The 115,343-nt window shown below is 66.6% G+C and carries 105 protein-coding genes, 1 tRNA gene and 1 riboswitch (2 of these 107 running past the window's edge); of the genes, 63 read left to right on the plus strand and 43 right to left on the minus strand.

Features of this window, described 5'->3' with window-relative positions:
• The 8 genes from uvrC to secG form a co-directional block, all read left to right on the plus strand.
• Positions 1–1,844, plus strand: the 3' portion of a protein-coding gene (gene uvrC / locus JVX90_RS07625) for an excinuclease ABC subunit UvrC (protein ID WP_205331763.1). It extends 115 nt beyond the left edge of the window; the window shows 1,844 of its 1,959 coding nt (coding positions 116–1,959); the start codon falls outside the window, past its left edge; the stop codon is at positions 1,842–1,844.
• Positions 1,845–1,880: 36 nt separating this feature from the next.
• Entirely contained in the window at positions 1,881–2,792 is a 912-nt protein-coding gene (gene rapZ / locus JVX90_RS07630) for an RNase adapter RapZ (RefSeq protein WP_205331764.1), read from the plus strand.
• Positions 2,789–3,790, plus strand: coding sequence for a uridine diphosphate-N-acetylglucosamine-binding protein YvcK (yvcK, locus tag JVX90_RS07635; RefSeq protein ID WP_205331765.1), 1,002 nt, complete (start codon positions 2,789–2,791; stop codon positions 3,788–3,790). The genes rapZ and yvcK overlap by 4 nt, the downstream gene beginning before the upstream one ends.
• A 104-nt stretch (positions 3,791–3,894) precedes the next feature.
• Positions 3,895–4,872, plus strand: a complete 978-nt coding sequence (gene whiA, locus JVX90_RS07640) for a DNA-binding protein WhiA (protein WP_174316864.1) — start codon at positions 3,895–3,897, stop codon at positions 4,870–4,872.
• A gap of 167 nt (positions 4,873–5,039) precedes the next feature.
• Positions 5,040–6,059 (plus strand): type I glyceraldehyde-3-phosphate dehydrogenase, encoded by a 1,020-nt coding sequence (gene gap / locus JVX90_RS07645; protein ID WP_205331766.1) that lies wholly within the window; start codon positions 5,040–5,042, stop codon positions 6,057–6,059.
• A gap of 2 nt (positions 6,060–6,061) precedes the next feature.
• On the plus strand, positions 6,062–7,315 hold the full coding sequence (locus JVX90_RS07650; protein WP_205331767.1) for a phosphoglycerate kinase: 1,254 nt from the start codon (positions 6,062–6,064) through the stop codon (positions 7,313–7,315).
• On the plus strand, positions 7,315–8,136 hold the full coding sequence (tpiA, locus tag JVX90_RS07655; protein ID WP_205331768.1) for a triose-phosphate isomerase: 822 nt from the start codon (positions 7,315–7,317) through the stop codon (positions 8,134–8,136). Before JVX90_RS07650 ends, tpiA begins: the two co-directional genes overlap by 1 nt.
• Before the next feature lie 121 nt (positions 8,137–8,257).
• The gene (gene secG / locus JVX90_RS07660) at positions 8,258–8,494 is read left to right on the plus strand and encodes a preprotein translocase subunit SecG (RefSeq protein ID WP_205331769.1); all 237 of its coding nucleotides are present in this window, start codon (positions 8,258–8,260) and stop codon (positions 8,492–8,494) included.
• Positions 8,495–8,568: 74 nt separating this feature from the next.
• Here secG and JVX90_RS07665 read toward each other — a convergent pair whose 3' ends face one another.
• The 7 genes from JVX90_RS07665 to JVX90_RS07695 are packed head-to-tail and all read right to left on the minus strand — an operon-like array spanning position 8,569 to position 15,789.
• Complete coding sequence (locus tag JVX90_RS07665) at positions 8,569–9,261, minus strand: GNAT family N-acetyltransferase (RefSeq protein WP_205331770.1); 693 nt, start codon at positions 9,259–9,261, stop codon at positions 8,569–8,571.
• Positions 9,258–10,385, minus strand: coding sequence for an LLM class flavin-dependent oxidoreductase (locus JVX90_RS07670; protein ID WP_205331771.1), 1,128 nt, complete (start codon positions 10,383–10,385; stop codon positions 9,258–9,260). The genes JVX90_RS07665 and JVX90_RS07670 overlap by 4 nt, the downstream gene beginning before the upstream one ends.
• Positions 10,382–11,788 carry an NtaA/DmoA family FMN-dependent monooxygenase gene (locus JVX90_RS07675; protein ID WP_205331772.1) on the minus strand — a complete coding sequence of 469 codons (1,407 nt, stop codon included), beginning with the start codon at positions 11,786–11,788 and terminating at the stop codon, positions 10,382–10,384. Before JVX90_RS07675 ends, JVX90_RS07670 begins: the two co-directional genes overlap by 4 nt.
• Positions 11,789–11,799: 11 nt before the next feature.
• Positions 11,800–13,005: an LLM class flavin-dependent oxidoreductase gene (locus JVX90_RS07680; protein WP_205331773.1), complete on the minus strand. Its 1,206-nt coding sequence runs from the start codon at positions 13,003–13,005 to the stop codon at positions 11,800–11,802.
• Positions 13,006–13,042: 37 nt separating this feature from the next.
• Positions 13,043–14,002, minus strand: a complete 960-nt coding sequence (locus JVX90_RS07685) for a transporter substrate-binding domain-containing protein (protein ID WP_205331774.1) — start codon at positions 14,000–14,002, stop codon at positions 13,043–13,045.
• 45 nt (positions 14,003–14,047) lie between these two features.
• On the minus strand, positions 14,048–14,809 hold the full coding sequence (locus JVX90_RS07690; protein ID WP_275889948.1) for an amino acid ABC transporter ATP-binding protein: 762 nt from the start codon (positions 14,807–14,809) through the stop codon (positions 14,048–14,050).
• Positions 14,806–15,789, minus strand: a complete 984-nt coding sequence (locus JVX90_RS07695) for an amino acid ABC transporter permease (protein WP_205331775.1) — start codon at positions 15,787–15,789, stop codon at positions 14,806–14,808. The genes JVX90_RS07690 and JVX90_RS07695 overlap by 4 nt, the downstream gene beginning before the upstream one ends.
• 17 nt (positions 15,790–15,806) lie before the next feature.
• Positions 15,807–15,923: riboswitch (SAM riboswitch) on the minus strand.
• A 146-nt stretch (positions 15,924–16,069) separates the two neighbouring features.
• On the opposite strand from JVX90_RS07695, the gene ppc reads away from it, so the two are divergent.
• A complete protein-coding gene (gene ppc / locus JVX90_RS07700; protein WP_205331776.1) occupies positions 16,070–18,913 on the plus strand; it encodes a phosphoenolpyruvate carboxylase in 2,844 nt (947 codons plus the stop codon).
• 18 nt (positions 18,914–18,931) lie between these two features.
• Here the strand turns inward: ppc and pgl are convergent, their stop codons facing one another.
• From pgl to tkt, 5 genes are read right to left on the minus strand one after another with little or no spacing between them, the layout of a single operon-like run.
• Entirely contained in the window at positions 18,932–19,651 is a 720-nt protein-coding gene (gene pgl, locus JVX90_RS07705) for a 6-phosphogluconolactonase (protein ID WP_205331777.1), read from the minus strand.
• Entirely contained in the window at positions 19,648–20,562 is a 915-nt protein-coding gene (locus tag JVX90_RS07710) for a glucose-6-phosphate dehydrogenase assembly protein OpcA (RefSeq protein WP_205331778.1), read from the minus strand. Before JVX90_RS07710 ends, pgl begins: the two co-directional genes overlap by 4 nt.
• Before the next feature lie 25 nt (positions 20,563–20,587).
• Positions 20,588–22,129: a glucose-6-phosphate dehydrogenase gene (zwf, locus tag JVX90_RS07715; RefSeq protein ID WP_205331779.1), complete on the minus strand. Its 1,542-nt coding sequence runs from the start codon at positions 22,127–22,129 to the stop codon at positions 20,588–20,590.
• A 35-nt stretch (positions 22,130–22,164) separates the two neighbouring features.
• On the minus strand, positions 22,165–23,283 hold the full coding sequence (gene tal, locus JVX90_RS07720; protein ID WP_205331780.1) for a transaldolase: 1,119 nt from the start codon (positions 23,281–23,283) through the stop codon (positions 22,165–22,167).
• A 20-nt stretch (positions 23,284–23,303) separates the two neighbouring features.
• Positions 23,304–25,379, minus strand: coding sequence for a transketolase (tkt, locus tag JVX90_RS07725; RefSeq protein ID WP_205331781.1), 2,076 nt, complete (start codon positions 25,377–25,379; stop codon positions 23,304–23,306).
• 240 nt (positions 25,380–25,619) lie between these two features.
• Here tkt and JVX90_RS07730 point away from each other — a divergent pair, with 240 nt between their 5' ends.
• Both JVX90_RS07730 and JVX90_RS07735 read left to right on the plus strand, forming a co-directional pair.
• The gene (locus JVX90_RS07730; RefSeq protein WP_240194092.1) at positions 25,620–26,591 is read left to right on the plus strand and encodes a heme o synthase; all 972 of its coding nucleotides are present in this window, start codon (positions 25,620–25,622) and stop codon (positions 26,589–26,591) included.
• Positions 26,592–26,619: 28 nt separating this feature from the next.
• Positions 26,620–27,843, plus strand: a complete 1,224-nt coding sequence (locus JVX90_RS07735; protein WP_205331782.1) for a hypothetical protein — start codon at positions 26,620–26,622, stop codon at positions 27,841–27,843.
• 17 nt (positions 27,844–27,860) lie between these two features.
• Here the strand turns inward: JVX90_RS07735 and JVX90_RS07740 are convergent, their stop codons facing one another.
• Positions 27,861–28,625: a hypothetical protein gene (locus JVX90_RS07740; RefSeq protein WP_205331783.1), complete on the minus strand. Its 765-nt coding sequence runs from the start codon at positions 28,623–28,625 to the stop codon at positions 27,861–27,863.
• Complete coding sequence (locus tag JVX90_RS07745) at positions 28,622–29,587, minus strand: quinone oxidoreductase (RefSeq protein ID WP_205331784.1); 966 nt, start codon at positions 29,585–29,587, stop codon at positions 28,622–28,624. The genes JVX90_RS07740 and JVX90_RS07745 overlap by 4 nt, the downstream gene beginning before the upstream one ends.
• Before the next feature lie 34 nt (positions 29,588–29,621).
• Here JVX90_RS07745 and JVX90_RS07750 point away from each other — a divergent pair, with 34 nt between their 5' ends.
• On the plus strand, positions 29,622–29,984 hold the full coding sequence (locus JVX90_RS07750) for a hypothetical protein (RefSeq protein WP_240194093.1): 363 nt from the start codon (positions 29,622–29,624) through the stop codon (positions 29,982–29,984).
• A gap of 90 nt (positions 29,985–30,074) precedes the next feature.
• On the opposite strand, the gene JVX90_RS07755 is transcribed toward JVX90_RS07750, so the two are convergent.
• From JVX90_RS07755 to mptB, 4 genes are all read right to left on the minus strand, one after another.
• Positions 30,075–31,016 (minus strand): COX15/CtaA family protein, encoded by a 942-nt coding sequence (locus JVX90_RS07755; protein ID WP_205331786.1) that lies wholly within the window; start codon positions 31,014–31,016, stop codon positions 30,075–30,077.
• Entirely contained in the window at positions 31,013–31,816 is an 804-nt protein-coding gene (locus JVX90_RS07760) for an ABC transporter permease (RefSeq protein ID WP_205331787.1), read from the minus strand. The genes JVX90_RS07755 and JVX90_RS07760 overlap by 4 nt, the downstream gene beginning before the upstream one ends.
• A complete protein-coding gene (locus JVX90_RS07765; protein WP_240194094.1) occupies positions 31,813–32,748 on the minus strand; it encodes an ABC transporter ATP-binding protein in 936 nt (311 codons plus the stop codon). Before JVX90_RS07765 ends, JVX90_RS07760 begins: the two co-directional genes overlap by 4 nt.
• A gap of 63 nt (positions 32,749–32,811) precedes the next feature.
• Positions 32,812–34,578, minus strand: coding sequence for a polyprenol phosphomannose-dependent alpha 1,6 mannosyltransferase MptB (gene mptB, locus JVX90_RS07770; protein WP_205331788.1), 1,767 nt, complete (start codon positions 34,576–34,578; stop codon positions 32,812–32,814).
• Positions 34,579–34,713: 135 nt separating this feature from the next.
• On the opposite strand from mptB, the gene JVX90_RS07775 reads away from it, so the two are divergent.
• The 8 genes from JVX90_RS07775 (at position 34,714) to JVX90_RS07810 (ending at position 41,938) form a co-directional block, all read left to right on the plus strand.
• Positions 34,714–35,481 carry a metalloregulator ArsR/SmtB family transcription factor gene (locus JVX90_RS07775; protein WP_205331789.1) on the plus strand — a complete coding sequence of 256 codons (768 nt, stop codon included), beginning with the start codon at positions 34,714–34,716 and terminating at the stop codon, positions 35,479–35,481.
• Entirely contained in the window at positions 35,478–36,917 is a 1,440-nt protein-coding gene (sufB, locus tag JVX90_RS07780) for a Fe-S cluster assembly protein SufB (RefSeq protein ID WP_205331790.1), read from the plus strand. Before JVX90_RS07775 ends, sufB begins: the two co-directional genes overlap by 4 nt.
• Complete coding sequence (sufD, locus tag JVX90_RS07785; protein WP_205331791.1) at positions 36,917–38,104, plus strand: Fe-S cluster assembly protein SufD; 1,188 nt, start codon at positions 36,917–36,919, stop codon at positions 38,102–38,104. Before sufB ends, sufD begins: the two co-directional genes overlap by 1 nt.
• A 49-nt stretch (positions 38,105–38,153) precedes the next feature.
• Positions 38,154–38,924 (plus strand): Fe-S cluster assembly ATPase SufC, encoded by a 771-nt coding sequence (gene sufC / locus JVX90_RS07790; RefSeq protein WP_205331792.1) that lies wholly within the window; start codon positions 38,154–38,156, stop codon positions 38,922–38,924.
• Positions 38,925–38,928: 4 nt separating this feature from the next.
• Positions 38,929–40,209, plus strand: a complete 1,281-nt coding sequence (locus tag JVX90_RS07795) for a cysteine desulfurase (protein WP_205331793.1) — start codon at positions 38,929–38,931, stop codon at positions 40,207–40,209.
• The gene (sufU, locus tag JVX90_RS07800; protein WP_205331794.1) at positions 40,209–40,658 is read left to right on the plus strand and encodes a Fe-S cluster assembly sulfur transfer protein SufU; all 450 of its coding nucleotides are present in this window, start codon (positions 40,209–40,211) and stop codon (positions 40,656–40,658) included. The genes JVX90_RS07795 and sufU overlap by 1 nt, the downstream gene beginning before the upstream one ends.
• A gap of 4 nt (positions 40,659–40,662) precedes the next feature.
• Positions 40,663–41,001 (plus strand): metal-sulfur cluster assembly factor, encoded by a 339-nt coding sequence (locus tag JVX90_RS07805; protein WP_008377859.1) that lies wholly within the window; start codon positions 40,663–40,665, stop codon positions 40,999–41,001.
• A 145-nt stretch (positions 41,002–41,146) separates the two neighbouring features.
• The gene (locus tag JVX90_RS07810; RefSeq protein ID WP_205331795.1) at positions 41,147–41,938 is read left to right on the plus strand and encodes a histidine phosphatase family protein; all 792 of its coding nucleotides are present in this window, start codon (positions 41,147–41,149) and stop codon (positions 41,936–41,938) included.
• Positions 41,939–41,974: 36 nt separating this feature from the next.
• On the opposite strand, the gene JVX90_RS07815 is transcribed toward JVX90_RS07810, so the two are convergent.
• Positions 41,975–42,559, minus strand: coding sequence for an XRE family transcriptional regulator (locus tag JVX90_RS07815; protein ID WP_205331796.1), 585 nt, complete (start codon positions 42,557–42,559; stop codon positions 41,975–41,977).
• A 49-nt stretch (positions 42,560–42,608) separates the two neighbouring features.
• Here JVX90_RS07815 and JVX90_RS07820 point away from each other — a divergent pair, with 49 nt between their 5' ends.
• The 4 genes from JVX90_RS07820 (at position 42,609) to JVX90_RS07835 (ending at position 46,701) form a co-directional block, all read left to right on the plus strand.
• Positions 42,609–43,547, plus strand: coding sequence for an NAD(P)/FAD-dependent oxidoreductase (locus tag JVX90_RS07820; protein ID WP_205331797.1), 939 nt, complete (start codon positions 42,609–42,611; stop codon positions 43,545–43,547).
• A gap of 68 nt (positions 43,548–43,615) precedes the next feature.
• The gene (locus JVX90_RS07825) at positions 43,616–45,100 is read left to right on the plus strand and encodes an FAD-dependent oxidoreductase (RefSeq protein WP_205332328.1); all 1,485 of its coding nucleotides are present in this window, start codon (positions 43,616–43,618) and stop codon (positions 45,098–45,100) included.
• Between the two features lie 29 nt (positions 45,101–45,129).
• On the plus strand, positions 45,130–45,489 hold the full coding sequence (gene trxA / locus JVX90_RS07830; protein ID WP_205331798.1) for a thioredoxin: 360 nt from the start codon (positions 45,130–45,132) through the stop codon (positions 45,487–45,489).
• A gap of 69 nt (positions 45,490–45,558) precedes the next feature.
• A complete protein-coding gene (locus JVX90_RS07835) occupies positions 45,559–46,701 on the plus strand; it encodes a hypothetical protein (RefSeq protein WP_205331799.1) in 1,143 nt (380 codons plus the stop codon).
• Here JVX90_RS07835 and JVX90_RS07840 read toward each other — a convergent pair.
• Together JVX90_RS07840 and JVX90_RS07845 are read right to left on the minus strand one after the other, a co-directional pair.
• Complete coding sequence (locus tag JVX90_RS07840; protein WP_205331800.1) at positions 46,677–47,786, minus strand: lycopene cyclase family protein; 1,110 nt, start codon at positions 47,784–47,786, stop codon at positions 46,677–46,679. The two genes, JVX90_RS07835 and JVX90_RS07840, sit on opposite strands and share 25 nt — an antisense overlap.
• Complete coding sequence (locus tag JVX90_RS07845; RefSeq protein WP_205331801.1) at positions 47,783–48,565, minus strand: SDR family oxidoreductase; 783 nt, start codon at positions 48,563–48,565, stop codon at positions 47,783–47,785. The genes JVX90_RS07840 and JVX90_RS07845 overlap by 4 nt, the downstream gene beginning before the upstream one ends.
• 89 nt (positions 48,566–48,654) lie before the next feature.
• Here JVX90_RS07845 and JVX90_RS07850 point away from each other — a divergent pair, with 89 nt between their 5' ends.
• Complete coding sequence (locus JVX90_RS07850; protein WP_205331802.1) at positions 48,655–49,692, plus strand: FUSC family protein; 1,038 nt, start codon at positions 48,655–48,657, stop codon at positions 49,690–49,692.
• 80 nt (positions 49,693–49,772) lie between these two features.
• On the plus strand, positions 49,773–51,401 hold the full coding sequence (locus JVX90_RS07855; protein WP_205331803.1) for an ABC-F family ATP-binding cassette domain-containing protein: 1,629 nt from the start codon (positions 49,773–49,775) through the stop codon (positions 51,399–51,401).
• A gap of 61 nt (positions 51,402–51,462) precedes the next feature.
• Here the strand turns inward: JVX90_RS07855 and JVX90_RS07860 are convergent, their stop codons facing one another.
• From JVX90_RS07860 to JVX90_RS07880, 5 genes are all read right to left on the minus strand, one after another.
• Complete coding sequence (locus JVX90_RS07860; RefSeq protein ID WP_205331804.1) at positions 51,463–52,083, minus strand: class F sortase; 621 nt, start codon at positions 52,081–52,083, stop codon at positions 51,463–51,465.
• Positions 52,084–52,164: 81 nt separating this feature from the next.
• Positions 52,165–53,133, minus strand: a complete 969-nt coding sequence (locus tag JVX90_RS07865) for a prealbumin-like fold domain-containing protein (protein ID WP_205331805.1) — start codon at positions 53,131–53,133, stop codon at positions 52,165–52,167.
• A 71-nt stretch (positions 53,134–53,204) separates the two neighbouring features.
• Positions 53,205–54,095, minus strand: coding sequence for an alpha/beta hydrolase (locus JVX90_RS07870; protein ID WP_205331806.1), 891 nt, complete (start codon positions 54,093–54,095; stop codon positions 53,205–53,207).
• Entirely contained in the window at positions 54,092–55,456 is a 1,365-nt protein-coding gene (locus JVX90_RS07875) for an NAD(P)-binding domain-containing protein (RefSeq protein ID WP_205331807.1), read from the minus strand. Before JVX90_RS07875 ends, JVX90_RS07870 begins: the two co-directional genes overlap by 4 nt.
• A gap of 65 nt (positions 55,457–55,521) precedes the next feature.
• Positions 55,522–57,063: an acyl-CoA synthetase gene (locus tag JVX90_RS07880; RefSeq protein ID WP_205331808.1), complete on the minus strand. Its 1,542-nt coding sequence runs from the start codon at positions 57,061–57,063 to the stop codon at positions 55,522–55,524.
• Between the two features lie 103 nt (positions 57,064–57,166).
• Here JVX90_RS07880 and JVX90_RS07885 point away from each other — a divergent pair, with 103 nt between their 5' ends.
• From JVX90_RS07885 to JVX90_RS07900, 4 genes are all read left to right on the plus strand, one after another.
• Positions 57,167–59,710, plus strand: coding sequence for a protein kinase (locus JVX90_RS07885; RefSeq protein WP_205331809.1), 2,544 nt, complete (start codon positions 57,167–57,169; stop codon positions 59,708–59,710).
• The gene (locus JVX90_RS07890) at positions 59,707–60,141 is read left to right on the plus strand and encodes a hypothetical protein (RefSeq protein ID WP_205331810.1); all 435 of its coding nucleotides are present in this window, start codon (positions 59,707–59,709) and stop codon (positions 60,139–60,141) included. Before JVX90_RS07885 ends, JVX90_RS07890 begins: the two co-directional genes overlap by 4 nt.
• Positions 60,142–60,217: 76 nt before the next feature.
• Positions 60,218–63,013 carry a BTAD domain-containing putative transcriptional regulator gene (locus JVX90_RS07895; protein ID WP_205331811.1) on the plus strand — a complete coding sequence of 932 codons (2,796 nt, stop codon included), beginning with the start codon at positions 60,218–60,220 and terminating at the stop codon, positions 63,011–63,013.
• 95 nt (positions 63,014–63,108) lie between these two features.
• Entirely contained in the window at positions 63,109–63,762 is a 654-nt protein-coding gene (locus JVX90_RS07900) for a hypothetical protein (RefSeq protein WP_205331812.1), read from the plus strand.
• A 71-nt stretch (positions 63,763–63,833) separates the two neighbouring features.
• Here the strand turns inward: JVX90_RS07900 and JVX90_RS07905 are convergent, their stop codons facing one another.
• The gene (locus JVX90_RS07905; RefSeq protein ID WP_205331813.1) at positions 63,834–64,403 is read right to left on the minus strand and encodes a TetR/AcrR family transcriptional regulator; all 570 of its coding nucleotides are present in this window, start codon (positions 64,401–64,403) and stop codon (positions 63,834–63,836) included.
• Positions 64,404–64,434: 31 nt separating this feature from the next.
• Positions 64,435–67,233: an aconitate hydratase AcnA gene (gene acnA / locus JVX90_RS07910; RefSeq protein WP_205331814.1), complete on the minus strand. Its 2,799-nt coding sequence runs from the start codon at positions 67,231–67,233 to the stop codon at positions 64,435–64,437.
• A 240-nt stretch (positions 67,234–67,473) separates the two neighbouring features.
• On the opposite strand from acnA, the gene JVX90_RS07915 reads away from it, so the two are divergent.
• From JVX90_RS07915 to JVX90_RS07950, 8 genes are all read left to right on the plus strand, one after another.
• Complete coding sequence (locus tag JVX90_RS07915; protein ID WP_205331815.1) at positions 67,474–68,064, plus strand: DUF6676 family protein; 591 nt, start codon at positions 67,474–67,476, stop codon at positions 68,062–68,064.
• A gap of 227 nt (positions 68,065–68,291) precedes the next feature.
• Positions 68,292–69,782, plus strand: coding sequence for an NlpC/P60 family protein (locus JVX90_RS07920; RefSeq protein WP_205331816.1), 1,491 nt, complete (start codon positions 68,292–68,294; stop codon positions 69,780–69,782).
• 136 nt (positions 69,783–69,918) lie between these two features.
• Positions 69,919–71,001 carry a MoxR family ATPase gene (locus tag JVX90_RS07925; RefSeq protein WP_240194156.1) on the plus strand — a complete coding sequence of 361 codons (1,083 nt, stop codon included), beginning with the start codon at positions 69,919–69,921 and terminating at the stop codon, positions 70,999–71,001.
• Positions 70,988–71,929 (plus strand): DUF58 domain-containing protein, encoded by a 942-nt coding sequence (locus JVX90_RS07930; protein WP_205331818.1) that lies wholly within the window; start codon positions 70,988–70,990, stop codon positions 71,927–71,929. Before JVX90_RS07925 ends, JVX90_RS07930 begins: the two co-directional genes overlap by 14 nt.
• Entirely contained in the window at positions 71,926–72,918 is a 993-nt protein-coding gene (locus JVX90_RS07935; RefSeq protein WP_205331819.1) for a VWA domain-containing protein, read from the plus strand. The genes JVX90_RS07930 and JVX90_RS07935 overlap by 4 nt, the downstream gene beginning before the upstream one ends.
• Before the next feature lie 77 nt (positions 72,919–72,995).
• Positions 72,996–73,727, plus strand: coding sequence for a 3-oxoacyl-ACP reductase FabG1 (gene fabG1, locus JVX90_RS07940; RefSeq protein WP_205331820.1), 732 nt, complete (start codon positions 72,996–72,998; stop codon positions 73,725–73,727).
• A 39-nt stretch (positions 73,728–73,766) separates the two neighbouring features.
• Positions 73,767–74,600, plus strand: a complete 834-nt coding sequence (gene inhA, locus JVX90_RS07945) for an NADH-dependent enoyl-ACP reductase InhA (RefSeq protein WP_205331821.1) — start codon at positions 73,767–73,769, stop codon at positions 74,598–74,600.
• A gap of 1 nt (position 74,601) precedes the next feature.
• Complete coding sequence (locus JVX90_RS07950) at positions 74,602–75,663, plus strand: ferrochelatase (protein ID WP_205331822.1); 1,062 nt, start codon at positions 74,602–74,604, stop codon at positions 75,661–75,663.
• A gap of 15 nt (positions 75,664–75,678) precedes the next feature.
• Here JVX90_RS07950 and JVX90_RS07955 read toward each other — a convergent pair whose 3' ends face one another.
• Entirely contained in the window at positions 75,679–76,476 is a 798-nt protein-coding gene (locus tag JVX90_RS07955; protein WP_205331823.1) for a serine/threonine protein kinase, read from the minus strand.
• A gap of 60 nt (positions 76,477–76,536) precedes the next feature.
• On the opposite strand from JVX90_RS07955, the gene JVX90_RS07960 reads away from it, so the two are divergent.
• Positions 76,537–77,373, plus strand: a complete 837-nt coding sequence (locus JVX90_RS07960) for a DUF3097 domain-containing protein (protein WP_205332329.1) — start codon at positions 76,537–76,539, stop codon at positions 77,371–77,373.
• An 82-nt stretch (positions 77,374–77,455) separates the two neighbouring features.
• Here JVX90_RS07960 and JVX90_RS07965 read toward each other — a convergent pair whose 3' ends face one another.
• The 4 genes from JVX90_RS07965 to JVX90_RS07980 all read right to left on the minus strand — a co-directional run bounded on the left by JVX90_RS07965 (position 77,456) and on the right by JVX90_RS07980 (position 79,847).
• On the minus strand, positions 77,456–77,956 hold the full coding sequence (locus JVX90_RS07965; protein WP_205331824.1) for a hypothetical protein: 501 nt from the start codon (positions 77,954–77,956) through the stop codon (positions 77,456–77,458).
• Between the two features lie 10 nt (positions 77,957–77,966).
• On the minus strand, positions 77,967–78,533 hold the full coding sequence (locus JVX90_RS07970) for a hypothetical protein (protein WP_205331825.1): 567 nt from the start codon (positions 78,531–78,533) through the stop codon (positions 77,967–77,969).
• Positions 78,530–79,114, minus strand: a complete 585-nt coding sequence (locus JVX90_RS07975) for a hypothetical protein (RefSeq protein WP_205331826.1) — start codon at positions 79,112–79,114, stop codon at positions 78,530–78,532. Before JVX90_RS07975 ends, JVX90_RS07970 begins: the two co-directional genes overlap by 4 nt.
• A 91-nt stretch (positions 79,115–79,205) precedes the next feature.
• Positions 79,206–79,847 (minus strand): TVP38/TMEM64 family protein, encoded by a 642-nt coding sequence (locus JVX90_RS07980; protein WP_240194095.1) that lies wholly within the window; start codon positions 79,845–79,847, stop codon positions 79,206–79,208.
• A 169-nt stretch (positions 79,848–80,016) separates the two neighbouring features.
• Between JVX90_RS07980 and JVX90_RS07985 the strand changes: the two genes are divergently transcribed.
• From JVX90_RS07985 to meaB, 3 genes are read left to right on the plus strand one after another with little or no spacing between them, the layout of a single operon-like run.
• Positions 80,017–81,903 carry a methylmalonyl-CoA mutase family protein gene (locus tag JVX90_RS07985; RefSeq protein WP_205331828.1) on the plus strand — a complete coding sequence of 629 codons (1,887 nt, stop codon included), beginning with the start codon at positions 80,017–80,019 and terminating at the stop codon, positions 81,901–81,903.
• 5 nt (positions 81,904–81,908) lie between these two features.
• Positions 81,909–84,149 (plus strand): methylmalonyl-CoA mutase, encoded by a 2,241-nt coding sequence (scpA, locus tag JVX90_RS07990; RefSeq protein WP_205331829.1) that lies wholly within the window; start codon positions 81,909–81,911, stop codon positions 84,147–84,149.
• The gene (meaB, locus tag JVX90_RS07995; protein ID WP_205331830.1) at positions 84,146–85,144 is read left to right on the plus strand and encodes a methylmalonyl Co-A mutase-associated GTPase MeaB; all 999 of its coding nucleotides are present in this window, start codon (positions 84,146–84,148) and stop codon (positions 85,142–85,144) included. The genes scpA and meaB overlap by 4 nt, the downstream gene beginning before the upstream one ends.
• Before the next feature lie 9 nt (positions 85,145–85,153).
• Here meaB and JVX90_RS08000 read toward each other — a convergent pair whose 3' ends face one another.
• The 5 genes from JVX90_RS08000 to JVX90_RS08020 are packed head-to-tail and all read right to left on the minus strand — an operon-like array spanning position 85,154 to position 90,201.
• Positions 85,154–85,951, minus strand: coding sequence for an ABC transporter permease subunit (locus JVX90_RS08000; RefSeq protein ID WP_205331831.1), 798 nt, complete (start codon positions 85,949–85,951; stop codon positions 85,154–85,156).
• Positions 85,952–85,954: 3 nt separating this feature from the next.
• Positions 85,955–86,836, minus strand: a complete 882-nt coding sequence (locus JVX90_RS08005; RefSeq protein ID WP_240194096.1) for a 2-aminoethylphosphonate ABC transporter permease subunit — start codon at positions 86,834–86,836, stop codon at positions 85,955–85,957.
• A complete protein-coding gene (locus JVX90_RS08010; RefSeq protein ID WP_240194157.1) occupies positions 86,833–87,981 on the minus strand; it encodes an ABC transporter ATP-binding protein in 1,149 nt (382 codons plus the stop codon). Before JVX90_RS08010 ends, JVX90_RS08005 begins: the two co-directional genes overlap by 4 nt.
• A gap of 2 nt (positions 87,982–87,983) precedes the next feature.
• Complete coding sequence (locus JVX90_RS08015; RefSeq protein WP_205331833.1) at positions 87,984–89,024, minus strand: 2-aminoethylphosphonate ABC transporter substrate-binding protein; 1,041 nt, start codon at positions 89,022–89,024, stop codon at positions 87,984–87,986.
• A gap of 49 nt (positions 89,025–89,073) precedes the next feature.
• Positions 89,074–90,201, minus strand: coding sequence for a TIGR03364 family FAD-dependent oxidoreductase (locus JVX90_RS08020; RefSeq protein ID WP_205331834.1), 1,128 nt, complete (start codon positions 90,199–90,201; stop codon positions 89,074–89,076).
• A gap of 163 nt (positions 90,202–90,364) precedes the next feature.
• Between JVX90_RS08020 and JVX90_RS08025 the strand changes: the two genes are divergently transcribed.
• From JVX90_RS08025 to JVX90_RS08050, 6 genes are all read left to right on the plus strand, one after another.
• Complete coding sequence (locus JVX90_RS08025; protein ID WP_205331835.1) at positions 90,365–91,108, plus strand: GntR family transcriptional regulator; 744 nt, start codon at positions 90,365–90,367, stop codon at positions 91,106–91,108.
• Positions 91,109–91,140: 32 nt separating this feature from the next.
• Complete coding sequence (locus tag JVX90_RS08030) at positions 91,141–91,827, plus strand: phosphonatase-like hydrolase (RefSeq protein WP_205331836.1); 687 nt, start codon at positions 91,141–91,143, stop codon at positions 91,825–91,827.
• Positions 91,828–91,957: 130 nt separating this feature from the next.
• The gene (locus JVX90_RS08035; protein ID WP_205331837.1) at positions 91,958–92,872 is read left to right on the plus strand and encodes an acetoacetate decarboxylase family protein; all 915 of its coding nucleotides are present in this window, start codon (positions 91,958–91,960) and stop codon (positions 92,870–92,872) included.
• Positions 92,873–92,890: 18 nt separating this feature from the next.
• Positions 92,891–94,480: a succinic semialdehyde dehydrogenase gene (locus JVX90_RS08040; protein ID WP_205331838.1), complete on the plus strand. Its 1,590-nt coding sequence runs from the start codon at positions 92,891–92,893 to the stop codon at positions 94,478–94,480.
• A 47-nt stretch (positions 94,481–94,527) separates the two neighbouring features.
• Complete coding sequence (locus JVX90_RS08045; RefSeq protein ID WP_205332331.1) at positions 94,528–95,505, plus strand: NAD(P)H-quinone oxidoreductase; 978 nt, start codon at positions 94,528–94,530, stop codon at positions 95,503–95,505.
• A complete protein-coding gene (locus JVX90_RS08050) occupies positions 95,502–96,602 on the plus strand; it encodes a saccharopine dehydrogenase NADP-binding domain-containing protein (RefSeq protein ID WP_205331839.1) in 1,101 nt (366 codons plus the stop codon). Before JVX90_RS08045 ends, JVX90_RS08050 begins: the two co-directional genes overlap by 4 nt.
• A gap of 59 nt (positions 96,603–96,661) precedes the next feature.
• On the opposite strand, the gene JVX90_RS08055 is transcribed toward JVX90_RS08050, so the two are convergent.
• A tRNA-Leu gene (locus JVX90_RS08055) sits at positions 96,662–96,747 on the minus strand.
• 96 nt (positions 96,748–96,843) lie between these two features.
• Here JVX90_RS08055 and JVX90_RS08060 point away from each other — a divergent pair.
• Together JVX90_RS08060 and JVX90_RS08065 are read left to right on the plus strand one after the other, a co-directional pair.
• Positions 96,844–98,175 carry a M20/M25/M40 family metallo-hydrolase gene (locus JVX90_RS08060; RefSeq protein ID WP_205331840.1) on the plus strand — a complete coding sequence of 444 codons (1,332 nt, stop codon included), beginning with the start codon at positions 96,844–96,846 and terminating at the stop codon, positions 98,173–98,175.
• A gap of 22 nt (positions 98,176–98,197) precedes the next feature.
• Positions 98,198–98,740, plus strand: coding sequence for a YbhB/YbcL family Raf kinase inhibitor-like protein (locus tag JVX90_RS08065; RefSeq protein WP_205331841.1), 543 nt, complete (start codon positions 98,198–98,200; stop codon positions 98,738–98,740).
• A 187-nt stretch (positions 98,741–98,927) separates the two neighbouring features.
• Here JVX90_RS08065 and JVX90_RS08070 read toward each other — a convergent pair whose 3' ends face one another.
• Positions 98,928–100,031: a quinone-dependent dihydroorotate dehydrogenase gene (locus JVX90_RS08070; RefSeq protein WP_205331842.1), complete on the minus strand. Its 1,104-nt coding sequence runs from the start codon at positions 100,029–100,031 to the stop codon at positions 98,928–98,930.
• Between the two features lie 59 nt (positions 100,032–100,090).
• Positions 100,091–101,131: a hypothetical protein gene (locus JVX90_RS08075; RefSeq protein ID WP_205331843.1), complete on the minus strand. Its 1,041-nt coding sequence runs from the start codon at positions 101,129–101,131 to the stop codon at positions 100,091–100,093.
• 57 nt (positions 101,132–101,188) lie between these two features.
• Here JVX90_RS08075 and JVX90_RS08080 point away from each other — a divergent pair, with 57 nt between their 5' ends.
• From JVX90_RS08080 to JVX90_RS08105, 6 genes are all read left to right on the plus strand, one after another.
• The gene (locus JVX90_RS08080) at positions 101,189–102,034 is read left to right on the plus strand and encodes an undecaprenyl-diphosphate phosphatase (protein WP_205331844.1); all 846 of its coding nucleotides are present in this window, start codon (positions 101,189–101,191) and stop codon (positions 102,032–102,034) included.
• A 9-nt stretch (positions 102,035–102,043) separates the two neighbouring features.
• Positions 102,044–102,718 (plus strand): MSMEG_4193 family putative phosphomutase, encoded by a 675-nt coding sequence (locus JVX90_RS08085; protein ID WP_205331845.1) that lies wholly within the window; start codon positions 102,044–102,046, stop codon positions 102,716–102,718.
• A gap of 49 nt (positions 102,719–102,767) precedes the next feature.
• On the plus strand, positions 102,768–103,466 hold the full coding sequence (locus tag JVX90_RS08090; protein ID WP_205331846.1) for a DUF3090 domain-containing protein: 699 nt from the start codon (positions 102,768–102,770) through the stop codon (positions 103,464–103,466).
• A complete protein-coding gene (locus JVX90_RS08095; RefSeq protein WP_205331847.1) occupies positions 103,463–104,272 on the plus strand; it encodes an SCO1664 family protein in 810 nt (269 codons plus the stop codon). Before JVX90_RS08090 ends, JVX90_RS08095 begins: the two co-directional genes overlap by 4 nt.
• 62 nt (positions 104,273–104,334) lie before the next feature.
• Positions 104,335–105,585, plus strand: a complete 1,251-nt coding sequence (gene mshC / locus JVX90_RS08100; RefSeq protein ID WP_205331848.1) for a cysteine--1-D-myo-inosityl 2-amino-2-deoxy-alpha-D-glucopyranoside ligase — start codon at positions 104,335–104,337, stop codon at positions 105,583–105,585.
• A 6-nt stretch (positions 105,586–105,591) separates the two neighbouring features.
• On the plus strand, positions 105,592–105,900 hold the full coding sequence (locus JVX90_RS08105; protein WP_205331849.1) for a hypothetical protein: 309 nt from the start codon (positions 105,592–105,594) through the stop codon (positions 105,898–105,900).
• A gap of 6 nt (positions 105,901–105,906) precedes the next feature.
• Here JVX90_RS08105 and JVX90_RS08110 read toward each other — a convergent pair whose 3' ends face one another.
• Entirely contained in the window at positions 105,907–106,779 is an 873-nt protein-coding gene (locus JVX90_RS08110; RefSeq protein WP_205331850.1) for a PAC2 family protein, read from the minus strand.
• Between the two features lie 50 nt (positions 106,780–106,829).
• Between JVX90_RS08110 and metH the strand changes: the two genes are divergently transcribed.
• The 5 genes from metH to hisG all read left to right on the plus strand — a co-directional run bounded on the left by metH (position 106,830) and on the right by hisG (position 113,147).
• A complete protein-coding gene (gene metH / locus JVX90_RS08115; RefSeq protein ID WP_205331851.1) occupies positions 106,830–110,441 on the plus strand; it encodes a methionine synthase in 3,612 nt (1,203 codons plus the stop codon).
• A 112-nt stretch (positions 110,442–110,553) separates the two neighbouring features.
• The gene (locus JVX90_RS08120; protein WP_240194097.1) at positions 110,554–111,225 is read left to right on the plus strand and encodes an HAD family phosphatase; all 672 of its coding nucleotides are present in this window, start codon (positions 110,554–110,556) and stop codon (positions 111,223–111,225) included.
• 17 nt (positions 111,226–111,242) lie between these two features.
• Positions 111,243–111,869 (plus strand): DUF1345 domain-containing protein, encoded by a 627-nt coding sequence (locus tag JVX90_RS08125; protein WP_240194098.1) that lies wholly within the window; start codon positions 111,243–111,245, stop codon positions 111,867–111,869.
• 135 nt (positions 111,870–112,004) lie between these two features.
• Entirely contained in the window at positions 112,005–112,268 is a 264-nt protein-coding gene (locus JVX90_RS08130) for a phosphoribosyl-ATP diphosphatase (RefSeq protein ID WP_205331852.1), read from the plus strand.
• Between the two features lie 30 nt (positions 112,269–112,298).
• On the plus strand, positions 112,299–113,147 hold the full coding sequence (gene hisG, locus JVX90_RS08135; protein WP_205331853.1) for an ATP phosphoribosyltransferase: 849 nt from the start codon (positions 112,299–112,301) through the stop codon (positions 113,145–113,147).
• 20 nt (positions 113,148–113,167) lie between these two features.
• Here the strand turns inward: hisG and JVX90_RS08140 are convergent, their stop codons facing one another.
• Positions 113,168–114,028: a thioesterase family protein gene (locus tag JVX90_RS08140; RefSeq protein WP_205331854.1), complete on the minus strand. Its 861-nt coding sequence runs from the start codon at positions 114,026–114,028 to the stop codon at positions 113,168–113,170.
• A 64-nt stretch (positions 114,029–114,092) separates the two neighbouring features.
• On the opposite strand from JVX90_RS08140, the gene JVX90_RS08145 reads away from it, so the two are divergent.
• Positions 114,093–114,923: a tRNA (adenine-N1)-methyltransferase gene (locus tag JVX90_RS08145; protein WP_205331855.1), complete on the plus strand. Its 831-nt coding sequence runs from the start codon at positions 114,093–114,095 to the stop codon at positions 114,921–114,923.
• A gap of 30 nt (positions 114,924–114,953) precedes the next feature.
• On the plus strand, positions 114,954–115,343 hold the start of the coding sequence (gene arc, locus JVX90_RS08150) for a proteasome ATPase (protein ID WP_205331856.1). The gene runs 1,290 nt beyond the window's last position; only the first 390 of its 1,680 coding nucleotides appear in the window; its start codon is at positions 114,954–114,956; the stop codon falls past the right edge of the window.

Consider the following 115,343-nt stretch of genomic DNA (forward strand, 5'->3'; position numbering starts at 1 on the left):
TCCGCTCTCGGCTGACGTCGTACTTCGCCGACATCACGGGTCTGCATCCGCGGACCCGGCAGATGGTCACGACAGCGGCGTCCGTCGAATGGACCGTCGTCGGCACCGAGGTCGAAGCCCTCCAGCTCGAATACAACTGGATCAAGGAGTTCGATCCGCGCTTCAACGTCCGCTACCGCGACGACAAGACGTATCCGATGCTCGCGGTGACGCTCAACGAGACGTACCCGCGAGTGTTCGTGTACCGAGGCGCGCGTAAGCCCGGTGTCCGCTACTTCGGGCCGTACGCGCACGCGTGGGCGATTCGCGAGACGGTCGACCTGTTGACCCGTGTGTTCCCGATCCGCACGTGCTCCACCGGGGTGTTCCGCCGCAATGAGCAGATGGGGCGCCCCTGTCTGCTCGGCTACATCGACAAATGCTCTGCGCCCTGTGTCGGACGGGTCGACGCCGACGAGCACCGAGCGATCGTCGATGATTTCTGCGACTTCCTCGCGGGCAAGACGGACGGACTCATCCGTCGACTCGAACGTGAGATGAACAGCGCGGCCGAAGAACTCGACTTCGAACGGGCGGCTCGTCTGCGCGACGACACGTCCGCACTGCGCCGTGCGATGGAGAAGCAGGCGGTGGTGCTCGGCAGCGGAACGGACGCCGACGTGATCGCCATGGTCGGCGACGAACTCGAATCGTCGGTGACGATCTTCCACGTCCGCGACGGACGAGTCCGCGGCGAACGGGGCTGGGTGGTCGAAGTACAGGAGAATGCGACGCTCGCCGAACAGGTCGAGTCGTTCCTCACCCAGTTCTACGGTGCCGAGTCGGACATGAGCTCGGGCATTCCACGCGAGGTCCTCGTCCCGGCGTTGCCCGACGACGTCGAACAGATGCAGGACTGGCTCACACAGCGGCGCGGCGCGCGAGTGGACGTCCGCGTCCCGCAGCGCGGTGACAAGCGGAACCTGATGACCACTGTCGAGCGCAACGCTTCCGATGCTCTCGCTCGCCATAAACTCCAGCGTGCGGGTGATCTGACGACCAGGTCGGCGGCACTGACGGAATTGCAGGAGCACCTCGGCCTCGACGTTGCTCCGTTGCGCATCGAATGCATCGACATCTCGCACGTTCAAGGCACCGACGTCGTCGCGTCGCTCGTCGTTTTCGAGGACGGACTGCCCCGCAAGTCCGACTATCGGCACTACGGCATCAAGGAGGCCGCTGGGGACGGTCGCTCGGACGACGTCGCATCGATCGCCGAGGTCACCCGCAGGCGATTCCTCCGACACCGCGGTGGTGAGGCGACACCGCCTCCGGTCGATGGGGATGAACCAGTTGCGATTCCGGGGAGCGAGGTCTCTGCGGAAGAGGGGAAGAAGCGCCGGTTCGCGTACCCGCCGAATCTGTTCGTCGTTGACGGCGGCGCGCCCCAGGTACACGCCGCCGCGGCAGTGCTCGAAGAACTCGGCGTCACCGACGTCGCGATCATCGGACTGGCCAAAAGACTCGAAGAAGTGTGGGTTCCGGGTGATGATGAGCCGGTGATTCTGCCACGCAACAGTGAAGCGCTCTTCCTGCTGCAGCGTGTGCGCGACGAGGCGCACCGCTTTGCGATCACCTTCCACCGCAGCAAACGGAGCAAGCGGATGACGGCGTCGGCCCTCGACGGGATCCCAGGGCTCGGGGCCACCCGCCGGACGGCGCTCGTGACCCACTTCGGATCGGTCGCCAACCTCAAGAAGGCGACGGTCGAGGAGATCTCGCAGGTACCGGGGATCGGTGCAACCACCGCGCAGTCAGTGCGCGACGCGCTCAGCGCAGACGAGTCGACAGCACGGACGAGTTGACAGCACGGACGAGTTGACAAAGGGAGGATGTGACCAGTGGTTGACAATCATGGATCGACGGGGGAGGGGCCGGCAACAGTCCTGTTCGTCGCCGGCATGTCCGGTGCGGGCCGGACGTCGGTGGCGAATGTTCTCGAGGACGACGGCTGGTACGTCTCGGACAACGTCCCGGTGTCGCTGATCGGGCAACTGATCGAGATGGTCCGAAGCGACGAGGTGGGAGCGCGCAAGATCGCGCTCGTCGTCAGGGCGGGCGATCCGCAGTTCAGTGAACAGATCGCGGAACTGCGCGACGACCTCGAAGCGGGTGGCGCCCGAACGTCCATCGTCTTCGTGGACGCGTCGGACGACGTTCTCGTGCGGCGGTTCGAACAGGTCCGGCGTAGGCATCCGCTGCAGGGAAACGGGACCCTCAGTGAGGGGATCGCCGCCGAACGCGCGATGCTCGCCGGAGTGCAGGCGACCGCGGGCACGGTGATCGACACGTCGAATCTGAGCTCCACTCGACTGCGCGCCATCGTCGAGAGCACCTTCCCGAACGTCGGCGGCACCGGTCTGACGGTGGCCGTTCAATCGTTCGGCTTCAAGTACGGACTGCCGATCGACTGCGACCTCGTCGTCGACGTCCGGTTCCTGCCCAACCCGTACTGGATTCCCGAGCTTCGCGAACACAACGGTCTCGACCCGCAGGTGCGCGATTACGTCCTCGGTCAGGAGGACGCACTCGAGTTCATCAACCGCTACGTCGACCTGGTCGGCATCGTCGCGCGCGGATACAAGCGAGAAGGCAAGGGCTACATGACGATCGGTGTCGGCTGCACCGGCGGCAAGCACCGCAGCGTTGCGATGTCGCAGCAGCTCGCTCGCCGACTCGAAGAGGCCTCCGACGACGACGGCTCACCGTTGTACAAGGTGCAGGTGACCAACCGCGACCTGGGACGCGAGTGACGGCGCCGATCCGCGCGGCTGCTCTCGGCGGCGGTCACGGCCTCTTCAACACCATCACCGCGCTGCGCTACCTCACGCGCGATGTGACCGCCATCGTGACCGTCGGCGACGACGGAGGGTCGTCGGGCCGACTCCGAAACGAACTCGGCGGCATTCCTCCCGGTGATCTCCGTATGGCGTTGGCGGCACTGATGGGGGCTCCCGCAGCGATCGATCACTGGACGGCGGTCGACCCGGCGGTGGCGCGACGTCACAAGCGGTGGGCGCGCATTCTGCAGCACCGACTCGGCGGGTACGGGGCACTCGCCGGTCACCCGGTCGGCAATCTGATGTTGGCCGGTGTCGAAGAACTCACCGGTGACGTGGTCGAGGCGCTGGACGCAATGGTCGACCTGTTCGGGATCGACGGTCGAGTTCTGCCGATGTCGACGGTTCCCCTCGTCATCGAGGCCGACGTGACCGGACTCGAATCGGATCCGCGAGTCAGTCGCGTGATCCGCGGGCAGGTCGCGGTGGCGACCACTCCCGGAACCGTCCGACGTGTGCGGGTCAATCCGTTCGAGCCGGTGGGATGCGACGAGGCCGCCGCCGCCATCATCGACGCAGATGTCGTCACGTTGGGCCCCGGATCGTGGTTCTCCAGCGTGATCCCACACGTTCTGGTCCCGTCCCAAGTCAGGGCGCTTCAATCGACGACCGCGCGGAAGGTTCTGTTCGTGAACCTCGCCAACGAGCCGGGAGAGACGACGGGCTTCTCGGTCGAACGGCACCTGCACGTCCTGCATGCGCACGCGGACACCGTCGGAGTCGACGATGTGGTCGTCGACGCGGCGTCGGTGCCCGCGGGCGCGGAGCGAGATCACCTTGTTCGAGCAGCGGCGTCGTTCGGCGCCCGCCTGGTGATCGCCGACCTCGCGGTGCCCGGAACTCACGAGCACGATCCGCGTAAGTCCGCGAACACTCTGAGTCGCCTGCTGAGTGACCACTCGGACCGGTAAGGTCGACGGCACTACGGTTGACGCCCCCGAGGTTTGCTCGAGGTGTGCTGTCAGTACCCTGGGGGAGATATCACTTTGTTTATAGGAGGCGTCGACACGTGGCGATGACCGGTGCGGTCAAGGACGAGCTGAGCAGGCTGGCGGTCACTCAGATCAGCTGTCGCAAGGCAGAGGTCTCAGCGCTTCTGCGGTTCGCCGGTGGCCTTCACATCCAACAGGGCCGGGTGGTCGTGGAAGCCGAGGTCGATCTCGGCAACGTCGCGCGGCGTCTCCGGCAGGAGATTCACGACTTGTTCGGATACGCCTCCGATGTGCATGTACTCCGATCGGGCGGTGCTCGAAAGGGTGCCAGATACATCGTTCGAGTCACGAAGGACGGTGAGGGCCTCGCCCGCCAGACCGGGCTCCTGGACATGCGGGGTCGCCCGGTCCGTGGACTGCCCGCTCAGGTGGTCGGTGGCAGCGTCGGCGATGCCGAAGCCGCGTGGCGTGGAGCGTTCCTCGCACATGGATCACTGACAGAGCCGGGACGTTCGTCCGCGCTCGAGGTGAGCTGTCCCGGGCCGGAGGCCGCGCTGGCGCTCGTCGGCGCCGCCCGCCGACTCGGTGTGACCGCGAAGGCGCGCGAAGTGCGCGGTGCGGATCGGGTGGTCATTCGAGACGGTGAGGCGATCGGGGCCCTGCTGACTCGGATGGGCGCCCACGACACCCGCCTCGTGTGGGAGGAGCGCCGGATGCGGCGTGAAGTGCGGGCCACGGCCAACCGTCTCGCCAACTTCGACGATGCGAACCTGCGTCGTTCGGCGCGGGCGGCCGTCGCGGCCGCAGCCCGAGTGGAACGCGCCCTCGAGATCCTCGGCGACGAGGTGCCCGATCATCTGGTCGCGGCCGGCTCGCTGCGCGTCCAGCACCGACAGGCGTCGTTGGAGGAACTCGGCCAGCTCGCCGATCCGCCGATGACAAAAGACGCAGTGGCGGGCCGCATCCGCCGTCTGCTGTCGATGGCCGACAAGAAGGCTCGAACAGAAGGTCTGCCCGATACCGAATCGGCCGTCACCGCCGACCTGATGGACGACGCGTAGGCGAATGCGTCGTGTCGTTCCCGTCGTCGGGCGGGGGCCAGACGGGACTGTGACTTGTCACCTTCTCGAGACCTTCTGGTGAACCACGAGTGGCGGACCACTAGGCTAGGGGCCAGCGGGTCGCGACACCCTCTCGACCCTTCACTCACCGCTTAAGGAGCACAACAGTGACTGTTCGCGTAGGCGTCAACGGCTTCGGCCGTATCGGCCGCAACTTCTTCCGTGCCGTGGATGCCCAGAGGGCCCTGGGCACCACCGACATCGAGATCGTCGCAGTCAACGATCTGACCGACAACGCGAGCCTCGCTCACCTGCTCAAGTACGACTCGATCCTCGGTCGTCTGCCCCACGACGTCTCCCTCGAAGGTGACGACGTCATCGTCGTCGGCGACCAGAAGATCAAGGCGCTGTCGCACCGCGGCCCGCTGTCGGAGCTGCCCTGGGGCGAGCTCGGCGTCGACGTCGTCGTCGAGTCGACCGGTATCTTCACCGACGCCGAGAAGGCCAAGGGCCACCTCGAAGCAGGCGCCAAGAAGGTCATCATCTCGGCTCCGGCCAAGGGCGAGGACATCACCATCGTGATGGGCGTCAACGACGACCAGTACGACGGCAGCCAGAACATCATCTCGAACGCGTCGTGCACCACCAACTGCCTCGGCCCGATCGCCAAGGTCCTCGACGACGAGTTCGGCATCGTCAAGGGTCTGATGACCACGGTCCACGCATACACTCAGGACCAGAACCTGCAGGACGGCCCGCACAGCGACCTCCGTCGTGCACGCGCCGCTGCTGTCAACGTGGTCCCCACGGGCACCGGAGCAGCGAAGGCCATCGGCCTGGTCCTCCCGCAGCTGCTCGGCAAGCTCGACGGCTACGCGTTGCGTGTCCCGATCCCCACCGGCTCGGCCACCGACCTCACCGCGAACCTGAAGAAGCCCGCGACCGTCGAAGAGATCAACGCCGCCATGAAGAAGGCTGCGGAAGGTCCCCTCAAGGGCATCCTGAAGTACACCGAGGACCCGATCGTGTCGTCGGACATCGTCACCGACCCGCACTCGTCGATCTTCGACGCCGGCCTGACCAAGGTCATCGACGACCAGGTCAAGATCGTCTCCTGGTACGACAACGAGTGGGGCTACTCGAACCGCCTCGTCGACCTCCTCGGCCTGGTCGGGAAGTCGCTGTAAACATGGCAGTGCGAACCCTCAAGGATCTCCTCGCCGACGGCGTCGAGGGCCGCGGAGTGCTGGTCCGCTCGGATCTGAACGTGCCGCTCGACGGCGGTCAGATCACCGATGCGGGCCGGATCATCGCCTCGGCGCCGACCATCCGTCAGCTGGTGGAGGCCGGAGCCAAGGTCATCGTGACCGCGCACCTCGGGCGCCCCAAGGGCGAGCCGGATCCCGCGCTGTCGCTGGCTCCGGTCGCCGCGCGTCTCGCCGAAGAGCTCGGACGCAATGTCCAGCTGGCCGGCGATGTCGTCGGAAGTGACGCCCTCGCTCGTGCCGAAGGTCTCACCGACGGTGACGTCCTCCTGCTCGAGAACATCCGCTTCGATCCCCGTGAGACCAGCAAGGACGACGCCGAGCGGGCACAGCTCGCTGCGGCACTCGTCGAGCTGGTCGGGGACGACGGTGCGTTCGTCTCTGACGGTTTCGGCGTGGTGCACCGCAAGCAGGCGTCGGTGTACGACGTCGCGAAGGTGCTCCCGGCGTATGCAGGCGACCTCGTCGCCACCGAGGTCGACGTCCTGGCGAAGATCACCGGCCGGGCGCCGGGCGCGGAGCAAGCGGGCCCGATCGACACCGTGGAGCACCCGTACGCGGTGGTTCTCGGAGGTTCGAAGGTGTCCGACAAGCTGGCCGTGATCGAAGCGCTCGCCCCCAAGGTCGACACCCTGGTGATCGGCGGCGGCATGGCGTTCACGTTCATCAAGGCGCAGGGGAGCCCGGTGGGCGATTCGCTCCTGCAGGCCGACATGATCGACACCTGCAAGGACCTGTTGGAGCGCTTCGGCGACGTGATTCACCTGCCGCACGACATCGTCGTGGCCGACAAGTTCGCACCCGACGCGCAGACGTCGATCGCGATGACGGCGGACGGTTTCACCGAGGGGATGGGCCTGGACATCGGTCCCGGCACCGTCGAGCGGTTCGCTGCCGTCCTCACCGGAGCCAAGACCGTGTTCTGGAACGGACCGTCGGGCGTCTTCGAGTTCGAGAAGTTCGCAGCGGGCACTCGCGGTGTCGCCGAGGCCATCGCCCAGGCCACCGCCAACGGTGCGTTCAGCGTGGTCGGCGGCGGCGACTCGGCTGCAGCCGTTCGTGCACTCGGACTGGCCGATGAGGCGTTCTCGCACATCTCGACAGGCGGCGGTGCGTCGCTGGAGTACCTGGAGGGCAAGGAACTCCCCGGCCTCTCCGTTCTGGAGGTGAACGCCTGATGGCAACATCGAATGGGCCCGCTCGCTCCGCTCCCGGCGCCCGCAAGCCGCTCATCGCGGGCAACTGGAAGTGCAATCTGAATCACCTCGAGGGCATCGCCCTGGTGCAGAAGATCGCCTTCGCTCTGCCGGAGAAGTACTTCGAGAAGGTCGACGTGACGGTGATTCCGCCGTTCACCGACATCCGCAGCGTCCAGACCGTAGTCGACGGCGACAAGCTCCTGCTCACCTACGGTGCGCAGGACGTCTCCGAGCACGATTCGGGTGCCTACACCGGTGAGATCAGCGGAGCGTTCCTCGCGAAGCTCGGCTGCACGTTCGCGGTCGTCGGGCACTCGGAGCGTCGTACGCTCCATGGAGAGTCGAACGATACCGTCCTGGCCAAGACCAAGGCGGCTCTCCGTCACGGTCTGACGCCGATCGTCTGCATCGGTGAGGGACTGGACGTCCGCGAAGCGGGCGACCACGTCGCGTACAACGTGGAGCAGATCAAGGCTTCGCTGGCCGGCTTGTCGGCCACCGACATCGCCAAGGTGGTCGTCGCGTACGAGCCGGTGTGGGCCATCGGCACCGGCCGAGTGGCCAGCGCTGACGACGCTCAAGAAGTGTGTGCCGCGGTGCGCGGTGCGCTTGCGGATCTCGCAGATCAGGCCACCGCGGACAGCGTTCGCGTCCTGTACGGCGGCAGCGTCAACGCCAAGAACGTCGGCGACATCGTCGGCAAGGCAGACGTCGACGGTGCACTCGTCGGCGGAGCGTCGCTCAAGGCTGACGAATTCGCTCAGTTGTCGGCGATCGCCGCGGGCGGGCCGCTCCTCTAAAACACCGATGGGCCGCTTCTCTGGTCGAAGCACCCATCACGTAGACTGTGGCAGGTCGTCCCCGCGCTGTCGGGGGCGGTCTGCCACACTACTTTTCCTCCACTGACAGGACAGACGACTCGTGACTCTCGCGCTCAACATCGGCCTGGTCATCTCCAGCCTCCTGCTGATCGTGCTCGTGCTCCTGCACCGCGCCAAGGGCGGCGGTCTGTCGTCCCTCTTCGGCGGCGGCGTGCAGTCGAGCCTCTCCGGCTCGTCGGTCGTCGAGAAGAACCTCGACCGCCTGACGGTGTTCGTCGGGCTGGTCTGGGTGATCCTGATCGTCGGAGTCGGCCTGAACATCAAGTTCGGCGGCTGACCCGCCTCATACGGCAGAGAGAGCCCGGTACGTCCTGATCGGACGTACCGGGCTCTTCGTGTGTCGACGCTTGTTCACGGGCTCGGTGCGGCGAGCGCGGTGAAGACCACCTCGGCGCGGAGTGTGAAACCGAGGTCTTCGTACAGCCGTCGGGCGGGGTTGTCCGCCGCGACATGGAGGAACGGGGTCGACCCGGACGCGACGATGTTCGCCGCTACATGACGGACCAGCGCGGACGCGAGACCCTGTCCGCGCACCGCTGGGTCGGTGCACACTGCACTGATCTCGGTCCATCCCGGCAGCGTGAGTCGTTCTCCGGCCATGGCGACGAGCGCTCCGTGCTGGCGGATGCCGAGATACGTGCCGAGTTCCACGGTCCGGGCCAGGAATGGGCCGGGTTCGGTCCGATTGATCAGATCGAGGATCTCCGGCACGTCTGCCGCGGTCAGCACGACGCTGCGCTCGTCACGGATCGGATCGACACGATCACCGACGTACTGAGCCCCTGCGCCCTCGAACGCGACTGACCAGCCGGTGGGCGGTGTTACTCCGCTCGGCGAACCGAATGCGACCACTCCGCCTGGTCCAACGAGAGCTGCGAGATCGGCCCAGTCGCCTGCGGTCGGATTCGGCGGGATCGCGGTGAAAGGGGAGACGTCCGGCGGATAACGCACAGCTCGACCGACTCGTTCGGCGAACCGGCTGTGCGGCCCGTTGAGCGCCGCGAAAGCGGGGTTGTCAAGAACACTCGTGTCGACTGCCGTCATCGCCGTGCCCACTCGTCGGCGAGCAGTTCGTACGAACGCACCCGCTCGGCGTGACCGTGGGTGATCGTGGTGATCACCAACTCGTCGGCATCGGTCGCGTCGCGCAGTCGTTCGAGATGGTCGGCGACCTCGACGGGTGTCCCGACGAATCGGGTGTCGACGCGGTCGGCGACAAGTGCCGCGTCGTCGGAGGTCCACGGGAGCGCTCGTGCCTGAGCGGGAGTCGGATACTCGATGGCACCTTGCAGAGTGCGGATGCTGCGCACCCACGGCCCGTAACCCTGTGCGAGCTCACCGGCCTCGTCGTGTGTCGGTGCGACGACGACGTCTGCCGAGACACTCACATACGGTCGGTCGAGGACATCGGACGGAACGAACGCCGCGCGGTACGCGTCGACCGCGTCGAGAACGGTCCCGGGGCTGACGTGATAGTTCGCGCCGAAGCGGAGACCGTTCGCACCGGCCACCGTGGCGCTCTCGCCCGCGCTCGAGCCGAGGATCCACACCTGCAGGTCCGCGCCCTCGCCGGGGACCACGTGAGCTTCTTGACCGATTTCATCGTGGAATGTGCCCGCGATGAGAGCGAGAATGTCGCCGACCTGCTCGGTGTAATCTTGCGCGGTTGCGCCGGGCAACTGCAGAAGGCGCTGGATCAAGCCGATCCGAGGACTGCCGAGAAGACTCGCGAAGGAGAACGGCTCGGGAACACGCAGACCGTTCTCGGTCCGTCCGTTGACGACAGTCCGCGCTGGTGGAGCTGTCGTCGCCAGCACCTTCGGAGGTTTGCCGCCGGATCTGCCGAGTCCGAGATCGATGCGCCCCGGATGCAGGGCGTCGAGCAGGCCGAACTCCTCGACGGTGGACAAGGCTGTTCGGTGGCCGAGCTGCACCGCGGCGGTGCCGATGCGGATCGTCGACGTCGCTGCCGCCGTCAACGCCAACACCACCGCGGGTGACGTCCCAGCGACCCCCGGATTCAGATGATGTTCCGCGAACCAGTAGCGGCGGTAGCCGAACTCTTCGGACCGCTGTGCGAGGTCGATCGAGTTGCGCAGGGCGTCGGCCGCGGTCGATCCCGTTGAGATCGGCACCAGGTCGAGGACGGACAGGTTGGTGGTGGTCATGATGCGGCCTCTCGGCTGGTAGTCGGCTCGGGGCGGGTGAGGCCGAGGTGGTCACGCAGGGTCGTGCCTTCATAGTCGGTCCGGTAGACGCCCCGCTCCTGCAGGATCGGAATCACCTGGTCGACGAACGGGGTGAGGCCTCCCGGCGTGATGTGGGGCGCGAGGATGACGCCGTCTGCGGCGTCTGACTGCACAAGTTCGTTCAATTGGTCGGCGACGGTCTTCGGTGAGCCGACGAGTCCGCCGCGATGGAAGGCCTTTGCGACGACCTCCCGGGCAGAGAGCCCTTCCGCGGCCGCGATGGCCCGCCATTGCTCTGCTACCGCTGTGGCTTCGCGCCCGAGCATCCGGACGCTCGCGCGCCCCTTCGACACCGTGGACTCGCCTTCGACCGGATCGAACGACGGGAACGGCCCGTCTGCGTCGAAGTCGGGCAGCGCAACGTTCCAGACCTGTTCGATGAATCGGGTGGCGGTGGCCGCAGACACTTGCGCGAGGCGAACCTCGGCTGCGGCGTCGGCGGCTTCCGCGTCGGTGTCGCCGAGCACGAAGGTCACCGCGGGGAGGATCAGCAGTTCGTCGTGCCTGCGGCCGTACTTGGCCAGCCGTCGCTTCACATCGGTGTAGAACTTCGTGCCCGAATCGAGGTCGCCGTGTCGGGAGAAGATCGCGTCGGCCTGAGCCGCGGCGAATTCGCGTCCTGCGTCGGAGTCGCCGGCCTGGAAGATGACCGGTCGACCTTGCGGGGAACGCGGCACATTGAATCGTCCTTCGATATCGAAGAACCGGTCGCGGTAGGCGTACGCACCAGCGTCGCCGCGACCGAGGAACCGTCCCGCTCCGCGGTCGGCGACCACGTCGTCGTCGTGCCATGAGTCCCACAGCGTCTGCGCGGCGGACAGGAACGACTCGGCGCGACCGTACCGGTCCTCTTCGGCGAGGAAACCCCCGCGGCGGAAGTTCTCTCCGGTGAACTCGTCCCAGCTGGTGACGACATTCCAGGCCGCTCGACCTGCAGACAAGTGGTCGAGTGAAGCGAACTGGCGGGCCACTTCGTAGGGTTCGTTGAACGTCGAATTGATGGTGCCGGCAAGGCCGAGGCGATCAGTGACGGCGGCGAGTGCCGACAGGATCGTGAAGGTGTCGGGACGGCCCACGACGTCCAGGTCGTAGATCTCGCCGTTCTGCTCACGAAGGCGGAGGCCCTCGGCGAGGAAGAGGAAGTCGAACTTGCCGCGCTCGGCCTCCTGCGCGAACGTGCGGAAGCTGTCGAATTCTATGTGACTGCCCGCTTCAGGGTGGCTCCACACGGTGGTGTTGTTGACGCCGGGGAAGTGCGCGGCGATGTGGATCTGCTTGAGGGGACGCGAGCGTGAGGGCTCAGAGTGTGCGGCGGTGGACATGAGGTCTCCTTCTAGGATTGTGCGGTCGCGTAGCGGTTCGCCGGGCGCGACAATCCCAGCAGCCCTCGCAGGGTCGACGACTTCGGGTACGCGGACCGGAACACGCCGCGCCGCTGAAGCTCGGGGACGAGATCGTCGACGATCCGGTCCAGATCGGTCGGGAGTGTCCCGGGCCGTAGACGGAAGCCGCTGAGCCCTGCCGACTGGCGCTCGATCAGCAGATCGGCGAGACCGGCCGCCGTGCCGATGAACACGGGAGCGTCGCTGCGGAACGACGCTCCGGCGACGTCGTCGAGCCGAGCGACGCGGTCGTGCGCTTCGTCCTCGGTGTCGTCGAGGAACACGACGAGGTCGGCGAACACGTGGATCGTTTCGTCGCCGCGGCCCGCCGCCGCTGCGGCGGCGCGGATCGAGGCGACACTGTCGACGGCCTGGGCCTGGGTGTGCGGGGTGATCAGTCCGATGTCGGCGGATTCGCCGATGAGCTCCAGTCCGCGCGGCAGATGAGCGAGAGCGACGACCGGCGGCTGCCCCTGCGGTGGCCGAGGGGTGATCGACGGTCCTTTCACCGAGAAGTTCGGACTCTCGAAGTCGATGTAGTGCAGTTTGTGCCGGTCGATGAATCGGCCGGTCGCGATGTCACGGATCTCGGCGTCGTCCTCCCAGCTGTCCCAGAGACGGCGGACGACCTCGACGTAGTCGGCGGCCTCCGCGAACAGCGTCGACTCCGCGGCGGCGAATTCGTCGGCGCCGATGTCGGTGATGCGGACATCGGGGATCTGCCGTCGACCGACGTTGCCGTTCGCGTGTGGCGTCGCGGCGACCTGAACCCGCAGACCGGCTCGGCCGCTGCTCACATAGTCGAGAGTGGCGACTGCCTTGGACAGGTGGAATGGTTCGGTGTGGGTGACGACAGCTGTCGGCACGAAGCCGACGGACGCCGTCGCCGGGGCGACGCGTGCGGCGATCTCGACCGCGTCCAATCGTCCGCGAACCTGGTCTGTGCGTTCGTCGGGGGAGAACGGGTCCGCGGACTGGACGGTCAGGGCGTCTTCGATGGTGACGAAGTCGAGCAGTCCCCGTTCGGCGGTCCTGGCGAGATCGATCCAGTACGCGGCGTCGAACAGGTCGGCCGGTCGGGCCTGCGACTCGCGCCATGCGGCGGGATGCCAGCCTGCGCCGTCGAGGGCGACGGCGAGATGCAAGTGATCAGTCATGGTGTGGGCTCCTCGTGTGCGTCGGAACGTCGACGCGTCAGAAAGTCGTAGGGGGATTGAGCTCGGAGCGCTCGATCTTGTTGCCTGGGACCTGCCACTTGTCGAAGATCTTCTGGTAGTCGCCGGTCGTGATGAGTTCGTTGACGGCGTCGACGATCGCGGGTGCGATGGGCGAGCCCTTCGCAGAGATGAAGCCCACCGGCGACTTGTAGATCTCGCCGAGATACCGCGTGTGGGGGATCCTCGACTCTGCATACTGCAGGGCGAGCGACGGCCCGAAGTAGAGGTCGAGCTTGCCGTTCTGCAGCCCGAGGGTGATCGGTGCGGAGTCGGTGAAGTATTGGACGGTCCAGTCGGGCTTGCCGATCTTCTTGCACGCGTCGGCGTTCTGTTCGAGCAGAGTCTGGAACGACGATCCCGGCGCGGTGCCGATCCGGTACCCGCAGGCGTCGCTGATCTGAGTGAACTTGTCCTGTGTCACCTTCTCGGTGCCGAGGAACCCTTGTCCGTCGGTGACGAAGGTCGCGAAGTCGACGACCTTCTCCCGGTCCTTCGTCACACTGAAGTTGGCCTGGCCGACCTGGTAGCGGCCGTTCTGAATGCCGGGCAGGATCGACGGGAACGTTCCGTACTGGTAGTCGGCGGTGAGGCCGAGCACCTTTGCGACGGCGTCGGTGAGGTCGCGGTGGAGACCGACGGGCCGGCCGTCGACCTCACCGCCGATGGGCAGGGATGCGAGTCCGGGAGTCTTGATGGTCCCGATGGTGAGCTTGCCGGATGCGCGAACGTCGGCGGGCAGCTTCGCCGCGATGGTGTCGACCTTCGTGATGCCGGACACGACGTCTTGCGTGGGCACGGCGGGTGCGGTGCCGCCAGCATCGGTGCTCGGGTCGTCGGACGAGCCGCAGGCGGTCAGGGTGATGGATGCGGCCGCGAGAAGGGCCGTCGTAGCCGCAGCGAAGCGGACCGAGCGGCGGCGGGAACGTGATGTGGGCATGGTGGAGCCTTTCGAGGAGGGGGGAGTAGGGGAGACGGGTGGGGTTCAGAGAACGGCCGACACGAAGGACCGGGTCCGTTCGTTGGCTGGTGAGAGGAGCACGTCGTCGGGCGGCCCGGACTCGACGATCGTCCCGTCCTCGAGGAACACGACGGTGTCGGCGACCTCTCGGGCGAAGCCCAGTTCGTGAGTGACGATCAGCATCGTCATGCCATCGGCGGCGAGGTCGCGGATCACCGACAACACCTCTCCCACGAGCTCGGGGTCGAGTGCACTGGTCGGCTCGTCGAACAGCATCAGGCTCGGCCGTTGTGCCAGGGCCCGGGCGATCGCGACGCGCTGTTGCTGACCGCCCGACAGCTGGCGCGGGTACGAGTCTTCGCGCCCGGCGAGCCCGACCCTCTCGAGCAGTTCCGAAGCATGACGCAGCGCATCGCGTCGCGACTGGCCTGCGGCGACGGGACCTTCGATGATGTTCTGGGCCACGGTTCGGTGTCCGAACAGGTTGAACTGTTGGAAGACCATTCCGATTCGCGCCCGCTGTGCTGCGATCTCGCGAGACGGACGTTCGCGGAGGCGTCCACCGACGTGCCGATATCCGATGATGTCGCCGTCGACCTCGACGAATCCCGCGTCGGGTTTCTCGATGTGATTCACGGTGCGGAGCAGTGTCGACTTGCCCGATCCCGACGGACCGAGGAGCACCGTGACTTCGCCTTCGTTGACGTCGAGGTCGATGCCCCGCAACGCCGGGTGTGCTCCGAACGATTTGGTGAGTCCACGCACGCGGACCAGCGGGCGGCTCATGCCCTGCCTCCAACGGTGCGGCTCTGAAGAGTGCCGAACAGTGGCAGGTTGTCGCGGAACGTTTGAGCGAACGACGACGGCTGCTGTCGACGACGGCCGCGGTTGTAGTGGCGTTCGACGAAGTACTGGCCGATCGACAAGATGGTCGTGAGGATGATGTACCAGACCGTCGCTACCAGGAGCAGCGGGATGACGAGGTAATTCTGCTGGTAGATGAGCTGGGTCGAGTACAAGAGATCCTCGACTGCGATCACGCTCACGATGGATGTGGCTTTCAGCAGTCCGATCAACAGGTTTCCGGTCGACGGGACGATGGCGGGCATGGCTTGCGGCAGCACGATCCGCCAGAAGATCCGACCCCGGTTCAGGCCGATCGACTGCGCAGCTTCGGTCTGGCCCTCCTCTACCGACAGCAGTCCGCCGCGAACGATCTCGGCGGAGAACGCAGCGACGTCGAGTGTCAGAGCGATGAACGCCGCGACCACCCCGGTGATGAGCGTGGCCGTGTCGAATGTGACGAAGCTCGGACCGAACGGGACGCCGATCGAGAGTTGGGGGAACAGCGACGCCAATTGGAACCAGAACAACAGCTGGACGAGGGGCGGGACAGACCTGATCAGCCAGACGTATCCGAAACTGATCGACGACAGGACCGGACTCGATGAGAGCCGCATCGCTGCCAGCAGGACGCCGAGCACGAAGCCCACGACCATGGTCGCGGCCGTCAGCCACAGGGTCAGCCAGAGGCCGTTGAGGACAGACGAACTCGCGAAGTAGTCACCGACGACGTCCCACTGGAATCGGTCGTTGGTGACGAGCGTGTGCACGAACATCGCGGTCAGCACGAGCACAACGCCGGTGCCGACCCACTGCCACGGATGGCGTGCGCCGACTACCGGCGCGGCGAGGAGATCATCGTCGCCCGGACGGCTCACGGGGCCGACCGATCCGGGAGACGACGGGGATATGACAGCAGTCACGGGGGAGTCCTTACTGGGTTTTGCGCTTACCGAAGCGCAGGGAGCGCACGGTCGGGTTCTCACCTGGAGCACCCCGCCGCAGAGTGGAGGGTTGCCGGCCAGCAAGCCAGGGCTTGTCGCTGACGCTCGTAACCGGATACGACCGTAAGCCGAGAGCGGACGAAGACGGAGACTAAGGCGCACGCTGAGTCGAATAGCTGCCGGATCCTCAGTCGCAGAGGTACATTCGCCGTGGTCTCCATTCCGTGCCGGCGAGCGGGAACGCGCGTAACTTGAGGACATGACACCCGAGCCGCATCACGATTCCGAAGCGATCGCGCGGGCGATCGCAACGCCGATGGTCGACCGGATTCGCGTCGACGACACTGGCCGATCGGCCACCGAACCACTCCGTGACGACATCCGCTTCCTCGGCGGACTGCTCGGCGAGGTGATCAGATCCCAGGCCGGAGACGACGTGTTCGACCTGGTCGAGGACTCGCGGAGGGATGCGTTCGGCATCCGCTACCAGGACGTGTCCCGCGATGAACTCGCGGAGCGGTACACCGGCAGAGACGTGTCGGAACTGATGCCGGTGGTCCGGGCGTTCACCAACTTCGCACTGTTGGCCAACCTCGCCGAAGACCTTCACCGCGAGCGACGGCGACGGATTCATCTGATCGCCGGGGACCCGCCGCAGGCATCGTCGCTCGGAGCGACGTTCGCCCGACTTGCCGCTGCCGGTCTGGAGGACGAGCGTGTGCATCGGTTGATCGCCGACGCCAACGTGGTCCCCGTGATCACCGCTCATCCGACCGAGACTCGCCGCAAGAGTGTGTTCGACGCGCAGAACCGCATCAACGAACTCATGCGAGTCCGCGGGCGGACCGAATTGACCGCCGACGAGGAGTCGACGATCACTCGGGAGATCTCCCGCCACATCCTGATGCTGTGGCAGACGGCGCTCATCAGGATGCGACGCCTGACGATCAGTGATGAGATCACCACCGGCCTCCGCTACTACGGCGCCTCCTTCTTCGACGTGATCCCGTCGTTGAACAACGACGTCAGGAGATCGCTGCAGGCGACGTTCCCCAGCGCACGACTCGACACGTCGATCATCACGATGGGCTCGTGGATCGGTGGAGACCGCGACGGCAACCCATTCGTCACCGGCGACATCGTGACCGAGGCGACATCGGCGGCCGCGGCCACCGCCATGCGGCACCACCTGGACGAGCTGACCGCCCTGCATCAAGAGCTCAGCATGTCGGTGCGCCTGATCAGTGGAGTGACCGACGAACTGACGGACCTCGGAGCGGGGTACGCGCCCGAGACCCCGGACGGCGTGGACGACGAGCCGTTCCGGTCGGCCGTGACCGCGGTCAGGTCACGGCTGCTGGCGCGGGCGGTCGTCACTCTCGGCGACGACGTCGTGGCGCCTGCCGACCGACCTCTCGCGGCAGAAGCGGAGCCGTACGCCGACGCGGCGGAGTTCCTGGCCGACCTCGACGTGATCGACGCCGCCCTGCGGGCGGTCGTTGACGACGCCATCGCCGACGACCGTCTCGCGGCTCTCCGCGAGGCGGTCCGCACCTTCGGGTTCCACCTGTCGGGGCTGGACATGCGGCAGAACTCCGAGACACACGAAGAAGTGGTCGGCGAACTGCTCGCGTGGGCCGGGGTGTGCGACGACTACGCGTCTCTCGACGAGCACGACAGAGTCGCGGTGCTGACCGCTGAACTCACCTCCCGCAGGCCTCTGACCAGTCTGGACGCGCGACTCAGCGACCTCGCAGTGAAGGAGCTGGGCGTTGTGCACGCGGCCGCGGCCGCGGTCGAGCGCTTCGGACCGAAGGCAGTGCCGGTGTACATCATCAGCATGTGCCAGTCCGTCTCGGACATGTTGGAGGCGATGATCCTCCTCAAGGAGGCCGGTCTGTACGATGCGGGCGACGGATCACCGGCGTGCAGCGTGCGAGTGGTTCCACTGTTCGAGACCATCGAGGACCTCCAGGCCGGCGCGGGCATCCTCACATCCGCGTTGGGCGTGCCGTTCTACCGCGAACTCATCCGGTCCCAAGGTGATGTCCACGAAGTGATGCTCGGTTACTCCGACTCCAACAAGGACGGCGGCTACCTGGCGGCCAACTGGGCGTTGTACCGCGGTGAGCTCGATCTGGTGGACGCGGCGCGCACCGCAGGAATCCGGCTCCGGCTCTTCCACGGCAGGGGCGGAACCGTCGGCCGGGGCGGAGGCCCGAGCTACGACGCGATCCTCGCGCAGCCCCCGGGAGCGGTGCAGGGATCGCTGCGGCTCACCGAGCAGGGCGAGATCATCGCCGCGAAGTACGCCGAACCGGTCCGGGCTCGCCGCAATCTCGAGTCGCTGGTCGCCGCGACACTCGAATCATCCTTGCTCGACGTCGAGGGCCTCGGCGACGAGTCAGCCGAGGCCTACCGAGTGTTCGATGAGCTCGCCGCGTCCGCACGCGCCGCCTACTCGCGACTGGTGCACGACACGCCGGGGTTCGTCGAGTACTTCACCGCGTCGACACCGCTGTCGGAGATCGGCGCTCTGAACATCGGAAGCCGCCCTACGTCGCGGAAGCAGACCACGGCGATCTCCGACCTGCGGGCGATTCCGTGGGTGCTGTCGTGGACCCAGTGCCGGGTGATGCTGCCGGGCTGGTACGGAACGGGAACCGCGTTCGCCGAGTGGATCGGCGACGACCCCGATCGCCTCGCTGTGCTCGCCGACTACTACCGCAGGTGGCCGTTCTTCCGTTCGGTGATGTCGAACATGGCTCAGGTTCTCGCGAAGAGCGACATGGGCTTGGCCTACCGGTACGCGCAGTTGGTACCCGACGTCGAACTCCGCGAGCGAGTCTTCACGATGATCGTCGACGAGCACGAGAGGACCATCGCGATGTGCTCGGCGATCACCGGCACCGACGATCTCCTCGCCGACAACGACGCGCTGAAGCGGTCAGTTGTGAACCGCTTCCCGTACCTCGAACCGCTCAATCTGCTGCAGGTGGAACTGCTTCAACGATTCCGCGCAGGTGACGATTCGCCACAGATCCGGCGGGCCATCCAACTCACCATGAACGGACTCGCCACCGCGCTTCGCAACAGCGGTTAGGCGGTGATCCGCGAGAACCTACAGCCGGGAGGCGGCGGCGGGATCGAGGAACCAGACGGTGCCGTCGGTCCCGCTCGCGCCCGCGCACGGCCAGTCCTCACGTGACGCGCCGTTGTGTGCGGCAGCGACGGCTTCGGCCTTCTCCGCTCCCGACACCAGGAACCACACCTCACGCGAGGCGTTGATCACCGGGAACGTCAACGTCAACCGTGCAGGCGGCGGCTTCGGCGAGTCGGTGACGGCCACCACGGGCTGAACGTTCTCGGCCGTCGCATCCGTGTGCGGGAACAGCGAGTTGACGTGGCCTTCGCCGCCCATGCCGAGAAGGTGAACGTCGAAGACGGTGTCGTCGCCGATGAGACGAGCGTAGTCGCGCGCGGCGGCGGCGATGTCGTCGCCGAACTCTCCGTCGGACGGCGCCATGACGTGCACGCGCGACGGATCGACGGCCACGTGATTGAGGAGCGCGTCGAAGGCCTGCCCGGAGTTGCGTTCCGGATGTGTTGCGGGGACGAACCGGTCGTCGCCCCAGTAGATCTCGACACGTGACCAGCAGATGTCGCCGGAGTCAGCGGCGAGTGCCTTGAGCAGGCCGATGCCGTTGCTCCCGCCCGTCAACGCGACGGAGGCGATGCCACGCGCCTCCTGTGCACGGACCACGAGATCGACGAACCGAGCTCGTGCCGTCTCGATCAGTTCGGTCGACGATTCGAAGACCAGGGTCTCGGGGGTGGTCACAGCGTCTCCTCGTATTCGACTGCGGGCAGACCATGAAGGGCCGCCTCGTACACTTCATCGGCGTCGAGGCTGCGGAGCTCTTCCGCGAGGCACTCGGCGGTGGTGCGACGTGCGAACGCTGCTCTGCCGTCGGGGTGGCCGGTGCTGCGCAGCACGCCGCCTCCGGACTCGTCGACAGACACCTCCAGTTCGCCGTTCTCCCGCAGGAGCCGGACCCCGAGATGGCCAGGTTTGCGCACGACACGCGTTTTGAGCGCATGAGCAAGCCAGCCCGCGAAGATGTCGAGGCCCGGCATGTCGAACGGTCCGCTGACCTCGGCGGACAGGACGCGGGTGTGCGGAGGACGGTCGAGTGCCGAGACCAGCATCGCGCGCCACGGCGTGATCGCCGACCACGACAGGTCGGTGTCGCCGGGGTGGTAGCCGGCGCGCCTTGCGAGGAGAAACGCGCCCGGATCCGACGACTGGCGGGCATCTGTGATGCGTCGGGAGGCGAGACGGCCGAGGCGGTCCCTCGACGGATCCTCCGGAGCGCGTCCCGGCCACCACGTGACAACGGGAGTGTCGGGCAGCAGGAACGGCATCACCACCGCATGGGGATGTTCCGCGAGTGGTCCCGACAATGTCAGGAGAACAACCTCCGACGCGCCCGCGTCGCCGCCTACCCGGATCTGAGCGTCCAGCCGGGCCTCGACGTCTCGATCGGCGCGGCAGACGACGATCACGCGGCACGGGTGCTCACGGCTGGCGGCGTTCGAAGCGGACACCGCGGCTTCGGTGTCATCGGTCGCGTCGACGTCGATGATCAGAGTGAGGACACGGCCCAATGTGACGGCCCCGCCGCTGCTTCGCATACGGACCAGCTTCTTGCTGATCTCGGTGGTGTCGGTGTTCGGCAGATCAACGATCATCGGGCTTCCCTCGCGTCCTGCACTGTCACGGTCGCCTCCAGATGCGGCCGGTCCGGCTCATCATCTCGTCGGCCGACGACGGGCCCCATGTGCCCGACTCGTACTCGTCTGGTGTTCCCGACGCCGCCCACTCGGCCAGAACCGGGTCGAGGATGTCCCAACTCAACTCCACCTCCTCGTTGACGGGGAAGAGTGACGGTTCGCCGAGGAGGACGTCGAGCAGCAAGCGCTCATACGCCTCGGGTGAAGACACGGTGAACGCGCCGCCGTAACTGAAGTCCATGTTGACGTCGCGGACCTCCATTCCGCTGCCCGGCACCTTCGATCCGAAACGCAGAGTGACGCCTTCGTCCGGCTGTACTCGGATGACCAGAGCGTTCTGTCCGAGTTCAGCCGTCATCGTGTCGTCGAAAGGCAGATGCGGCGCTCGCTTGAAGACGAGCGCGATCTCGGTGACCCGTCGGCCGAGACGTTTGCCCGTGCGCAGGTAGAACGGGACGCCCGCCCACCGGCGGGTGTCGACTTCGAGGGCGATGGCCGCGAAGGTCTCGGTGGTCGAGTCGGCGGCGAAACCGTCCTCTTCCTTCAGCCCGACGACCTGTTCAGATCCCTGCCAACCCGGACCGTATTGTCCGCGCGCGGAATTGTCCGAGATCGGGAGGATGTTTCGGGTCGACTGCAGGACCTTGATCTTCTCGGTCTGCAGGTGTCTCGGCGAGAACGACACCGGCTCCTCCATGGCGACGAGCGCGAGGAGCTGCAGCAGGTGGTTCTGAATGACGTCTCGGGCCGCGCCGATGCCGTCGTAGTACCCGGCCCGACCGCCGAGACCGATGTCCTCGGCCATCGTGATCTGGACATGGTCCACGTAGTGGGAACTCCACAGCGGATCGAACAGCTGGTTCGCGAAGCGCAGAGCCAGAATGTTCTGGACCGTCTCCTTGCCGAGATAGTGGTCGATGCGGAACACCGACTCCTCGGGGAACACGCTGTTCACGAGTTCGTTCAGGCCGACCGCGGATTCGTGGTCGTGACCGAACGGCTTCTCGATCACGACTCGACGCCAACTGTCGCCCGAGGGGTCGGCCATGCCCGTCCGTCGGAGCTGGCTCAGCACGACGGGGAAGGCCTTCGGCGGGATCGACAGGTAATACGCATGATTGCCGTCGGTCCCGCGGGACGCGTCGAGATCGGCGAGAGTCCGCTGCAGTTCGGCGAATGCCTCGTCGTCCTCGAACGAGCCGGCGACGAACCGAATGCCCTCGGCCAGTCGATCCCACACCTCCTCGCGGAACCCGGTGCGGCAGTTGGCCTCCACTGCTTCGCGAACCAGGGTGGTGAAGTCCTTGTCGGCCCAGTCGCGACGGGCGAAACCGACGAGGGCGAAGCTCGGGGGAAGGAGCCCACGATTCGCGAGGTCGTAGATCGCGGGCATCAGCTTGCGACGGGCGAGGTCGCCCGTCACACCGAAGATCACCAGCGCCGACGGCCCCGCGATTCGCGGCAGACGACGGTCGTGCGGATCCCGCAGGGGATTGGTCCACTCGGGTTTCACCGCACGCGGCATTCTCGCCCCTTCGCCTGTCGTATCCGTATGTTCCTCTAGCGGGCCGCGTCGAGCTGCTGCGCTGTCGCCGTCAGCAGCTCGTCCCAGGCCTGCTCGAACTTCTCGACTCCCTCGGTCTCGAGGACCGCGAACACGTCGTCGAGGTCCACTCCGACACCCTGCAGCGCAGTGAACACGGCGCGGGAGCTGCCCTCGAGGCCGACGATCGACTCGGTGTTGACCCAACCGTGGTCGGCATATGCCTCGAGCGTCTTGCCGGGAACAGTGTTGACGGTGTTCGGCGCCACCAGTTCGCTGACGTACAGGGTGTCCGGGTAGTCGGCGTTCTTGGTGCCGGTGGACGCCCACAGCGGACGCTGGGGGAGAGCGCCGTGTGCCTGGAGGTCCGGGAAGCGGGTCTCGGTCTCGAAGACCTCCTGGTACGCGGCGTACGCGAGGCGTGCATTCGCCAGACCAGCCTTGCCGCGCAGCTCGAGTGCCTCGGGGGTGCCGATGGCATTCAAGCGATTGTCGATCTCCGAGTCGACACGCGAGACGAAGAACGATGCGACCGACGCGATCTTGCCTGCGTCGTGCCCGTTGCGGAGGGCGCGGTCGAGGCCGTCCAGGTACGCGTCCATCACCTCGCGGTAGCGCTCCACCGAGAAGATCAGGGTCACGTTGACGCTGATGCCCTGCGCGATCACGTCGGCGATCGCCGGAACGCCTGCCGCCGTGGCCGGGATCTTGATCAGCACGTTGGGCCGGTCGACGAGCTTCCAGAGCTCGGCGGCCTGCTCGACCGTCTCCGCAGTCTTGTTCGCAAGACGGGGATCGACCTCGATCGACACGCGGCCGTCGAGACCGTCGGTGGCCTCGAAGATCGGTGCGAACACGTCGCAGGCATTGCGGACGTCGTCGGTGGTGATCGCGGTGATCGCCTTGTCGACGTCGGCGCCTTCGCGGGCGAGCTGGGTGATCTGCGCCGAGTAGACACCGGCGTCGGACGAGATCGCGTTCTGGAAGATCGCGGGGTTCGTCGTGACGCCGACGATCGATCGGGTGTCGATCTGCTCCTGGAGACCGCCCGAGGAGATGAGTCCCCGAGACAAGTCGTCGAGCCACACCGAGACGCCTGCCTCGGACAATGCGGCGAGATTGCTGTTCTGGGTCATGATCTGTGCTCCTCTCGTGGTCACTTGCCGAGCAGAGTGCGGGCGGCGGCCGCGACGGCCGTCGACGTGATGCCGAACTCCTCGTAGAGCTTCTTGTAAGGGGCCGATGCGCCGTAGTGCTCGATCGACACGATCGCTCCGCCGGCGACGATCGCGTGCCACGGCATCGCGATGCCTGCTTCGACGGACACACGCGGGACACCGGTCGGGAGGACCGACTCGCGGTAGTCCGTGTCCTGCTCGTCGAACCACTCGATGGACGGCATCGACACGACGCGGGCCTTGATGCCGTCGGCCGCGAGCGCGTCGCGTGCCTCGACGGCGAGGCTCACCTCGGAGCCGGTTCCGATCAGGACGACGTCCGGCGTGCCGTCGGTGTCGGCGAGGACGTAACCGCCCTTCGCGACACCCTCGTACGAGGTGCCTTCGAGCACGGGAACGTTCTGGCGCGTCAGGGCCAGGCCGACCGGGCGGTTCCGCCGGGTCAAGAGGTGACGCCAGGCGTGTGCGGTCTCATTGGCGTCGGCCGGGCGCACCACGTCGAGGTTCGGGATCGCGCGCAGTGCGGCGAGGTGCTCGATCGGCTGGTGCGTGGGGCCGTCTTCGCCGAGGCCGATCGAATCGTGCGTCCACACGTAGATCGGGTCGATCTCCATGAGCGCGGCGAGACGGACCGCGGGACGCATGTAGTCCGCGAACTGCAGGAACGTTCCGCCGTACGCGCGCGTCGGGCCGTGCAGGACGATGCCCGACAGGATCGAGCCCATCGCGTGCTCACGGATGCCGAAGTGCAGCGTCCGACCGTATGGCTCGGCGTTCCACGTCGACGTCGAGATCGATGCGGGACCGAACGACGTCGCGCCGTCCATCGTCGTGTTGTTGGAGCCCGCGAGGTCGGCGGAGCCGCCCCACAGCTCGGGGAGGATCGGTGCGAGCGCCGAGAGGACCTTGCCCGACGCCGAGCGAGTGGCCACATCCTTGTCGCCGGCCTCCCACGCGGGGAGTGCTTCGGTCCAGCCCTCGGGCAGTTCGTGCGCGAAGAGGCGGTCGAACAGTTCCTTGCGCTCGGGGTTGCCGGCGGCCCAGGCGTCGAAGCCTTTCTGCCACTCGGCGCGGACCGCGGCGGCCCGCCCGACGAGCCCGCGGGTGTGCTTGATGACGTCGTCGGCGACATCGAAGCTCTTCTCCGGGTCGAAGCCCACAGCCGCCTTCGTGGCGGCGACCTCATCGGCGCCGAGTGCACTGCCGTGCGAGGCGCCGGTGTTCATCTTGGTCGGTGCCGGGAACGCGATGATCGTGCGGACACGGATGATCGACGGCTTGTCGGTGACGGCTTTGGCGGCTTCGACGGCGGCCTCGAGGGCTGCGACGTCCTCGCCGCCCTCCACGGTCTGCACGTGCCAGCCGTACGCCTCGTAGCGCTTGGCGACGTCCTCGGTGAGGGCGATCTGAGTGTCGTCCTCGATGGAGATCTGGTTGTCGTCGTAAAAGACGATCAGGTTGCCGAGCTGCTGAGTGCCCGCGAGCGACGACGCTTCGGACGTGACGCCTTCTTCGATGTCGCCGTCGGATGCGATCACGTACACGTAGTGATCGAACGGGCTCTCGCCTGCCGGAGCGTCCGGATCGAACAGGCCGCGCTCACGGCGCGCCGCCATCGCCATGCCGACCGACGATGCAAGGCCCTGACCGAGCGGGCCCGTGGTGATCTCGACGCCCGCGGTGTGGCGGAACTCGGGGTGGCCCGGCGTCAGCGAACCCCACGTGCGCAGTGCGACGAGGTCGTCGAGTTCGAGGCCGAATCCACCGAGGTACAGCTGGATGTACTGCGTGAGGCTGGAGTGCCCGCAGGAGAGAACGAACCGGTCGCGGCCCACCCACGCCGGATCGGCGGGGTCGTGGCGCATGACGCGCTGGTACAGCGTGTACGCGAGGGGAGCGAGGCTCATCGCGGTGCCGGGGTGGCCGCTGCCGCAGTTCTGGACCGCGTCGGCGGCGAGGATGCGAGCCGTGTCGACAGCCTTGGTGTCCACATCGGTCCAGTCGGCGGGGTGAACCGGTCGGGTCAGTGCGCGAATCTCGTCGGTGATGGCCACGATCGTGGAGTCTCCTGTGGGTCGGTGCTAGTGCTCGCCTTGTACAAAGACGATTCTCGTCGTCCAGCCTAGCGGGGCGAGCGCGCTGTGCGTACGACACCACTGCGCGCGGTTGTGTGGCGGTCGTCGCACCCCCGCGCGCCCGATTCCCTCCGCGAGGATCGCCCGGTCTACCATCGCTTGTAGTAGTGGTCGGCGTGTGACGCGACCTGATGTGGTCGCGACCGTGAGGAGTATGTGGTGAAGACGTCCGATAGCGCTGGTGTCGACGTGCCGTCGTCAACCGGATGGGGACGAGTCCGCACCACAATCCTCGCCTACATCGCGTTGACGAAGCCCCGCGTGATCGAACTTCTGCTCGTCTCCACCATCCCGGTGATGCTGCAGGCGCAGCGCGGACACGTCGACATCCGGTTGATTCTGGTCACGGTCGTCGGCGGCTGGCTCGGTGCGGCGAGCGCGAACAGCCTGAACATGGTCGCGGACGCGGACATCGATCAGAAGATGAAACGGACCCAGAAGCGCCCGCTCGCCCGCAAGGCCGTCCCGATCCGGAACGTGTTGATCTTCGGTATCGTGCTGGCCTTCGCGTCGTTCGCCGTCCTGTACTACGGGACCGCCGACGCCGACGGCAACCGTTCGTTCCTGCCGTCGATCCTCGTGTGGATCACCATCGCGTTCTACGTCTTCGTGTACACCCTGATCTTGAAGCGTCGCACCTGGCAGAACGTCATCTGGGGTGGCGCAGCAGGCTGCATGCCGGCCCTCGTCGGCTGGGCCGCCGTGACGCACTCGCTGAACTGGCAGCCGTTTGTGCTGTTCCTCGTCGTCTTCTTCTGGACGCCGCCGCACACGTGGGCGCTCGCGATGCGGTACCGCGAGGACTATCGGGCCGCGGGCGTTCCGATGCTCCCGGTGATCGCGTCCGACGAGAAGGTCACGTTCCAGATGCTCGTCTACACGGTGCTCACCGTGATCACGTCGCTGTTCCTCATCCCACCGTCCAGCTGGATCTACCTCGTCGTCGCTATCGGGTCCGGCGTCTGGTTCACCTGGTGGGTCGCGAAGCTGTACGTCCAGACCCGCGCCGGAGTTGAGCTCAAGCCGCTGAAGATCTTTCTGGTCTCCAACGAGTACCTCGCGCTCCTGTTCTGCGGCCTCGCCGTCGACGCCGTGATCAACCTCCCGACGATCTCCAGCTACTTCTCGTAGTTCTCGGCCCGCCTCATACGATTGGCGAGTGAGCATGCCCTCCCCGAAACCGCATGTGACTGTCGGTATTGCTGTCGCAGTGACACTCGTAGCGTTTGCTGTTGCGGCAATCGCGGACACCCTGCTCGTCCGTTTCTTCGCAGTTGTGCTCGGCACCGTGACCGCAATCGTGCTGGTCAGGTCTGCGGGTAGCCGATCGACGCGCGCAGGCGTCGCAGGCGTATTCCTTGTCCCCGTCGTCATGCTCGGTCTCGGGACCACTGTCGTGGGCGCTCTAACCGATGGATCGGACACCTCCTCGACCAACTTCAGCGCAGACTCCGATTCGCTCAAGGATCCGGATTCACGTCTCGCCGCGGCTCTCGACCGCGCTGACGACATGCTGGAGCGGGGCTCCAGTCAGTTGTTGTCGATAACGATCGACTCCGGGTCGACCGATGTGGACATCTTGGATCCAGCCACCGGGCGACGTATGTCCAGCAGCGACTACGGAGACGGCTGGAGGGACGTCACAATCAGTTCCGCACCGAGCCGCTTGGTGTTCGCGCGGTCGACCGTGGCGTCGCTGCGCTTGGGGGACACGATGCGGGATGTCGACGCCGCAGTCGCAGCGATGGGGCCGGGTCCCGACAACGTGTCGTCGACGTCGTCGATCACCGTCGCTCCGCGCGGGGATTCAGACAACAAGTTGGTGGCGACCTTCGATGTCGGCGGCGGCCTGTATATCGAGGCCGACATGAAGAATCGGCTCGCCGGAACTTTGGACGCGGGCCAATTCGGGACCGTGATGGTCGCCGCGAACCGGATGATGGCAGACCTTGGAATGAACCCGGCCCGCCGAAATCTGAGGGCGATCGACTTCATGGCGCTCGCTGAAGGATCGGACAGCGTCGGTGGATCGTCGATCATGATCGATGGAGGAGTGGAGCTCGAGTTCGACGGCGGACGCTACAGCCGCGTATTCGTCAAACCCGGTCGCTTCCCCGTGGCGACCGAACGCGACGAACCAGCCGACTACAGCGACACCGCGTTTGCGCTCGCCAGATTGGATCAGCCGACGCTCACCGCGATCCGTGACGACATGATGCGGAGGTTCTCGATCCCGGGATACGACCGTGAACGTGTCGGATTCACAGTTGAACGATCGGGTAGCGACGACGAACTGTCAGTCCAGATGTCAGTGGGGCCGTTCAGCAACGGAGCGCGTGCTTTCTATTCGACAGCGGGCGTGTTCCTCCGTACTTCCAACTGACAGTCAGTAGAGCGGTGTCAGGCCTCGATCGCCATCTGCACCCGGGTGGCGAGTTCGGCACTGATCCGGTCGACCGGAGCCACGATGCCACGATCGGCGAGGCGATCGACGGTCGTGATGACCTGTCCCAGGTACGACGCGCGTTCCTGACCGCTCGCGCCGTCTGCGTGACGCAGCAGTTTCAGAGCGCGGCGGCAGTCACGAGCGTCCTCTTCACCGAGTTGGTCGGTTCCGGTGCTCCGTGCGAATCGATCGGCCTTCGTCCACGCGCTGCGCAGCATGTCGACAGACGCGATGTAGTCCTCCGCGTCTGACGGGTCGACCGGGAAAGCGTCGGTGCGGAGTCCGCCCGCCATGTCGAGCGCGTCGTGGAAATCCATCACCGGCTGTGCGCTGAGGTCCCACAGGGCCGGATACTGCAACAGCATCGCCGGGTCGAGCTCATATGCGCCGTACGCGCCGAGAACACCGTCGTGGTGTCGGCAGGCACTTGTCCAACGAAGGTTCAGCGGGGGGCCACGCTGGGGTTCAGGCTTCGATCGCGGCGTCGTGAATTGCTTCGCCCGGCCCTGTTCCTTGTCACGTTCGCGCTTCACCTCGGCCGCGGCCACGCTGAGGTCTTCCAGACCCGGCATCGCGACAGCGACCAGCAGCATCCCGAGGAGGAGTGCATAACAAACGATCTGTCCCGCGGGCGGGAACGGCCGGACGACTGTGATCACAACCAGTCCGGCGACCGCCGTGACCGCGAGGGCGATCTTCTTCGGGGGAACTGTGCTCATGGGATCAGCGCCGTCGCGCCGGTGGTGGAGCGGGCCTCGAGTGCGCGGTGAGCGTCGGCCGCGTCGGCGAGGGGGAACGTTTGACCGACGTCGACGTGCAACACCTCGTCGGCAATGGCGCCGAAGAACTCGTCCGCACGCCACGCGAACTCGGTCGGGTCGGCGATGAAGTGGCCAAGCGAGGGACGGGTCACCGACAGGGATCCTTCGCGGTTGAGACGCTGGAGGTCGAACGGCGGGACGGGGCCGCTCGCGGCGCCGAACAGCACAACGGTCCCGCGGACGGCGGCCGCGTCGAGCGATGCGTCGAACGTCGACGCCCCCACACCGTCGTACACCACAGACGCGCCGCGTCCGTCGGTCAGCTCTCGCACGCGGTCGGCGATCGGGTCGTCGTACCGCAGGACGTGTGCCGCGCCGGCCTTCCGGGACAACTCGGCCTTCGCATCCGACGAGACCGTGGTGATCACGGTGATTCCCCGCGCAGCCGCCCACTCGGTGAGTATCAGACCCACACCGCCCGCGCCGGCGTGAACGAGCACGGTGTCGCCGGACGTCGGATGAGCGCTGCCGTCGAGGAGATAGTGGGCGGTGAGACCGCGCAGGAGAGCGGACCCCGCGACGTCGAACGGCACACCGTCGGGCACGTGCAGCGCGTCGACGGCGGGTACGGCGACCTGTTCCGCGTACGAGGACACGACGTCACACCAGGCCACGCGATCACCGACCGCAAAAGCAGTGACGTTCGACCCGACGGCGGAGACGATCCCGGATCCCTCGAAACCGGGAATGTACGGAGGCTCGGAGGGATACACACCTTCCCTCAGATACGTGTCGATGAAGTTGACGCCGACGGCTTCGACATCGACCAGAAGGTCGTCGGGTCCGGCAGTGGGAGAAGGGACGTCGACACTCGCCAGAACGTCGGGACCACCGTGACGGGACACATGGATCGCACGCATGGATCCATTTTGGCACGCCGGTATGATCACCCGTATGAGTGATGACTCCGCAGTGACGACGACCGTGTCCGCACCGGCCGACGTGGTCGGTTCCATCCGAAAGTTCGTCGCAGCCGAGGGCGGCTCGGCCAAGGCCGTCCTTCAAGCGGCAGGCGACGCAGGCGTTCGGATCACCCTGGTCGGCGGCTCGAACGGCGTGCTCGGCGACCGTGTGGTCCGCGACATGGCGACGGCCGAAGCCGTGATCGACGCCGTCGAAGGACTCGAGAAGGCCGAATGGGACCGCGACCTGACGTCGTCCGCGACGGTCACGCCGTCGCACTGGCGCAAGATGGCAGGCTGGGTGGCACGCCAGAAGCGCTTTCCGAAGGCGCGCAACCGCAAGATCCTCGACTGACGCCGCAGCCGTAGCCGACGCTCCTTCAACGACAGACGCTCCCCTCGCGAGGGGAGCGTCTGTCGTTGACAGGAGGGAACGGCGTTGGTGTCAGAACGTCTTCGCCGTCGACACCGTGGACCGGGCCGCGGAGACCAGCAGGTAGGTGGCGCCGACCATGAGCAGGGCACTGCCGAACATGTGCAGGACGACCATCCACTCGGGCAGGCCCGCGGCGTACTGGATGTAGCCGATCAGTCCCTGCAAGACGATGACACCGCCGAACGTGATCGCCGCGCGCCGCGACGGGAGCTTCGCGATGACCGTGAGCAGGATCAGTCCGATCGAGATGCCGACGAGTGTCCACACCGCGTCGACGTGCAATTGGGTGGACTGGGTGGGCTCGAGGCCATTGCGATGCGATTTGATGTCACCCGCGTGCGGTCCGGAGCCTGTCACAACCGTCCCGAGGTAGATCGTCACCCATGTCAGTGCGTACACGACCCAGGAGGCCGCGATCGCCAGCCGCGTGACGACGGGGGGAGCATCCGGCGCAGTGTCATGTTCGCGGGCCGGGTTGGTGTGGAACACCAGCCAGGTCGCGAGCGAGATGATCAGGACCGTCGCCAGGAAATGGAACGAGACCACCCATGGATTGAGGTTGGTGAGCACGGTGACGCCGCCGACCACAGCCTGAAGAGGTACTCCGAGAGCCACACCGGTCGCGAGACGACGAGCGAGCCGATCCATCGGCCGGTACCGCATCGCGGCGACCCAGGCGCCCACGGCGACCACGACCAGCACCCACGTGAGCATCCGGTTTCCGAACTCGATCACGCCGTGAATGCCCATCGCCGCATGCGGGGTGAGCGACCCCGACGTGCACTGCGGCCACGTCGGGCATCCGAGACCGGAGTCGGTCACGCGGACCGCGCCGCCGGTCACGACCAGCAGGATGTTCGCGGCGAGGTTGGCGATCGCCCACCTGTACAGGAAGACGCGTGTCGGGGCGCGGAAGCCTCCCCACGACTGCGACAACGATTGAGTGCTCATTCGAACCGGAACCACCTCACTGCGAGGGCGCCGCCGACGACGGCCCACGCCGCCAGCACGCCGATGCCGAACAGATCAACTGAGCCCGCCAACGCCTGCGTCAACGCTTCGGTGAGTGCTCCCGAGGGGGTGCACCGTGCCGCCCAGTGGACGGCCGACGGGACGTGCTCGTCGAAGACCACAAGACTCGAGACGCCGAGCAGGACGAACCAGATCAGGTTGCCCAGAGCCAGCACCACTTCGGCTTTCATGGTGCCGCCGAGCAGAAGACCGAGCGCCGCAAAGGCGACAGTGCCGAGCACGATCACGATCGCGCCGACAGCGAGTCCGCCGATGCCGGGTCGCCATCCGAAGGCCGCGCCGATCCCGCCGATGATCAGCGCCTGCAGGACGACGACGATGGCGACGGCCGCTGATTTGCCCGCGATGATTCCCCAGCGGGGTATCGGGGTGGCGCCGAGTCGCTTGAGTGCTCCGTAGCGGCGGTCGAAACCGACGGCGATGGCCTGGCCCGTGAACGCCGTCGACATGATGGCGACTGCGAGGATCGCAGGCACGAACGTCGTCGCTCGGGCTGCCGCGGTGTCACCCGAACCGGTGTCGATCGGCAGGATCGACAGCCCGATCAACAGGGTGATCGGAATGAACATCGTGAGCAGCAACTGTTCGCCGTTGCGCAGCAGCAGGGTCAGTTCCATCCGCGTCTGCGCCGCGAGCATGGCCATGAGCGGCGCGGGCGACGGGGCGGGCGAGAACGTGCCCGCAGGGAAGCGGTTAGGCGTGGCGGTCTGGTCGGTCATGCACGCACCTCGCGGCCGGTGAGCTCCAGGAACACGTCCTGCAGAGAATTGGTGTCCACCGCGAGGCCCGTCACGAGCACATCGTGCTCGGCACACCACGCGGTGACGACAGCGACGATGCGGGGAGTGATGTCGCCCGCGACGAGGACGTCGCCCGCGGGTGTGCGCTTGCACGAATAGCCGTCGGGCAGCGAGGTCTCCAACGCTGACTCGTCGAGCCCGTCCGCGGTGACACGCAGTTGGCCCTCGGCGTCGCGTCGCACCAGGTCGGCGGGCGTCCCGGACGCGACGACCCGACCGCGGTCGACGATCACGATGCGGTCAGCGAGCTCCTCGGCCTCATCCAGATGATGGGTGGTCAGCAGGACCGAAACCCCATCCGACTTGAGACGGTTGATGAGCTCCCAGACCATGATGCGGGCGTGAGCGTCGAGACCTGCCGTCGGCTCGTCCAGAAACACAAGTTCAGGGCGGCCGACGAGTGCACAGGCCAGGGACAGGCGCTGCTGCTGTCCGCCCGACAGCCTCCGGAAAGGAGTGGCTGCCACGTCGGCGATGCCGAGCACGTCCATCAACCAGTCGGGATCGATCGGATCGGCGCTGTACGACGCGCACAGACGCAGCATCTCGGCGGCCTTCGCCCCGGGGTATGCGCCTCCGCCCTGCAACATGACGCCGATTCGGCTGCGGAGCGCGTCGTTGTCGGCGATCGGATCAAGACCGAGGACCGCGACTCGGCCTGAATCCGGGGTACCGAATCCTTCGCAGATCTCGACGGTCGTCGTCTTCCCTGCACCGTTCGGGCCGAGGAGTGCGAGGACCTCCCCGGTATGGAGTTCGAGGTCGAGGCCGTCGACGGCGACGACGTCGTCGAACCGTTTGACCAGCCCACTGATGCTCAGGGCTACGGAGGAGACTGACGGTTCGGGCACGCCTGCCAGCCTAAGCCAGGCGCGGCCCGCGAACGGTGCCGGGTGCGACCGAGGCGGCGTGTGTCACACCTTGTGTCGGCGGCGGTTGATCCAGACGCGAATCGGACTGTCGATGAAGAACGCGGTGGCCGCCACACCGACCATCAGAACTCCCGTGGCCAGTCCCTGCGCGACAGTCAGGGGCGGAGTGTCCGAGCTCGTCGGCATGACCACTACGGACATGATCCCGGAGATGATCACGGTTCCGAGGCGGAACCAACGGGTAGTGGCCCAAGCGGCAAGCGGAATGATCGCCCACAAGAGGTACCAGGCCTGCACGAACGGGAAGAACACCACGAAGGTCGCCATCGCGATGCCGAGGCCGCCGAGTGCGTGGACACGACCTGCGAGGCACGCGAGCAGCCAACGGATCACGAAGACTCCCGCGATCACCTGCCCGATCGGTCGTGCGATGTCGAGGATGGCCTGTGTCTGCTCGCCGAGCCCGAGCCACAGTCCAACACGACCGGAGACGACGCCGAGCAGAGTCGGCATGGACATCCAGGAGCGGACGATTCCTCCGGTACTGAGAGTGCCCGTCCATCCGAAGCCGAGACCGGTCGCGGTGCCGATGCCGCCGATCACGATCGCCGACACCGCCAGGAGGATCGACGCCGACTTGGTGAGGGCGACGATCGATGTCTTCGATCTAGTCCACCATTGGCCGATCGGGGCGTGTCTCAAAGCGGGGAGAGTGGCACCCCACCGCCTGGCGAGGGCGATTCCGATGAAGCCGAGGGCGAGCATCGACGCGACCTTGATCATGGCCGACGCCGCGATCAGGGCCGCGCCTCCGATCAGAATCCAGCCGGCTCGGGACGGCAGGGGTCCGGACGGCCGCCGCAACGCGTCGGAGCCTTCGATTGCCCGGAAGCACAACTCCATGCCGACGAGCATCATGCCCAGCATCAGCGACTCGTTGTGGATGCCGCCGACCAGGTGAAGGATCAGGAGCGGGTTGAGAGCTCCGATCCAGAGAGCCGCAACCGTAGACACACCGCAGCGGCGTGCGAGGCGCGGGAGAGCCCACACGATCATCGCGACGCCGGCCAACGCGATCAGTCGATGCAAGAGAACGGCGGCAGTGATGTTGTCGCCGGTCAGGGCCGTGACGTGTTCGCCGATCCACAGGAACAGGGGGCCGTACGGCGCAGGCGTGTCTTTCCACAAGTTCGGGACGGACAGTGTCAGGGGATGATCGACGCCCAGCCCGCGCATCGGGCTGTAGGTGTACGGGTCCATGCCCTTGTACGCGATCGCGCTCTGTGCGAGATACGAGTACACGTCCTTGCTGAGCAGCGGCGGCGCAAGGAGAAGGGGAGTGATCCACATGATGAGTGTGGTGTCGGCCTGTCTGCGCGACATGCGCCGCGCAGGGCTCCGGCCCTCCGCCACTTCGACGGAGAACCTGCCGATCGCGTATCGGCCGAGCAGGAGCCACGCGACGACGAGCATCATCATCCCGCCGATGGAGACGGTCAACGCCGTCGAGTACATGCGAGACGGGAGCGACAGGATTCGGGTGCCGACGATCGGGTTCTGCAGCACCGGGAGCATGCCCGTGCCGAGCGACCCGATGAGGATCAGGACTGTGCCCGTCGTCCCGAAGAGTTGAATTCGTCGCAGACGATTGTTCTCGTACGCGTTGAGGGGTCCGACTTCGGCCTCGTCGTCGTGCATCCGAGCGAGTCGAGAGCCGTAGTCGCCGGTGTCGTCGACGGAACGCTCGACGGGCGGCTTGGCCAGGCCCAGATAATCGAGGCCGCGGCGCAACAGGGGGAGTTCCGGCACAGAACGACTGTAGCGGCCCGGTGCCCGGCGTTCGGCGAGGGCGGGTGAACGTCCGCGGGTTCCGCGGCGTGGAGGCTTAGGTCACCCTTGCTGGTAGAGGGGAATCAATTAAGACACACTTGTGTTGTGAAAAGCATGACCGACTCGAAGCAGCTGCCGTGGCAGCAGCACGCGGACGGGCCTGGCGCAGACGGCCAGACCCGAGCCGCAGTCGTGTCTTTGCTGGTCGACGAGGGGCCGATGACGGCGAGTGATATCGCCGAACGTCTCGGGATCAGTCCCGCCGGCGTTCGACGCCACCTCGACAACCTCACCGAGTCCGGCGACGTCGACATTGCGCCCGCCGGATTCAACAAGGGCGGCCGAGGTCGCCCCGCCAAGTGGTTCCAGCTGACCCCGACAGGTCGCGGCAAGCTGCGTCACGCCTACGATGATCTCGCCGGAGCGGCCATCCGCTCGCTGCGCGACATCGCAGGTCAGGAAGCAGTCGAGACGTTCGCACGTGATCGTGTGAACGGCATCGTCGCGAAGGTTCAGCCCGTCCGTGAGTCCGGCTCGGTCATCGCGACCGTCGACCAGATCGCAGACGCGCTGACCGGTGCGGGATACTCGGCAGACACCCGGCAGGTCGGAAACGGCGTGCAGATCTGCCAGCACCACTGCCCGGTGGCGCACGTCGCCGCGGAGTTCCCGGAACTGTGCGAAGCGGAGACAGCGGCCTTCACCGAACTGCTCGGCACCCATGTTCAACGTCTGGCGACGATCGCCAACGGCGATTGTGTCTGCAGCACGCACGTGCCGGTCAACACAGTCGCCGCCACGGCGCTCAAGAACACGTCAGACCCGAAGGCGGACGCTCAGCCCGGCGCCGCCGACAACCCCGATGGAAAGGTCCCCCGATGACGGTCACCGATCCCGCCGCACCGCAGCAGCTGTCCCAGGAAGAGACGATCGCTTCCTTCGACCGCTACGGTTACGGCTGGTCAGACAGCGACGACGCAGGCGCCGCCGCTCAGCGCGGTCTGTCCGAGGCTGTCGTCCGCGACATCTCGTCGAAGAAGAACGAGCCGGAGTGGATGCTGGAACAGCGCCTCAAGGCTCTGCGCATCTTCGACAAGAAGCCGATGCCCAGTTGGGGCGGCGACTTGTCGGGCATCGACTTCGACAACATCAAGTACTTCGTGCGCTCCACGGAGAAGCAGGCGGAATCGTGGGAAGACCTCCCCGAGGACATCAAGAACACCTACGACAAGCTCGGCATCCCGGAGGCGGAGAAGCAGCGTCTCGTCGCAGGCGTCGCCGCGCAGTACGAGTCCGAGGTCGTTTACCACCAGATCCGCGAGGACCTGGAGGAGAAGGGTGTCATCTTCCTCGACACCGACAGCGGTCTGCGCGAGCACCCGGAACTGTTCCAGGAGTACTTCGGCAGCGTGATCCCCGCAGGCGACAACAAGTTCTCTGCGCTGAACACCTCCGTGTGGTCGGGCGGATCGTTCATCTATGTGCCGAAGGGTGTCCACGTCGACATCCCGCTGCAGGCGTACTTCCGCATCAACACCGAGAACATGGGCCAGTTCGAGCGGACGTTGATCATCGTCGACGAGGACGCTTACGTCCATTACGTCGAGGGCTGCACCGCTCCGATCTACAAGTCCGACTCACTGCACTCGGCCGTCGTCGAGATCATCGTGAAGAAGGGCGGACGTTGCCGCTACACGACGATCCAGAACTGGTCGAACAACGTGTACAACCTGGTCACCAAGCGTGCCAAGGCCGAGGCCGGCGCGACGATGGAATGGGTCGACGGCAACATCGGTTCGAAGGTCACCATGAAGTACCCGGCAGTGTGGCTCACCGGTGAGCACGCCAAGGGCGAGGTGCTCTCGGTGGCGTTCGCGGGCGAAGGCCAGCACCAGGACACCGGATCGAAGATGGTTCACCTCGCGCCGTACACCTCGAGCAACATCGTCTCGAAGTCGGTGGCACGTGGCGGTGGGCGCTCGTCGTACCGCGGCCTGATCAAGGTGAACCCCGGCGCACACGGCAGCCGCTCCACGGTTCAGTGTGACGCGCTGCTGGTCGACCAGATCAGCCGCAGTGACACCTACCCGTACGTCGACATCCGTGAGGATGACGTGACGATGGGACACGAGGCGACAGTCTCGAAGGTCAGCGACGATCAGCTGTTCTACCTGATGAGTCGCGGACTCACGGAGACCGAGGCGATGGCGATGGTGGTCCGCGGATTCGTGGAGCCGATCGCCAAGGAACTCCCGATGGAGTACGCACTCGAGCTCAACCGGCTCATCGAACTGCAGATGGAAGGATCGGTCGGCTGATGGCAGACCTCGAGACCACCGCTCCCGGCGCCGGCACAGGAAGCGTCGTCGTCAACAAGGGCGAGATGTTCAGCTCATTCGACGTCAACGCGTTCGAGGTGCCCGCCCAGCGTGAAGAGGCGTGGCGTTTCACCCCGTTCCGACGACTACGCGGACTGCACGACGGCTCTGCGACGGCTACTGCGTCGGTCGATTACGCGGTCACCGAATCGGTCGACGGCGTGACCGTCGAGACCGTCGGACGCGACGACGAGCGTCTCGGACGCGGGGGAGTGCCGTTCGACCGGATCGCCGCGCAGGCGTACTCGTCGTTCACGTCGGCCACCGTGATAACGGTGGCAAAAGAGGCGCAGGTCGCCGAACCGCTGTTCATCACCTTCGACGGCCCGGGTGAGGGCGACGTCGCGTACGCGCACCTCCAGATCCACGCCGAGCCGTTCTCCAAGGCAGTGATCGTCCTCGATCAGCGTGGGAGCGGGACCATCGGTGAGAACGTCGAGTTCGTCGTCGACGACAGCGCGCACCTCACCGTCGTGAACGTCCACGACTGGGCCGACGACGCCGTCCACGTCGCAGCGCACCACATCTCGGTGGGACGAGACGCGGTCATCCGGCACTTCGCGGTGAGCCTCGGCGGCAACCTGGTCCGCCTCTCGCCCCGAGTCCAGTACCGTGCTCCGGGCGGCGACGCCGAGCTGTGGGGCCTGTACTTCGCGGACGCAGGCCAACATCTCGAACAGCGTCTGCTCGTCGATCACTCGGCGCCGCACTGCCGTTCCCATGTCACGTACAAGGGAGCGCTGCAGGGCGACCCCTCGGGTGACAAGCGCGGTGAAGCTCACACGGTGTGGATCGGCGACGTGCTGATCCGTCCGACGGCCGAGGGCACCGACACGTACGAGCTGAACCGCAATCTGGTGCTCACCGACAACGCGCGCGCCGACTCGGTTCCCAACCTGGAGATCGAGACCGGTGAGATCGTCGGTGCCGGACACGCCAGCGCGACCGGTCGATTCGACGACGAGCAGCTCTTCTACCTGCAGTCACGCGGCATTCCGGAGGACCAGGCCCGTCGTTTGGTGATCCGCGGCTTCTTCGGCGAAGTGCTTGCCAAGATCGCCGTTCCCGAACTCCGCGAGCGACTCGAGGCGGCGATCGAAGCCGAACTCGAGACCGCAGGCGCCTGAGCGCCTTCGCCCCACAGACACACATTCTTACGAAGGAACTTCACTTCACATGACGACTCTCGAGATCCGCGACCTGCACGTCGACGTGACCCCCGCCGACTCCGCCGCCGAGCCGATCCACATCCTCAAAGGTGTCGACCTGACCATTCGGTCCGGTGAGACCCACGCGATCATGGGCCCGAACGGTTCGGGCAAGTCGACGCTGTCGTATGCCATCGCCGGACACCCCAAGTACACCGTCACCTCGGGCACGATCACGCTCGACGGTGAGGACGTCCTGGAGATGAGCGTCGACGAGCGGGCCCGCGCCGGCCTGTTCCTGGCGATGCAGTACCCCGTCGAGGTGCCGGGCGTCTCGATGTCGAACTTCCTGCGTTCGGCCGCGACCGCGGTCCGCGGAGAAGCACCGAAGCTGCGCCACTGGGTCAAGGAGGCTCGGGAGGCGATGACCGAACTCGACATCGATCCGTCGTTCGGTGAGCGCAGCGTCAACGAGGGATTCTCCGGCGGCGAGAAGAAGCGGCACGAGGTTCTGCAGCTGAGCCTCCTCAAGCCGAAGATCGCGATCCTCGACGAGACCGACTCGGGCCTGGACGTCGACGCGCTCCGCATCGTGAGCGAGGGCGTCAACAAGTATTCCGAGCGCGAGAACGGCGGCATCCTGCTGATCACGCACTACACGCGCATCCTGCGCTACATCAAGCCCGACTTCGTCCACGTGTTCGTGAACGGACGCGTCGTCGAGTCGGCCGGTCCGGAGCTGGCAGACGAGTTGGAGGAGAACGGCTACGAGCGGTTCACCTCTGCTGTCGCCAAGTGAGCCGATGACCATCACAACGGGGTCCGGCGTGACGGCGTTCGACGTCGCGACGGTCCGGGCCGACTTTCCGATCCTGCACCGCACGGTGCGCGACGACAAGCCGTTGGTCTATCTCGACTCCGGCGCAACGTCGCAGCGTCCGCTGCAGGTGCTCGACGCCGAGCGCGACTTCCTGCTGAACCGCAACGCCGCCGTGCATCGGGGCGCGCATCAGCTCGCCGAGGAGGCGACCGACTCGTACGAGTACGCACGCGCTGCGATCGCCGGGTTCGTCGGGGCGGCCGTCGACGAGATCGTGTTCACCAAGAACGCGACAGAGTCGATCAACGTCGTGGCCTACACGCTCGGCGACGATCGCGCGGCCGGCGTGCTCGGTGGCAAGGCGCTCGGCGAAGGCGACACGATTGTCGTGACCGAACTCGAGCACCACGCGAACCTGGTGCCGTGGCAGGAGTTGGCGCGGCGGACCGGTGCCACACTCCGCTGGTACTCGGTGACCGAAGACGGCCGGATCGACCTCGACTCGCTCGAACTGGACGACACGGTGAAGATCGTGGCGTTCACGCACCAGTCGAACGTGACCGGGGCAGTGGCGGATGTGGAGGAACTCGTCCGTCGTGCTCATGCCGTCGACGCGCTCGTGGTGCTCGACGCATGCCAGTCCGTTCCACACATGTCTGTCGATTTCGCTGCTCTCGGCGTCGATTTCGCGGCGTTCTCCGGGCACAAGATGCTCGGCCCGTCGGGAGTCGGTGTCCTGTACGGGCGAGCGTCGCTCCTCGCGCAGTTGCCGCCGTTCATCACCGGCGGTTCGATGATCGAGACGGTCACGATGGAGGGCTCCACATACGCGCCGCCTCCGCAGCGGTTCGAGGCCGGCGTTCCGATGACGTCGCAGGTGGTTGGACTGGGCGCCGCCGTCGACTATCTCGAGAACATCGGGATGGATGCGGTCGCAGCTCACGAGCACGACCTTGTCGTCCGGGCGCTCGAACGTCTCACCGCGATCGAGGGTCTGCGGATCGTCGGGCCGACCGACGCCGATCGGCGGGGCGGCGCTGTCGCATTCGTCGTAGACGGCATCCACGCCCACGACCTCGGGCAGGTTCTCGACGACGAGGGTGTCGCCATTCGTGTCGGTCACCACTGCGCGTGGCCGCTGCACCGCAGGTTCGGCATCGCGGCGAGCGCCCGAGCGTCGTTCGCGTTGTACAACACGCTCGACGAAGTGGACAAGCTGGCCGATGCGATCGGCGTCGCCAAGAGTTTCTTCGGGGGCCGCTAGTGCGGATGGAGCAGATGTACCAGGACGTGATCCTGGACCACTACAAGCACCCGCACGGGCGTGGACTCCGTGATCCGTTCGACGCGGAAGTGCACCACGTCAACCCGACGTGCGGGGACGAGATCACCCTGCGCGTCTCGGTGGTCGACGGCGAGGTCGCCGACGTCTCGTATGACGGCCAGGGCTGCTCGATCTCGCAGGCGTCGACGTCGGTGCTGTTCGATCAGATCGTCGGATTGAGTGTCCCTGACGCGATGACCGCGCTCGACTCGTTCAACACGATGATGACGTCGCGTGGGCAGGACGAGGGCGATGAAGACCTGATCGGCGACGGCATAGCCTTCGCCGGCGTGAGCAAGTACCCGGCACGCGTCAAATGTGCGCTGCTCGGGTGGATGGCGTTCAAGGACGCGGTCGCCCAGACCGTGGCCGGACAGACTGGAGCGTGAACCGATGACCGATACCGTGACGACCTCGCTGCCGAGCGAGGACGACGTCGAAGAGGCGATGCGCGACGTCGTCGACCCGGAACTGGGGATCAACGTCGTCGATCTGGGGCTGGTGTACGGCTTCGAGATCAACGACGAGGCGGCGGTCCGCCTGGACATGACGTTGACCTCGCCCGCGTGCCCGCTGACCGACGTGATCGAGGATCAGACGCGGAACGCACTGGTCTCGAGCGGTCTGTGCACCGACGTGGAGATCAACTGGGTGTGGATTCCCGCATGGGGTCCGGACAAGATCACCGACGACGGTCGCGAGCAGCTGCGAGCCCTCGGCTTCACCGTCTGACGGGCACAGAACCCGCCGGTAGGCGCAGAATCGTGCCGATGAATCCCATTCAGCGGGCATGAATCGTCGGGTGGATCACGTTTGGTGCAAACATGTGAGGCGCGTCATAACGTCGCTCTGATCAAGCCCCGAAGGAATCCTCCCCATGATCCATCAGAAGTCACTCCGCGCCCGCCTGGGCGCAGTTGTCATAGCTGCGGCCACTGCGGCATGTGTCGCGGCAGTCGTGCCGGCTGCGTCCGCGAAGGCGGCGCCCGAGCTCACGATCACATTCGTCCGGCACGCCGAATCGGCGGGCAACGCGTCGGGCCTCGTCGACACCAAGACTCCTGGCCCTGCGCTGACCGACCTCGGCCGAACGCAGGCCCGTCAGGTCGCCGTGCTGCTCGAGGACCGCAAGTTCGACGGAGTGTTCGCCTCGCGCATGATCCGTACCCAGCAGACTGCGGCGCCATTGGCCCGCAAGCTGTTCAAGCATCCTGTGGTCCTTCCCGGCATCCACGAGATCCTGGCGGGCGACTACGAGGGCACTCCGGAGCGTGACGCGCCGGCCGGATACATGCTCGCACCGCAGCAGTGGCTGCGTGGTGACCTCACTGCCCGGATCCCCGGCGCCGAGAGCGGCACGGAGTTCAAGGCCCGATTCACCGATTCGATCGAGACCGTTGTGAAGGCGCACAAGAAGAACGCCGTGGTCTTCTCGCACGGCGCGACCATCATGTTCGGCACCATCCTCGCGTCGACCAATGGTCGCGAGTACATGGCACGGCTCGGCACTGACTACATGCGGAACGTCGGTCGAGTGGTGCTGAAGGGCAACCCGACCGACGGCTGGCGGATCACGGAGTGGGTCGGCAATCCGACGCTTCCGAGTGTTCCGGACTGCATCTCGACCGGATCGATGATGATCGATCCGTCGTCGCTGGCTCCGTGCTGAGCTGAGGTACCTCACTCCGTTCGATGCGCGCGCATCTCACCTCTGGTCGGCGGTGAGGTGCGCGCGTTCGCCGTCTCTGTCGAAGATCGTGAGGATCTCGGCGACCTTTCGATGAGCGGTGAACGCGTGCGGGACCATCGTCGAGAACTCCGCCGCTTCGCCCGCCTCGATGTCGATCACTCGATCAGCGAGTCGCAAGCGGACGGTGCCGGACAGTACGGTGAACCACTCGTAACCGGGGTGAACCCGCTGCTCAGGCTCCACCCCGGGCTGCGGCGTGAGGCGCATCTTGGCGACGATGACGCCGTTCTCCGCTCGATCGCGGGACAACATCCACGTGACGACGCCGGGGCGTTGATGCGGTTCGGGTCGAATCACGACGTCGCGGTCGTCCACAGGTTCCACGAGGTGATCGAGGGTGGTTCCGAGCGCCCGTGCGATCGGAACGAGCTGATCGAGGGCCACTCTGCGATGGCCGGTCTCGATGCGAGACAGCGTCGAGGGGCTGAGGTGGCACCGGCGGGCCAGGGAGTCGAGAGTCCATCCCTGGGCGATCCGCAGGCCTCGGATGCGGGCTCGGACCAGGCTGTCGACCTCGTTCTCGATCGATTCTTGCGTCATGGGCAAGAGTGTATGCCAGATCGGCAATCGCCGTTGTACGGTCGGCTACATGAGCAACTCGACAGGCAACACCGGGGTCCGATTCGACGCAGTCATCGTGGGGGGAGGCGCTGCCGGACTGTCCGGCGCGGTCGCCCTCGGACGGTCACTGCGCACAGTCCTGGTCGTGGACAAGGGAGAACAACGGAACCTGCCGTCAGACGCCGCGCACAACGTGATCGCCCGTGAGGGGATATCACCCGCAGAGCTGGTCGCGGAGGGGCGACGGGAAGCAGCGTCGTACGGCGTCGAGTTCGCCGACGATGCAGTGATCTCGGTCGAGCGGGACGGGGACTTCACGGTCTGCCTCGGCTCCGGACGGATCGTGAAGGCCCGACGGCTGCTGCTCGCCACGGGCCTCGTCGACGAGCTGCCTCGGATTCCCGGTGTGCAAGAAGCGTGGGGGCACGGTGTTCTGCACTGCCCCTACTGCCACGGCTACGAGGTCCGAGGCCGGCGTATCGGCGTCATCGCCACCACATCGATGGGATCGGTCCACCAGGCTCTGCTCTTCGCACAGTTGAGCCGGCACGTCACCGTCTTCGCGGGTTCGGTCGAGTTCGATGATCAGCAGCGAGCCGAGCTGCGGGCGAGCGGAATCAGCGTTGTCGAAGGTGAGGTGGAGCGAGTCATCGAGCATGATCGTGAAGTGTCCGGGGTCCAGGTGGACGGCCGGGTCCACGACGTCGACAACGTGGTCGTCGGCACGCGGATGATGGCCCGGACCGCCCTCTTCGAGCAGCTCGGCGGTGTTCCGCAGGACCATCCGTTCGGCCAGTTCATTCCGTCCGACCCGACCGGAGCAACCGGGGTAGACGGCGTGTGGACCGCCGGAAACGCTGGGAATCTCGCCGCGATGGTATCGGTCGCCGCGGGTGCTGGGCTGTTGGCGGGCGTCGCGATCAATGCAGATCTTGTCACCGCCGACGTTCGGTCGGCGCTCGTCTGAGTCCGTCCCATCCACCGGGACGGCGAGAGTCGCCATCGGGCGTCGACTGCGACCATCGGCGGATGCAGATGTTCACGTCTTCGGTCCGTCCCGTCTCTATCGACCAGGTCGAAGAGTTCGACCACGAGGTTGATGTCCTCGTCGTCGGCTTCGGGTGCGCGGGGGCGTCCGCAGCGCTCGAGGCCGAGGCTTCCGGAGCGCGGGTGGTGATCCTCGAACAGCGCAGTGGTGGAGGCGGATCGTCGGCGCAGTCGGGCGGGGAGATGTATCTCGGAGGCGGGACATCCGTGCAGAGAGCATGCGGTTTCGACGACTCCGCATCCGAGATGGAGGCCTTCCTCCTCGCCGCTCTCGGACCTGACTGTGATCTCGAGAAGGTGCGGCTGTACTGCGAGAGCAGCGTCGCTCACTTCGATTGGCTGGTCGATCAGGGCGTGCCGTTCAAGAATTCGCTGTGGCCGACTCCGACGTGGGTCCCGCCCACCGACGACGGCTTGATGTGGATGGGGGAGAAGGCGTTCCCGTTCGCGGACTTGGCGACACCGGCTCCCCGCGGTCATCGGGTCACCGCTGACGGATTCGGCGGCAAGGTGCTGATGGACGTGCTCGGCCGCCGGGTCGCCGAGTCGAGAGTTGATGTGCACGTCGACACCGTCGCCCTCCGTCTTGTCGTCGACGGCAACGAGGTCGTCGGCGTGGCCGCACGACACTTCGACACGACGGTGACATATCGCGTGCGCGGTGGGGTGGTGATCACGACAGGTGGGTTCGCCGACAACAAGGCGATGCTCGCCGAACATGCACCGGCGCTTGTCGGTCTACCGGTCAACAGTGACGGGGGTGACGACGGGCGAGGTATCGCGCTCGCTCAGGCCGCAGGTGCCGCCGTCCGCCACATGTCAGCAGGTAAAGTCGGGATCTCGCTGATTCCCGGGATGGCTGTCAGAGGAATGGTCGTTGACGATCGTGGCAGGCGGTTCATCAACGAAGACGTGTATCCGGGCTTGATCGGGCAGGCCGCGCTGTTCAAACATGGACTGCGCGTCTGGGTGATCCTCGACGAGGAAGCGTTCGAGGAAGTTCCCGAAGTGGAACGATGGGGCGTGCGTCCGCACTATGTGGCGGAGACGCTCGCCGAACTGGAAGCCGAGATCGGCATGCCGGACGGGGCGCTCACGTCGACAGTCGGCGAGTACAACCGACATGCGGAGAACGGCGACGACCCGTACTTCCACAAGGCGCCCGAATGGATCAGGCCGCTGCGATCACCGTTCGCGGCGATCGACGTCCGACGCGGCATCGCGCCTCCCGAGCACGGTGGAAGTACCGGCGGAGCCGAGGTGTTCACCATCGGAGGCCTTCGGACGTCAACCGACGGAGAGGTGCTCGACATCGACGGACTTCCGATTCCCGGACTGTACGGCGCCGGCCGCGCAACCTCCGGTCTGCACTCGTGGGGCTACATCAGCGGCACTTCGCTGGGGGACGGGACATTCTTTGGTCGGCGCGCGGGAAGTGCGGCCGCGCGGAGGTCGAGCACGTCCGCGGAATAGACGGCTGCACTCTGCTGTTAGATTCAGGCATGGCAACCATTGATCTGACAGGCTCAGACTTCGAGCAGACCATCGTCGACAACAAGATCGTCTTGGTCGACTTCTGGGCCGAATGGTGCGGACCCTGCAAGCAATTCGCGCCGACGTACAGCGCGGTGTCGGAGAAGTTCGACGACATCGTGTTCGCGAAGGTCGACACCGAGGCCGAGCAGCAGCTCGCGGCAGCGGCCAGCATTCGTTCGATCCCGACGATCATGGCGTTCAAGGACGGTCACCTCGTGTACAACGAGGCAGGGGCGTTGCCGCCGCAGGCACTCGAATCCCTGATCGGTCAGATCCAGGAACTCGACGTCGAGAAGGCGATCCGGGAGAGTGGTCAGGCGCAGTAGCGCCGTCACATCGTTCGGATGAGCGACGCGGCACCGCCGCGACAGTGCGCAGACCTTACGATGATGGGCATGCGCATCCTGTCACGAGCAGCTGTCCCCGCCGTCGCTCTCGCCGTCGCCGCGGTGCTCGCCGGATGCACAGTCGACGGTTCGCCGCAGCGCGGACCCGTGGAGCTTGATCTCGGAAAGTACGGATCGATGCAGGCGGCGACGCTGCCGACTGCCACTACCGACGCTCAGTGGGCCAAGGTGCGCGCAGTCCGTCTCGCCGACAGCGTGGTTTTTCCCGTCGACATCGACGCCGGCATGACCGACCTCAAGATGCCGACGATGCCTATCGTCGTTCCGAAGAACCTGGGCCTGGTGATGTCGGAGATGGTCGACCTGCCCGTGATGAAGCGATTCCAATATGGCTTCAGCATGGCGGCGGGGAACGGCCCCAACGATTTCGGTGTCAACCACGTCGTCATGCGGTTCGCCGACGACCGGGCGGCAGGCGACGCCGTCACACAGATCGGCGGCATCGCCGCCAAGCCGAAGGAATACAACAAGCCCGGAGGCGGCCCGGTGTCGGTGGCGGGCATGCCCAGGGCCAGCGTCGTCATCCACAACGTCGGGTCCAGCGGCAAACACGTGTTCACTGCCGTCTCGCAGGTCGCGTCGTACCTCGTCTACACCTGGGCAGACTCACCCGACCGCGCGTGGGCTGAGCGTGCGATCGTCACTGCATTCGACAAGCAGAAGGCCCTCCTCGAGGCAATCGGGCCCGAGAACACCGACCGGAATCCGGACCCGACCGGCCTGATCCGCGGCACCATTCGGGTGCCCGCCGATGAGCAGACCGTCTCTACCCAGATCGTGCTCGGTCAGCGCGGCGCCGCGCTGTTCTACGGAAACGGCCCCGAGGCCTACAGCGAGCTGAAGAAGGCGGGAATCACCGCCGCGGCGATGAACCAGACTCAGGCCTACCGTGCGGCCGGCCCAGCGCAGGCGGAGGGGTGGCGCGACTACCTGATCAAGGGGTTCGGCGACGACACCTCACGCAAGGCCGCCAGCCCCCGCGACCTGTCGTCGGCCAAGTGCTTCCAGAAGGACGATCGAGTCGGCTGCTTCATCGCCGTCGGCGACTACGTCGGTGAAGCGTACGGAAAAGAACTCCTCGACACTCAGCAGCAGATCTCGGCCGTCTACACGTTCCTGAAGAAGATGTGACGTATCGAATGCGCCCCGACTCTCAGACGTAGACGGCAGGGGAGCACTCGGTAGACCGACCACATCGCCCGCAACACTCCCACCGCATCGTCGCGAGTTGAGAGATACCCGCGCTGCACGTCCGGTTCGAGCCGGAAGAAGGCGTCGAAGAACATGATCAGGTCCTCGACGGTGAGACGCACGAGAACACCGAGACCCAATCGGCGTAGGCGGAACGCAAGCCGAGCACGCCTCGTCCACAATGCGGCGTGGGGACTGCGGCCCGCGATCACCGACTCGACGATGACGTCTGCCGCCGCCAGTGATTGCGCCACGCTGTATCCAGTGGCCGGATTCATCATGCCGCCGGCCGCTCCGAACCGGAGCGCGTCGCCCGGCCTGTGCCGCCAGGGTCTGGACGACACGAGCATAGGGAAGTCGACGTGTTCATCGATCCGCGTCGCTCCACCTCGGTCGGCGTTCCGCACTGCGAGGTCGGCTACCGATACAGGCGGACGTCCGGCGAGGCAGGTCTCCTCGACGAGTCGGCGACCATCGCCGAGCGGGACCCGGTAGCTGAAGGACGGACCGTCGCCGTCGCTGACGGGTCGCCAGTCCATGAGCACAACATCACGCTCTGCGGAATTGATGAACGCACCCGCCGCCGTCTGTCGGGTCAGCCCGGCGACGTCGACAAGGAATGCTCCACGAGCGTCCACGACAAACCGGGCCCGGATCACGGCGCCGTCGTCGCACGTCACCTCCGTCGCCGAGACTGTCTGGGCGCGGGCGGCGGTCACCGTCGCCCCGTCGATCGACAGCGACCGCTGGAACCGTCCCGAATCAAGGACGACGTATCCGCGTTGAACGACCCTGCGTTCGGGTGTGAAGACGGCGAACGACGACGCTGTCGCCGCTATCGACTTCGGTTCGAGCCACGAGGGACAATCGTCGGCGTACATGCCGTACGTCGCGGTCCACGCCTTCGTCGGAGAAGGGTCGACAAGACTGACACGCAGACCTGCGGCGAGTGCACGGTGGGCGAGCGCCCGGCCGGCGGGACCCGCTCCGACGACGGCCAGGTCGACTGGTCGGCCGGCCGTCACAAACTTCCGGTCGCCAGCAGTCCGCCGTCCACCCTGAGCGTCTCACCGGTGATCCAGGCGGCGTCGTCGCCGACCAGGAACGCGACGGCGTTGGCGATGTCCTCGGGGCTGCCTAGCCGCTTCATCGGGTACGGCGCTGCCGCGGCGTCCTCGCCTGCAGCGAGGAGTCCCGCTGCGAATTTCGTCTTGACGATGCCGGGAGCGATGGCGTTGACCCGAATGGTCGGTCCGAGCTGCCACGCGAGTTCCTCGGTGAGCCGAATGAGCGCAGCCTTCGACGCACCGTACGCGGCGATGACTCCGGTCGACCGAAGACCGGCGACCGATGCGATGTTCACGACCGCACCACCGCTGTCGGCCATCCCCGCGCGATGCGCTTCCTGGATGTAACCGAGGGCGGCGACGACGTTCGTGTCGAGCAACTTGCGAAACCCGTCCAGGTCGGCCTGCATGAGGTCGCCGAAGATCGGGTTGATTCCGGTGTTGTTCACGAGGATGTCGATGCCTCCGTTGGCGACCGCGGCGGCGACCGCTTCCGCGCGATGAGCGGCGTCTCCGGTGTTGCCTGCGACGACGCCGACCACGGCGCCCGGGACGGCCGCGCGGATCGTGTCGGCCGCCTCGGCGAGTGCGTCGGGTTTGCGGCCGGTGATGACGACGGCCGACCCGCGGCGGGCGAGTTCAGTTGCGACGGCCAACCCGATGCCGCGGCTGCCGCCGGTCACCAGTGCCGAGCGACCAGTCAAGTCCGTTGAAGAGGTCGAGTTCGAAGTAGTCATGTCGATCACGTTATGTGATGGACGATTCAGTGGAGGCGAGGTCCGGTCGAGTAGGCTCCGCTCGTGCAACGCGCAGGGGATGGGTTCCGATGAGGACAACGGTGCGCCCCGACCGCGACGACCACCACCATGCGTTGCGAGTCCTCGCCGGTCTGCTCGTTCCGATGTCGGTTCTGCTGCTGATCGGTCGGCCCGAACTACTGGTCTACGCGGTCTTCGGATCATTCGCCGGCATGTACGGACGTCGGGTCGCAGGACGCCCGCGGATCGTCCGGCAGGTGCAGGCGGGAGGTCTGCTCACACTCGGAGTCGCGATCGGCGTCACGCTCGCCGCCATCGGCACTCCCGTCTGGGTCCTGGTGATCGTGGAGACGGTGTATGCGCTCGTCGGTTCACTCGCAGCCGACGTCGCGCGGCTGCGGCCCGCAGGGCCGTTCTTCTTCATCTTCGCTCTCGGCGCCACCGCGACCGTCCCTCCGGACCTCGTCGCTCCGCCGCTGGCTGTCGCGATCTGTGCCGCCACTGCAGTGCTCGCCGTGGGAATCGGAATGATCGGCGTCCCTCGTCCGTTGGATGGCAAACCCTGGCTCACCGGCATGCGGTGGCTACTCCGCACCCCGCCGTCCGGGGTGCGTGTCCACGCGGTCCGGTACGCAGTCGCCGTCGGCGTCGCGGGTGCCATCGGGACAGTCCTCGGTTTCGATCACGCCAACTGGGCGATGGCGGCGGCCGCCGTGCCGCTGGCGGCGATCGACGGGACCAGGCCCGGTGACGCGACAACGCGCGCGGTCCTCGTCCGAGCAGGTCATCGAACTCTGGGCACCTTTGCCGGGTTGTTGATCGCCGCGGTGCTGTTGGCGTTCGACCCGGGCGCTGCGGTAGTGGCCGCCGTGGCGGTGTTCCTACTGTGGCCGACGGAGCTGTTCATGAGCCGTCACTACGCGGTTGCGATCGGCTTCTTCACTCCGCTCATCATGCTCATGACCGAACTCACCGCGCCCGCACCGCCGTTGGAGATGTTGACTCTGCGCGGAGTCGACACGTTGATCGGGGTGGCGGTAGGCGTCGCGGTCGCGGTGATGATCCCTGCTCGGCCGGGTCGACGGAGGGGCGTCAGCCGCGACTGATGCGTCTCGGGTCACACACAGTGGCGTTTCGCTATCGAGGATTGGCCCTGCGACCACCGCGATCCGTACGATGGACCCTCGTGATCACCGCGACCGACCTGGAAGTTCGAGCGGGCGCGAGGACCCTCCTGTCGGCGCCCGGAGACCAACTGCGCATTCAGCCCGGCGACCGCATCGGCCTCGTCGGCCGAAATGGAGCGGGCAAGACGACGTCCCTCCGCATCCTCGCAGGCGAGACGCAGCCGTACGCGGGCGAGATCCGCACGTCGGGTCCAGTCGGTTACCTTCCGCAGGATCCGAAGGAAGGCGATCTCGACGTCCTCGCGAAAGATCGTGTGTTGTCGGCGCGCGGCCTCGACGAGATCCTGGCGTCGATGGCCAAGCAGCAGGCGCTCATGGAAGAGGCCGCTGACGACAAGATCCGTGACCGCGCGATCGTCAAGTACGCCCGTCTCGAAGAGCGCTTCTCAGCGCTAGGCGGGTATGAGGCCGAGAGTGACGCGGCGCGTATCTGCAGCAGTCTCGGTCTGCCGGACAGGGTGCTCGAACAGCCGCTCCGGACGCTGTCGGGCGGTCAGCGACGTCGAGTTGAACTCGCTCGCATCCTGTTCGCGGCGTCCGACGGTTCGGGCAAGTCCGATATGACACTTCTCCTCGACGAGCCGACCAACCACCTCGACGCCGACTCGATCGCGTGGCTCCGTACCTTTCTGCAGAATCACGACGGCGGACTCGTCGTGATCAGTCACGACGTCGACCTGTTGGCCGATGTGGTGAATCGCGTGTGGTTCCTCGACGCCGTGCGCGGCGAGGCCGACGTGTACAACATGGGCTGGAAGCGGTATCTCGACGCGCGCGCCACCGACGAACAGCGCCGCAAACGTGAACGTGCGAATGCGGAGAAGAAGGCCGGAGCGCTTCGTGTGCAGGCCGCGAAGCTCGGCGCCAAGGCCACGAAGGCGACTGCAGCGCAGCAGATGCTCAAACGCGCCGAACGCATGATGGACGAGCTCGACGAGGTGCGCGTCGCCGACAAGACGGCGCACATCCGCTTCCCAGAGCCGGCGCCTTGTGGAAAGACGCCGCTCATGGCGTCGAACCTCACCAAGGTGTACGGATCGCTCGAGATCTTCACCGGAGTCGACCTGGCCATCGACAAGGGCAGCCGCGTGGTGATCCTCGGACTCAACGGTGCGGGCAAGACCACATTGCTGAAGCTGCTCGCCGGGGTGGAGAAACCCGACCTCGGGGGACTCGAACCCGGCCGTGGGCTCAAGGTGGGTTACTTCGCGCAGGAACACGACACCCTCGACGACAACGCGACGGTGTGGGAGAACATCCGGCATGCCGCACCCGATGCGGGGGAACAGGACTTGCGAGGTCTCCTCGGCGCGTTCATGTTCACGGGCCCTCAGCTCGAGCAGCCCGCGGGCACCCTGTCGGGCGGCGAGAAGACGCGACTGGCCCTTGCCGGGCTGGTGTCGTCGGCGGCGAACGTGCTGCTGCTCGACGAGCCGACCAACAACCTCGATCCGATCTCGCGTGAGCAGGTCCTCGAGGCGCTGCGAAGCTACACCGGAGCCGTCGTGCTGGTGACTCACGACCCCGGTGCAGCGGAGGCTCTTGAACCGCAGCGGGTGATTCTGCTGCCCGACGGCACCGAGGATCACTGGTCCGACGAGTACCAGGAGCTCATCGAGCTCGCCTGATCAGGAGATCCGGCCGGTCGGGATCGATCGGATCGGAATCCGGCCATCGTCGCGCGGCCCGTCACGAGGGCGACGCGAACGCGATGATGTTGTCGCGATAGCCGAGCGGCGGGCCGACGAACGGTCCGCCACACGTCACCAACGCCAGGGTCTCCGGGCCGGTCTGGCGGTTGAGCTCGTCGTAGGGCACTGCATCGGTTCCGGTCCCGTTCTTCTGCGCGTCGATCACCGACGTCACGTGGTAGTCGATCCTGGCACGCGACGCGGTCACCAGGGTCACGGTGTCACCGGCAGTCAGATCGGCGAATCGGGCCGCATAACCCGCGCCCTGCACGATGTCGTCGACGTGCCCGGCGACGACGACCGTCCCGGAACCCGATCCGGGGAGCGACGAGTCGACCCACCAGCCGAGGCGTCCGATGTCAGTCGGTGGCAGAAGGGTGCCCTCGGCGTCGGTCGCGACCGGATCCGTGGGCGCACCCTCGTCGTCGATCTCAAGGCTGACCGGAGTGGACGGGTGATCGGACACCGCGGTCACCGGTGGTCGCAGGCTCTGTCGCCCCTGTGTCGGGGTGGGGGACGCCGGCTGCTCTCCGCATCCGGAGACGAGCGCCACCGTGACGAGAAGCGTCATCGGGGCGGCGAGTGCAGCGGCGATCCGACTCGTTCGGCGTGTGGCCATCGGTCCTCCTCTCGCATGGGACATGTCGGGGCTCGACGACCTGCGGTTACCGCTCGGGTCATTCACCTGAATGATCGACACTCACCCGCCCATGCCGGTCGGCACCGACTTCACGGGCACCCGGTGGGCCGGGTCGCGAACCACTCGATAACGGCTCGGCAAGTCGTAAACGGTCACTGTGACCTTCTTGCGGTCGACCACGGTGATACGGCGTTGATCGGCGTCGACGACGAACCCCGTCGGTGTTCCCGATTCAGTGACCGAATGGCATCCTGCGGGCACACCGGTCAGACGCGCGGTGCCGTCGACTCCGGTGAACACGGTCTCGACCAAGTCGCCCGCGCATGTCTCGACGGTGAAGGCCGCGCCGCGCAGCGGCGCTCCCGTCACTCGATCGCGCGCCACCGCCACGATTGACCCGCCGCCGACGGGTTTCCGCCGGAGTTGGAAGGTGAAGGAGCTGATCTTTCCCGGTTCCACAACGCCGGATCGGAAGAGGCTGCCTTCGTAGCGGTATCCGTCGGGCGCGCCGGATGCGGTGATCGTGATCTCACCTGCAGGAACAGTGATGCTGGTCGGCGTGACGATCGAGCGCCGACCGTTCGTGTCGGTGATCTGGAGCTCGGCGCCGCGTACGGGTTCACCAGTGTCCGAATCGAGGGCTAGCACCGACACAGTGCCGTCACCGGTGAGTTCCGACGTCGGGGTGATCGAGATCGTCGGCGGGATGCTCGGTTCGGCCGGCGATGGTGTCGTCGGGACGGGCGTCGTCGGTTGTGTCGAGGGAAGCGTCGTCAGGCCCGGCGCGGTGGACGGTGTCAGCCGCGGCCTGTGAGGTGGGCGGCTGGCATCCGGCATCGGTGTACCCGTGCGCGGCGTGACCGACGGCGTTCCGGCGCGAGGTGGTGTGAACGTGCGCGGAACATGCGAGTCCGGGCCCGTTGTGGTGATCGGATCAGCGGCGGCAGGAGAGACGCCGACGATGAGCAAGATCACGACTGCGCCGATCGCAAGGCGGCGTCGCCTGCGCGGCGTCTGTCGTCGATCCATCGATGTGCCCCCCTGTGCGTCCTACAACCCCGTCGTCTGAACGTACTACATAACAGAAAGATAACGAGGGATCAGTGAAACGTGGCGGCCAGGAAGTCGAGTTGGTGGGTGAGCGCCGGTTCGAACCAGTCGCGCCCGTCGAAGACGTCAAAATGGTCGCAGGGATAGTGTCGGACCTGGGCTTTTCCCGCGAACGCCGCCTTCGCCGCGGCATGCGGGGGAGCCGCCTGGTCGAAGTCGGCGATCTGGACAAGCAACGGCGCATGCACGGACGACGCCGCCTTGTGCGCACGGTAACGTCCGAGCTCCGAACCGATCGACGCGTCGACCTCGTTGCGCCAACTCGGTCCGGCGATCGACTCATACGCCTCCTGGTACCCGTCGACGGTGAGTGCGGCGAGCGAACCGGGCGGACCGACGAGAGGAATGGTTGCCGGAGCGCCTCCCAATCGCTGCCGCACGCTGCTGACCAGACCGGTCGCCGTCGACCGCGCCAATGTGGCGGGCGAATGCAGCGGTAGAGCGTGACGTGCTGCGGCCATGCCGCTCACCATCGGGACCAGGGCCAACACCGCGCCAACGTCGTCGCGACCGACAGCGGCCTGCAGCACGTGGCCGCCAGCCAGCGAGACGCCCCAGAGCACGATCCGCGCCGGATCGACGCCCGGGAGGTCGGCCACTGCGCGGCAGGCGGCACGGTAGTCGTCGACCTGCCCGGTGAGCGACACCTTCTGCCGGGGCGAGCCTTCGGACTCGCCGAAACCGCGGTAGTCGAATGCGAACACCGGATAGCCGTTCTCGGCGAAACGTCGGGCGAAGGGCGTCAGTCCGGCGTCGACGGTGCCGCCGAGCCCGTGGGCCATCACGATCACCGGCTCCGGCGTTGAGCCCTCGACGGGGAAGAACCAGCCGGAGCACCGCGTGCCGGATGAATCGAACCAGACCTGCGTCGGATCGGTCACGATGCGGCTCCTCGCTGTGCGTCGGCCCATTCGACTGGGCCGTTCTGTGCCGCTCGGCGGGCGCCTGCGGGCAACTCCTTCACTCGCATGTCGTGTTCGTACAGGAAGTAGTCGAGCTGTTGAGTGTGACGCGGGCGGTCGAGCATGTGTCCCGTGTACTTTCGCGTGTCCTCTTCGATCACCCGCCGCATCTCGCCCGGCGACGGCGGCCGGTAGCGGCCGACGGCGTATGCGCCGACGAGCCTCGCCTGCGCCTCGACGAATGGGAACAGTGTCGGTGTGGCCTGCGCGAAGCCCACGAACAGCAGATCGTCGATTCCCGGATACAGCATGCGCTTGTACAGGTCGATGCGGTTGTCGGGTGCACAGATGAACTCGGGATCGAAGAACGGGAATGTGATGTTGTATCCGGTCGCGTAGATGAGTATGTCGACGTCGTCGACACTCGTGCCGTCTGCGAAGTGCACGGTGCGACCGTCCAGTCGGTCGATGTTCGGCTTCGGGATCACATCGCCCGAGCCCAACCTCAACGGGAGTTCCACCGATTGGGTGGGGTGCGCCTCGAAGAACTTGTGGTTGGGCGTCGGAAGGCCCAGGTTCTCGGGCCGACCGGACATCAACGGCTGCCCCAACTGGGCGATCTTCCGCTGCCACGACGTCGGGACGTACGGGTTGGTCTTGTAGAACTTGTCGGCCGGTTGCCCCGCGACGTACTTCGGGACGATCCACGCGCCCGAGCGGGTCGAGAGGTACAACTCGGTGTCCAGTGCCTTCGACGAGAGCTCCACTGCGATGTCGGCGGCGCTGTTTCCCAGCCCGACGACGATGATCTTCTTCCCGGCGAAGTCGTGCGGCGTGCCGGGATCGATGTAGTGGTGAGCATGCATCTCGATGCCGTCGAACGAGCCGGGGAAGTCGGGCCAGCGGGGATCCCAGTGGTGACCGTTGGCAACCACAAGAAGGTCGAATCGCCGCGTCTGCCCCTGCTGAGTGGTCAGTTCCCATCCACCGTCGGGCAGTCGTACGGCTCGGGTCACCCCGTTCTCGAACTCGATCGTCGAATGCAACCCGAAAGCCGACGCGTAGTCGTCCAGGTACTGCTTGATCTGGGTGTGGTGCGGGAAGTCGGGGTACGAGTCCGGCATCGGGAAGTCGCGGAACGACAGCTGATGCTTGGACGTGTCGATGTGGAGCGATCGGTACGCGCTCGAATGACCGTTGGGGTTGCCGAACGCCCAGTTCCCGCCGATCCGGTCAGAGGACTCGAACACGGTGTGTGGAACGCCGTAGTCGGTGAGCATCTTGGACGAGGTGAGTCCGCTGATGCCTGCACCGATCACGGCGGTCGTGGGATTGCTCATGGGCCGGAGTGTACAAGGCTCTGGACAGCAGTCCAATCGTTTCCGGCCGGTTCGGCACGGGACGTTCAGGCGCCGAGCACCTGCTTGCGCAGATCTCCCTTCACGAGCTTGCCGGTGGGTGTTCTCGGGAGTTCGTCGATGAACGCAATGTTGCGCGGCACTTTGAATGCCGCGAGTTCGGCTCGGGCGAAGTCCTTGAGTTCCTCGGCGAGTTCATCGGACGGGACGACGTCCTCCATGAGCTGGACGAAACCGGCGGCGACTTCGCCGAGGTCGTCGTCCGGAAGCCCGATCACTCCGACGTCGTACACCGCCGGATGGTTGATCAGCACGTTCTCGGCTTCCTGCGGATAGATGTTCACACCGCCCGAGATGATCATGAACGCCTTCCGGTCCGTGAGGTACAGAAACCCGTCCTCGTCGACGTAGCCGAGATCGCCGGTGGTCGCCCAGTTGGGATGATCGGGATGCTGTGCGGCGGCCGTCTTCGCCGGATCGTTGTGGTAGGCGAACGGCATCTCGTCACGCTCGAAGTACACGGTGCCGACCTCGCCCGCCGGGAGGTCTGCGCCGTCGTCGCCGCATACGTGGATCACTCCCAGCACGCCGCGGCCCACCGAACCGGGTCGCTCGAGGGCGTCCTGCGACCCGATGAGAGTGACACCGGCCGCTTCGGTGGCCGCGTAGTACTCGTTGATGATCGGACCCCACCAGGCGATCATCGCCTTCTTGACCTCGGCAGGGCACGGCGCGGCCGCATGGATGGCTACTTGGAGACTGGACACGTCGTACGACGCCCTCACCTCGTCGGGCAGTTTGAGCATGCGCACGAACATCGTCGGCACCCATTGGCTGTGTGTGACCCGATACTCCTGGATGAGGCCGAGAGCCGCTTCGGGCTCAAAACGATCCATCAGGACGACGGTCCCGCCGAGCGCGTTCACCATCGCGCAGTACCGCAGGGGCGCGGCGTGGTACACGGGCGCGGGGGAGAGGTAGACCGAGTCGGTTCCGAATCCGTACACCGGTCCGAACACCTGCGAGATCAGATCGAAGGAGTCGTCAACCTGGGTACCGGGCAGATTCGGCTTGATGCCCTTGGGGCGACCGGTGGTGCCCGACGAGTAGAGCATGTCCGCGCCGCGCGGCTGATCGGTGAGCGGCTCAGCCGACGACCCGGCGAGGACGTCGTCATAGTCCACGAAGCCGTCGATTGGGCCGGCCCACGCCACCCGACGGTCGGGTGCGGACAGCGCGTCGATCTCGTGCGCGAGCGACACGGCGTCCGCCACGTTCGCCGACGCGAAGACGATCTTCGCGCCGCAGTCGTCGAGGATGTAGTTCACTTCGGGTGCAGTCAGATGGTGATTGACGACGGTTACGTATAGGCCACTGCGGATCGCGGCCCAGTACACGTCGAATACCCGCAGGTCGTTGTCCGTCACGACGGCCACGGTGTCGCCGACCCTCAACCCGAGACCGCGGAGATGGTGGGCGATTCGCGTCGAGTTGTCGGTCAGCTGCGCGTAGGTGACCGTCTCACCGGTACTCGGGCGGATAACTGCCGGCTTGTCCGGGGTGGTCGTGACGTAACTGCCTGGATACACGTGACGCTCCTCATAGTGGGGGGTGAATCCGACAGTAACCGAGCGCTCGGTCGTTCGGCGTCCCTTCGTCCGAGCCGCCTGTGCTCTCGCCTACGATCAGCGAATGATCGAACCGATCGAGCCTGCGCCGTCCCAGCTCGTAGGCGACCGGTACCGCCTGGTCGGGCGCATCGGCCGCGGCGGAATGGGTGAAGTCTGGCTGGCGCGGGACGAACTCCTCGACCGCGACGTCGCGGCCAAGCGGATACTGACGGTCAGCGGTGCCGACACCGAACAGGCGACGATTCGCAGGCGTCGGGCGATCCGCGAGGCTCGAGCAGCGGCGCGGCTCTCTCACCCGCACGCGGTGGCGATGTTCGACGTGGTGGTCGACGACAACGATCCATGGCTCGTGATGGAGTACTTTCCGTCGGTCAGCGTCGCAGACCTGCTCCGGACCGTCGGCGCTCTCGCACCGATCGAAGCAGCGCAGATCGCCGTCCACGTCGCACAAGCGCTCGCGCAGGCGCATGCTGCGGGGCTGGTGCATCGCGACCTCAAACCCGGCAACATCCTCGTGTCCACGGCTGTCGCGGGAAGCACGGCGGGCGTGGTCAAAGTCGCCGACTTCGGAATCGCGCGGTCGGACGACGATCCCGCGATCACTCGGAGTGGGATCGTCACCGGCACACCGACGTACTTCTCGCCCGAGGTCGCGCGCGGCGCCGAACCGACATCGGCGTCCGACGTGTACGCGCTCGGCGCCACCCTGTACACGATGGTCGAGGGTCGACCGCCGCATTCGGACTCGGACAACGTGATCGCAACACTTCATCGGATCTCGAGCACCGAGGTCCGTCCGATGACAGTGGAGACCGATCTCGACGTGGTCGTCGCCAGGCTGCTCGACAGGGACGTGGACAGGCGACCGTCGATGGCCGCTGCCCGCGAACTTCTGGCGGACTGGGTGGCGGCGTCGGCGTCCACCGCCGACCTCTCGCGGTTGGCGGACCGGTCCGACACGGCAGGCGAACTGTCGTCCTCACCCGCGACGTTGCTGCCGTCGGTGCCCTCCTCATCGATGCCCGGGCGACGCACGCGCAGCGTCCCCGCAGAGCTGACGTCGTTCGTAGGGCGCGTGGACGACCTCAACGAGGTCAACGGTCTGCTGCACGGCCACCGCATGGTTGTCGTCACCGGGCCGGGCGGTGTGGGAAAAACGCGGCTGGCCCAGCGCATCGCCTTGTCCAGAGACGACGCTGACGGTCCGTGGTTCGTGGAGTTCGACGGTGTGGGTGATGCGTCCGGAGTGGCCGATGCACTGATCTCCGCCCTCGGGATCACAGCTCCGGGAGGTCTGGCCGCGGTGATCCAGAATCTGGCGTTCCGCACATGCCTGCTCGTCTTCGACAACTGCGAGCACCTCGTCGACCCGATCGCCGATGCTGCGCACCAGATCCTCCAATCCTGTCCGCAGGTGTCCGTCGTGGCGACTAGCCGCACGTCGTTGGGTGTGCCGGGCGAACGGCGCCACGCGCTCGCACCGCCGGACGACGGCACCGCACTTTTCATCGCGCGCAGCCCTCACCCGGTCAGCATTGCCGATCTCGACGACGTCCGTCGCCTGTGTGACGCGGTCGATCACCTGCCGTTGGCGATCGAACTCGCCGCGGCCCGCACTCGGATCCTGTCGGTACGCCAGGTGCTTTCCGGACTGTCCGACAATCTGAACCTCCTCCGACGAGACGACAGCGGCAGGCACTCCCGGCGGACCAGCCTGTCGGCTGTGATCGGCGAGTCGTTCCAGGACCTCACCGCGTCGCGGCGCTCATTGTTGACGGAGCTGTCGGTCTTCGTCGGCTCGTTCGACGTCGATGCGATCGCCGCCGTCACCGGACGGGAGACAGGACTCGTCGACGATCTCGCGGGGCTGGTCGACGAGTCGCTCGTCACCGTGGTGGGAGGGGACCCACGCCGGTACCGCCTGCTCGACACCGTCCGCACGTTCGCAGCGGATCAGATGGGGGACCAACGCCGTGCAGAAGTGACGGCTCGGCGACTCGAATGGACGGTTGCCCTCGCAGCGGAGGCGTTCGCGGGGCTCCGCGGCCCGGCGTCAACGGAATGGATGAAGCGCGTCGACGCGGACATGCCCACCATCCGCGTGACGCTCGACGACGCGCTCGGCACCGACCCGGTGGCGTATGCGCGGATAGTCGGTGACCTGTACTGGATCTGGTATCGGCGTGGCCGGATCGACGAGGGCTGTCGCTGTTGGACGCGATTCTCGACGAACCCGGCTCCGCATGGGCAGTCGACACCGTCGTGGTCCGGTGTCTGGTCGGGCGGGCCTTGTTGGCTCACCTCGCCGGAGACTTCCACACGATCGCCGCGTGCGGCGAGCGGCTTCGAGAGCTCGCCGACGGGTTCGGCGAGGAGCCGCGGCCCGGTGAACAGCGACGGGCGGCCGCCGAGGCCGCGGCGATGCTCTCGTATCTGTCTGCCGGTGCAGGCGAGCTCACGGCTACGCGGGAGTCAGCCGCGCGGGCGCGTCGGTTCGCGATCGCCGAGGGTTCGGCGTGGACCGCGGCCGAGATCGAGATCGCGTTGTCGGTCGCGGCAATGCGGGGCGGCGACCCGGTGGAAGCCAGGTCGCATCTCGACGTGATGCGCCGGACAGCCGAGGAGCACGGGTTCGGTTGGCTGCACACGTCAGCCCTCTGGCTGCTGGCCAAGAACATCCTCCGCAGTACGGGTGACACCGCTGAACCGCGTGAGCTGTTGACGAGGATGATCACGGCCTGCGACCGGGAATCGGACCTGACGTCGTGGATGGTCGGGATGGCCACGCTCGCGTACGTCGAGTTCGTCGACGACGATCACGAACGGGCGTCGCTCCTGCTCGGCGCCGTCGCCCGCCGCAGTGACGAGTCGGGGTTCCACCCGGAGAAGCTCGATCCCGTCGACATGGCCGAGTTCACGGCGACCATGGCGGCATCGATGCCCGCCGGGGTGCTCCGGGCGGGTGACGAAGCCGGACGTTCGCTCGATCGGAACGGCATCGCCGCACTCGTCGCCGCGTGTGCGCGTCGCCGGTGACGGGTGAAGGACGGCTCCGGGTCCGATGTGACGGCTCCGCAGTGATGCGCTCGGACGTCGAATTACTCTGATGCGGGTGGAGATCGACGTCGATGTGCTCGGACCGTTGCGAGTCCGTGTCGGTGGTGTGGGCGTTCCGATCGGCGGCCCGCTGCCCCGTGCGCTGCTCTGCCGGCTGATCGACGCCGCAGGCGACACGATCCCGGAGAGCACCCTGATCGACGAACTGTGGCGCGGTGCGCCACCGAAGTCCGCCGTGTCGACCCTGCACGGGTACGTCTCGACTCTGCGGCGCTCTCTTGAACCCGCTCACGCGAAGGCTCAACCGACCGTTCTCGTGCGGAACGGAGTCGGATACGCCATCCCGCGGGACAAGGTGGCGCTCGACAGTCGGCGATTCGATGATCTCGTCGCCTCCGCCCGTGCGACCGCCGATCAGCACGAGTGGCGCGCAGCGTTGGCGACGTTCGACGACGCGCTCGGACTCTGGCGCGGACCGGCGTACGCGGACGTGATCGAATGGGACTTCGCCCAAGTGGCGGCGGCCGCACTCGAAGCGAGGCGCGACGGTGTCGTCCTGGACCGGTTCGCAGTGCTGTCCGACCTCGGTCGTCACGACGACGCCGCAGCCGGACTCAGAGCGATCGTGGAGCAGTCGCCCCTCGTCGAACGGGGATGGGAGCTGCTGGCGCTCGCCGAGTACCGGTCGGGCAGACAGGCCGCGGCGATGGCGAGCCTGCGACGCGCTCGGACGGTCCTCGCCGAGGAGCTAGGAACCGATCCCGGACCGGGTCTACGCAGGCTCTACGAAGCGATGCTGCGCCACGACCCTGAACTGATCCCGCGGCCCGCCACCGTCGTGCCGACCAGGCGCACCCGGTTCGTGCCTGCCGAGTTGACCACTCTGGTCGGGCGTGACGACGAGGTCGCGGCAGTGGCCGGTCTGGTCGAGGAGCATCGGATGGTCTCGGTCACCGGGCCGGGTGGAGTCGGAAAGACACGCGTCGCGCAGCGTGTGGCGGGAGTCTCCGGGCACCGCGACGGGGCGTGGTTCGTTGAACTCGCAGGTGTCCACGATGCCGTGGGGATCAGCGATGCGATGGTCAATGTGCTCGGTCTCACGGCGCAGGGCGGGGTCGACATGCTCGGTACGATGCTGCGCGACCGGCGGCGCCTCGTGGTCCTCGACAACTGCGAGCATCTCGCGGGCGCCGTCGCCGACGTCGCCGAGAGACTGCTCAAGGCGTGTCCGGACCTGAGAATCCTGACGACCAGTCGAGTTGCGCTCGGTGCGGACGGCGAATGGATCCATCCACTGAGCCCGCTGGCCGACGCCACCGATCTGTTCTGCGAGCGCAGCTCGGAGCCGGTTCGCGATGCCGATCGGGACGATGTCCGGCGGTTGTGCGCGGCGCTCGACAATCTCCCTCTCGCAGTGGAACTGGCGGCCGCGCACACCAGCGTGCTCTCCGTGCGCCAACTGCTCGAGCGGTTGGACGACCGGTTCGCGCTCCTGGAAGCCCGATCGTCGCGGACCGTCGGGCGACACCTGAGCATGCGCATGGTCATCGACGCCTCGTACGCCGCTCTGACCCCGTCGCAGCAAGCCCTGATGCAGGACCTCGCGATCTTCGAAGGAGGTTTCGACTTCGACGCCGCGGGTGCGGTGTCGAAGCGAGGGGCCGACGTTCTGCCTGATCTCGCGGCGCTCGTCGACGCGTCCTTGGTCACGGTCGTCGGTGGGGATCCACGCCGCTACCAGATGCTCGAGGTATTGCGCGAGTATGCGATCGGGGAGTGCTCACCGGAACGGCGCTCCCATCTCGTGGCAGCGCACATCGAATGGGCTGGTGCGATGGCCGAGTCGGCGTATCCCGGACTCCGCGGACCCGACTGTCTCGCGTGGATGCGGCGGATCGAGGCGGAACTGCCGAACGTGCGGGCCGCCCTGGCGAACTGCGTCGACACCGACGTCACGACCTACCTGCGGATCGTCGGCGACCTGCACTGGTTCTGGTTCCGTCGTGGTCTCATCGACGAGGGAAGCCGTCTGCTCGCCCCGGTGGTGAGCGACGCCGCGTTGTCGTCGCCGTTCGAGCAGCGGGTCCGCGTCCTCTCGGGCCGCAATCTCGTCGCGTACCTCGCGGGGGACGGCGAGACGATCTTCGACTCTCTGCAACGTCTCCAAGCGCTGCTTGCCGAGATCGGCGACGATCCGGCGGACCCGGCCGATCGAGGGGCCGCGGCGGAGGCTGCGACGATGCTCGCCTTCTTCTTCGCCGGAGCCGGTGCGATCGTCGAGTCCGCACAATTCGCTGCCGTGTCTCGGCGTCATGTCGGGATGCACGGCGACAGCCCCGCGCGTGGAGAACTCGAACTCGCCGTCGGAACGGCGGGCCTGAGGTCCGGCGACCTCGAGTCGGCCGAGACTCATCTGGGGGAGGCCATTCGGATCGCCGACGTCAACGGCTACGACTGGCTCCTCGCGTCGGCGTGCTGGATCCTCGCGAAGAGCAGGATCGCGGCAGATGACCTGCTCGGGTCCAAGCGGCTGCTCGGGCGGATGGTCGACGCCTGCGAACGTTCGTACGATCTGACGTCGTGGATGGTCGCCGTGGCGACGCTCGCCTACGTCGCCTATCGAACGGGTGACGAACTGATGGCTGCCCGATTGGTGGGCGTCGTTCGTCGTCGAACAGATCAGACGGGCTACGACCCCGAACGCATGGACCCGATCGACCTCGCCGGATACGGGCGAGAGATCCACGATGGAATCGCCCCTGACGTGTACGAACGCGGCGTCGCCGAAGGCGTCGACGCCGACCGAGTCACGGTCACAGCGCTGATCGCGGGGTGCGTCTCCACCGATTGAACCGCGGGTTCAAGCTGATTCCAATCGTCCCGGCGCATCCTGTCGACACTCAATCGGCACGGCGCTCCCGGGCGCCAGAAACGAAGGAATCACCCATGACATCGATCGGCGGCCCCATCGCATTTCCAGGATCAGAACAGGCCGAACGTCTCGACACCGCTCCATTGGAGACCGTCGCCCTCCATATCGTGAGGGCTGTCGGCATCGCACTCGCGGTGAGTGCCCCGATCTGGGCGGTGGTGATAGTCCTGTACGGCGACGTCGTCGACTTCGGATGGCGCACTCTGCTGGGCGGCGTGACCGCCCTCGCGTTCCAGTCGGCGATCGTCGGGCTGCTGCGCGTTGAGGAACGGACACGCGCCATGAGCCGCCCGGGCTCGCCGGGCACCATCGCCACGATCGGCTTCCGCGTCGAGTATGCGCTTATGGGAGGCGCCATGGTGTCAACCGTGTTGGACGCTTTCGCGCTGATCGAAGGCACAGTCGTGTGGACGGTGTTCGACGCCTGCTGGCCGCTGTCGATGCTGGGCATGGTGATCATCGGTGTGCGAATCGCGATCACCGCTCGCTGGCAGGGCGCCCTGCGGTGGCAGACGCTCTTCGCGCAGAGCTGGTTCGTATGGGGCATTCCCGCGATGGCGTTCGGGACTGTCGGCACCGTCGTCATGATCTCCCAGGTAGTCCTCGGTTACGGGGTCCTCGGCGGTCTGCTGGCCGCCCGACCCGCCACAACGACGTCCGACGCCTGACCCCGCATACGACTGTGCCGCCGATCGTGACCACATGCTGGTCACGATCGGCGGCACACGTCGTACCGGCGTCAACTAGCCGGTTTGCGCACCGACGCCTCGACGAGGTCCAGGACCGCGTGCAGGTCGTCCGTGGACTGGCCCGATGCGAGTCTCGTGACGATCCCGTCGAGTATCACGTCGAGGTAGGTGACGAGGACTTCGGGTTCCACGTCGTTGCGGAGACTGCCCGCCTGGCGTTTGCGCTCCAGGCGCGCGAGGGTCGCCGCCTCTCGGTCGGCAGCCTGGGATTCCCATGCCTTGCGGAAACCGGGATCGCTCCGGATCTTGCGGACGATCTCAAGTCTGGTGCTCAGCCAGTCGAAGTCCTTGGGGCGCGCGAGGATGTCGCGCATCACTTGGACCAGGCCCTGTCGTGCCGCGACGTCGGCCATTCGGTCGGCGTCCTCCCGCGCGAGCGCGAGGAACAACGCCTCCTTGTCCTTGAAGTGGTGGAAGATCGCGCCCCGGGACAATCCGGTCGTCTCCTCCATCCGCTTCACGGTGGCGCCCTCATAGCCGTACTGCGCGAAACAGTGCCGCGCGCCGTCGAGAATCTCCCGACGACGCGCGGCGAGCCGGTCATCGCTGACCCGTGGCACTGTTACAAACTCCCGTCGTAAACTCGCCCGGTCAGCCGTTGATCATGTTTCGCAGCACGTACTGCAGGATGCCGCCGTTGCGGTAGTAGTCGGCTTCACCGGGCGTGTCGATGCGGACGACCGCGTCGAACTCGACCTTCTCGCCGTTCTCCTTTGTCGCGGTGACCTGGACCGTCTTCGGCGTGACGCCCTCGTTCAGCTTCTCGATGCCCACGAAGTCGAACGTCTCCGTGCCGTCGAGGCCAAGAGTCTTGGCCGACTCGCCCGCCGGGAACTGCAGCGGGACGACGCCCATGCCGATGAGGTTGGAGCGGTGGATGCGCTCGAACGACTCGGTGATGACGACCTTCACACCCAGCAGGACGGTGCCCTTGGCGGCCCAGTCGCGCGAGCTGCCCGAGCCGTATTCCTTGCCACCGAGGACGACCAGCGGGATGCCGGCTTCCTTGTAGTTGACCGACGCGTCGTAGATGAACGACTGCGGGCCGCCCTCCTGCGTGAAGTCACGGGTGTAACCACCCGAGACGCCGTCGAGCAGCTGGTTCTGCAGACGGATGTTCGCGAACGTGCCGCGGATCATGACCTCGTGGTTACCACGACGGCTGCCGAGCGAGTTGTAGTCCTTGCGGGCCACACCGTTGGCGTCGAGGTACTGCGCGGCGGGGGTGCCGGGCTTGATCGGGCCTGCCGGGCTGATGTGGTCGGTGGTGACCGAGTCGCCGAGCAGGGCGAGGACGCGTGCGCCCTTGATGTCGCTGACCGGAGTGGTCTCGAGCGTCATGCCGTCGAAGTACGGCGCCTTGCGGACGTAGGTCGACTTCTCGTCCCACGCGAAGGTGTCGCCCTCGGGGGTGCTCAGACCCTGCCAACGCTCGTCACCGGCGAACACGTCCTGGTAGGACTTGCGGAACATGTCCTGGTTGATCGCCGACTTGATGGTGTCGTCGATCTCCTGGGCGGACGGCCAGATGTCCTTGAGGAAGACGTCGTTGCCGTCGGTGTCCTGGCCGAGGGCCTGCGACTCGAAGTCGAAGTCCATGGTGCCGGCGAGGGCGTACGCGATGACCAGCGGCGGCGAGGCCAGGTAGTTCATCTTGACGTCGGGGGAGATGCGTCCCTCGAAGTTGCGGTTGCCCGACAGGACGGCGGTGACGGTCAGGTCGTTGTCGTTGACAGCGGCGCTGATCTCCTCCGGCAGCGGGCCGGTGTTGCCGATGCACGTGGTGCAGCCGTAACCGCCGAGGTGGAAGCCGAGCTTCTCCAGGTACGGCCAGAGGCCAGCCTTCTCGTAGTAGTCGGTGACGACCTGCGAGCCGGGCGCCATGTTGGTCTTGACCCACGGCTTGGAGACGAGGCCCTTCTCGACCGCGTTGCGGGCCAGGAGGCCTGCGCCGATCATGACCGACGGGTTCGAGGTGTTGGTGCACGAGGTGATGCCGGCGACGGCGACGGCGCCGTGGTCGAGCACGAACTCGCCGCGGTCGGCGGTGGTGACCTTGATCGGCTTGCTCGGGCGGCCCTCGGAGCCGTTGGCGGCGGACTGGACGTTCACTGCGCCGTCGTCGGCGAAGGAGAGCGCGGCCGGGTCGGACGCCGGGAACGACTCTTCGACGGCCTCGTCGAGCTGCGTGTGGGTCGCGGTGTTGCCCTCCTCCACGTAGTTGTGGATGTCCTTGCGGAACGCGACCTTCGACTCCGACAGCAGGATGCGGTCCTGCGGGCGCTTCGGGCCTGCGATCGACGGGACGACGGTGCCGAGGTCGAGTTCGAGGTACTCGGAGTACTGCGGCTCGTTGTCGACGTCGTGCCACATGCCCTGTTCCTTGGCGTAGGCCTCGACGAGAGCGAGCTGCTCGTCGTCACGGCCGGTCAGGCGCAGGTAGTTGATGGTCTCGCCGTCGATCGGGAAGATCGCACAGGTCGAACCGAACTCGGGGCTCATGTTGCCGAGGGTCGCGCGGTTGGCCAGCGGCACCTCGGCGACGCCCTTGCCGTAGAACTCGACGAACTTGCCGACGACACCGTGCTGACGAAGCATGTCGGTGACGGTGAGGACGACGTCGGTCGCGGTGACGCCGGGCTTGATCTCGCCGGTCAGCTTGAAGCCGACAACGCGCGGAATGAGCATGGAGACCGGCTGGCCGAGCATCGCTGCCTCGGCCTCGATGCCGCCGACGCCCCAGCCGAGAACGCCGAGGCCGTTCTCCATGGTGGTGTGCGAGTCGGTGCCGACACAGGTGTCGGGGTAGGCCTGGCCGTTGCGGACCATGATCGAGCGCGCAAGGTACTCGATGTTGACCTGGTGCACGATGCCGGTGCCCGGGGGGACGACCTTGAAGTCGTCGAACGCGCCCTGGCCCCAGCGGAGGAACTGGTAGCGCTCGCCGTTGCGCTGGTACTCGAGCTCCACGTTGCGTTCGAAGGCGTCGGCGGTACCGAACACGTCGAGGATCACCGAGTGGTCGATGACCATCTCGGCGGGGGACAGCGGGTTGACCTTGTTCGGGTCGCCGCCGAGAGCGGCGACGGCCTCACGCATGGTGGCCAGGTCGACGACACAGGGTACACCGGTGAAGTCCTGCATGAGGACACGCGCGGGGGTGAACTGGATCTCGATGCTCGGGTCAGCCGACGGATCCCAGTTCGCGAGCGCGTTGACGTGCTCGCTGGTGATGTTTGCGCCGTCCTCGGTGCGCAGGAGGTTCTCGGCGAGGACCTTCAGCGCGTAGGGCAGCTTCTCGGTGCCGGGCACGGCGGAGAGGCGGAAGATCTCGTAGGAGTTCTCACCGACCTCGAGGGTCCCGCGGGCGCCGAACGAATTGATACTCACGTGTGCTCCACTCTCGTTCTCAGCTGGCCGTCGACGGGCTGCGTCGACGGAAGTTTGCGAAGTCGCGACGTGCGGACGGGCCGGCCCGCGTCGCCACACGTCCATCCTAGCAGTACAGCCGTACTGGTTCGTGCAGAACGGTGGACTCGACGCGCCGAATTCACCTGAGCGTCGGACGAGGGGGAGTCCTGCCGTATTCTTCGAGCCGATATCGCTCACGCCACGAGAGGACGCAAGACCATGAGCCCGGAACCGGTCGTGTTCACCGTAGCGTCCCCCGACCCCGTCGGCGGGCGCCTCCCGGACAAGTGGTCGAATCTCGACATGGCGACGATCGTCAGACAGTTGAAGGCCACCGGGGTGTCCGCACCGGACGATCAGACCGCCGAGCTGACCGCACTCGTGAAAGAGGCGAAGGCGGACGGACATGATCTCTTCGTTCTCGTGACAGACCAGAACTTCTCGCCGTTCACGGTCTACCGCGACATCGCCCATGAGCTGCAGGAGACCACCGGTGGCACCGTTCTGGTATTCGGTCCCGGCGGGATGGGCACCGCGTCCACCGACTTCTCGCGCGTGGAGCTCGAGGACGGGACATCCGAGGTCCACACCGGTGCGAGTGCACCTCAGGCAGCACGGGAGATCTACGAGAAGGCGACTGATCCGAACGTCAACTGGACTCTGGTGACCATCGCGCTGATCGTTGTCGTGGTGATCGGTGCCGTGATCGCCCGTGTGCGTGGGCGTGGCGCCGGCAGCGACGACGGTGCCGCGTCGGCGCCAGTGGCCGAGGCTTCAGAAGCGGACAACGGGTCGACCACCGAGCGTTGATCTGTCCGACTTGACCCATCTGTTCGGCTGACAAGCGACTGTCAGGTCCGTTACTCAACTGTGACGCCATCGTGTGTTGCCGTCTTTCGTGCTGCTCATTCGCATTTCCGCAGGTAATCACGCGTTTGTAATTCCGTGACACCAGTTTCCCGCGAGACTCCTGTGACGTACGGTGCAGGAGACACTTATGGTGTGCGGGGGACGGATGTTGAGGGAGATCACGGTACATGCGAGCTGACACGAGCACGCGATGGACGGCGCGCGGCTTCACGGTGGGCGCTCTGGCACTGACGGGTCTACTCGTCGCCGGTCCGGCCATCGCCGAACCCAACAAGTCGAACCCCGTCGCATCATTGATCAACGAGATCGCCGACGTCGACCAGACGTTGTCCGACCTCGCAGGCGCCGTCGCGGTCAAGCAGGAGAACGTCAACCGTTCGCTGGTCGACTTCCAGAACGCGGTGGCGGCACAGCAGGTCGCAGTCTCCGCCAATCGCGGCGCGAAGGCCTCACTCACCAAGGTGAGCTCACTCGTCGAAGAAGCCCAGCGCGATTTCGACAAGTTCATCCGCTCGGTGTACCGCCAGGGCAACAACGAAGGCGCGATGACGAAGTACGTCGCGTCTGACGACCCGCAGAAGATCCTCGATCAGATGACCGCCGTCGATCAGGTGACCCGCCAGCAGCAGGGTGTGATCCGACGACTGCAGGTTGCGCGCAATCAACAGGCGAACCGCGTCGCGGCGACCGAGGCGACGAAGATGCAGGCCGATGCTGCCGCTCAGGATGCATCGGCGCGGCGCGCGTCGGCCGTCGACGCGTACAAGGCGGCCACCGCCGCCGTGAAGGATCAGCAGACCAGGCGATCCACTCTGCTGAACCAACGCGACGAGCTCGCGACGCGACTCGCGAAGCTCAAGGGCGTCCCGAAGCGCAGCGTTGATGCGCCGACCTCCGGCGCGACGCTGCCGAACATCATCGCCGACGGTGTCGACAAGGCGATCAAGACAGTCCCCGGCAAGCCGGTCGCCGGTGATGACGCTCTCGCACAGGCCGCAACGGCCGCGGCGAAGCTGGCGGCCGACACGGGCCAGGCGCTGCTCGCCAGCCTGATCGGGCAGCAGCAGATCCCGCATTCGAAACTGCTCGACGAACTCGGCATCGGCGGAACCAGCCCGTTCGGCGAGGGTGACAACAACACGTTCACCCGACTGGGCAACGGCTCATTGGGCAGTCTGTTCAGCGGCAACGGAGCAACACCGGGCGCCCCGGGTCCGGTCAATCCCGGACTCAAGGGCGCGCCGGCCATCGAACTGGTCATCAACCGCATGAAGTCGCAGCTCGGCGTCACGTACGCCTGGGGCGGCGGCGATGCCAACGGCCCGACGCTCGGCATCCGTGACGGCGGTGTGGCCGACAGTTACGGCGACTACCAGAAGGTCGGCTTCGACTGCTCGGGTCTGATGATCTACGGATTCGCCGGTGTCGGGATCGACCTTCCGCACTACACGGGCTACCAGTACACCTCCGGTCCGCAGGTGCCGCTGTCGGAGATGCGCCGGGGCGACATGATCTTCTTCGGACCGAACGCGAGCGCGCACGTCGCACTCATCCTGGGCGACGGCACGATGATCGAGGCTCCGCAATCGGGTGACGTCGTCAAGATCTCCCCGGTCCGGACCGACGGTGCCATGCCGATGGTCGTCCGTCTCCTCTGACGCGGCGAGCCGGGGGCGATCCTCTACTGTGGTGTGAGTACGCACGCGACGAACTTCAGGAGTAACACCCTTGACTTCAACGGACAGTCCGGATCTGGCTCTCACCGCCGAGGACACCAAGCTCCTCGAACGTGCGATGTACGAGGTCAAGCGGGTGATCGTCGGCCAGGACAAGCTGGTCGAACGGATCCTCGTCGGGCTCCTCGCGAAGGGTCACATCCTCCTCGAAGGTGTGCCGGGTGTCGCGAAGACTCTCGCCGTCGAGACCTTCGCGACAGTTGTGGGCGGCAGCTTCTCCCGTGTCCAGTTCACGCCCGACCTCGTGCCCACGGACCTCATCGGCACGCGCATCTACCGCCAGGGCCGTGAGGAGTTCGACACAGAACTCGGACCGGTCGTCGCGAACTTCCTGCTCGCCGACGAGATCAACCGAGCTCCGGCGAAGGTCCAGTCGGCACTTCTCGAGGTCATGGCCGAGCGTCACGTCTCCATCGGCGGCACCACCTACCCGATGCCCGAGCCCTTCCTCGTCATGGCGACACAGAACCCGATCGAGAACGAGGGCGTGTATCCGCTGCCCGAAGCGCAGCGTGACCGCTTCCTGTTCAAGGTGATCGTCGACTATCCCTCTGTCGAAGAGGAACGCGAGATCGTCTACCGGATGGGCAATGAGCCACCGTCGGCGTCGCCGGTCCTCGACCCGGAGACGACTCTGCTCCTGCAACGCAAGGCTGCCAACGTATTCGTTCACCACGCGCTGGTCGACTACGTGGTGCGTGTCATCAACGCCACGCGACGCCCGGCCGAGGTCGGTCTGAGCGACGTCGAGCAGTGGTTGGCGTATGGCGCATCGCCGCGAGCCACCCTCGGCATCGTCGCCGCGGCCCGTGCCCTCGCGCTCATCAACGGTCGCGACTACGTGATTCCGCAGGACGTGGTCGAGGTGATCCCCGATGTGCTCCGGCACCGCCTGGTCCTCAGCTACGATGCGCTCGCCGACGACGTGTCCGCCGAGCAGATCATCACTCGCATCCTCCAGACCATCGGTCTGCCGCAGGTCTCGGCGACGCCGGTGCCGCAGCCGGGTGAGCCGGTCCAGGCCGCGCCGCAGCAGATGCAGCAGCAGGTCCCGATCGGTCAGGCTCCGACTGCGCAGGTTCAGGCGCCGCAGGTTCAGCAGCAGCCGGGGCCGGATCAGCAGGGTCATGTCGGCCGATAGCGGCCTGCCGTCTTTCCACGACGGAACTCTCAGCGATCCGGCGCTCACCGCGGCGCTCAAGTCTCTCGAGCTGACCGTCCGACGCAAGTTGGACGGCGTGCTGCAGGGAGAGCACCTCGGCTTGATCCCAGGCCCCGGTTCGGAGCCGGGGGAGGCCAGGCCCTATCAGCCCGGCGACGACATCCGTCGCATGGAGTGGTCCGTGACCGCGAGAACCTCGACGCCGCACGTGCGTCAGATGATCGCCGATCGTGAACTCGAGACCTGGTTCGTCGTCGATGCATCCGCCAGCCTCGACTTCGGGTCGGGAACGCGGACCAAGCGTGATCTCGCGGTCGCCGCGTGTGCCGCGATCGTCCACCTGACAGCGGGCGGAGGCAACCGGCACGGCGCGATCATCGTGACGGGCGACGACATCGTCCGCCTGCCCGCGCGATCGGGCCGTGCGCACGACCGTGCGCTCCTCAAAGCTGTCGCGACCACACATCGCAGCAATCCGGGAGTGCGGGGCGACCTCGACGCAGGGTTTGAGGCACTTCGACGTCCGATGAGGCGCAGGGGACTGGCGGTGGTCGTCAGCGACTTCCTCGGTCCCATCGACTGGGATCGTTCGCTTCGTGCGATCGGCGCCCACCACGAACTGCTCGGCGTCGAGGTGCTCGATCCACGGGATGTGGAACTGCCCGACGTCGGCCAGCTGACGCTCCGGGACGCCGAGTCGGGTGAACTGCTCGACGTCGACGCGACGCCCCGATTGCGCGCCGACTATGCAGCCGCCGCCGCGGATCACCGTGGCATGGTGCAGAGGGCGTTCCGCAGCAGTGGCGGCCCCGTGCTCTCGTTGCGGACCGACCGAGATTGGCTGTCGGACACCGTCAGATTCGTCGGCGAGCGGCGCCGGGGCATGGCGGCCGGGGTCGCCCGATGAACGATCTCTTCGCCCACCCGTGGTGGCTGGCGTCGATCCTGCTCGTCGTCGCCCTCATCGCTTCGTATGTGTTCGTGCTGAGGCGCCGTAAGGCGCGTTCGTTCAGGTTCGCGAACCTCGACGTCCTCAAGTCCGTCTCTCCTGGAAAGACGGACCGCTTCCGGCATGTGCCGTTCGCGATCCTCGCCGTCGGGCTGCTCCTGTTGACGATCGCCATGGCCGGTCCGATCGCCGAGCGCGACGTCGCACGCAACCGTGCCACAGTCGTCCTCGTGGTCGACGTCTCGCAATCGATGAAGTCGACCGACGTCGCACCCAGCCGTCTGCAGGCCGCGCAGGCCGCGGGCAAGCGATTCGCCGATGACCTCACCGACGGCATCAACCTCGGCCTGGTCGCGTTCGCCGGCACTGCGTCGACGCTGGTGTCGCCGACCCCCGATCATGATGCGACGAAGAAGGCCCTCGACAATCTGAAGTTGGCCGAGAAGACGGCGACAGGTGAAGGCATCTTCGCAGGTCTGCAGCTCATTCAGACGTTGAATGCGGCACTCGGCGGCGACTCGGCCGCACCGCCCGCCCGCATCGTCCTCCTCTCGGACGGCAAACAGACGGTTCCCGAGAACCCCGACGATCCTCGCGGCGGCTTCACCGCCGCTCGCAAGGCCAAGGAGAAGAGCATCCCGGTCTCGACGATCTCGTTCGGCACCATGCACGGCACCGTCGAGATCGAGGGCCCGAACGGCGGATCCGAAACGGTCGACGTCCCGGTGGACGACGAGTCGCTCAGAACGATCGCGAATCTGTCGGGCGGCGACTTCTTCACCGCATCGAGTCTCGACGAGCTCAACAAGGTGTACGCGACTCTGCAGAAACAGATCGGCTATGAACGTCAGCGCGGCGACAACTCCCGTCCGTGGCTCATCGCCGGGACGATCCTCGCGATCCTGGGTTCGGTCGCCGCCTTGTTCCTGAACCGCCGGCTGCCCTGACCTCGTAGAGCATTCCGACCCACCGCTGTGTGACTGCTTTGGCAGTCACGTACTCATCTGAGATAGGTTGATCAACCATGGCAGACTCCATCATTCCCGAGCAGACTCCGCGTTCGGTCCTCGTCACCGGCGGCAACCGCGGCATCGGCCTGGCCGTCGCGAAGCGCCTCGCCGCAGACGGCCACAAGGTGGCCGTCACCCACCGTGGATCGGGCGCTCCGGAGGGACTCTTCGGTGTGCAGTGCGACGTCACCGACACGGCATCGGTCGAGCGTGCTTTCGCTGAAGTCGCCGAGCATCAGGGGCCGGTCGAGGTGCTCGTCGCCAACGCGGGCATCGACGACAACATGCTTCTCATGCGTTTGTCGGAGGAGAGCTTCGTCAAGGTGATCGACGCGAACCTGACTGGCGCTTTCCGCTGTGCGAAGGCTGCCACCAAGGGCATGCAGCGAGCGAAGTTCGGACGCATGATCTTCCTCGGTTCGGTTGTCGCCACCTCTGGAGTCCCCGGCCAGGCGAACTACGCCGCGTCCAAGGCCGGCCTGATCGGTCTTGCTCGTTCCATCGCCCGTGAACTCGGCTCACGCAACATCACCGCGAACGTCGTTGCTCCCGGCTTCATCGAGACCGACATGACCGCAGGCATGGAGGACCGGTACATCGAGATGGCGAAGCAGGCGATCCCGCTCGGCCGCACCGGCAAGCCCGAGGATGTCGCGGCTGCGATCAGCTTCCTCGCCTCGGACGAGGGCGGTTACGTGACCGGAGCCGTGCTGCCTGTCGACGGCGGCATGGGCATGGGCCACTAACAACTACTCTTTCCCACCCCTCGGACTAGGAGCATTCACGTGACCGGCATCCTCGCAGGCAAGACAGTTCTCGTCACCGGCATCATCACCGACGCGTCCATCGCGTTCCACACCGCCAAGGTGGCGCAGGAGCAGGGCGCGACGGTGATCATCACCGGCATCCCTGAGCGCCTGCGTCTGATCGACCGCATCGCCAAGCGTCTGCCGCAGGAGGTGCCGCCCGCCATTCCGCTCGACGTCACCGACGAGGAGAGCCTGGGCGCGCTCGCCGACAAAGTCCGCGAACTCGCACCGCAGGGAATCGACGGCGTCGTCCACTCGATCGCCTTCGCCCCCAAGACTCTGATGGGGCCGGACGCGGTGCCGTTCCTCGAAGGACCGGGTCCCGATGTCTCGCGCGCCTTCGAGATCTCGGCGTGGAGTTACGCCTCCCTCGCGCGCGCGGCGCTGCCCGTCATGAACGAGGGCGGTTCCATCGTCGGCATGGACTTCGACCCGCGCACGGCAATGCCCGACTACAACTGGATGGGCGTCGCCAAGGCCGCCCTGGAGTCGGTCAACCGGTATGTGGCACGCGAGGTCGGCGAGGCGAAGCGCATCCGCTCCAACCTCGTGGCCGCCGGCCCGATCAAGACTCTCGCGGCCAAGGCGATCTCGGGTACCGCGACCGACGATGCGAAGAAGCTCAACATGCTCAACGAGTACTGGGACGGCGCGTCGCCCATCGGCTGGAACGTCGACGATCCGGGTGTCGTCGGCACCAGCGTGTGCGCACTGCTGTCGGACTTCCTGCCCGCCACCACCGGTTCGATCGTGTACGTCGACGGCGGCGCAAGCCACAACACGTGGTTCCCGGACAACTTCCTCAGCTGACGTGAGCGACTCGTCGAAGGACGACAGTGCGTTCGACGCGCTGCTGTTCCTCTCGTTCGGCGGCCCCGACAAGCCCGAGGACGTCCGCCCGTTCCTGGAGAACGTGACCCGCGGTCGTGGGGTGCCGCCCGAGCGGCTCGACGAAGTGGTCAAGCACTACCTCCACTTCGGTGGCGTGTCGCCGATCAACCGGCTCAACCTGGACATGATCGATGCGCTCCGCACGGAACTCGACCGTCGCGGCCGCAGGGATCTACCGATCTACTTCGGCAACCGCAACTGGCATCCGCTTGCCGGAGACACGCTGTCGGAGATGGTCGACGACGGTCACCGCCGCGTCCTGGTGTTCCCGACCTCCGCCTGGGGCGGCTACTCCGGGTGCCGCCAGTATCACGAGGACATCGCCGCGGCACTCGCCGCGCTCCCCGAACCCGAATCCGATCTGCTCGTCCGCAAACTGCCGCACTTCGCGGAGGAGCCGGCATTCCGAGGCGCCGTCGCCGACGCGGTCCGGGCGGCGTTCACAGGTTTCGAGGACGGGCCGACACCACGTCTGGTGTTCACAGCTCACTCGATCCCGGAGTCGGCTGATCGAGCCGCGGGTCCGGCCTCCGACGGTGGACATCTCTACTCGCGCCAGGTCGCGGCCGCGTCGGCGGCTGTGGCGGACGCGGTCGGTGCCGACGAGTTCGACGTCGTCTGGCAGTCGAGGTCCGGTCCGCCGCAGGTTCCGTGGCTCGAGCCGGACATCTGCGATCACCTGCGCGCACTGTCCGACGACGGTGTGACCCGAGTGGTGGTGTGCCCGATCGGCTTCATCTCCGATCACCTCGAAGTGGTGTGGGACCTCGACTCGGAAGCGGCGGACGTCGCGGCCGATCTGGGGATGGATTACGTCCGAGTCCCGACTGCCGGAGCTTCTTCGCGTTTCGTCGGCCTCATCGCCGATCTCGTCGAGCGATACATCGACGGCGGGGGAGACCTCACCGCTCTCGGCTGTTCCGACAACGGCACCGCATGTCGTCCCGACTGCTGTGTCCCGGTCCGCCGACCCGGCAAGTGACGAGTGGAGTCGAGGTCACCGTCGATAGTCGGTGATCAGCGTGTTGATCGCGGCTGTGCGTGCCGTGCGGGTGAGTGATGTGAGGCGCCGGAGTCGATCATCGGCGACGGTCGACTGAGCGCCGCTGACACCGAGTGTCCCGACACCCGCCAGTTGGATGATCGCGTCGACCTGAGCGGCTGCTGCGAGGACGCGGTCCACCCGTGGGTTGTCGTGGGGTGGGAGGTCGAGTCGGCGGGCCTCGGTCATGGCGGCGAGGGCGTCTCGCAGGTCAGCGGGGGAGGTCGGACGTGCGCCCGACAACCCGGCGATGATCTGGGCCGCCTCACCGACTGCCTCCAGGAGTTCGTATTCGAGTTCTCCGAGGGGCAGGTCGGACGACATCCGGTCGACTGCGACGGCCGTGCTGAACCTTCTCAGCTCCCACCTGCAGCGTTCGGGCGTCCCGCGTGCGATCAGGCCCAGCGCCAGGGCCGGGCCGTCGGATCCGGCCGGTCGGTCGTCGATGAGCAGGACCTCGCCCGATGACATCGCAGAGTTCGTCACGGCCCCCGGAGGAAGTCCCTGAGCATCGCCAGCGGCGGGCATCCTGACGGCGATATGAGCGTTCTCTGCGACGACGTCGAGCAGTTCGAGGACGTCGCCCGTGTGGATCTCGTCGGGCGGCCCGTCGATCTCGTGGGTCTGCGAGTAGTCGTGGAGCGTGTGCAGGACGTCGTCGGGAGCACAGCGCCCTGCATCGCGCGCTGCAGCCCACACGGCCAGCGCCGAGACAGGCCATGCGCGCATGGTGGAGATGGAGGAAGTGGTCATCGCCCATCCACGGTACTCGTCGGGTCGTGATGATCCGACAGACTAATGTGGGCGAGCGTGATGGACGATCGATACGGCCGCGACGTGTTGGCCTCTCCGCGAAAGACCAAGCCGAAGGCGCCCGAGGTGGCTGCCGAGCGTGATCTGGTTGTCGAGGACGCCGGGACCGGGTTCTGCGGCGCCGTCGTCGGCATGGAGAAGAGCTACGCGGGCGACATGGTCCGGCTCGAGGACCGTCATGGTCGTACGCGCGTGTTCCACATGTACCCGGCGGCGTTCCTGATCGACGGCAAGGCCGTCACGCTCGTACGTCCGAAGGGACGCGGGCCCAATGCGCCGGAGACGATTCAGACGGCCTCCGGATCGCGAGCGCTGCCGAAGCAACGGGCCAGGACCGCTCGCGCCAGCCGGATCTTCGTCGAAGGTGTGCACGACGCGACCCTCGTCGAGCGTGTGTGGGGCGACGACCTGCGAGCCGAGGGTGTTGTGGTGGTCAGCCTCGACGGGCTCGACAACCTGGACGACGCGTTGGCAGAGTTCCAGCCTGCGCCGCACCGCCGTGCGGGAGTGCTCGTCGATCACCTCGTGGCCGGATCGAAGGAGGCCAGGCTCACGAAGGAGGTCGGCGAGAACGTCCTCGTGTGCGGTCACCCGTACATCGACGTCTGGGAGGCGGTGAAGCCCGCATCGGTCGGCATCACCGCCTGGCCGACGATTCCACGCGGAATCGACTGGAAGACCGGCATCTGCGATGAGCTCGGGTGGGGCGAACCACGGGACGGTTGGCGACGTGTCCTCGCCGGCGTCAAGAACTTCCGCGATCTCGAGGTACCTCTGCTGCGCAGCGTCGAGGAGCTGATCGACTTCGTGACCGTCGGGCCCGACGCCACAAGCTAGCAGCGGTTATGTTCCCCGATCGGGGCGGATCCGTGAGCGGCGAGCCCGGTCCGGTGGATTCGGGAAACGTTGAACGGCGAGCCTACTTCTCGCCGTAAGCGCGGTCGCCGAGCATCGCGTCCAAGAAGTTGATGAACGCATCGGCCGCCGGCGCCGAGACGAACTCGGCGATGTCTCGGGGCTCCTCGTCCGGATTGAGGAGCCCGAACACGTCACCGTCGGTGCTGGGGAGCACCCACAGCCGTCGAGTTCCCGGGCCGGTGAGCCGGACTGCCGGGTCGGGATCGTCCACGACTTCGGTCGGCGCGATCCACTCGACTCCCGGATGGTCGGTGTCGGACGCGGACAGGATCGTGGCGCCGCCGATTCGCAGATGCTCGGGCATGGCGACAAGGTGCGCGATGAGCTTCGCGATGCGCCGTGCGGACGCCTCGTCGTAGGCGAAGGCCAATGCGTCCCAGTCGCCTGCGTCGTTGTAGATGAGCGCGTATTGGCCGTTGTTCGCCGCGACTGCGATGTGTGCGGTCACTTCGCCAGGCAGCGTTGTGGTCCACCGTCCGATGATCTCGGTCTTGTTGCTCACGTCCGAGACTCTACGTTCCGAGCAGGTATCCGATTCCGGCGACCGCGCACGACCACAGCACAGAAGCGAACGTGCCGAGGATGAATTGTTCACTCGCGTGCGGTGCGCGGAGTTCGGAGAATCGGGCGAGGCTCTTGACCGCGAGGATGACCGGAATGCCTTCGGGCCAACCGAGCAGGAGGCACGCGGCGATTCCGGTGCGCTCGAGAACACCGATGATCCGCCCACCGCGCAGCGGCGGGACGTCTCCGGACGGTGCGTCGTCATCGTGATTGTCGGCGCGTGTCGGGATGCCGCCCGCGGCCAGGACGAGCCGAACGACGCTGCTGCCGGTCACGGCGGCTGCGATGACGGTGAGAACGGCGCCTGCGACGAGTTCGGCGCCGTCGACCTCGTCGACGACCGCGGCGTCGATCGCGCCGGCGATCAGCAGAATCACGACGATCGCCGCGGAGGAGAAGTCGATCATCAGCACCGAGGTGTCCGACGCGGTCGGGTCGGCGGCTCTCCTCGACCTCAACGCGGAGCCTCCGACGGCGACGAGAATTGCGGCGGCGAGCAGAAGGATGGTGATCACAGTCGGTCCTCCGCTGCGGTGAGTGCGGCGGCGACGAGCGCCTCGCCCGGCAACTGGGTGTCCCACGAGGCGGCTTGGAGCCGAGACGACATGGCCTGAGGGGTGATGTTCAAGGTGGTCGCGGCCTGCTGCTGGGTGAGACCGGTGCGCATCAACGCGACGGCCTCCCGGCCGGCCTCGGAGCGCGAGGTCATGGTGTCCAGGAGCAGGGCTGCCGCCGACTGTGCGTGCTGTGACCACGTCGAGCCGCCGACTACACGCAGACGGCGACGATCGCGCTTCGCGGCTTCAACGGCGTCGCGGGCGGCCTCGAAGGCTGGACCGCGACCCGCGCGCGTGGTGTCGGGCAGGGGCAGGTCGACGTCGCCGACGCCGATGCCCACCGTCCAGTGGCCGGAGGCGGCGAGGTCGAGCGCGATCGGAACGAGGGCGCTCGGGTCGTCGAACACGGCCTGGACTTCATCGCCTGCCGTCCGGTCGAACGGCCGGACGGTGGACGCGTCCGCATAGTCGGCGAGCAGGTCCGGGACTCGGTCGCGATCGCTTCGGCTGCTGCGTTGGTCAATCGTCATGACGAACATAAATCAAGCCTAGGGGATTGATTGATAAATGATCAAGTAGTTTCACTTGATTCGATGTCGATCAAGCCTGTGGCCATTACTTGCTTCGGTGTCAGACCGGCAGGCGCGAATCCACGATCAGTCCGATCACCCCGACCGCGAACAGGCAGCCGGACAGCACAAGCATCATCGGGTTCGTCTCGCCCGTGAGCGCGTCACCGAGGAACACCACGGCAGCGGTCCCCGGGGCGGAGCCGAGGACGGTGGCCGCCAGGTAGGGGACGGGCCTGATTGACGACAGCCCCGACAGGTAGTTGACGAGAGAGAACGGCACGGCCGGGATCAGCCGCAGCGAGCCCACTGCGAACCATCCGCGCCGTTGCAGACGAAATTCGACGGTCTCGACCACTGGCTTGGACAACAACGGCCGGACCCGTTCACGACCGAGGCGACGAGCCAGGTGGAATGCGACGACCGCCGCGACAGTGGCGGCGGCGAGAGATCCGATGAATCCGACTACGGGACCGAACAGCACGCCGGACATCACGGTGAACGTCGATCGGGGGATGGGTCCGATCGTCACGACTGCGTACACGACGAAGAACGCCGCCACGAACCACGGGCCGAGTGCGTCGGACCAGTCGCGGGCCTGGCCGATCGACGGCAGGGGCACAAAATACGCGCCGGCGAGGACACCGACAACGGCGACGAGCCCCAATGCGGCACGGCCGGTGACCCGACGTCGTTGGGCCATGACCTCGGGGGAAGCGGCTGGGGGCGCCGGTTGCGGCGAAGGTTGTGCATCAGGGCGCATCAGGTGAGATTCTACGTCGTGGGTCACAGCCCGATTGACCGCCCGAGCGATCGATCGGTTACTGTGCCTGTGACACGTTCCAATTCCCGTCAAACGGAAGGCCCTGACCATGACGGCAGGTGAGAAGCCGGTGGCCCCGGACCTCGACGACCAGTTGAGCCAGGCGTACGAGCGCTGGACGACGGCAGCCGCGGGAGTGCTGGCGAAGTCGGCCCGCGTGACGCCCGCCGAACTGCCCGACACTCCCGAGGCGATGCTCTCCACGGACACGCGCGATGGTGTCGCCGTCCGCCCGTTGTACACGCGGCGTGACGAGACTGCCGAGGTCGGCGCGCCGGGTGCGTTCCCGTTCGTCCGCGGCGCGGACCCCGCTCGCGACGTGACCCAGGGCTGGCGGGTCACCGAACGCTTCGGCGACGACGACGTCGACGCGGCCTCGGTGAACGAGTCGATCCTCGACGCCGCAGCCAACGGCACCAGCGGCCTGTGGCTGTCGGTCGCCGCCGACGACCTCGCCGCCGCCCTGCAGGGCGTCTACCTCGATCTGATGCCGGTGACGCTCGATGCGGGGGCCGACGGACTGGCCACGGCTCGCGCGTTCTTCGCCGCGCTCGACGCCGCTCCGCAGGCGCCGGAGACCGCGCCGACCACGGCCGCGACCACGCACAGTCTTGGACTCTCGCCCTACACCGCGCAGTTCTCCGGACGACCGACAGTCGGCGCGGCCGACGCAGCGGCTCTCGCCGCCCAGGCGCCGGTGGGCGTCCGCGCCTTCCGCGTCGACGGAACCGATTTCGCGCAGGCGGGCGCGTCGAACGCGCAGGAACTCGGGCTCCTCGTGGCCGCCGCGGTTGCCCACGTCCGTGACGCCGTGGCCGCGGGCCTCGACACGGCGGGGGCTCTCGAGCAGATCACCTTCGCCGTCTCCGTGGACGACGACCAGTTCGCAGGAATCGCCAAGCTCCGTGCGCTCCGCACCGTGTGGGCACGGGTCTCCGACGTCCTCGGCGCCCGTGAGTCCGGTGCCGCCATCACTCATGCGGTCACCGACCTGTCGATGTTCACTCAGCGTGACCCGTGGGTGAACATGCTGCGCAGCACGATTGCGGCGTTCGGCGCCGGAGTCGGCGGCGCCGACCAAGTGACCGTCCATGCTTTCGACGCAGCGATTCCGCTCGACGCACGCACCTCGCGCACGTCGTTCACCCGTCGCATCGCACGAAACACTCAGCTTCTGCTGCTCGAAGAGTCGAACCTGGGTCGTGTCCTCGACCCGGCAGGCGGCTCCTGGTACGTCGAATCGCTGACGACAGACCTGGCCGCGGCCGCGTGGGACGTCTTCACCGCCGTCGAGAAGCAGGGCGGATACCTCGCAGCTCTCGAGTCCGGCGCGATCACCGACCAGGTACAGGCCGCCCTCGCCGCGCGTGAGAAGGCCGTCGCACACCGCAAGGCTCCGATCACCGGAGTCAGCGAGTTCCCGAATCTCGGTGAGCCGACGCTCGCTGAAGGATCTGCCCAGTCGGGTGACGTGCCGACGGCGTCGCCGCGTCTGGCGCGCGTCGCACGACACTTCGAGGCGCTCCGCGACCGCGCGGACGCCGAGTCGACCCGGCCGAGCGTGCTGCTGCTTCCGCTCGGCCCCGTCGCCGAGCACAACGGCCGGACCACGTTTGTCGCCAACCTGCTCGCCGCAGGCGGAATCGACGCCGTCAACCCTGGTCCACTGAACGCCGACACCGTCGGTGACGCCGTCGCCGCCCACCCGGCGTCGATCGCGGTGCTGTGCGGAACCAAGGCGCGCTACGCCGACGAGGGCCCCGCGTCGGCCGAAGCCGCCCGAGCCGCCGGAGTCGAGCGTGTCCTGCTCGCCGGACCTGAGCGCGAATGGCCCGCCGATTACGGCATAGACGGCTCACTACGGGTCGGCATCGACGCCGTTGCGGTCCTCACCGAACTGCTCGACTCCCTCACGACAGCCCGAGAAGGAGCGTGAACCCCATGAGCGACAACACGATTCCGAGTTTCGCCGACGTTGAACTGACGCCGGCAGTCGCCGAAGTCGGCTCCGGCGACGCGCTGACCGCTCCGTTGGCGTCTGCACACGGTTACACGGCTGAGCAGGTCACGTGGAGCACACCGGAGCAGATCGACGTCCAGCCGGTGTACACCCGCGCCGATCGCGACGCGATCGCACGCGACGGCGGCTACCCGCTCGACTCCATCCCCGGTGAGACGCCGTTCATCCGTGGTCCGTACCCGACGATGTACGTGAACCAGCCGTGGACGGTTCGTCAGTACGCAGGCTTCTCGACCGCCGCAGAGTCGAACGCGTTCTACCGCCGAAACCTGGCCGCGGGACAGAAGGGCCTCTCGGTCGCCTTCGATCTCGCGACCCACCGCGGCTACGACTCCGATCACCCGCGCGTTGCAGGCGACGTCGGCATGGCCGGTGTCGCAATCGACTCGATCCTGGACATGCGTCAGCTGTTCGACGGCATCGACCTGGGCAACGTCTCCGTCTCGATGACGATGAACGGCGCGGTGCTGCCGATCCTCGCGCTGTACGTCGTCGCAGCCGAAGAGCAGGGTGTGCCGCCGGAGAAGCTCGCCGGAACCATTCAGAACGACATTCTGAAGGAGTTCATGGTCCGCAACACCTACATCTATCCGCCGGCGCCGTCGATGCGGATCATCTCCGACATCTTCGCGTTCACCAGCGCGAAGATGCCGAAGTTCAACTCGATCTCAATCTCCGGCTACCACATCCAGGAGGCCGGAGCGACGGCCGATCTGGAGCTGGCGTACACCCTCGCCGACGGCGTCGACTACATCCGCGCCGGTCTGGCCGCGGGTCTGGACATCGACAAGTTCGCGCCGCGTCTCTCGTTCTTCTGGGGCATCGGCATGAACTTCTTCATGGAGGTCGCGAAGCTGCGCGCCGCGCGTCTGCTGTGGAGTGAGCTCGTCGCCGAGTTCAACCCCAAGAACGCGAAGTCGCTGTCGTTGCGCACGCACTCGCAGACCTCAGGCTGGTCGCTGACCGCGCAGGACGTCTACAACAACGTGGCCCGCACGTGCGTCGAGGCGATGGCGGCGACACAGGGTCACACCCAGTCGCTGCACACCAACGCGCTCGACGAGGCGATCGCCCTGCCGACCGACTTCTCGGCCCGCATCGCCCGCAACACCCAGCTGCTGCTGCAGCAGGAATCGGGAACCACCCGACCGATCGACCCGTGGGCCGGTTCGAACTACGTCGAGTGGCTCACCCACCAGCTCGCTGAGAAGGCTCGTGCGCACATCGCCGAGGTCGAGGCCGCTGGCGGTATGACCAAGGCCATCGAAGAGGGTCTGCCGAAGCTTCGCATCGAAGAGGCCGCAGCTCGCACCCAGGCCCGTATCGACTCCGGTCGCCAGCCGCTGATCGGCGTCAACAAGTACAAGGTGGCCGACGACGAGGAGATCGAGGTCCTCAAGGTCGAGAACTCGAAGGTCCGCGCAGAGCAGCTAGCGAAGCTCGAGAAGCTGCGTGCCGAGCGCGACCAGTCGGCCGTCGACGCCGCCCTGGCCGAGCTGACCCGCGCGGCTGGCGAGTCGGGCGGCGGCATGGAGAACAACCTGATGGCCCTGGCCATCGACGCGGCGCGCCACGGTGCGACCGGCGGTGAGATCTCCGATGCGATGGAGAAGGTCTACGGTCGTCACCAGGCCGAGATCAAGACGATCAGCGGCGTCTACCGGAACGAAGCAGGTGATGCGGTGTCGAACATCGACGATGCGTTGGCCGTGGTCGACGAGTTCGCCGAAGCCGAAGGCCGTCGTCCCCGGGTGCTCGTCGCGAAGATGGGCCAGGACGGTCATGACCGTGGCCAGAAGGTGATCGCCACGGCGTTCGCGGACCTGGGATTCGACGTCGACGTGGGCCCGCTCTTCGCGACGCCAGAAGAGGTGGCGGCGCAGGCCGCGGACAACGACGTCCATGTGGTGGGTGTGTCGTCCCTGGCCGCCGGTCACCTCACGCTGGTGCCCGCTCTCCGCGAGGCGCTCGCTCAGGTCGGTCGCGAGGACATCATGATCGTCGTCGGCGGCGTCATCCCGCCGGGTGATTTCGACGAACTGTACGAGGCGGGCGCCGCGGCGATCTTCCCGCCCGGAACGGTCATCGCCGATTCTGCGGTCGATCTGATCGGCAAGCTGGCCGACAACCTGGGCCTGGAACTCGCGTCCCGGTCGGCATGAGTTCAGCAGCTGCCGGCAGGCCAGTGGACGTCGAGGCTCTCGCCGACGGTGTCCTCGCGGGACGGCGTGCCGACCTCGCGCGGGCGATCACGCTGGTGGAGTCCACCCGCGCCGACCATCGTGAGGCCGCACAGCGTCTCCTTCTGCAGCTGACGCCGCACGCGGGGAAGTCGTTCCGCGTCGGCATCACCGGTGTCCCCGGAGTCGGGAAGTCGACGACGATCGAAGCGCTCGGCATGCATCTGATCTCACTCGGTCACAAGGTGGCGGTGCTCGCTGTCGATCCGTCGTCGACCCGCACACGTGGGTCGATCCTCGGTGACAAGACTCGGATGGGTCAGCTCTCGGCGGCACCCGAGGCGTATGTCCGTCCGTCGCCCACGTCGGGCACTCTCGGTGGTGTCACCAAGGCGACGCGCGAGACGATCGTGCTCGTCGAGGCCGCCGGCTACGACGTGGTCCTCGTGGAGACGGTCGGCGTCGGGCAGTCGGAGGTCAGCGTCGCCAACATGGTCGACACGTTCACCTTCTTGACGCTGGCCCGTACCGGCGATTCGCTGCAGGGCATCAAGAAGGGTGTGCTCGAGCTCGCAGAGATCGTCGTCGTCAACAAGGCGGACGGCAAGCACATCACCGAAGCACGCGGGGCGGCCCGTGAACTGCGGAACGCACTGAGCTTCATCTACCCGCACGATGCTCTCTGGACACCACCTGTCCTCACGATGAGCGCTATCGAGAAGACCGGCGTCGACGACTTCTGGAGCTCCATCCTCAAGCACCGTGACGTGCTGACTGAGGCCGGCCAGTTCGATCGTCGTCGCGCGACTCAGCAGGTGGACTGGATGTGGACGATGGTCCGTGAGTCGGTGCTCCACCGCATCGAGTCGGCTCCGGACGTTCGTGCCGCCCGCGCCGAGGTCGAAACCGGTGTCCTCGACGGCACTCTGACCCCGACTCTCGCCGCCGAACAGATCGTCCGCGCCGCCGGGTTCTGACAGAGCTTGTCAGCGGACCTGGGCGCGAGAGCGGATCCGTCCGAGGACACCGAGGATCACCACGGTCACGAGCACCAACAGCAAAGTGTTCGCGGCGGCGGTGAACAGCTCACCACGGTCGGACTGCGTGAAGATCGTGACCGGAAGTGTGCGCCATGATCCCGGGTACACCATGATCGTCGCTCCCAGTTCGCCCATGCACAGCGCCAACGACAGCCCGGCCGCGGCGGCGATGGCCGGGGCGAGCAGTGGCAGGGTCACTTGGACCAGGATCCGGGTGCCGGACGCTCCGAGGGAGCCCGCGACCTGGTCGAGCGCCGGGTCGAGCGACTTCGCCGCCGCCGACACCATCGAGAACGCGAACGACAGCACCAGCAACGCCTGCACGAGAATCACGATCGATGCGGTGCCGTTGAGGACGATCGGCGGGCGAGAGAAGGCGATGAGGATCGCGAGGCCGATCACCACCGAGGGCACGGCGACGGGAACGTGATAGGCGGCGTCGAGCAGACTCCGCAGCCGAGGCGGGGCCTTGCGGACCGCCAGCGCCGCCCACGTGCCGACGGCGACGGCGATCGCGGACGCGATGATCGCCGTCTGCACCGACACGGCGACACTCTCGGCGTTCTCGGCCGACAGAACATCGGACACGTGACCGGTCGTCCAGGCAGTCGGCAGAACAGATGTCCACGAATCGGCGAACGCGGTGATGGCGGTGACCGCGATCGGCGCGACGATCAACGCGCCGACGACGAGGAGGAAGATCAGCCAGATGAGTGCTCTCGACGAGCGGCTTCGGACGAGCATGGGTCAGGCTCCCGTCGTGTCGAACCGGCGCACGACGGCCCGGTACAACAGGTAGGCGCTCAGTGAGAGCGCGAGCTGAATGGTCGCCAGCACCGCAGCGGTCGCGAAGTCGGAACCGACGATGGACGTCGTGTAGATCAGCATGGGCAGGGTCGTGACGTCTTTTGCACCGGTGAAGAGGACGATGCCGAACTCGTTGAGCGTGAGCAGGAACACGAGCGATGCGGCTGCAGCGAGAGCGGGCCACACCGCTGGAAGGATCACCCGGGCCGCGATCCGCAGGGGACCGGCGCCGAGCGACGACGCGACGTCGATCTGGGCGCTCGGGAACTGACTGAACGCGGCGAGCAGCGGCCGCACGACAAACGGGGTGTAGAAGGCGATCATCGCCAGGACGACGCCGATCACCGAACTCATGAAGGTGAACCGGTGCCCGGTGCTCGACGACACGACGCCGACGGGCCCGAACAGGACACCGAGAGACAGGGGAATGAGAAAGGAGGGCAGGGAGACCACGGCCTCGACCACCCGCACCACGAACCGCGACCCGGCGAACGGGATGAAGGCGAGCACAAACGCTACGAAGGTTCCGACGATCACACAACCGGCGGTCGACAGCGCCGCGACCTCGAGGGTCCGCACGAACGCCTTCTGCACGGCGCCGTCCGAGAGGGCCTTCGACCAGGTCTGCGTGCTGACGTAGTTGTCGTCGCGGTCGGTGAACGATCGGGAGACCGCCAGCGCCAGCGGGTAGCCGAGGCTCGCGATCACCACCACGAGCGGTCCGACGAGCAGCACGATCCGCCCGACACGGGCGAGAGCGATGCGAGGCGCAGTGGTTCTGACCATCGTGCTCTTGGAGGGTGCGACAGCGGTGCTCATCATGCGCTCTTGTCCGCCGGGACCATGTGGACGTCGTGTGGCGCAACATCGACGAACAGTCGTTCACCGGGTTCTGGAGCACGGTCGAGAACCGGCACGTCGACGCCGAGCCGCTGATCGGTCGCCACGATCCGGACACGGACGTGTCGGGTGGGTCCCCGCCACTGGACGTCGTCGACCTCGACTTCGAATCCGTTCTCCGGCGGCACACTGGTGAAGCGCCAGGCCCACGGGCGGACGGCGAGCGCGACGTGGCGGTCGGCGGACACGCCGTCGACACTGCGGGCGCGCACGGGCAGACCTCCGTGGTCGAGAACACCGATCTCGCCTGCGGCGATGTCCGTGGTCGCGCGCACCGGGAGGATGTCGGCGCCACCGAGGAACGTCGCCGCGAACTCGCTCGGCGGCCGATGGAAGAGACGGTCGGCGGTGTCGATCGACTCGAGCCGCGCATTGCGCATCAGGGCGATCCGGTCGGCGAGAGCGAGTGCCTCCGCCTGATCGTGGGTGACGTGCACGATCGCCACATCGGGCAGATCGCGTCGCAGTTGCTGCAACTCGATGAGCATGTCCTGGCGAAGACGGGTGTCCAGGGCCGACAGCGGCTCGTCGAGCAGAAGCAGGTCGGGCCGTCCGGCGAGGGCCCTCGCGATCGCGACGCGCTGCTGCTGACCGCCGGACAGTTCTCGGGGGAGACGGTCGACGTAGGAGAACATGCCGACCATGCGGAGGACTTCGTCCACCCGCGGTTTGATCTCGGCGCGCGGGGTGCGCCGAGCTTGGAGACCGAACGCGACGTTCTTCCGGACCGTCATGTGCGGGAACAGCGCGTACTGCTGGACGACGAATCCCACACCGCGGGCCGACGGCGGGAGCGCTGTCACGTCCCTACCGTCGATCTCGACACGTCCGGATACGACGTTCTCGAACCCGGCGATCGCCTTGAGCGCCGTCGACTTCCCCGAACCCGATGGGCCGAGGAGAGCGAGCGTCTCGCCTCGCGCGACCTCGAACGAGCAGTCCTGCAGTGCGACCGTCTTCCCGTAGGCGACGGACACGGAACTCATTCGGACGGCGGGAACCACACCCGTCGCCGCATGACCCGGTTCGGTGCTCGCTGCGGTCCTGCGTGCGCGTCCGGTCTCCATACTCACTGCCCGGTCGCCTTGTTGTAGGCGTCGACCAGTGCGTCGAAGCGGTTGTTCACGTCGGTCCAGTCCGGGGACCAGACGTCGACGCCTGCGAGGGCCCTGGTGATGGCGTCGACGTTCGGGCCGGTGGCGTTGACGTCGGTGCGTGCCGAGATGCCGAACGCGTCGGTTGCGAGTGACTTCTGGGCGTCGACCGACATCAGGAAGTCGATGAGCTTCTGTGCGTTGTCCGCGTGCGGCGCCTTCGCTGCCTTGCCCATGAAGTACGGGAGAGCGACTGTGGTGCGCTTGCCGTCCGGCCCCGTGGGTGCGAACGTCTCATAGGCCATCTTGTCGTTGGCGATCGCCGCGAGGGCCATCTGAACATCGCTGTTGGCGACCGAGAGCTCGCCTGTGCTCACCTTCGGGCCGAGTTTGCCGGTGGACGCCGACGGGCCGACGTTGTTGGCCTGGAGCTTCGCGAGGAAGTCCAAGCCCTGCTGCTCGCCGAACACGTGCTGGACGAGGAGGAGCAGGGCAGTGCCGTCGCCTGCCTGGCCGGGCGTCGAGTACTGGAGGCGCTGCTTGAAACGCGGATCGAGGAGGTCGTTCCACGACTCGGGCTTCGGGTCGACGGCGGTGCCGCGGATCATGGTGAAGTAGTTGTTCGCCAGTGACACGTAGTGACCGTTGGCGGCCTTGGCCGTGGCGGGCAGCTTGTCCTCACCCGCGGGCCTGGTCTCGCCGATGACACCCTTCTTGTCAGCCTGCTGGATGAACGGGGGGAGTGTCACCAGGACATCCATCTGCGGATTCGACTGCTCTTTGTCGGCGCGGGAGACCACCTCACCCGACCCGCCCTCGACGTAGTTGACCTTGATGCCGGTCTTTGCTTCGAACGCCTTGAACTGCGGGGTGTACCAGTCGGCGAGTCCATCGGCGCTGTACAGGGTGACGGTGTTCGGATCGTCCGAGCTGCCGCCGGTGCCGCCGCAGGCCGCGACAGATGCGAGGGAGAGTGTGGCGACCGCGATGGTCGAGGCCTTCAGGTATCGCTTCATGGGAGTCCTTCGTGAGTGCTGTGGAGTTGGTGGTGCGGGGGAATAGGGGTCAGACGAGGTCGCCTGCGACATGCCGCGCGGCCAGTTCGAGACCGACTGTCATGCCGACGCCGGTGGTGACCGAGCAGGCGCGAACGCCTGGCGCGAGTTCAGCCGTCAGGTACGGGCCGCCGGGGCGGGACGCGTATACGCCCTGCCAACGGCCGACGACCGTGAGGTCGACGCCGAGGATCGTCTCGACTTCGCGGACGATGAGGTCGGCGACCGTCTCGTCGAGAAACGGGTCGAGGGTGCGGTCGAGATGGTGAGAGTCGCCGATGAGGAGCGTGCCGTCGGGTCGCTGGGTGAACATGATGTTCGTGTCGGCAGCGCGTAGGTCGGGACGATCCTCGTCGATCCGTGTCGCGAGTGCGGCGACGGCCGTCGTCTCGGCGAACGCGCCGTAGCGCAGGAACGACGTCGCAGTCAGGACGGCTGCGTTCACCCGGAAGCCGGGGTCGGCCACCTGCAGCATGGACAGGCCGCAGCGGTGCACATCGTGCTCGTCGGCGACCGCTGGTGCGGTGTAGTCGAGGTCGTGTCCCACACACACGAACACCCGTCCGGCGCGTATCGGGTCACGGGACGTGCGGATGCGGACGTCACCGTCGGACGCCTCTTCGACGCCGAGGTACGAAGTGTTCCAGCGGAACTCGACGTTGTCGCGGGCGTCGAGCCACGCCGCGATGGCAGGCGCCGTGGTGCGCGGGTCCACCCGGAGGTCGTCGAGGAGGAGGGCGCCGCCGACCACGTCGTCCGCACCCGCTCCGCCCAGGACTTCACGGGTCGAGCTCGCGTCGATCGGCGACACACTGTCGCGTGTGGACGCGAGCTCGGCGAGCACAGCCATCTCGTCCTCTGCGCGGGCCACGCCGAGACCGGCCTCCGTCCGGACGGGGACGCCCGCCCTGGTGGCCAGGTCCAGCCAGCGTGCCCGACTGCCGACGGCAAGATCGCGCAGTTCGCCTGCTTGCCCGGTCACGCAGATGTGCCCGAAGTTGCGGACCGAGGCGCCGACCGGGCGTCGGTCGCGATCGATCACGATGACGCTGTTCCCGGCGTCGGCTGCGGCCAGTGCGTGGCCGAGGCCGATGATGCCCGCTCCGACGACGAGTACGTCGCATTCGTTGTTGCTCACGCCGAAGAGTTCACCGCGGGACGTACGTGCCCGCAACTGCTGGATCCAGTTGTATGTACAAGTTACGAATCAGTTCATCAGCTGTTTCCGATGGTCTTGATCGTTCATTCTTCGTTCATTCGCAAGATCAGACGATCGCAGTTTGACTTGTATACTCAGCAGCATGTCGGCACCCATCCATCAACGACTCGCGGACGAGTTCCGTGCGCGCATCGCCACAGGTCAGTGGCCCGAGGGCGTGCGCGCGCCGAGTGAGGCCGCATTGTGCGACGAGTTCGGAGTCTCCCGCGGGCCGGTTCGTCAAGCGTTGGCGACGCTCCGCGTCGAGGGGCTGCTCGTCGGCGGACAGGGACGCCCGCCGCTGGTTCGCACCGGCGTCCCGCTGCATGCCGCGAGTGCGCTCGGATCGCTGACCGCCTGGGCGGCGGATGTCGGACGGACCGCAGGGCAGCGGACGATCCTCCAGTCGAGGCATGGCGCCGACGCCGAACTGGCCCGACGTCTCGGTGTCGCAGCAGGCGACCCGGTGCTCACCATCGTCCGTGCGCGCGACCTGGACGACGAGCCCGCGGTCCTCGAACGGATGTCGTTCATCTGGGAGGTGGGTCGAATCCTGATGGAGTTCGACCCCGACTCCGGGTCGATCAACCGTTTTATGCTCGACCGCGGCATCGACCTGTACAGCTCCAGTCACGAGGTGGACGCGGTCGCTGCTGCCGGGGACGACGTCCAGTACCTCGGGATGACCGACGGTGCGCCGATGCTCCGAGTGCGCCGCACCACCGAGGACTCGACCGGCCGGGTCATCGAATTCGCCGAGGACCGCTACGTGCCCGGGCAGTGCGCCATCAGCATCACCAACCGTCTGACCGCCGCCGGCGGCAGAAGTCACATCCGCCTGGCATGACGCCGGGCGTTCGACGAGGAGACCCCCAACCAATGATTGAACTCGCCGCATTCGACATCGCAGGCACGACGGTCGACGACGGCGGCGCCGTGTACGAAGCGCTGCGCACGTGTGTCACCGAGTTGGGCGCAACCGTGTCCGATACGAACCTCTCTCATTGGATGGGCACCGACAAGGTGACCGCGATCGAGAACCTGGCCCGTCTGGGGGGCGTCACCATCGGACGCGACGAGGCGCTCGGTGCGTTCGCCCGCTTCCAGGAACTCCTTGCCGAGCGCTACCGCGCCGATCCGCCGCGGGCGATCGCGGGAGTTGAAGAACTCATCGCCCGACTGCGTGGTGCGGGCGTGAAAGTCGCTCTGACCACCGGTTTCGACCGTGCTGTTGTCAACCCGCTGTTGGCGTCGCTCGGCTGGTCACAGGGGCGCGGCGACGGTGTTGTGCTCGACGCCGTCATCACGACGGACGATGTGCCCGCCGGACGCCCGGCTCCGTACATGATCTTCCGCGCCATGGAGGCCACCGGCGTGGTCTCGGTGGCCTCGGTTCTCGCGGCGGGCGACACCGCAGTCGACGTCCAGGCCGCCAATAACGCCGGGGCGATCTCCGTCGGAGTGCTGACCGGTCAGACGCCTGCCGAAGTGCTCGAGGGGAACGGCGCCGACCACGTGGTGGAAAGCGTCGTGCGAGTTGCCACTCTGCCCGGCGTCCTCGACTGACGGCCGCCTCCGCCTGGGCGGTCGCGGTCTCGTGAAGCCTCGCGAGACGATCAGTGTTGACACTGCTTACATTGAGCCCTACTCTCTGTGTTAGCAGTGTAAACATAGATCGTCTCGCAAGGAGCTCACCATGCCGTCCACCGCCCAGAAGACCGTTGACGTTGAACTCGGACAGCGTGTCGTGTCCGTCCCGGAGGGCGGTCTGTTCGACCGCTTCCGCATGCAGACCGACCTCGACGAGGTGTCGAAGGACCCACGCGTGCAGTCCGTCGAATTCTTCCGTCGGCTTCGCAAGACGCGAGTCGAGTCGCCGATCGGCGAGACGCACACCCCGAACTTCTACTACGCGATGTCGTCGGCGCGGCTGACGATGCTCGCCCCGACGTCGGCCATCCGCAAGCGCATTCCCGCGGAACTCGAGCCGCTCGAAGTACTTCCCGGACTCGGCATCGCCTCGGTCATGTTCTTCCGCTACGACGTCTGCGACATCGACTTCTACACCGAGGCCGCCGTCGGAGTCGCCGTCCGCCCCGCACGCCACGGCGGGCCCGGCGTGCTCGACCTCACCACCGCTCTCGTCGACGACCATCTGCACTCCTACGTTCTGTCGCTGCCTGTCAACACCGACATCGCGCAGGTTCGAGGCCATGACGGTTACGGATTCCCGAAGTGGGTCACCGACCTCGACGTCGACATCGACGCGACGCGCACCACAGCACGGATCGCGAACGCCGACGGGGGAGTCGACCTCGCATTCACCGCGCCGACACCGCGCCAGAAGGTTTTCCCTACCGGTGACAACGTCTCCAGCCTCACCTCGTACACCCGCCTCGAGGGTGTGTGGCAGTCGACGCTCAATCAGACGAACGTCCTCGCGACCGGATCGTCGTTGTTCCCGCGCGGCACCGACCTGACTCTCGGCGACGGACGCATGTCCGACGACCTCCGTTCGCTCAAGCCGATCCGCACCATCCGGCTCGACGTCACCACCAAGGCGCAGGCGGCGCTGCACATGCCCGTTCCGGTCTCCGTTCCGACAATCTGACAAGCGAAGAAGCACACAATGACAATCACCGCACAACATGAGTCCGTCGACACCCGTCTCCCGGCGTCGATCAGCGCCGATCTGGTGACCAGGCTCGCTTCCCTGATAGCGGCGTCTGCCGACGCCGACCGGGTCGTCACCAGTGCTCCGTACACAGGAGAAAGGCTCGCCGACCTCCCGGTGTCCACACCTGCGGACGTCGAGGCCGCGTACAGGACCGCGCGCGACGCCCAACGCGCGTGGTCTCAGACGCCGATCCGCGAGCGAGCCGCCGTCCTGCTGCGTTTCCACGACCTCGTCCTTCGCCGCCAGAACCAAGGTCTCGACCTGATGCAGGCGGAGAATGGCAAGACCCGGCGCGACGCCTTCCTCGAGATCAGCGACACCGCGATCACTTCTCGCTACTACGCGCGGACCGCAGCCAAGGCACTGGCGCCGCAACGCCGGGGCGGTGCGATCCCGTTCCTGACCCACACCACCGAACTCCACCATCCCAAAGGCGTCGTCGCGATCGTCTCGCCGTGGAACTATCCGTTGTCGATGGCGGCGGGCGACGCGATCGCCGCGCTGATGGCGGGCAACGCAGTCGTCCAGAAACCCGACACCCAGACCGCGTTGACCGCCCTGTGGGCACTCGACCTCATGCGCGAAGCAGGGCTGCCCGACGGAGTCTGGCAGATGGTCGTCGGACGCGGCAGTTCGATCGGCGACCAATTGATGGCGGGCGCCGACTACATGATGTTCACCGGATCCACGGCCACCGGTCGACAGATCGCCGCAGACGCGGGACGACGCCTCATCGGTGCGTCTCTTGAGCTCGGCGGCAAGAACCCGATGCTCGTCCTCGACGACGCGGACCTGGACAAGGCGGCCGCCGGAGCGATCAACGCCGCGTTCCCGTCGACCGGGCAGCTCTGCGTCTCCATTGAGCGGATCTATGTGGCGGAATCGGTGCGCGATGAATTCGTCGAGAAGTTCGTCGCCAAGACTCGAGCGCTCACCATCGGCGCGGCGTACGACTACAGCATCGACGTCGGCAGCCTGACCAGCGCATCACAACTCGCCACAGTGACCGAGCACGTCGACGACGCTGTCGCCAAGGGCGCAACCGTTCTCGCCGGCGGACGCGCCCGACCCGACCTCGGGCCGCTCTTCTACGAGCCGACGATCCTGACCGACGTCACCGAGGACATGACGCTGTTCGCGCACGAGACGTTCGGCCCCGTTGTCGCCGTCCACACCTTCAGCGACCTCGACGACGCTGTGGCCGAGGCGAACGACTCCCAGTACGGCCTCAACTCGAGCGTCTGGACACGCGACGGCGCAAAGGGCCGCGCCGTCGCGGCCAGGCTCCACACCGGGACAGTCAACGTGAACGAGGCGTTCGCCGCTGCGTGGGGCAGCATCGACGCGCCGATGGGCGGCATGGGCGAATCCGGCGTAGGGCGTCGACACGGACGCGACGGAATCCTCAAATACACCGAGGCGCAGACCGTCGCCCATCAGCGCGGCGTCGGATTCACTCCGCCCTCGTTCATCCCGTGGCGGGTATGGGCTCCGACGCTCGGGGCCGCTCTGCGCGCCTGGCGCCTGACCGGCCTCCGCTGAACACCGACACGAAATCGAAAGGAACTGACATGATCGTCCCCGACACCATGGACGCGATCGTCGTCGACGACGACAAGAACCTTGTCGTCGACGTAGTACCCACACCCACTCCGGCGGCCGGCGAGGTGCTCGTCCGGGTCGCTGCGGCAGGCGTGAACCGGGCCGACCTCATGCAACGCCAGGGGCTGTACCCGCCGCCTCCCGGCATCACCGACATCATGGGCATGGAGGTGTCCGGCATCGTCGTCGCGCTCGGCGACGGCGTGGACGGTCCCGCGGTGGGCGCGCAGGTCTGTGCACTCATCGCGGGCGGTGGGTACGCCGAGTACGTGGTGGTTCCGGCTGGACAGCTGCTCCCGGTGCCGACCGGTGTGTCGCTGATCGATGCGGCGGCACTGCCCGAGGTCGCCAGCACCGTGTGGTCGACGATCGTGATGGATGCGGGGCTCACCGCAGGGGAGACCGTCCTGATCCACGGCGGCGGCAGCGGCATCGGAACCCACGCCATCCAGGTCGCGAAGGCACTCGGCGCCACCGTCGCCGTGACAGTCGGATCAGCGGACAAGGGGGAGCGCTGCCGCGAACTCGGCGCCGACATCGTGATCAACTACCGAGAGCAGGACTTCGCCGCCGAACTCGCCGGTCGTGCCGACGTCATTCTCGACATCATGGGCGGCAGCTATCTCTCGCGCAACGTCGAGGCACTCGCCGTCGGTGGCCGACTGGTGGTCATCGGCATGCAGGGCGGCTTCGTCGGTGAAGTGAACGTCGGGGCCCTCATCGGCAAACGCGCGCGCATCATCGGACTCAACGTCCGCAACCGCCCGCTCGACGGACCCGGGTCGAAGGCGGAGATCGTCGCCGCCGTGACAGCAGACGAGTGGCCGATCGTCGAACAAGGACTGATCCGACCGATTGTGTCGGCGAGACTTCCGCTGGCCGAGGCCGAACGTGCTCACGGGCTTCTCGACTCGCCCGACTCCGTCGGCAAGGTCCTTCTGCTTCCGAACCGGGACCTCACGTGACCGGCCGCATAGTCGTCTTCGGTGCAACGGGCTACGCGGGTGGACTCGCAGTCGAATCACTGGTCCGGCGTGGGGAGCGTCCAGTCCTCGCCGGGCGGTCGTCGGACAAACTGGCCACGTTCGCGGAACGGCTCGGCGGTCTCGAGTATCGCGTCGCCGACGTCGCGCAGCCGGCGAGTGTCCGTGCGCTTGTGGAAGCCGGCGACGTGATGGTGACTGGAGTCGGGCCGTTCGAACGAGTCGGCTGGGTGGCGGCCGAGGCCGCCGTCGACGCGGGGGCGCATTACGTCGACTCGACGGGTGAGATCGGCTTCGTCCGTCAACTCGTCAGCAGTCACGACACGATCGCCCGCGACAGAGGTGCCGTCATGCTGCCCGCGTTCGGCTACGACTACGTCCCGGGTGTCCTGGCCGGCCACCTGGCCGCGCGTGAGGCGGGCGACCAGGCGACATCGATCGACGTCGGCTACTTCGCGACCGGACCGCTCCGGCGCGGCCTGAGTCAGGGAACGCGTAAAACGCTCGCGGACGGCCTCACGCTCCCGGTGACGGTGTTCGCCGACGGTCGGCACGCCGACCGCAGAGCGGCGTCCGACGTCGTCGTGTTCCCCGTACAGGGCGCCAGGCGCCGCGCGATACTCGCGTCCGGGACAGAAGTGCTTCAACTTCCCGAGGCTCACCCGCACCTGCGGAACGTCCGGGTCTTCAACGGCTGGTTCCCGAGTCTCGCTCGTCCGATGCAGGCCGCGTCGTTCGCTGCAGCGATGTCCGCCCGGTCGGCTGCCGGGCGTCGCGTGCTGTCCGGCGTCCTGTCGCGCACGTCTGGTCCCGCAGGCGGACCAGACGAGACCGAACGCGCCAAGGTGAGGGGACTCGCCGTAGCGGTGGCCCGCGACGACACGGGACGCGTCCTCAGCGAAGTGGAGGTCGACGGACCGTCGCCGTACAGCGTCACCGCGGAACTGATGGCCGTCGCCGCGCAGCGTCTCGCGCGCGGACTGGGGCGGAGTCCGGGAGTCGTCGGTCCGGTCGACGGTCTCGGTGAGGACGGCTTCACGTCCCTCTGCGACGAGGTCGGACTCCGCCGCGTTCGGTGAGGTGACACCAACGACTCAGGCCCTTCATCAATTGATGAAGGGCCTGAGTCGTTGAAGAGTGTCCGAGGGGGGACTTGAACCCCCACGTCCGTTAATAGGACACTAGCACCTCAAGCTAGCGCGTCTGCCATTCCGCCACTCGGACTCGTTCAGGTATGAAATTGTCGCGCTCGCTTTCGCTTGCGCCGCATAACCATAACCAAGGTTGCCGTGAGATCCCAAATCCCCTAGTAATGGGGGTGTGACGACCCCTCAAGCAACTGAAGAAGTAGTCGATCTCGTCAGCCGCCTCATCCAGTTCGACACATCGAACACAGGAGTGCCGGAGACGACCGTCGGCGAAGCCGAATGCGCCCGCTGGGTGGAGCAGCAACTCCAGGAGGTGGGCTACGAGACGGAGTACATCGAGTCGGGCATGCCCGGTCGCGGAAACGTCTTCGCTCGGCTCGCAGGCTCCGACTCGAGTCGCGGAGCGCTGCTCGTCCACGTCCACCTCGATGTGGTTCCGGCCCAGGCCGAGGACTGGAGCGTCCACCCGTTCTCCGGCGCGATCCGCGACGGCTACGTCTGGGGACGCGGCGCCGTCGACATGAAGGACATGGCCGGCATGGTGCTGGCCCTGGCCCGTCAATTCAAACGAGACGGCACGGTGCCGCCGCGTGACATCGTGTTCGCTTTCCTCGCCGATGAGGAGGCAGGCGGCACCTGGGGCTCGCACTGGCTCGTCGAGAACCGACCCGACCTGTTCGACGGAATCACCGAAGCAGTGGGCGAGGTCGGTGGCTTCTCACTCACCGTCGATCGCCCAGACGGAACCGTGCGTCGGCTGTACCTCGTCGAAACGGCCGAGAAAGGCCTGTCATGGATGCGGCTCACCTGTGATGCGACTGCCGGCCACGGATCGTTCCTTCACTCGGACAACGCCGTCACGGAGATCGCGTCCGCCGTGGCGCGCATCGGCGCCCACCGATTCCCCCTCGTGATGACCGAGTCGGTGTCGGAGTTCCTGAAAGCCCTGTCGGAGGAGACGGGCCTCGACTTCAGTCCGGAGACCCCCGATCTGGAGACAGCGCTTTTCAAGATCGGCAATATCGCGCGCATCATCGGCGCCACACTGCGCGACACCGCGAACCCCACCATGCTGTCGGCGGGCTACAAGGCCAACGTGATCCCGCAGCAGGCGGAGGCCGTCATCGACTGCCGTGTGCTCCCGGGCAGGCAGAAGGAGTTCGAGGCGACCATCGACGAGCTCATCGGCCCGAACGTCAAGCGGGAGTGGATCACGCATCTCGACGCGTACGAGACCACGTTCGACGGGCATCTCGTCGACGCGATGAACGACGCCGTCGTGGCGCACGACGCAGACGGTCGCACCGTGCCCTACATGCTGTCCGGCGGCACCGACGCCAAGGCGTTCGCCAAGCTGGGCATCCGGTGCTTCGGATTCGCGCCGTTGCAGCTTCCACCGGACCTCGACTTCGCCGCCCTGTTCCACGGAGTCGACGAACGCGTCCCGGTAGACTCGATCCTGTTCGGCACCAAGGTTCTTGAGCACTTCCTGCGTCACAGCTGACGTGGGTGAGAAGGAGACGCTAGTGACCGCATTCGACCCGTATTCGGTGCTTCCGACGCTGCCGGAGATCTCCGTGACGTCAACGGACTTCGCCGACGGCGACACACTTCCGACACCACAGGCGTCCGCGATCTTCGGCGCCGGGGGCGAGGACGTGTCCCCGCAACTGAGCTGGTCCGGATTTCCCGCGGAGACCAAGAGTTTTGTCGTGACCTGCTTCGATCCAGACGCACCCACCGCGTCCGGATTCTGGCACTGGGCGGTCGCCGACATTCCGGCAACGGTGACGTCGTTGCCGACCAATGCGGGGGCTCCGGGCTCCGCCGACCTGCCGTCGGCGGCGGTCACACTGCGCAACGACGCGGGTCTGGCACAGTTCGTCGGGGCGGGGCCGCCTCCCGGACACGGACCGCATCGCTACTTCTTCGTGGTGCACGCCGTCGACGTGGAGTCGCTGGGCCTTCCGGACGGCGCATCGCCCGCGTTCCTCGGCTTCAACCTGTTCTCGCGCGCGATCGCCCGCGGACCCCTCACCGGCGTGTTTGAACTGCCCAGCGAGGAGTGATTGACTCGCCGCAGCCCTCTGCTCGTTGCAGCGAACGAGGACGTCCTACTGCTCGTTGAGCGAACGAAGTGAGTCGAAGCGTCTGGTCGATCACGCATTCGTGGGTCGGCGAGGGAACTTTCGACTCACTTCGTTCGCTCAAGGAGCAGGGGAAGCGTTCGCTGCTCAACGAGCGGGATGCGGTCGGTCAGGGCGTAGAGCGTGAGCCGACGGCGTCGGAGAGGGTCGCGAACCCGCCTGCGCGGAGTCGGGCGGCGATGCCGTCATTCAGTTCCTTGAGCCACACTGGGCCGCCGTAGATGAACCCGGTGTACGCCTGCAGTAGATCGGCGCCCGCGGTGATTCGGTCCCACGCCTGGTCGACGGTCTCGATTCCGCCGACGCTGATCAACGACACCCTGCCTCCGACGCGGCCGTACAGGCGACGCAGCACCTCCAGCGACCGGTCGGCGACCGGTGGCCCGGAGAGACCGCCTGCGCCGATCGTGTCGACATCCGAGGTCGGGGTCGCGAGGCCGGACCGACCGATGGTCGTATTGGTCGCGACGATCCCGGCCAACCCCAGTTCCACTGCGAGATCGGCCACGGCGTCGACGTCGTCGTCGGACAGATCCGGAGCGATCTTCACCAGCACCGGAACCGTCGCCTCGTCGAGGACGGCCGCCAGAACAGGCCGAAGGGACTCGACGGCCTGCAGATCACGCAAGCCCGGGGTGTTCGGCGAGCTCACGTTCACGACCACAAAATCGGCGAGCGGTGCGAGCAGACGGGCGGACACCCGGTAGTCGTCGACGGCCCCGTCGAGGGGAACCACCTTGGTCTTCCCGATGTTGGCGCCGATCGGAGCGCGGACCGGGCCCGGTCGAGGTTCGCGGAGCTTCTCGGCCGCCGCTTCGGCTCCCGGATTGTTGAAGCCCATCCGATTGATCAGTGCGCGGTCGGCAGGCAGCCGGAACAGACGCGGAGCCGGGTTTCCCGGCTGGGCCTGCCCGGTGATGGTGCCGATCTCGGCGTAGCCGAAACCGAGCTGGCCCCAGGCGTTGACACACGACGCGGTCTTGTCGAAACCTGCTGCAAGTCCGATCGGAGCGGGGAAGTCGACGCCGAAGACGGTGCTCCGCAGAATCGGATCCTTCGGCGCGAACACCGTCGCCAGAAGAGAACGGATGCCCGGTGCGCGGCCGGCGACGCTGATCGCGTGGTGGATCAGGGTATGAATCCGCTCGGGTTGAACAAGGAACATCACCTTCAGCAAAACGGGGTAGATCAGTCGGTTGACGGTGCTCAGCATGATGTCGCCTTCTCCTGGCTGGTTCTGCGGGACAGTGAAGCGCTGCAGCGCGCGTGGTGTTAGGGGGTCGTCGCGGTGGCCGGCACGAACTGGAGGCCGTCACCACGGGCCGAGACCAGCAGGAGGCCCCCGTTCGCCGGGTCGACAGTCATCGCCGATACCTGGCCGACGGTCGCGATGCGCGCGCGTTCCTTGCCGTCACCTCGCGAGAGGTCGTAGGCGACGGCCTCATTGACGCCGGTGGACGAGACCCACAGCAGATCACGCTTCTCGTCGTAGGCGAGGGCGTACGGGCTCGGAGAGACCGGTCGGCGCAGGCGCATGACGATCGGCGCGCCGTAGTAGGCGTAGACCTCGTTGTCGCGAGTTCCGGTGGCCATGATCCGACCGAACCGGTCGACGACGGCGTTGGTCGCGCCGTTGCCCGCGCGCAACGCCGCCTTGTGGTCACCGGATTCGATGTCGACGGGCAGGACCGCCGATTGTGCCCGATCGAGGACGGACACCTGACCGTCGACGCCGTCTGCGGTGTCGGGTGCGACGAGGATGCGGTCGACACGGACGAATCCGCCGATCGTCTTCTCCGGTGCGCGCTTGTCTGCGGGGTAGACCAGCAGCTTGCCTGTCGCCGTGCCGACCAGGGTCTTGTCGCCGGCGACGGCGACGGACAGCGGTGAGTCGATCGCCTCGCGCCATTGTTCGAACGTCCCGTCGGGCTCGATCCGGATCAACCCGTCTGGTCCGACCGCGAGGAAGGCGCCGTCCGCGGCGATCAGATCGACGAGACCCGTCACCGGCAGTGCCACCGTCCTGGGCGGCGGGGTGTCCATCGCACCCGGATGGACGTGCAGCGTGACTGATCGGCCGTCGGCGTTCAGCACCGCCGTGGTCGAACCGATCTGTGCGATTGTGATGCCCGCGCCCTGCGGGACGATCACACCCGCGGGTGACGCCGGTGTCGCGGGTGATTCGGCCGCCACCGCCGGCGCGACGGTCTGCGCGTTATCGGCGTTCTCCGACGCGTTGTCGCCGCAGGCCGCGAGCGTCACCGCCATCGTCGTCGCCAACAGGACAACCGCCACCTTGGTTCGCACATGCATGTCCTCCATCTTGCGCGACCGCCGCCTGCCGCCTCGTGATGGGTAGCATCTACGCCCGTGACTGAAACGATGAGCTGGCTTCAGACGGTGGTCCTGGGGGCCCTGCAGGGTTTGACCGAATTCCTTCCGATCTCCTCGTCCGGACACTTGCGGATCGTCTCGCAGATCTGGTTCGGGCAGGACGCCGGCGCCGCATTCACCGCGGTCACGCAGTTGGGAACCGAACTCGCCGTCCTGATCTTTTTCGCCAAGGACATCTGGCGGATCGTCCTGGCGTGGTTCGGCGGCCTGCGGAACCCGGAGCGACGGGGCGTCGACTACCGGATCGGCTGGTACGTGATTCTCGCCACCATCCCGATCGGTGTCCTCGGCTTCGTGTTCCGGCACCAGATCAGCACCGCGGCGCGAAATCTGTGGGTGGTCGCGATCATGCTGATTCTGTTCTCGTTCGTGTTCATCGCCGCCGAACGCGTCGGCTCACGGTCGAAGTCGATCGAGACGATGACTCGCCGCGACGCGATCGCCATGGGTCTGGCGCAGTGCCTTGCGTTGATTCCGGGGGTCTCCCGTTCGGGTGCGACAGCGTCGGCCGGTCTCTTCGTCGGCATGGAGCGTGCCGCGGCGTTCCGCTTCTCATTCCTCATCGCAATCCCCGCGGTGGTCGCGTCCGGCCTGTTCAGCCTGAAGGACGCCTTCGAGCCGGCCGCCGAAGGTCAGGTGACAGCGTCCGGGCCGCAGATCGTCGTCGCGACGGGCATCGCGTTTGTGCTCGGCTACGTGTCGATCGCGTGGCTGCTCAAGTTCGTCTCACACCACTCGCTCGCATGGTTCGCCGGCTATCGCATTGCTCTCGGCCTCGTCGTGATCGGTCTGCTCGCCGGTGGCGTCGTCTCGGCGACATAGGGTCGGCACATGACAGTGATACTGGTCCGCCACGGACGGTCGACGGCCAATACTTCGGGTGTTCTCGCCGGCCGGACGCCCGGAGTGGCTCTGGACGATGTCGGGCGCGCGCAGGCGGCCGCGCTGATCGAACGCCTCGACGGGGTGTCGGGCCGCCTGAACGCAGTGGTGCGGTCTCCGCTGCAACGCTGCGCGGAGACCGTCGCACCGCTCGTCGATCACCTCGACGGTGTGAGTGAGGTTGAGGACGGGCGGCTCGCCGAAGTCGACTACGGCGAATGGAGCGGCCGCAAGCTGTCCGACCTCGTCGACGAACCGTTGTGGCGGACAGTGCAGCGACATCCGTCGGCGGCGGTGTTTCCCGGCGGTGAGGGACTGGCAGACGTTTCTCGGCGGGCGTCGGCTGCGGTCCGCGAACTCGACCGAGTGCATGGCGGTGACGACGGAAACGGCGTCTGGCTCGCCTGTTCGCACGGTGACGTGATCAAGAGTGTCGTCGCCGACGCCTACGGGATGCATCTGGACTCGTTCCAACGGATCGTCGTCGACCCGGCGTCGATCACCGTGATCCGGTACACGCGTGACCGGCCCTACGTGCTCACCGTGAACAATCCGGGGGCACTTGTGCTCCCTGCGCCGCGTCACCACACCGACGCCGATGTCGGCGGAGGCAAGGGCGCGTAGCCTTGCGACCAAAGGGCGTCGCAGTCATCAGCAGGAAGGTGGAGTAGCAGTGTCGCGCACCATTCATGAATTCCGCAGTCCGGCCCGTTTTGTCGCCGGCACGGTCGGCGTGCCGGGGGACCGCACGTTCTTCCTTCAGGTGTCACAGGACCAGCGGGTGATGAGCGTCGAGCTGGAGAAGCAGCAGGTCCTGATCCTCGCGGACCGCCTCGGATACCTCCTCGACGAGGTGGCCCGTCGGTTCGGCGCGAGTGTTCCGCCGGAGACCGAACAGGTCGCCGACACCGAGCCGCTCGCCAATCCGATCGACGCCGAGTTCCGGGTCGGCTCGATGGGGCTGGGTTGGGACGCCGAAGCGTCGTCCGTGGTGGTGGAACTGCTCGCCATCACTGAACAGCCGCTCGACGAGAGCGTGATCCTCGACGACACGGAGGAGGGGCCCGACACGGTCAGGGTGTTCCTGTCCGCCGACGCCGCCCGCCAGTTCAGCGCACGGTCGATGCGGGTCATCGCGGCGGGCCGGCCGCTGTGCCCGCTCTGCACCATGCCGCTCGACGCCTCCGGGCACATCTGCGCCCGCAGCAACGGCTACAAGCGGGACGTCGAGTTCTCGCGGTCCGACGAGTTCATCGATCCAGACGTGCTCGCCGCGCTCGGGCGAGTGATGCCGGGATTCGACGCATCCTTCCAGGTGGACGACGATTCGACCGCCATCGACGACGACTCAGACGACGACCGCCCGGAGTGAGTCGGAACATCCTCAAGGTCCTCACCGACGGGGACCTGACATTGTTGGGTCGCATCCCCACGGCGAGCAATCTCACACTCGCGTGCCGTGTGGGAGCCGATGAGCTGTTGTGCGTCTACAAACCGGTCCGAGGCGAAGCGCCCCTTTGGGACTTCCCCGACGGCACGCTCGCCGGGCGCGAGGTCGCGGCATATCTCCTCAGTGACGCCCTCGGGTGGGGCATCGTGCCGGAGACGGTGCTCCGCGAGAGCGGACCGGCAGACGCCGATCTCGGGCCGGGAATGCTGCAGCGGTGGATTCACGTGCCGGACGAAACGGTCGGTCGTGATCCGGTCGATCTCGTACCGATCGGCGATGTCGGCGACGATGTGATCCCGATACTGCGTGCATATGACGAGGACGGATCGTTGGTCGCGCTCGTTCACTCGGACACACCGGAGCTCAAGCGGCTCGCTGTCTTCGATGTGGTCGTGAACAACGCGGATCGCAAGGGCGGTCACATCCTCGTCGATGAGAGCGGCGAGCTGTTCGGCATCGACCACGGCATCTGCCTGCACACCGACGACAAGCTGCGCACCGTCCTGTGGGGGTGGGCGGGACAGGCAGTCCCGTCCGACCTGCTCGACGACCTCACTCGGGTGGCCGCGCACCTCTCGGACGACGACCACGCGTTGACTGTGCGACTCGGTGCATTGATCACCGCCGACGAGATCCGCGCTCTGCGGGAGCGCGTCTCGCACCTCGTCGACGGCGGCACGATGCCGTTGCCGCCCGGAGAGCGCGCGATACCGTGGCCGCCGTTCTGACACGTGCACCAGAAGACGGCCCGTTCGACGCCTGATCGACCGCTCGTCATACAGTTGTGGTCATGCAGTCGTGGCCGTCGCCCCAGATCCCGTCCGTACCCGGCGTCTCACCGGCTCTGCGTCTGTTCGACACGTCGTCGAAGCAGGTGGCACCACTCGCACCCGGACCAGTCGCCGGAATGTACGTCTGCGGCATCACTCCGTACGACGCCACACACCTCGGCCACGCTGCCACCTACGTGACGTTCGACCTGATCAATCGGGTCCTTCGCGATCAGGGGCATGACGTCCACTATGTGCAGAACATCACCGACGTCGACGATCCGCTGTTCGAGCGCGCCGAACGCGACGGAGTGGACTGGCGAGATCTCGGCACCCGGGAGATCGACCTGTTCCGCGAGGACATGGCAGCGCTGCGTGTTCTGCCGCCTCGCGACTACATCGGTGCGATGGAGTCGGTCGACGAGGTCATCGCGGCCGTCGGACGCCTCCTCGAGAACGGTTCCGCCTACGTCGTCGACGACGCCGACTATCCCGACGTGTACTTCAGCATCGACGCGACCGAGCAGTTCGGTTACGAGTCGGGCTATGACGCAGAGACGATGGCGAAGTACTTCGCCGAGCGAGGCGGCGACCCGGACCGCGTGGGCAAGCGCAACCCGCTCGACGCGCTCCTGTGGCGCATCCGACGGCCCGGAGAGCCGTCATGGGAGTCGCCGTTCGGCGCGGGGCGTCCAGGCTGGCACATCGAGTGCTCGGCCATCGCCCTCAACCGACTCGGCATGGCGTTCGACGTGCAGGGCGGTGGCAGCGACCTGATCTTCCCGCATCACGAGTTCTCCGCGGCTCATGCCGAAGCCGAGACGGGGGAGCGCCGCTTCGCACGCCACTACGTCCACACCGGAATGATCGGCCTGGACGGCGAGAAGATGTCGAAGAGCCTCGGCAACCTCGTCAAGGTGTCGGTGTTGAGGCGCAACGGAGTCGACGTCGGCGCCGTCCGACTCGGTCTGATCAGCGGGCACTACCGCGACGACCGCATGTGGACCGATCTAGTCCTGTCCGACGGCGAGCGTCGTCTCGCCACCTGGCGTCGTGCCACCGCCCTCGCGACCGGCCCCGACGCGACTGACACCGTCGCACGCCTCCGCCAGCACCTCGCGAACGACCTGGACACCCCGAAGGCACTCGCGGCCGTCGACGCGTGGGCCGCCGACGCCATCCTGGGCATCGGTTCGTCGACCGAGGCGCCAGGACTGATCGCCGCCGCCGTCGACGCCCTCCTCGGCGTCGACATCAACCCGAGTGCGTAGGAAGCCATGACCCGCGTCAGCGAGATCCCGCCCGGCACCTCCGACGGTGTCTGGACGGTGATGACCCACACGTCGACCTACGTGCTCGACTTCGAGGAGATGACCCTGCTCCGCGCTCCAGGTGTCGGGCGCAACGAGGACCAGCGCTGGGAGGTCAGCGAACTGCGTCGCGACTCCGAGGACATCCCGCTGATCGGCGTCAAGCAGTGCGTCATCGGAGAGCCCGCGCAGTTCTGGGTGACCGCCGCCGACGACCCTGACGTCCGTACCTGGCGCATCACGACGCCGGTCGTCGACATCGAACGCATCGGTTAGACCGGTCTAGTCCGAGCCCTCGTTCCTCCTGCGGAGGTATTTCTCGAACTCTGCGGCGAGGGCGTCGCCGTCGACTTCGACCATCGGGTTCTCGTCGCCTGCCTCGTCGTCCTCTCGTTCCTCGAGATCGCGGACGTAGGCGGCCATGTCGTCGTCGTCGGACATCATCTCGTCGACGTCCTCCTGCCAGTCTCGCGCCTGTTGATCGAGGCGACCGAGATCGATCGGGAGCTCGACGATGGGTTCCAGGCGCCGGAGGAGGGCGACACTGGCCTTCGGGTTCGGCGGGTGTGCGATGTAGTGGGGGACCGCCGCCCACAACGAGATCGACGGCACTCCGGCCTGGACGAACGCATCTTGAAGGACTCCGGTGATGCCGGTAGGACCTTCGTACTTGCTCGGCGAAAGTCCAAAACGGGTTGCCGCGGCGCTCGTCTCCGCCGATCCGGACACCGGGACGGGACGGGTGTGCGGAGTGTCGGCGAGCAGGGCGCCCATCATGACCACGAGTTCGACGTCCAGCGCCTCGGCGAGTTCGACGAGTTGGGAGCAGAACGCCCGCCACCGCAGATTCGGCTCGGGTCCGAGCACGAACACCACGTCTCGATCGGCGTCGGGAAGGCGCGCATACGAGACAGACGTTGACGGCCAGGCTATGCGACGCGTCACACCGTCGACAGTGGTGATCGTCGGCCGGTTCGACTGGTAGTCGTAGAAGTCGTCGCCGTCGATCTCGCGCAGATCCGTTGCGTCCCAGGTCAGGGCCAGATGTTCGACGGCGGACGTCGCCGCGTCTCCGGCGTCGTTCCATCCGCCGAACGCAGCGATCATCACGGGACGGCGCAGTTCGGGCAGACCGGTCGGGCGTGGGGAGTTCATCGAGAAGAGCCTACGGCGGACCGCGTTCGACGGCGAACTACGCTGGAGGGATGCCATACTCCGTTTCGCGCCAGGATTCGTACGACTCGACATTGCTTCAGGCGATGTCGCGTCGTGTACTGATCGGTGACGGGGCCATGGGCACGATGCTTCAGGCCGCCGACCTCACGGTCGACGGCGACTTCCTCGGGCTCGAGGGTTGCAACGAGATCCTCAACGACACTCGCCCGGACGTCCTCGCCGGCATCCACCGCAGCTACTTCGAAGCCGGGGCCGACGTCGTCGAGACGAACACCTTCGGCTGCAACCTGTCGAACCTCGGCGACTACGACATCGCCGACCGCATCCGCGAACTCGCCTACAAGGGGACATCGATCGCTCGCGGAGTCGCCGATGAGATGGGCCCGTCGGCCGACGGGACCGACCGCTACGTCCTGGGCTCCATCGGGCCCGGCACAAAACTCCCCAGTCTTGGCCACACCACGTTCGCAGTGATCCGCGACGCGTACCAGGAGTGTGTGCTCGGCATGCTCGAAGGCGGTGCCGACGGCATCCTGATCGAGACGTCCCAGGATCTGCTGCAGCTCAAGGCGGCCGTCATCGCGGCGCGTCGTGCGATGGACGAGATGGGCCGCCATCTCCCCATCATCGCGCACATCACCGTCGAGACCACCGGAACGATGCTTGTCGGATCCGAGATCGGTGCCGCGCTCGCGGCGATCGAGCCGCTCGGCGTCGACGTCATCGGCCTCAACTGCGCCACCGGCCCCGCCGAGATGAGCGAGCACCTGCGTTACCTGTCGAAGCATGCGCGAGTGCCGGTGTCGGTGATGCCGAACGCCGGGCTCCCGGTCCTCGGAGCAAACGGCGCCGAATATCCGCTCACCGCGCCCGAGATGGCCGAAGCGCTCGCCGGGTTCGTGCGCGACTACGGTCTGCGGTTCGTCGGCGGTTGCTGTGGAAGCACCCCCGAGCACATTCGCCAGGTTGCCGCGGCGGTCGCAGGCGTGGAGCCCAAGGGCCGCACCCCGGAGCACGTGTCGGAGACGTCGTCCCTGTACACCGCTGTGCCGTTCGATCAGGACGCGAGCTTCCTGGTGATCGCCGAACGGACCAACTCGAACGGTTCCAAGGCGTTCCGCGAGGCGATGCTCGCAGGCGACTACCAGAAGTGCCTGGAGATCGCGAAGGACCAGACACGCGACGGCGCACACATGCTCGATCTCAACATCGACTACGTGGGCCGGGACGGCGCCGCGGACATGACCGAACTCGCGTCGCGCTTCGCCACCGCGTCGACGTTGCCGATCATGATCGACTCCACTGAACCGGATGTCATCCGGGCAGGTCTGGAACATCTGGGCGGTCGATGCGCCGTGAACTCGGTCAACTACGAGGACGGCGACGGCCCGGACTCGCGTTTTGCGCGCATCATGCGGCACGCGGTGGAGCACGGGGCCGCGGTGGTCGCGCTGACGATCGACGAGGAGGGCCAGGCCCGAACCGCCGACCACAAGGTCGCCATCGCCGAGCGGCTCATCACGGACATCACCGAGAACTGGGGCCTCGCCGAAGAGGACATCATCATCGACGCCCTCACGTTCCCCATCTCCACGGGCCAGGAGGAGGTCCGGCGCGACGGCATCGAGACGATCGAGGCGATCCGCCGTCTCAAGCAGGCTCACCCCACCATCCACTTCACGCTCGGCATCTCGAACATCTCGTTCGGACTCAATGCGGCGGCCCGCCAGGTGCTCAACTCGGTGTTCCTGCACGAGTGCGTGCAGGTGGGACTCGACACGGCCATCGTGCACGCTTCCAAGATCCTGCCCATGGCTCGGATCCCGGACGAGCAGCGGGAGACCGCGCTCGACCTCGTCTACAACCGCAGACGTGAGCAGGGGACCGACGGACCCGACGACAAGGGCTACGACCCTCTCCAGAAGCTCATGGAGTTGTTCGAGGGCGTGTCGGCGGCGTCGGCCCGCGAGTCGCGGGCCGCTGAGCTCGCGAAGATGCCGCTCTTCGAGCGGCTGGAACGCCGCATCGTCGACGGGGAGCGCAACGGCCTCATCGACGACCTCGACGAGGCCCGTGAGACGGTGCCGCCGCTGTCGATCATCAACGACACCCTGCTCTCCGGTATGAAGACCGTCGGCGAGCTGTTCGGCTCCGGTCAGATGCAGCTGCCGTTCGTCCTGCAGTCCGCCGAGGTGATGAAGGCCGCTGTCGCCCACCTCGAGCAATTCATGGAGGCCTCGGACGAGGACGGCAAGGGCCGGATCGTGCTCGCCACCGTGAAGGGCGACGTCCACGACATCGGCAAGAACCTGGTCGACATCATCCTGTCGAACAACGGCTACGACGTCGTCAACATCGGCATCAAGCAGCCCATCGCCACGATTCTGTCGGTCGCGGAGGATCAGCGTGCCGACGTCATCGGTATGTCGGGGCTGTTGGTGAAGTCGACGGTCGTGATGAAGGAGAACCTCGAGGAGATGAACTCGCGCGGCAAGAGCGAGTTCCCCGTTCTCCTCGGCGGCGCGGCGTTGACCCGCACGTATGTCGAGGGTGATCTGGCTGACATCTACGAGGGCGACGTGCGCTACGCCCGTGACGCGTTCGAGGGCCTGACCCTGATGGACGAGATCATGGCGATCAAGCGCGGGGAGGGACCCGATCCGGACAGCCCGGAGGCCAAGGCGGCCGCGGCGAAGGTCGCCGAACGCAAGGCGCGTCGGGAGCGGTCGCAACGGATCGCCGCGAAGCGCAAGGCGGCTGAGGTTCCCGTCGAGATACCTGCACGGTCGGATGTCGCCGTGGACAACGAGATCCCGGAGCCGCCGTTCTGGGGCACCCGGATCGTCAAGGGCATCCCGGTCGCCGAGTATTTGACGTTGCTCGACGAGCGCGCGTTGTTCCTCGGTCAGTGGGGACTGCGCGGCACACGGGGCGACTCCGGTCCCGACTACGAGGAACTCGTCGAGACCGAGGGGCGACCGCGCCTGCGCGAATGGATCTCGCGCCTGGCCACCGAAGGGATCCTCGCCCACGCGGCCGTCGTGTACGGATACTTCCCGGCCGTCAGCGAGGGCGATGTGGTGCACGTTCTCGAGTCGCCCGATCCGTCGTCACCGGTCGTGCACAGTTTCGAGTTCCCCCGGCAGCAGCGGACTCGCTTCCTGTGCATCGCGGACTTCATCCGCTCCCGCGAGGACGCGATCGCCGCCGGCCGTGTCGACGTTCTGCCGTTCCAGCTCGTGACCATGGGCCAGCCGATCGCCGACTTCGCGAACAAGCTGTTCGCCGGCGACGAGTACCGCGACTACCTCGAGGTGCACGGTATCGGCGTGCAACTGACCGAGGCGCTCGCCGAGTACTGGCACCAGCGAGTGCGGAGCGAACTGACGTTCGACGGCGGTTCGATGGCCGACGGCGACCCGGACAGGCCGCAGGGGTTCTTCGACCTCGAGTATCGCGGTGCACGCTACTCGTTCGGCTACGGCGCATGCCCGAACCTCGAGGACCGTGCGAAGATGGTCGATCTCCTCCAGCCGGAGCGCATCGGCGTGGAACTCTCGGAGGAACTCCAGCTGCATCCCGAACAGTCGACCGACGCGTTTGTGCTCCATCACCCGGAAGCGAAGTACTTCAACACTTAGAGTCGACCCGGAACCGATCGGGACGGAATCCGGTCGTCATGCAGGAAGTGTGCGGAAGCACCTAGGGTGGAGCGTGGAACGTCATTCGCCCCCACCTACAGGAGGACCACACGTGATCGAGGACGCAGGCCAACCGGGAGCTGTCTTCTGGGACATGGACGGCACGCTGCTCGACACCGAACCACTGTGGGAGCGAGTCCTCGTCGAGTTCGCAGACAAGGTGGGTACTGAGATGACGCAGTCATTGCGGGATTCGACGATGGGCAACAGTTCACCCGACGCGATGACCAAGGTGTACGACGCGGCACTCGTACCCGAGTCCGGCCGCGACTTCGAAGCCGACGAGGCCTGGATGGTGCAGCGCGTCATCGATCTCTTCGCGTCGGGGACGCCGTGGCGACCGGGGGCCGTCGATGCACTCGACATGATCGCGGCTGCCGAGATCCCGATGGTGTTGGTCACGAACACGATGCGGGAGGTCACCGACGTCCTGCTCGACACGATCGGCCGGGAGCGTTTCGTCGCGACGGTCTGCGGCGACGAGGTGGAGGCGGGTAAGCCCGAACCGCACATCTATCGCAGAGCCGCCGAACTGGTCGGCCTGCCGGTGAGCCGTTGCCTCGCCGTGGAAGACTCACCGACCGGTGCGGCCGCGACGTTCGCCGCAGGCGTTCGGGCGATCATCGTGCCGTCCGCCATCGCAGTCCCGCCTCGGGCCACGTACACATTCCGCGACACCCTCGTCGGCCTTACCGTCGACGACCTCGCCGCGGCCCTCCGCTGATCGACACGGGGCCATCGGTGCGCGAGGCGACGGGTACGACGCGGTACCTCTCCGGACTGGCGGTCGGCATCGCGGTGGGTGCGGTCATCGGGTTCGCCGCGCACCGGTGGGCGCTCGCCGCGCTGTCGGTGCTCCTGGTCAGCGCGGTCGTCTATCTCGTGTGGTCGATCAGCCTGCGCTGGCCTGCTAGTGCCGCCGCCACGCGAGACCACGCGACCCAAGCGTCCGAAGACGAGGAGATCGGCGACATCGCCGTTCTCTCGGTGCTGGCCGCGACCCTGGCGACGGTCGGGGTGCTCCTGCTCGCGGCGAACGGGCCCGACGAAGTCGTGTACGCGAGCATCGCGGTGGTGGCGGTCGTCGCCGCCTGGGGAATGCTGCACATGCTGTACACGGAGAAGTACGCCCGCATGTACTACCAGGGCGGAGTCGGCGGCATCGATTTCAACTCCGATGATCCGCCGCGCTACGTCGACTTCTTCTACTTCTCCTTCAACCTCGGGATGACGTACCAGGTGTCTGACACATCGATCACCGACACGGCGTTCCGGGCCGTCAGCCTCAAGCACTGCCTGGTCAGCTACGTGTACGGGACGGTCATCATCGCGTGCACCATCAACCTGGTGATGAATCTCGTCGGCTGAGCGGGGCCAGCAGCGCCGAAGACCGGCGGCGATCCCTCGTGTGCCGACCCGTCGAACTTCTTCAGGGGGCGCGTCACCGCAGCACGTGACAACCCGACCGGGCGTCGTCACGCGCGGCGTGCGAAAATACGGGACGTGAAAACCTTCGACGAACTCTTCGCTGAGCTGGCAGACAAGGCCCAGTCCCGCCCCGAAGGCAGCGGCACGGTCGCCGCACTGGACTCGGGGATCCATACCCTCGGCAAGAAGATCATCGAAGAGGCCGGCGAAGTGTGGCTGGCGGCCGAGCATGAGTCCGACGACTCGCTCTCCGAAGAGATCTCGCAGCTCGTCTACTGGCTCCAGGTGATGATGATCAAACGCGGCTTGACCCCGGCCGACGTGTACAAGTACCTCTGAGCCGACCCAGCTACCTCTAGGAACACCCTCATGTTGCGTGTTGCAGTCCCCAACAAAGGCGCGCTCTCCGAAGCCGCCGCCACGATCCTCTCCGAGGCGGGTTACCGCAAGCGGTCCGACCCGAAGGACTTGTCCGTCATCGACGTCAACAACGACGTCGAGTTCTACTTCCTGCGCCCGAAGGATGTCGCGATCTACGTCGGCGCGGGCACACTCGACCTCGGGATCACCGGTCGCGACCTGGCTGCCGACTCCGGCGCCGAGGTGATCGAAGAAGTCGCGCTGGGTTTCGGTTCGTCGACCTTCCGGTACGCGGCTCCGAGCGACCAGACGTGGACCGTCGACGACCTCGCAGGAAAGCGGATCGCGACGTCGTACCCGAACCTGGTGCGCCGGGACCTCGCCACCCGCGGCATCGACGCCGAGATCATCCGTCTCGACGGCGCCGTTGAGATCTCCATTCAGCTCGGAGTCGCCGACGCCATCGCCGACGTGGTGGGTTCAGGACGAACCCTGCGCCTCCACGACCTCGCCGCATTCGGCGAATCGCTCTGCGACTCCGAAGCGGTCCTCATCCGGAACCCGGAGTCGGCGGAGCCGTCGAAGGCGGCCAAGCAGTTCATCGCGCGCGTGCAGGGCGTCGTGTTCGGCCAGCAGTACGTGATGATCGACTACGACTGCCCGAAGCCGCTGCTCGACGCCGCCGTCGCGATGACGCCCGGACTCGAATCGCCCACGGTGTCGCCGATGCTCGACCCGGAGTGGCTCGCGGTCCGCGCGATGGTTCCGCGCAGGTCGCACCAGTCGTTGATGGACGATCTGTCGGAGCTCGGCGTGCGCGCCATCCTCGCTTCCGACATTCGGTCCTGCCGGTTCTGACGCTCGGCGGCTGATGATCGTCAGCCGCTAACGTCGACGATCATGTCGGTCTGGGCCGATCGCCCGAGGAAACCTGTGACGTCGTAGAGGTCGGCGAAACTGGCGCCGTAACCGCCGCGGCCGACTGCGAGGTCGGAGTCGATGCCGAGCCACGGACTGGTGGGCTGCCCGACGAGGTGGACGGTCGTGTCCATGTTCATCCACGACCACTGAGTCGGGTCAAGGCGGGTTCCGACACCGTTCGCGACGTCGAGGACGGTGAAGACGGCGACCAGGTTCGTCGACACCTCACCCTCGACGAGGGGCAGCATCGATTTGATCCACGTGGCGGGTGTCTGCCCGTTGCGGCCCTCTTGTCGGGCTGTGACCGCGGTGCCGATGAACCCGATGCGACCCCACGGGACGGGAGCGTCGCCGTCGTCCGGGAAGCCGACCACCTGAGGCAGTTCGTCCGGTGTGGCGGTGAGAGGTTCGACGGGACTGTGCGCGGCAGCGGACGAGTCTGTCGCCAGTATTCGCCAGGCGACGGTCCGGCCCGCGAGTCGGTACTCGCCGTCGGGCAGTTGCACTTCGAGCTCGGCGGTGACCTGCGAGATACGGCGGCCCGGGCGCGAGACCCAGGCCTTGACGCGGTTCACGCCGAGCCCCATAGCTCCCAGGATCTCCGTGGTCACGCGACTGAACTGCTGGCCGTCGTCATCGACGGCGCGAGTCATCGACCGCATCATCAGTCCGGCGGGCGGGCCACCGTGCTGCAGATCAGCCGACCAGACGCTGATCGTCGCCTCCGTGGGCTGGAAGTACTCGAACTCGGGGTCGGCGCCGGCGGGCGCCGACAGCGGCACGTAATAGCTCGTCGCCGTCGATTCACGATCTGCCATGGGCGTCACTCTATGCTGATAGCAGTTCGTGCCCTGCTCTCGACCCGTTAGGAATCAGCCACCGATGCCGACCACCGGCCCGTTCGCCGAAGGCGACCGCGTTCAGCTCACCGACTCCAAGGGACGCAAGTTCACGGTGGTCTTGGAACCCGACAAGCAGTTTCACACACACCGCGGCGGGATCGAGCACAACGACTTGATCGGCGCCGACGAGGGTTCGATGGTGAAGTCGGCCAACGGCACCGAGTACCTCGCGCTGCGGCCGCTGCTGACCGACTACATTCTGTCGATGCCGCGCGGCGCGCAGGTCATCTACCCGAAGGACACCGCTCAGATCGTCGCCGAGGGAGACATCTTCCCGGGTGCGAGGGTCCTCGAAGCGGGCGCAGGGTCGGGGTCGCTGACCCTGTCGCTGCTCCGCGCCGTGGGACCGAAGGGCTCGGTCACGTCGTACGAGGTGCGCGACGATCACGCCGAACACGCGGTGCGGAACGTCGAGACGTTCTGGGGTGGGGCCCCGGACAACTGGAAACTGATCATCGACGATCTCGCCAACCATGATCCTGCCGATCAGTTCGACCGAGTCATCCTCGACATGCTGGCGCCGTGGGAGCACCTTGAGCTCGTGTCGAAGGCACTCAAGCCCGGAGGCGTTCTGACCGTGTACGTCGCGACGGTCACCCAGCTCTCCAAGGTGATGGAGGGTCTGCGTGAACTCCAGTGCTGGACCGAACCCCGCGCGTGGGAGTCGTTCGTCCGCGATTGGAGCGCCGTCGGTCTGGCGGTGCGGCCGGAACACCGTATGCAGGGACACACGGCATTCCTGATCACCGCGCGACGACTCGCCGACGGCACCGAAACCCTGCGGGTGCAGCGCCGTCCGACACGCGGGTAGCGTGGAAGGCGTAGCGATGAAGGAGGCCCGATGACCCCGACTGTGCAGTCAGGCGCGGAGTCCGGTGCGAGTGGAGACAGTCCGCAGGAGCGGATCGAGAAGCTCACCACCCGGAACACGAAGCTGACCGAACTCCTCAAGGAGGCGCGTCAGCAATTGATCGCCCTTCGCGAAGAGGTGGACAATCTCGGTCAGCCGCCGAGTGGCTACGGCGTCCTCCTCGGGGTGACCGACGGCGACACCGTCGACGTCTTCACCTCGGGCCGCAAGATGCGTCTCACCGTCTCGCCCAACATCGACACCGAGGCTCTCCGACGCGGTCAGTCGTTGCGTCTCAACGAAGCACTGACAGTCGTCGAAGCACTCGGGTACGACGAGGTCGGCGAGATCTCCACACTCCGCGAGATCCTGGCCGGTGGG

Origin of the sequence: Gordonia sp. PDNC005, from assembly GCF_016919385.1 — a bacterium.
Lineage (GTDB): Bacteria > Actinomycetota > Actinomycetes > Mycobacteriales > Mycobacteriaceae > Gordonia.

What these genes read in the sequence shown, in the direction of transcription:
- JVX90_RS07980 (WP_240194095.1), bottom strand. Translation starts at nt 79,847, where the DNA reads ATGGCCCAACGACGTCGGGTCACCGGCCGTGCCGCATTGGGGCTCGTC.
- JVX90_RS08145 (WP_205331855.1), top strand. Translation starts at nt 114,093, where the DNA reads ATGCCGACCACCGGCCCGTTCGCCGAAGGCGACCGCGTTCAGCTCACC.
- sufB (WP_205331790.1), top strand. Translation starts at nt 35,478, where the DNA reads ATGACGGTCACCGATCCCGCCGCACCGCAGCAGCTGTCCCAGGAAGAG.
- JVX90_RS08030 (WP_205331836.1), top strand. Translation starts at nt 91,141, where the DNA reads ATGATTGAACTCGCCGCATTCGACATCGCAGGCACGACGGTCGACGAC.
- zwf (WP_205331779.1), bottom strand. Translation starts at nt 22,129, where the DNA reads ATGCCGCGTGCGGTGAAACCCGAGTGGACCAATCCCCTGCGGGATCCG.
- JVX90_RS08075 (WP_205331843.1), bottom strand. Translation starts at nt 101,131, where the DNA reads ATGCATGTGCGAACCAAGGTGGCGGTTGTCCTGTTGGCGACGACGATG.
- ppc (WP_205331776.1), top strand. Translation starts at nt 16,070, where the DNA reads ATGACACCCGAGCCGCATCACGATTCCGAAGCGATCGCGCGGGCGATC.
- JVX90_RS07865 (WP_205331805.1), bottom strand. Translation starts at nt 53,133, where the DNA reads ATGGATCGACGACAGACGCCGCGCAGGCGACGCCGCCTTGCGATCGGC.
- sufC (WP_205331792.1), top strand. Translation starts at nt 38,154, where the DNA reads ATGACGACTCTCGAGATCCGCGACCTGCACGTCGACGTGACCCCCGCC.
- trxA (WP_205331798.1), top strand. Translation starts at nt 45,130, where the DNA reads ATGGCAACCATTGATCTGACAGGCTCAGACTTCGAGCAGACCATCGTC.
- JVX90_RS07745 (WP_205331784.1), bottom strand. Translation starts at nt 29,587, where the DNA reads ATGCGTGCGATCCATGTGTCCCGTCACGGTGGTCCCGACGTTCTGGCG.
- JVX90_RS08010 (WP_240194157.1), bottom strand. Translation starts at nt 87,981, where the DNA reads ATGGAGACCGGACGCGCACGCAGGACCGCAGCGAGCACCGAACCGGGT.
- JVX90_RS08000 (WP_205331831.1), bottom strand. Translation starts at nt 85,951, where the DNA reads ATGCTCGTCCGAAGCCGCTCGTCGAGAGCACTCATCTGGCTGATCTTC.
- hisG (WP_205331853.1), top strand. Translation starts at nt 112,299, where the DNA reads ATGTTGCGTGTTGCAGTCCCCAACAAAGGCGCGCTCTCCGAAGCCGCC.
- JVX90_RS07955 (WP_205331823.1), bottom strand. Translation starts at nt 76,476, where the DNA reads ATGACCACTTCCTCCATCTCCACCATGCGCGCATGGCCTGTCTCGGCG.
- tal (WP_205331780.1), bottom strand. Translation starts at nt 23,283, where the DNA reads ATGACCCAGAACAGCAATCTCGCCGCATTGTCCGAGGCAGGCGTCTCG.
- JVX90_RS07935 (WP_205331819.1), top strand. Translation starts at nt 71,926, where the DNA reads ATGAACGATCTCTTCGCCCACCCGTGGTGGCTGGCGTCGATCCTGCTC.
- JVX90_RS07805 (WP_008377859.1), top strand. Translation starts at nt 40,663, where the DNA reads ATGACCGATACCGTGACGACCTCGCTGCCGAGCGAGGACGACGTCGAA.
- JVX90_RS07845 (WP_205331801.1), bottom strand. Translation starts at nt 48,565, where the DNA reads ATGACTACTTCGAACTCGACCTCTTCAACGGACTTGACTGGTCGCTCG.
- JVX90_RS07985 (WP_205331828.1), top strand. Translation starts at nt 80,017, where the DNA reads ATGACGGCAGGTGAGAAGCCGGTGGCCCCGGACCTCGACGACCAGTTG.
- JVX90_RS08110 (WP_205331850.1), bottom strand. Translation starts at nt 106,779, where the DNA reads ATGAACTCCCCACGCCCGACCGGTCTGCCCGAACTGCGCCGTCCCGTG.
- JVX90_RS07685 (WP_205331774.1), bottom strand. Translation starts at nt 14,002, where the DNA reads ATGCCCACATCACGTTCCCGCCGCCGCTCGGTCCGCTTCGCTGCGGCT.
- JVX90_RS08105 (WP_205331849.1), top strand. Translation starts at nt 105,592, where the DNA reads ATGACCCGCGTCAGCGAGATCCCGCCCGGCACCTCCGACGGTGTCTGG.
- JVX90_RS07675 (WP_205331772.1), bottom strand. Translation starts at nt 11,788, where the DNA reads ATGTCCACCGCCGCACACTCTGAGCCCTCACGCTCGCGTCCCCTCAAG.
- JVX90_RS07810 (WP_205331795.1), top strand. Translation starts at nt 41,147, where the DNA reads ATGATCCATCAGAAGTCACTCCGCGCCCGCCTGGGCGCAGTTGTCATA.
- JVX90_RS07795 (WP_205331793.1), top strand. Translation starts at nt 38,929, where the DNA reads ATGACCATCACAACGGGGTCCGGCGTGACGGCGTTCGACGTCGCGACG.
- meaB (WP_205331830.1), top strand. Translation starts at nt 84,146, where the DNA reads ATGAGTTCAGCAGCTGCCGGCAGGCCAGTGGACGTCGAGGCTCTCGCC.
- JVX90_RS08005 (WP_240194096.1), bottom strand. Translation starts at nt 86,836, where the DNA reads ATGATGAGCACCGCTGTCGCACCCTCCAAGAGCACGATGGTCAGAACC.
- scpA (WP_205331829.1), top strand. Translation starts at nt 81,909, where the DNA reads ATGAGCGACAACACGATTCCGAGTTTCGCCGACGTTGAACTGACGCCG.
- JVX90_RS07740 (WP_205331783.1), bottom strand. Translation starts at nt 28,625, where the DNA reads ATGAGCACAGTTCCCCCGAAGAAGATCGCCCTCGCGGTCACGGCGGTC.
- fabG1 (WP_205331820.1), top strand. Translation starts at nt 72,996, where the DNA reads ATGGCAGACTCCATCATTCCCGAGCAGACTCCGCGTTCGGTCCTCGTC.
- mshC (WP_205331848.1), top strand. Translation starts at nt 104,335, where the DNA reads ATGCAGTCGTGGCCGTCGCCCCAGATCCCGTCCGTACCCGGCGTCTCA.
- JVX90_RS08035 (WP_205331837.1), top strand. Translation starts at nt 91,958, where the DNA reads ATGCCGTCCACCGCCCAGAAGACCGTTGACGTTGAACTCGGACAGCGT.
- JVX90_RS08015 (WP_205331833.1), bottom strand. Translation starts at nt 89,024, where the DNA reads ATGAAGCGATACCTGAAGGCCTCGACCATCGCGGTCGCCACACTCTCC.
- JVX90_RS07820 (WP_205331797.1), top strand. Translation starts at nt 42,609, where the DNA reads ATGAGCAACTCGACAGGCAACACCGGGGTCCGATTCGACGCAGTCATC.
- JVX90_RS08070 (WP_205331842.1), bottom strand. Translation starts at nt 100,031, where the DNA reads ATGCTGAGCACCGTCAACCGACTGATCTACCCCGTTTTGCTGAAGGTG.
- JVX90_RS07815 (WP_205331796.1), bottom strand. Translation starts at nt 42,559, where the DNA reads ATGACGCAAGAATCGATCGAGAACGAGGTCGACAGCCTGGTCCGAGCC.
- whiA (WP_174316864.1), top strand. Translation starts at nt 3,895, where the DNA reads ATGACCGGTGCGGTCAAGGACGAGCTGAGCAGGCTGGCGGTCACTCAG.
- JVX90_RS07650 (WP_205331767.1), top strand. Translation starts at nt 6,062, where the DNA reads ATGGCAGTGCGAACCCTCAAGGATCTCCTCGCCGACGGCGTCGAGGGC.
- JVX90_RS07860 (WP_205331804.1), bottom strand. Translation starts at nt 52,083, where the DNA reads ATGGCCACACGCCGAACGAGTCGGATCGCCGCTGCACTCGCCGCCCCG.
- tpiA (WP_205331768.1), top strand. Translation starts at nt 7,315, where the DNA reads ATGGCAACATCGAATGGGCCCGCTCGCTCCGCTCCCGGCGCCCGCAAG.
- JVX90_RS07670 (WP_205331771.1), bottom strand. Translation starts at nt 10,385, where the DNA reads ATGACCACCACCAACCTGTCCGTCCTCGACCTGGTGCCGATCTCAACG.
- JVX90_RS07775 (WP_205331789.1), top strand. Translation starts at nt 34,714, where the DNA reads ATGACCGACTCGAAGCAGCTGCCGTGGCAGCAGCACGCGGACGGGCCT.
- JVX90_RS08140 (WP_205331854.1), bottom strand. Translation starts at nt 114,028, where the DNA reads ATGGCAGATCGTGAATCGACGGCGACGAGCTATTACGTGCCGCTGTCG.
- JVX90_RS07755 (WP_205331786.1), bottom strand. Translation starts at nt 31,016, where the DNA reads ATGAGCACTCAATCGTTGTCGCAGTCGTGGGGAGGCTTCCGCGCCCCG.
- JVX90_RS07875 (WP_205331807.1), bottom strand. Translation starts at nt 55,456, where the DNA reads ATGAGCAATCCCACGACCGCCGTGATCGGTGCAGGCATCAGCGGACTC.
- JVX90_RS08025 (WP_205331835.1), top strand. Translation starts at nt 90,365, where the DNA reads ATGTCGGCACCCATCCATCAACGACTCGCGGACGAGTTCCGTGCGCGC.
- JVX90_RS07750 (WP_240194093.1), top strand. Translation starts at nt 29,622, where the DNA reads ATGAGTGATGACTCCGCAGTGACGACGACCGTGTCCGCACCGGCCGAC.
- JVX90_RS07915 (WP_205331815.1), top strand. Translation starts at nt 67,474, where the DNA reads ATGAGCCCGGAACCGGTCGTGTTCACCGTAGCGTCCCCCGACCCCGTC.
- metH (WP_205331851.1), top strand. Translation starts at nt 106,830, where the DNA reads ATGCCATACTCCGTTTCGCGCCAGGATTCGTACGACTCGACATTGCTT.
- JVX90_RS07825 (WP_205332328.1), top strand. Translation starts at nt 43,616, where the DNA reads ATGTTCACGTCTTCGGTCCGTCCCGTCTCTATCGACCAGGTCGAAGAG.
- JVX90_RS07930 (WP_205331818.1), top strand. Translation starts at nt 70,988, where the DNA reads ATGTCGGCCGATAGCGGCCTGCCGTCTTTCCACGACGGAACTCTCAGC.
- JVX90_RS07680 (WP_205331773.1), bottom strand. Translation starts at nt 13,005, where the DNA reads ATGACTGATCACTTGCATCTCGCCGTCGCCCTCGACGGCGCAGGCTGG.
- JVX90_RS07665 (WP_205331770.1), bottom strand. Translation starts at nt 9,261, where the DNA reads ATGACGGCAGTCGACACGAGTGTTCTTGACAACCCCGCTTTCGCGGCG.
- sufD (WP_205331791.1), top strand. Translation starts at nt 36,917, where the DNA reads ATGGCAGACCTCGAGACCACCGCTCCCGGCGCCGGCACAGGAAGCGTC.
- JVX90_RS07925 (WP_240194156.1), top strand. Translation starts at nt 69,919, where the DNA reads ATGTACGAGGTCAAGCGGGTGATCGTCGGCCAGGACAAGCTGGTCGAA.
- JVX90_RS07975 (WP_205331826.1), bottom strand. Translation starts at nt 79,114, where the DNA reads ATGTTCGTCATGACGATTGACCAACGCAGCAGCCGAAGCGATCGCGAC.
- JVX90_RS08040 (WP_205331838.1), top strand. Translation starts at nt 92,891, where the DNA reads ATGACAATCACCGCACAACATGAGTCCGTCGACACCCGTCTCCCGGCG.
- JVX90_RS08085 (WP_205331845.1), top strand. Translation starts at nt 102,044, where the DNA reads ATGACAGTGATACTGGTCCGCCACGGACGGTCGACGGCCAATACTTCG.
- JVX90_RS08045 (WP_205332331.1), top strand. Translation starts at nt 94,528, where the DNA reads ATGGACGCGATCGTCGTCGACGACGACAAGAACCTTGTCGTCGACGTA.
- JVX90_RS07920 (WP_205331816.1), top strand. Translation starts at nt 68,292, where the DNA reads ATGCGAGCTGACACGAGCACGCGATGGACGGCGCGCGGCTTCACGGTG.
- JVX90_RS07760 (WP_205331787.1), bottom strand. Translation starts at nt 31,816, where the DNA reads ATGACCGACCAGACCGCCACGCCTAACCGCTTCCCTGCGGGCACGTTC.
- JVX90_RS07710 (WP_205331778.1), bottom strand. Translation starts at nt 20,562, where the DNA reads ATGATCGTTGATCTGCCGAACACCGACACCACCGAGATCAGCAAGAAG.
- JVX90_RS07690 (WP_275889948.1), bottom strand. Translation starts at nt 14,809, where the DNA reads ATGAGCCGCCCGCTGGTCCGCGTGCGTGGACTCACCAAATCGTTCGGA.
- JVX90_RS07900 (WP_205331812.1), top strand. Translation starts at nt 63,109, where the DNA reads ATGACATCGATCGGCGGCCCCATCGCATTTCCAGGATCAGAACAGGCC.
- JVX90_RS07850 (WP_205331802.1), top strand. Translation starts at nt 48,655, where the DNA reads ATGAGGACAACGGTGCGCCCCGACCGCGACGACCACCACCATGCGTTG.
- JVX90_RS07835 (WP_205331799.1), top strand. Translation starts at nt 45,559, where the DNA reads ATGCGCATCCTGTCACGAGCAGCTGTCCCCGCCGTCGCTCTCGCCGTC.
- JVX90_RS07885 (WP_205331809.1), top strand. Translation starts at nt 57,167, where the DNA reads ATGATCGAACCGATCGAGCCTGCGCCGTCCCAGCTCGTAGGCGACCGG.
- JVX90_RS07960 (WP_205332329.1), top strand. Translation starts at nt 76,537, where the DNA reads ATGGACGATCGATACGGCCGCGACGTGTTGGCCTCTCCGCGAAAGACC.